The sequence below is a fragment of the Devosia sp. genome (assembly GCF_014860165.1).
GTDB lineage: Bacteria > Pseudomonadota > Alphaproteobacteria > Rhizobiales > Devosiaceae > Devosia.
On record NZ_JACZKG010000086.1, the window covers coordinates 1 to 115,108 of the forward strand.

Below are 115,108 nucleotides of genomic sequence, written 5' to 3' on the forward strand. Positions count from 1 at the left end.
CCCAACCCCTCCCCTCAAGGGGGAGGGGAGGACGACTGAAGCATCTGACCTAACCAACCAAGGAGACCCAAGATGGGTGACATCATCACGATCCGAGCGAATGGCAACACCAACCCCGGTGTGACCAGCCTGCAAACCAAGCCCTCCGATCGTCACCGAACCTGACCTGAGCCAGAAAACTCCGTCAGGCGCGGCTCACAATAATGAGCTCAAGATGTTCAACCGCGTCATCGACTTTTTCGACCATTTCTATTCGCCCACCGCACTTGCCAAGGACCGGCAGCCGCCAATGGGCCTCGCCGCCTTCGTCAAATACTTCATCGGCCAGTTCAAGGCGGCCTTCATGGTCCGTCTCGGCCTCGTGGCCATCGGCTCGGTTGCCGATGCGCTGATGCCGGTCTTCGTCGGCCTCGTCGTCGGCATGCTGGCCACCACCGCACCCGGCCAGATCTTCAGCGTCCACGGCCATACGCTGCTCTTGATGGTCGTCGTCGTCGTCCTGGTCCGTCCCACCACGTTCCTGCTCGACACGCTGATCCGCAACCACGCCATCGTGCCCAACCTGACCAACCTGATCCGTTGGCAGAGCCACTATCACGTCGTCCGCCAGAGCTGGACCTTCTTCCAGAACGACTTTGCCGGACGCATCTCCAACAAGATCATCCAGGCAGGCGAGGCGATCGAGACCGGGGTCAACCTGGCGATCGATGCGGCCTGGTATGCCCTGGTCTTCGTCGTCGTCGCCGTCATCGTGCTGGCCCAGCTCGACCTGGTCCTGCTGGTGCCCATCGGCGTCTGGCTGCTGCTCTATGCGATCCTGTTCTCCATCACCATGCCGCTGATCGCGCGCTATTCGGAGGAAATGTCGGAAGGCAAGTCGGTCATGACTGGCCGGATCGTCGACAGCTACACCAATATCCAGACCATCAAGACCTTCTCGTCGAGCCAGCACGAGGACCGCTATGTTGCCGACTCGATCGATGAGTACACGGTGTCGTTCCGCAAGCTGATGCGGGTCTTCACCTATATGTGGTCGTTCCTGTTCCTGCTCAATGCCGGTCTTGTGGTCTCCATCACCTGGCTGGCGCTCAGCGGTTGGAACAACGGTGTCCTGGCGGCAGCCGCCGTGGCGACGGCCATTCCGTTTGCCCTGCAGATCATGAACATGAGCGGTTGGATCCTCGAGATCGGCTCCAGCATCTTCCGCCAGGTCGGCACCGTCCGTGACTCGATGGAGACCATCGCCCAGCCGCTGATCATGCTCGACAAGCCGGAGGCCAAGGATCTGGTCGTCTCGAGGGGCAAGCTGACCTATGACAATGTCAGCTTCAACTACTGGCGCGGCAAGCAGGGAAGCGTCATCGACGCCTTCAACCTGACGGTCGCGCCGGGCGAGAAGATTGGCCTGGTCGGCCGTTCCGGCTCGGGCAAGTCGACGTTGGTCAACCTGGCCTTGCGCATGTTCGACGTGCAGGACGGCTCCATCCGCATCGACGGCCAGGACGTCCGCGATGTTACGCAGGAAAGCGTCAGGGCTGCCATTGGCCTGGTCAGCCAGGATACCTCGCTGCTGCATCGTTCGGTCCGCGAAAACCTCAAATATGGCCGCCAGTCGGCCACCGACGAGGAAATGATGCGGGCTGCCGAGCAGGCCCGGGTGCATGACGTGATCCTGGGTCTGGTCGATCCCAAGGGCAACAGGGGCTACGACGCCCATGTCGGCGAACGTGGCGTCAAGCTGTCTGGCGGGCAGCGGCAGCGTGTCGCCATCGCCCGCGTGCTGCTCAAGAATGCGCCGCTGCTGGTGCTCGACGAAGCCACTTCGGCGCTCGATTCCGAGGTCGAGGCGGCGATCCAGGAGCAGCTGACCACGCTCATGCAGGGCAAGACGGTTATCGCCATTGCCCATCGTCTCTCCACCATCGCGGCCATGGATCGTCTGGTCGTGCTGGAACAGGGCAAGATCGTGGAGGAGGGCACCCACGCCCAGCTCCTGGCTTCCGGTGGTCACTATGCCCATCTCTGGGAGCGCCAGTCGGGCGGTTTCCTCGATCTGGACGCGGCCGCGGAATAGCAATCCGGCAACCCGGGCCCAGGTCCGGGTTGCCTAGACTGCCTTGCTCATGATCACGCTGCGATAGTTGGTGTGACCCCAATCGACATATTCGATGTGACGATAGCCAAGTCGTGTGTACCAGGCGATGAGGTGGGTTGCCGGCTCAGCCGTATCGAGTGCGAGCTCGCGCGCGCCGATCGCCAGGGCCCGCTCCTCGGCCAGCTTCATCATCTGCCGGCCCAGGCCCTTGCCCTGCAGTGCCGGGTCAACTGCAAACTGGCCGACTGAAGCCACGTCTGGTCGATCGTACCAGGGGCTCCCGCTCGTTTGCACAGTGTCCTTGAAGACGATCGTGCCGCAGATCACGCCCTCGGCCAGCGCCACGAAACACTGGCCCTTCTCGACGCGCTTGCGGGTGACGTCGACGCTCTGATGCGTGGCCATGTAGCGCAGGCCCATCCCCGCCAGCCGGGCATAGGCACGATGCAGCAGAGCCGTCAGGTCGACGAGAGAGTCCTCGGCAAGCAGTGGCCGGATGATGATGCCATCGTCGGCCGACGGAAGGGACTGAATGGTCATGAGAGGGCCTGCGCGAGTGGCGACGGGGTCGTTCTACACTAGCTCGCGGTGCCGAACATCTGGCTGCGCTGCCGCTGCCAGCCCCGGCTCTCGCCGGCGATATGCTCGAGCACCTTGTCCTCGCTCATCGGCCGACCGAACAGATAGCCCTGCATCACTGTGCCGCCGAGCCCGAGCAGGGCATCGAGTTGCTGTTCGGTCTCAATGCCTTCGAACACGCAGGAAATCCCCAGGTTCCGGCACAAGTCGACCGTGGTCTTGATGATGGCCCGGCTGGTGGGGTCGCTGGTCACTTCGGCAACGAAACTGCGATCCACCTTGATGCGGTCGAGCGGCAGCTTCTGCACGTGGGTGAGGCTGGAATGGCCCGTGCCGAAATCATCCAGCGCGATGCGCGACCCCAGCGCCAGCAGCGTCAGCAGGCCTTCATTGGCCTGGGCAATGTCGCCCATGACAGCGGTTTCGGTGATCTCGAAATCCACGCGGCATGGCTTTCCGGCCTGCTCCACCAGCCTGGCGATGCCCTCCATCGCGGTGGTCGAGCCCAGGTCGTGAGCCGACAGGTTCACCGACAGCCGCACCGTTTTCGGCAGCCTGGCCGATACCGCCAGCGCCTTGCGCAACACGGCCTGGGTGATCTTGGAGATCACGCCGGTCCGCTCGGCCAGGGGAATGAACTCGACCGGCGAGACGTCTCCCAGGACAGGGCTGCGCCAGCGCGCCAATACCTCGTAGCCAGTCGTCCGGTTCAGCGCGATGTCGAATTGCGGCTGCAGCAGGATGTGGACCTCCTCGTCGAGGTTGGCCGTGTGCAGCGCATGCTCCATGCGACGCACCCGGCTCAGGTCCTCGGCATGTCGCGCGGTGAACACCAGGGCGCGGCCCCGGGCCTCGCGTTTGGCCACCCAGGTCACATAATCGGCCCTGTCGAACAATGTGTCGGCCGTATCGCCCGGCTTTGACGCAGCCAGCCCGGCCGATCCCGTGAGATGGACGGTACCGAGCTTCATCTCGAATGAGGGACGCATCGCCGCAGTCAGCACATCCCCACAGGCCTGCAGCGAGGCCTCGTCGGTGGCGCCAGAGATGATCAGGGCAAAGCTGTTCGCACCGAGCCGGGCCACGAATGTCGATGGCCGGCGCAATGTGCCAATGCGGCGGGCCACTTCCTCGAGCACGCGATCGCCGGTGATCTGGCCGAAGATGTCATTGACCGATTTGAAGTTGTCGAGGTCGAGCCGCGCCACGGCGATCTGTGTGTGCTCGGCCTCCGCCTTCTCGATCGCCACCTGTAGCTGCCGGTCGAAGAACCGTCGGTTCGGCAGGCCTGTCAGGCTGTCCACATTGGCCAGCCGGTAGTTCTCGTCCGACAGGCGCTGCGTTTCGGCCTGTTTGCGCGCCATTTCGGCCCGGGATGCCACCAGGTCGCCGAAGTCGCGATAGTTGTTGAACAGGATGATCATCAAGCCCCCGACCACCAGCACCAGGTTGAAGGCCAATGCTCCGAAAATCGGGTTGCCGCTGGCAGCGAAAAAGGTGGTGAAGGGGATGAGCACGCAAAGCGCCACCATGGTGGCCGCGCCGCGCAGATGCATCAGGCAAAACACGCAGCCAATGCTGGTAATACCCATGTAGAAAGCGACGTGCGACTGCGCATAGGGGCCGCCATAGGGGTAAAGGCTCAGCGCCCAGGCGGCGAATCCGATGCTCAAGAGCGCGGCTGCCCAAACCGTGCCGCCCAGCAGGCGCTTGGCCTTCGCCGCGGTGATGCCGCCGTCACGCGAGCGCCACCACACGGCAATGCGGGTCACGCAGATCGCCGCCAACAGTCCCGGCACGTAGAGACGCAGCAGATCCGGCGCTGTCGGATGGGTTGCCGCCAGGACCACCGAATTGACCAGCAGCATGCCGTACAGGAGCGGCACCTGGCGACTGAAGGCCTGCGCTTGCGCCTGTACCAGGTCCGGATCGTCCGGGACTGCGAAGAACTGCACCAACCGCTTTGTTGCCGACATGGCGGAAGAGCCCTCCAGCTCACCGCGTCAGGTTATGCGAGCAAACCCTAATACAAGTGTAAACCAGGGGCTCGAATCGGTCATTCGATTGAATTTGACCGTAGCAACGATGCAATTCCCCCGGAATTCCATTTCCAGCCCCATTGGAAGGCGCGACGAGACCGGCTAGAACCCTTCCGAAATCGATTGCATCCGGCGTCCCCGATTGCAATCCAGCTAAACCGGCACGGGCGCATACCTGCCGCGAGGAGACCTCCATGGCCATACCAGCCACCTATTCCGCCCTTGATCTCAGCGGCACCTTTGCCTTGTCCTCGTCCACTTCAGACATCGAGGCGCCAATCATCCTGCCGGGCGACGTGCACACGGCGCTCCTGGCAGCCGATCGCATTCCCGATCCCTATTTTGGCGAGAACGAAAAGACGGTGATGTGGGTCAACGAGACGGCCTGGTCGGTGGAGCGGAGCTTCGCGACTTCGGCCGCCGATATCGATGGCTACCTGACGCTCACTCTCGCCGAGGTGGATTGCATTGCCACCATTCTGCTCAACGGCGAAGTCGTCGCCAAAACGCAGAACAGCTTCATCCGCAACGACATCGATGTGACCGGCAAGGTGCGCGCGGGCGACAACACGCTGCGTATCGAATTCGACATCGCGCCCGATGTTGCCAAGGCGCGCGCCGACGCCCATCCGTTCCCGATCCCCTTCACCAAGAACTACCAGACCAACGGGCTCAAGGGCATCCACATGAATTTCATCCGCAAGGCCGCGTGCCATGCGGGCTGGGATTGGGGCATCTGCGTGATGCCCATTGGCGTCTATGGCACCATGAGCCTGCGCAAGTCGCGCCTCGCTCGCCAGGAGAGCGTTCAGGTCGACCAGGCCCACGGCAACAACTCGGTCGAACTCTCGATAAAGACTCGCCTTTTCGCTTTCGCTCACGGTGAGGTGGAAGTTGAACACACCATCGATGGCCAGGTGATCACGGACAAGGTGGTGGTGCAGAAGGGCGACAACGTCTTCACCCACAATGTCACCATCCATAACCCCAGGCTGTGGTGGCCGGCGGGGCAGGGCGAGCAGCCGCTCTATGAACTCACGACCAACCTCGAGGGCGAAAAGACCGTCAGGCAGATCGGCCTCCGCAAGCTCGAGTGGATCGTCGAACCCGACGAGATCGACCACAGCTTCAAGTGCCGCATCAACGGCCGCGACATCACCATGCTGGGTGCCAACTGGATTCCGGCTGACGCCATCCCCTCGCGCATCACGCCACCAGTCATCCGCGACCTGCTCGAGAGCGCCAAGGCCGCCAATATGAACATGCTCCGCATCTGGGGCGGCGGGCAGTATGAGCCGGACTATTTCTACGAACTCTGCGACGAACTCGGCATCCTGCTGTGGCACGATTTCATGTTCGCCTGCATGAGCTATCCGTCTGACCGGCCCTTCCTCGACAACGTCCGCACCGAGATCACCCAGCAGGTGCGTCGCCTCAGCCACCACGCCTCGATCGCGCTCTGGTGCGGCGACAACGAAGTCATCGGCTCGCTGCACTGGTATCCCGAGACCAAGGCCGCGCCCGAGCGCTACGTCGCCAATTACGACCGCCTCAACAACATGCTCGGCAATATCGTCGAGGACGAAGATCCGGCCCGCCGCTTCTGGCCGTCCTCACCGTCCATGGGCTATCTCGATTTCTCCGACGGCTGGCACGCCGATACCCGCGGCGACACGCACTATTGGGACGTCTGGCACTCCGCCAAGCCTTTCGAGGCCTATCGCACGGTCAATCCGCGCTTCGCCTCCGAGTTCGGCTTCCAGTCCTTCACCTCGATGAATGTCATTGAGACCTTCGCCGAACCCAAGGACCGCAACCCGTCCTCGCCGGTCATGGAAAACCACCAGCGCAATGCCGGTGGCAATGCCCGCATCCTCGAGACCATGACGCGCTACTTCCGCTTCCCGCGCGACTTCGACCAGATGGTGTTCCTCAGCCAGATCCAGCAGGGCCTCGCCATCAAGACCGCCATCGAATACTGGCGCTCCACCAAGCCGCGCTGCATGGGCACCCTGTTCTGGCAGATCAACGACATCTGGCCGGTGGCGAGCTGGTCCAGCCTTGACTACGGCGGGCAGTGGAAGCTGCTGCAATACATGGCCAAGCGCTTCTTCCTGCCGGTCAATGTCGTCGCCGTGCCGGTGCTCGAAGAAATCAGCAAGAATTCTCGCGGCACGCCGGTAGAAAATCAGCAGCCAACGAGCACCGCTTTCCGGGCAATCAACGATACCGGTCGCCCGGTCAGCATTGCGCTCGAAATCCGCGCGGTGAAGATAGCAGGCGGCGATCGCGTGGTCTTCTCGGGCAACACCGCCATCAGCCCGGACGGTGCGATCACGGTCGCCTCCATCCCCTTCGATAGCCTGGCCGCCGATGAATTCTTGTTCTTCTCCTGGCGCAACGCCCAGGGTAAGCTGTTGGGCGAAAATGACTTTTTCCCCAAACCCTACAAGGCCTACGAACTCGTTCAGCCCAAGGTTCGGGCGGCCTGGTCCGACGTCGACGGTCAGCTCGTACTGAGCCTGACCAGCGATCAGCCCGCCCTGTTCGTCACGGCGACCGTCGATGTGCCCGGCTATTTCTCTGACAATGCAGTGACCCTGCTGCCGGGCCGCAACACCGAACTGACCTTCACCCCCCGGCACGGCGCCAAGCCGACGGCGTCGGAACTGATCAAGTCGCTGCGGGTCAGGAACCTCAGCGAGACGTTCTAGGGGGCTTAAGGGCTACGTTTGTCACCTGTTGCCGGGATCAACCACCGGCCGCCACCCTCGGGCTCGACCCGAGGGGTCTTCACTTACAGAGCCAAGGAAGTGCAACGCCCTCGGGTCAAGCCCGAGGGTGACGCGCAGTGGTTAGGCGGGCTTCCATACAAGATTTATCCTTCTGTCGCATTGACATGCGTTCCTGCATCTACCAACGCTAGCCATCACGCCTCGCCTCCCGCGCCCCTCCGGACTCGCCATGTCGACCACACCAGCGCCCATCGAGGAGCGCCGCCTTCTTGGCATCGGGCTCGCGCTCGCGGCCTACTTTCTGTTCGTCTGTCTCGACGGCTCGGCAAAGTGGCTTGGCCTGGTCGGCCTGCCGGCGCTGCAGGTCATGTTCGTGCGCTATGCCGTGCATCTGGGCCTGGCGGCGGCCATTAACCTGCCGACCAAGGGCCTTGCCCTGCTCCGCACCAACAATTTCTGGCTGGAAATGGCCCGCGCCGCTGCCTTGGTCGGCTCGACGCTCTGCAACTTCACGGCGGTCCGCTACTTGCCCCTGACAGTCACCGGCGCCATCGCCTTCACCGTGCCGCTGATCGTCACGGCGCTGTCGGTCGTATTCCTGCGCGAGCGGGTCGGCTGGCGGCGCTGGACGGCCATCGCCGTGGGCTTTGTCGGCGTGCTGATCATCGTCCGCCCCGGCAGCGAGGTGTTCCATCCCGCAACCCTGCTGTCGCTCGGCGGCGCCGTATCCTATTCCAGCTATGCCATGCTGACGCGACGGCTCGCGGGCGTGGAATCCGCCGGCACCCAGCAATTCTACGGCGCAGCCCTGCCAACCCTGGCCCTGGCCCCCTTCGCCATCGCCGCCTGGGTCTGGCCAACCAATGCGGTCGACTGGACTGTCCTCGCGCTGATCGGGGTCATCGGCTTTACTGGCCATCAGTTTGTCACCGTGGCGTCCCGCTTTGCGCCCGCCTCGGCGCTGGCGCCTTTCGGCTACGTGCAGATACTGTTCTTTACCGCCGCGAGCTGGCTCATCTTCAACCAGCCGCCGGACACCAGCCTCTATATCGGCGCGCCGATCGTCATGGCCAGCGGCCTCTATATCTGGCTGCGGGAGCGGGCGCTGGCAAAGCCTACCAGCCCCATAGCCGAGGAACGCTGATGGCCGGCCCCGTCGAGCAGAATGCCAACAAGGCCATCCTCATCCTGCTGCTCGCGCAGTCCGTCTTGATCTTCCTCGACGTATCGGCCAAGTGGCTCTCGACCGCCGGCCTGCCGACGACCGAGATCATGTTCGCCCGCTACGGCATCCATGTCGGCCTGCTGCTCCTGCTGGTGCTGCCGGTCCGCGGCTGGAGTCTGTTCAGGACGGGCAACTGGAAGCTCGAGCTGGCCCGCGGCCTTTGCCTGCTTGGCTCGACCGCCGGCAATTTCCTCTCCATGCGCTACCTGCCGCTCACGGTCACCGGCGCGCTGCTCTTCACCATGCCGCTGATGGTCTGCGCGCTCTCGGGGCCCATGCTCGGCGAAGCCGTGGGCTGGCGCCGCTGGCTGGCCATCGCTGTCGGCTTTGTCGGCATTCTGGTCATCATCCGGCCAGGCACCGAGGCCTTCCATCCAGCCGCATTGCTCAGCCTCGCCGCGGCTTTTTTCGGGGCACTCTTCGGCATATTCACGCGCAAGCTGGCGGGCGTCGATGGGGCCATGACCCAGCAGATTTATGCGGGTGGTATCGCCCTTGTCGCCGTGACACCCTTCGCCATAACCGGCGGCTGGATCTGGCCCAGCGAGCCCATCTCGTGGGTCGCCTTCTTCATGCTGGGCACGGCCGGCGTGGGCGGTCACCTGCTGATCTCGATTGCCCACCGCTTTGCGACCCCGGCCACGCTGGCGCCGTTCAACTATCTGCAATTGCTTTACCTGGCGCTGGCCAGCTGGGTCGTCTTCAACCAGCCGCCCGACAACTGGTTCTTCCTTGGCGCTACCATCATCATCGGTAGCGGCCTCTATATCTGGCTGCGCGAACGCAGCCTGAACAAGGCGACGACCTCGGTGGACGAAGCGGCGGAGCGCTAGGGCTCGGTCACTTCCTTAAGCGGCGCCTTCTTCTCGGCCTCGCCCTGGGTGATCAGCCGGGCACTGCGCTGGCCGCTGAGATAAATCCATAGCCAGCTCAGCGCCACGGCGAGCCGGTTCTTGGTGTCGATCAGGAAGTAGATATGCGCCAACCCCCACACCCACCAGGCGATCCAGCCCTTGAGCTGGATCCAGCCGAAATCGATTACCGCCGCGCGCTTGCCTATGGTGGCGAGGTCGCCGGCATGCTTGTAGCGGAACGGCCGGCTCGCCGTGTCCCCAGCCAGCCGCGCCCGGATCACCGCTGCGGCATGCTTGCCGCCCTGCTTGGCCGCATCGCCCACGCCCGGCACCGGCTTGCCATCCGCCATGGTGATGGTCGCAGTGTCGCCAACGACGAAGATTTCCGGATGCCCCGGCACGGTCAGGTCCGGCTCCACCTTGACCCGCCCGGCCCGATCCGGCTCCACGCCCAGCCACCTGGCAGCCGGCGATGCCTCGACGCCTGCTGCCCAGATCACAGTCGCCGCCTCGAGCCGCTTGCCGCCATAGACCACGCCATTGGCATCCACGGCGCTGACCACCTCGCCCAGTTCCACCGTCACGCCGAGGTCGCGCAAGGACTTGAGCGTATAGTCCGATAGCTCCGGCTTGAAATTGGCGAGCACGCGCTTGCCGCCCTCGATCAGCACCACCCGCGCCTCACCCGGCTGGATGCTGCGGAACTGCCCGCGTAACGTCACCCGGGCCAGCTCGATGATGGCGCCGGCCAGCTCGACGCCTGTCGGTCCCGCGCCGATGATGACGAAGGTCAGCAGCGCCTGCCGCTTCTGCGAATCGGTCTCGCGCTCCGCCGCCTCGAAAGCCAGCAGCAGCTTGCGGCGGATCGTCGTCGCATCCTCCAGCGTCTTGAGCCCGGGCGCGAATTGTTCCCAGTCGTCATGCCCGAAATAGGCATGCCGCGCGCCGGTGGCGAGGATCAGGCTGTCATAGCCAACCCGGCTGCCGTCCTCCAGCACCACCGCCTTGCCCGAGGTGTCCACGCCGGTCACTGTCGCGAGCAGCGTCGTGACCTCGGGCCGCTTGCGCAGGATGTGGCGAACCGGCCAGGCAATTTCCGAAGTGCTGAGTGCGGCCGTCGCCACCTGATACAGCAGGGGCTGGAACAGGTGGTGGTTGCGCCGGTCGATCAGGGTGACCGCAACTTCGGCGCCCTCCAGTGCCTGGGCGGCGGCAAGGCCCCCGAATCCGCTGCCGATGATGACGACGTGATGCCTGATCATGCCAACCTCCGTGCTGCCGTTGATATGGGCATTGGAAGCTGACCTGCATCGGCGCCTGCTGCAAGGCTGTCAGGCGATCTCCGCGCGCCACCGGGCCGCATAGGCATCAAACCCGGCCACGTCGACCGGCTCCGCCTCCTCTCCGGTCGCCGCATGCCCTTCTCCCGCGCCGAACAGCATGCTTGCCCCCAGGCTCGTTCCGGTCGCGTCACCCGACGCGCGCACGGGCACGCCGCTGAGTCGCGCCAGCGCCTGGCCGAACAAGGCGTTGCGCGCCAATGGCCCCTCGATGATGACCTCGCGGCCAAGCCCGCAGAGATCGAGGCAGGCGCGCGTCACCAATGCCAGATAGAGCGAGGCCGCGGCAGTGCGCTCGCCCGGGGTGAGCGAGTCCGGAGCCACCGTCCAGCGCCCCCTGGCGTCTGGAAACGGTCCCACCCCGGGGGTAAAGGTTGGTTGTATCCGGATGTCATCCCGAACGACCCGCGCCACATCCGCTGCCGATGGCGCGACGACCTCGTCCACCAACTGGTCGAACTCGCGCCCACCCATGAACCGCGCGGTAGGTACTGCCCGGCCGAAAGCGTCGACATTGGCCAGGCTGTCCCGCCGTGGATCGAGCCCGTCCGTATTGCCACCCACTGTCATGGCGATGGCCCAGGTGCCGGTGGAGAGGATGGTGAACGGCGTCGCATGTGCGCCCAGATGCGGCAGCAGTGACGCATTGGAATCGTGAATCCCGCAGGTTACGGGCGTCTGGGCTCCCAATCCGGTGGCTGCCGCCACGTCCGGCTGGATGCGCCCCAGCACCGATATGGCGGGTTGCACCGGCGGAAATAGCCCAGCCCAGCCCTGATCTCGGACCATGCTTGAGAAGTCTCCGCGGGCTGGCGCCCACAGGTCGGTGTGACATCCCAGCGACGTCACCTCGCTCGCCATCACGCCCGTCAGCCGCCAGGCCCAGTATTGCGGATAGGTGAGGATCGCCGTCACCTGCGCGAAGGCAGCCGGGTGAGCCTGTGCCTGCCAGAAGATCTGCGCCCCCAGATTCAGCCCATTGGGCAGGCGCGGCGACAGCGTCTCGATAAAGTCCGGCCGCACAGCGCCATAGGCGGCGACCATTTCGTCGGGTCCACTGTGCTCATAGTCCAGCACCGGCAGGGCGAGCTGCTCGCCAGCCATCAGCGCTGCCGTGGCGCCATGCGTGGTGATGGAAATGCCGTCCACGCCATGTGCGGCCTGTAGGCTCTTCAGGCTCTCGATGATGAAGACCCAAAGCCGCTCCACATCGGCATGCGGATAGATTCCATCCCGCCGAACCGTGTTGGGCGTGCTGCGCCCTGCCACCTGCTGGCGTGTCGCGGAATCGATCAGCACCACCTTGGCATTGGTCTTGCCGATGTCGATGACGGCGACGAAGCGGGGCAGGGACATGGCGAGCACTCAATATCGATGCAGCGCCAATACTGGAAAATGTCCGGCCGCGCCACCAATAACATGTTAGCGGCGGCCCACCTGCTATTTCACCACGAGCACCGGAACGGTGGTCCGCGCCAGCACCTCTGCGGCCTGGCTGCCCAGCAGCAGGCGTCCCAGTCCGCGCCGTCCATGCGAGCCCATCACGATCAGATCGGCGCCCTGCTGCTCGGCCGTCTTGAGAATGGCATCGGCCGCGACACTGGATGGCACATGGATCTTCTCGATGGTGAGGCCTTCGCCGGCCACCAGGGCCTCGGCTGCCGCCAGCGTGGCCTGCGCCGATTTCGCCTTGATCTCCTCGAGGTCGGCAACGATCGCCCCGGTGTCGACCGCCATGAACTCCGCGCCCGCGGTGACCAGCACCGAGGGTTCGGTAGACGTCACGGCGAACAGCCTTGCGCCCGTCTTCTTGGCCAGTACGACAGCGTGGCGCAGCGCTTTGGTGGCGAGTTCGGATCCGTCGATACCAACGACAATGCGTGTGTACATGCTGTGTCCTTTCGTTTTCTGCCTTCAGGCTACGCGCCCCCGACCGGGCTGCCCTTGATTCAGATCATAATAGGACGCAATCCGCCACCGGCCGGATGGCTGCAACCGGGCGGCATGCGCGCAATTTCCGGCCGCCGATAATGTAACCCTTGCCAAACCCAGCTAAGTTGATAACGTTTCAACTTACTTGATCACAGAACGGGGGCGATCGATCGACGGAGCTGGATGACCATGGGGCGAATTGGGTTCTCCGCTCCGTCACCGTTGTTCCGCTGTCGGTTGGCCGCGGCCCGAAACTACGCACCGGCCCCAGGGAGTAACTATGCCTGCCCGCACCAACAAGCCGCTGCGCTACCGCCAGATACACCTCGATTTTCATACGTCCGAGCATGTTCCCGGGATCGGTTCGAACTTCGACCCAGATGATTTCGTCGGTACGCTCAAGGCCGCACACGTGGATTCGGTGACGATCTTCGCCAAATGCCATCATGGCTGGTCCTACTACCCCACCAAGGTCGGTGCGCCGCACCCGCAGCTGGCGCGGCCCGACCTGATGGGCGATATGGTCAAGGCACTGGGGGCTGCCGATATTGAATGCCCGATCTATATTTCGGTGCAGTGGGACGAACGCAACGCCCGCATCCACCCCGAATGGCGCGCCCGCAGTGCTACGGAAAACCGCTTTGATCCCGGTCAGCTCACCGCCGGCTGGCACACGCTGTGCCTCAACCACAAGGCCTACCGCGACGAACTGCTCGAACACGCTCGCGAAGTGGCGCGGAACTATGAAACCCAGGGCATCTTCTTCGATATCATCCTGACACCCGATTGCGTTTGCGCCCAGTGTCTGGCCTCGATGGCCGAGCACGGCCTGGATCCTGAAAATCCGACTGACCGGCTCAAGAACGACGAATGGGTAAACGAACGCTTCCGTCGCGAGACGACAGACGCCTTGCGGGCCGAGTTCCCGGGATTGCGGATCTTCTACAATTGCGGTCACATCCATAAGCAGGGGCCCGAGCGTTTTGCCAACTACAGCCACCTGGAGCTGGAAAGCCTGCCCACAGGGGGCTGGGGCTACGACCATTTCCCCTCGAGCGCGCGCTATGCTGCCACGCTGGGCATGGACTTTCTCGGTCAGACCGGCAAGTTCCACACCAGTTGGGGTGAATTCGGCGGATTCAAGCATCCCGATGCGCTGGAATATGAAGTGGCGCAGATGGTGGCACTGGGTGCCAAATGCCTGGTCGGTGACCAGCTGCATCCCGATGGCACCATCAATCCCGATACCTATGCGTCGATCGCCCCGGCCTATGCCCGCATCGAAAAGCTTGAGCCGTTCCTGGCGTCAGCCGGGCAGGTTTCCGAGATTGCCATCGTCGCGGCGGAGTATTTCCACTCGGTCGGCGCTCGCAATAATCACAGCGACGATGGGGCAGCGCAGATGCTGCTGGAGCTCAAGCGTCCCTTCGACGTGATCGATCCGAGTGCGACATTCGAGAACTACCGGGTGCTGATTTTGCCCGACGACATCCCGGTCGATGCCGAAATGGCCACACGGCTGCAGGCCTTTGTGGCGCAGGGCGGCAAACTGCTGCTGTCGGGCACGTCAGGACTGACCGGCAATGGCACCTTTGCGGTTCCGGCCGGAATCCGCCACGCCGGCAAGCCGGTGGCGTTCACGCCGTCCTACCTGAAGGCGGGCACTGAGCTCGATGCCGGCATGACCCGCTCGCCCTTCGTCATGTATGGCACCGCGCAGACCATTTTCGCCGAGGGTGCAACGGTGCTGGCGCAGGTTGTGCCCCCCTATTTCAACCGGACCTATGCGCACTTCTCATCGCACCAGCACGCACCGGACAACCCGGCGGCCGCCCCGCTCGGCGCCGGCGTCACGCTGCACGGGGGCATCGCCTATGTGGCCTATCCGATTTTCGCCATGTACCATGCCGTCGGCCAGCCGCTCTACAAATATGTCGTCCGCGGCCTGCTCGATCATCTGCTTCCTGATCCGGTCCTGACCACCGACCTGCCGTCGGCCGGAAGGGCCACGCTGACCCATCAGGCCAGCGAGAACCGCTACATCTTGCATCTGCTGTACGGGCCGCCACAGGTCCGGGGCAAATCGGTGCCGTTGCCTAATGGAGACGGCGTAAGGGTGATGGAGATGATCGAGGATATTCCCGCCATCGGCCCGGTCTCCGCGACCGTCCGGCTGCCAAATCCGCCGACGCGCGCCTATGATGCGCTTACCGGCGAGGATGTTGTCTGGAGCCAAGCCGGGCAGGGCACCTATCGGGTCGCCGTGCCGAGCCTGCGCATCCACACTGCCATCGTCTTCGAGGGCAACGCGTGAATGGGGTTCATCGAGCGGTCCCGGCCGCTGGCATCTCCGGCGGAGCGGGCACGATATCTACGCGAGCAGGGCGCGGCCAATCTCGGCCATGCCCGGCACAGCAGGAACCATAGGTCCATGGACAAGCAGGGTGGCAAGCCGGCAGGGCAGCGCAGGCGGCAGGCGACGATTGTCGATGTCGCCGAGACGGCCGGTGTCGCCATCGGCACAGTCTCGCGCCATCTCAACGGGCTTCCGGTGCGAGCCGCCAACCGGGACCAGATTGAGCGTGCCATCGCCGAGCTGGGCTATCGCCGGAACTCCGTTGCCGTTTCCATGAAGACCGACACAACCCGAATAGTCGGCCTGATGGTGCCTTCGCTGGGCGAGTTCCATGCGGCCCTGCTCGAAAAGCTCAGCCGCAAGATGCGGCTGACCGGTCGTGCCGTGCTGTCCTTTTGCCACGACATGCAGCCGCAATCGATTACCGAAGGTCTCGAGTTCTTCGCCTCGCACCGGGTGGATGCCCTTGTCATCGATGGCGAGGAACGCCTGCGCTCGCAAATCCTCAAGTATGTCGATGAGGGCCTGATCGTGGTGCTCTACGACAATGACATACCCGGCCTGCCTGTGGATCGGGTATTCGTCGAGAACCGCAAGGCCAGCGCACGGCTGGTCGATCACCTGCTGGACCTGGGTCATAAGCGCGTGGCAACCATCCACGGCAACCTGCGAGATTCCGCCGCGCGTGACCGCCTGGCCGGCTTCCACGATGCCTATGCGAGCCGCGGCATGGCTGCTGCCCCGGATCTGGTCGTTAGCGGCGACTGGCGGGAAACCGGCGGATATGCATGCCTTCGCGACCTCATGGCCTTGCCCGCACCGCCAACCGCGGTCTTCAGCGCTAACTACAACATGACCTTGGGCGCGCTGACCTGGGCCCGCGAAGAAGGTCTCGGCATTCCGGACGACCTGTCACTGGTCAGCTTCGACGACATCCCGGCCTTCCGCATGCACAGCCCGGGCATAACCGCAGTCGGCCAGCCCGTGGAAAAACTGGCCGAAGCCATCATCGAATTGCTGTCCGATCGCCTTGCCAATCCCGACACCATGGGGCGCCGTACGGTCGCGATTGACTGCGACATCATTTTGAGAGGCTCGGCAAGGCGCGCCCGATAGGCGCCAGAACCGCGCGGAGAGAAGCGCCGTACCAGCGGTCGGGTGCCGCTACCCGTTAGGATGATTTGGAGTATTTCGCTTGAACGACCTCGAACTCTGGTACGATTCCTCCGCCTCGAAGTGGACCGACGCTCTTCCCCTCGGCAATGGCCGGCTCGGCGCCATGGTGTTTGGCGGCGTGGCGCGAGACGAATTCCAGCTCAATGAGTCCACGCTGTGGTCCGGCGGTCCCTACCAGCCCACCAATGCCGAGGCACGGCCCAATCTGGATGCGGTGCGCCAGCTCATCTTTGCCGGACGCTATGCGGAGGCAGAGGCCCTGGCCAACGCCCACTCGATGGCGCGCCCCTACCTCGAAATGTCCTATCAGCCCGCCGGGAACCTCTATCTCGATGTCGTGCATCCCGAGCTGTTCACGCAATACCGTCGCTCGCTCGATCTCGATCGGGCGGTGACGACCACCAGCTACCGCGTTGCCGGCGTGAGCTACACGCGGGAAGCGTTCATCTCGGCGACCCATGGCATCCTTGTCGTGCGTATCCGCGCCGATCGGCCCGGCTCAGTCAGCGTCGGTGTCGAACTGGCCAGCCCGCAGCACGGCCAGGTCCGCGTCGATGGCAGCACGCTGCATTTTGCCGGGCATAATATGGGCGAGCATGGCATTGTCGGTGCCCTGACCTTTGCCATGGAGGCACGGGTACTGCCCCAGGGCGGCAGCATCGCGGCCGAACCCACACGGCTGGCGGTCGAGAATGCCGATGCCGTCACCATCCTTCTCGACATCGCCACCAGCTTCGTGCGTTTCGACGATGTCTCCGGCGATCCGCAAGCCTGTATCGCGGCCCGGATGGCTGCCGCCGTCGAACTGGGCTTCGACGCCCTGCTTGAGGCCCATCTGGCGGAGCATCGGCGACTGTTCCGTCGGCTCGATATCGATCTCGGCCGCACCGCGGCGGCGGACCGGTCGACCTACTTCCGCATCAAGGAATTCGCCGAAGGCGACGACCCGGCGCTGGCCGCGCTTTATGTGCAATATGGCCGCTATCTGATGATATCAAGCAGCCGGCCCGGCACCCAGCCCTCGACCCTCCAGGGCATCTGGAACCGGGAAACCAGCCCCCCATGGGGCAGCAAATATACGACCAACATCAACCTGCAGATGAATTACTGGCTGCCCGACCCGGCCAACCTGGCCGAATGCATGGAGCCGCTACTCGACCTGCTCGATGACCTTACGGTTACCGGGCGGACCATGGCCGCCACCCACTACGGCGCCCGCGGCTGGGTTCTCCATCACAATACCGATCTCTGGCGGGCGACCGGTCCGGTCGATGGCGCGCAATGGGGCCTGTGGCCGACGGGCGGCGCCTGGCTCTGCGCGCAGCTCTGGAACCACGCCGCCTATGAGGGGTATCCCGAGAGCCTGGTGCGCCGGCTTTACCCGGCTCTGAAGGGCGCAGCCGAATTCTTCCTCGATACGCTGGTCCCGCTGCCCGGCACCGACCTGCTGGTGACCAATCCGTCGCTATCGCCGGAGAACGTCCATCCGCACGGCGCCTCGATTTGCGCCGGGCCTGCCATGGACAGCCAGATCCTGCGCGACCTTTTTGCGTCAACCATCGCGGCGGGCGCGCAACTCGGGCTCGATGCCGAGTTGCGCGCCGAGATCGCGGCAGCGGCGGCGCGGCTGCCACATGACCGCATCGGCAAGGCCGGCCAGCTTCAGGAATGGCTCGAAGATTGGGACATGGAAGTCCCCGAAATCCATCACCGCCATGTCTCCCATCTCTATGGCCTCTATCCGAGCTGGCAGATCAACCCCGAGGCAACGCCGGAGCTTTTCGCGGCCGCACAACGCTCGCTCGAAATCCGGGGCGACGACGCCACCGGCTGGGGCATCGGTTGGCGCATCAACCTCTGGGCCCGGCTGCGCGATGGCGACCACGCCTATGCCGTCCTGGCGCGCCTTCTGCACCTCGAGCGCAGCTATGCCAACCTTTTTGACGCTCACCCGCCATTCCAGATCGACGGCAATTTCGGCGGCGCAGCCGGCATTCTTGAAATGCTGGTGCAGTCCCGGCCAGGCCGCATCCATCTGTTACCCGCCTTGCCCTCCCGGTGGCGCAAGGGCCGCCTGCGAGGCCTGCGTGCCGTCGGCGGCATCGAGCTGGATATGAGTTGGGAAAACAGCAGGGTAACGGCAGTCCGCCTCGTATCACCGCTGGCACAATCGGTAACGATCGACGTCAATGGAGCGCAGCATGTGGTCCAGTTGGCCGCCACGGCGCCGGTAGAACTGGCCCTCTGACGAGGCGGCGCGCGATCGAGGTGGCAAAACTAGGTAAGGCAGCCGGCCCTTGGGCCTAGTCGGCTGTCTCGCGCGCCGCTTCCACCAGCCGTCGGTGTGCCCGGTAGACGCCCAATTGCTGGTCGACCAGCACGCCGATGAGGATGACCGTACCCATCACCGCGAAGTTAAGGGATGACGGAATGCCGAGCAGGTTGACCAGGTTCTGCAGGATCTGCAGCAGGATCGCGCCCAGGACAACGCCGATGATAGACCCTTCGCCGCCGCGCAAGGAAAATCCTCCCAGCACCGCCGCGGCGATGGCGTAGAGCTCATAGAAATTAGCCTGCGAAGAGGGCGATACTGACCGCGTATACATGGCGAAGAACACCGCCGAGAGCGCCGTCAGCGCCGCGCAGATGACATAGGCCGCGCCGATCACCAGATTGGTGCGGATGCCCGAGAAGCGCGCCGCCTCTTCGTTCTTGCCCACCGCGAACAGGTAGCGGCCGAATACCGAGCGATGCAGCACCACCCAGGCGATGACGGCCACCACGACCAGCAGCAGCAGCGAGGTGGGGACGCCATAGACGCGGGCGGTGAAGAAATCGAGGCCCGGATAGGTGCTGCCAAAGGGGAAGCCCGCAGTGGCGTCGCCAGTATACCCGCGCGCCACGCCGCGATAGATCAGCAGACCGCAGAGCGTCACCACAAAGGGCGGCATCTTGAGCCGGGTGATCAGCAGGGCATGCGCCAGTCCCAGCAGGATGCCCAGGATCAGCACGATCACCAGCGCAATCGGCCACGGTACGCCCTTGTTGCCGACCAGGTCGACAAACAGCACACCAAGCAGAGCGATCATCGAGCCAGAGGACAGGTCGATGCCCCCGGTGATGATGACGAAGCCCTGGGCGATCGAGAACAGGCCGAACAACCCGATCAGATTGGCGGTGTTGGAGATATTGTTGGGCGACAGGAACAGCGGGTTGCGCAGGTAGACGCCCGCCGCAACCACCAGGATCAGCACGAGAAGGCCGGTGTCTTTCTTGCTCACTGCACGTTTCTCCCCGAACCAACCGGCTTGCCCACGGCAAGCAGCAGGACGTTTTCCTCACTGAATTGATCGCGTTCCAGCATGCCGGATATCCCGCCCTCATGCATGACGGCGATCCGATCGGAGACGCCGATCACCTCCTCCATGTCGCTTGAGATCATCAGCACGGCGACGCCGGAATCGGCCAAAGCGCGCATCAGCCGATAGATCTCCGACTTGGCGCCGATATCGATGCCGCGCGTGGGTTCGTCGAAGATGATGACGCGCGGCGCCATGGCCAGCCACTTGGCCAGCACCACCTTCTGCTGATTACCGCCCGACAGCGACCCGGTGCGCGTATCGACCGTGGGTACCTTGATAGCCAGCTGCGAACGGCTCTGCTCGGCCTGGCCGCGCTCGCGCTCCGCCGAGACCAGCGCCGCCACCGCATAGGCAGTGAGGTTGGGCAGCGAGATATTTTCGGCCACCGACAGATCGAGCAGGATGCCCGTGCCCTTGCGGTCCTCGGGCACGAGGAAGATGCCGTGCTCGACCGCATCCCTGGCGCCCGCAATGCGGATGGGCTTGCCATTGCTGACCAGCGTACCGCCATAAATGGGGTCGATGCCGAAAAAGGCCCGCGCCAGCTCGGTGCGCCCCGAGCCGACCAGGCCGGCCAGTCCCAGGATTTCGCCGCCATGCAAATCGAGGCTCACAGCATGATGCGGATAGGCGGCGGTGCGAATGTCCCGTGCCGCCAGGGCTACGGCGCCACGATCAGCCTTGGGCGGCGCATAGATGACCTTGAGTTCGCGCCCGATCATCAGCTTGACCAGCCGGTCGTGGCTGATTTCGTCCTTGGCCAGCTTGCCCACCAGCCGCCCGTCGCGCAGCACCACGACACGGTCGCAGGCGCGCTCGATTTCGCCGAGCCGGTGCGACACGAAAATCACCGCGATACCGCGCGCCCGCAGCCGGTCGATAACCGCCAGCAGCTTCTCGGTCTCGGCGATGGGCAGGCTTGATGTGGGTTCGTCGAGGATCACCAGCCGCGCATCCTGCGACAGGGCCTTGGCAATCTCGACCAGCTGCTGCTGCGCCAGCGACAGCTTGGACACCGGTGTATCCGGCGAAAAATTGGCACCCAGTTGTTCGAGCAGCGGTAGCACAGCCGCGCGCTGCCGGGCGGTATCGACCAGGTTGAGCACACCGAAGTGGCGCGGCTCGCGGCCGATGAACACATTGGCGGCGACATCGAGATTGTCGAACAGGTTGAGTTCCTGATGCACGAAGGCGATGCCGGCACGCAGCGATCCCCCCACGGTCAGCGCTGCATAGGGCACACCATCGACCTCGATCGTGCCGCTGTCGGGTGTGGTGACGCCGCCCAGGATCTTCATCAGCGTCGATTTGCCGGCGCCGTTTTCGCCGACCAGACCAATGACTTCGCCGGGTCGTATCTCAAGGTCGAGGCCATCGAGGGCGAGCACGCCGGGATAGGATTTGCGGACGCCGCTCAGTCGCAGGAATGGCTCCGCCGCTGCCGGCGCAGGTGCAGCCGGGGCAGGGGCGCCAGTGGCAGATTGGCTCAGGGTCATGGCAGGTCCGAGACTACAAGAAACCGGCGGCGTGGCAACAAGCCACGCCGCCGGAAGATCGGTGCAAGGGATCAGCCGCCGATCTTAGCCTTCAGGTCAGCCTCGAATTCATCGACATTCTCGGCATTGATGACCTTGGTTGGCACGATGATCAGGCCGTCTTCCGGAATGCCTGACTTGTCGCCTTCCAGATACGCCGCCATCAGCTTCATGCCCTGGTAGCCCCATTCGTAGGGCTGCTGCACAACGGTGGAGGCAAAGCTGCCTTCGCGGACGGCACCCAGGGTGACCGGGTCTTCGTCGAAGGCAACCACGGTAATCTGGCCGAGCTTGCCGGCGGCCTGCAGGGCTTCGTAGATCTTGGGCGGGTTGTAGGAGTAGAACCCGACCATGCAGGTGATTTCCGGATTGGCGACCAGCACGTCATCGACATTGGTGCGGGCGCGGGCAAAGTCCACGTCATCGCCGCGCACATCGACCAGCTCGATATTGTGCCCCTCGATCGCCTGCTTGAAGCCGGCGATGCGCTCCTTGGCATTGTCGGCGCCCAGGAACCCGACAAAGCCCATGCACTTGCCGCCATCGGGCAGCGCCTTGACCATCTCCTCACCCGCCTGCACGCCAGCCAGCGTGTTGGACGAACCCAGATAGGCAATGCGGTCGCTCTGCGGCGCGTCGCTATCGGTAGTGAACAGCGGCACCTGGGCGGCAATGCGGTTGAAGGCGTCGATCGAATTGGCCGGATCGGCCGAAGAGATCATGATGGCGTCGGTGCCGGCGGCGACCAGGTCATCCATCAGCGAGTTCTGCAGGGCAGCCGTCCCTTGAGCCGGATAGCGGAACTGCACTTCGTAGTTGGGCAGCTCTTCCTGCGCCTTGTTGACGCCGGCCTCGGCCAGCTTCCAGAAATCTGATGCAGCATTCACCACAAAGGCGAGCTGCTGCTTGTCCTGTGCCTGGGCCGAAATGCCCAGCATCAGGCTGGCTGCCACAAGGGCAGTGAACGTCATTGCATGCTTCATAATCCGTCCTCCCTGGCCGTGCGACATGCACGGCTATTCTCATGGTTAGTGGTGTCCCAACCCAGCCTTGTCGCTGCAGTCCGCCTCCTCCGGTGACTGCGGCCTGGGTTTTGACCGACGCTCGATAAGTTATGAATGTACCGGTCAGGTCCCGTGCCTGGCTCTGCCCTCCTATTCTCCGATGTCCTTGTTGCGCAGGCGGTCGAACGCGACTGCCAGCACGATGAAACCTCCGACGAAGCTGCCTTGCCAGAAGGTGCTGATGCCCAGCAGCGTCAGGCTGTTGCGGATGATTTCGATGAGCGCGGCGCCCACGATGGCGCCAAGGGCCGTGCCGCTGCCACCGGCGAGGTTGGCGCCGCCGATGACGGTTGCCGCGATCACGGTCAGTTCCATGCCGGTGCCCAGGCCCGTGGTCACCGATCCCAGCCAGCCCGCCTCGAGGAAGCCGGTAATACCGGCACAGAACGAGACGAACATATAGACCGAGACCTTGACGGCCTTGACTGGTACGCCGGTCAGGATAGCCGCGCGCTCATTGCCGCCGATGGCATAGAGATAGCGCCCCCAGCGCGTCCAGCGCAGCGCAAAGGCTGTCACCATGCCCAGCGCCACCATGACCAGCACGGGGTTGGGAATGGGCAGGCCGAACAGGCTCACTGAACCGCCGCCGATGGCGAACAGGATGGCCTGATCGGGGCCGAACTCGTAGATCAGCGCATTGTTAGACATCACCATGCCGATGCTGCGCGCGATCGACATCATGCCAAGTGTCACCACGAAGCTCGGCATGCCCGCTATGGCGATCAGCGTGCCATTGATGGCGCCCACCAGCAGGGAAGCTCCCATGGCGGCCGGAAAGGCCAGTGTGATCGGCAAGCCGGCATGCATGATGACAGTTGTCGTCATGGCCGAGATCAATACCGTCGAGCCGACGGAGAGATCGATCCCGCCGGTGATGATCACGGCGGTCATGCCGATGGCCACGATGGCGACGAAGGCGAAGTTGCGGGTGACATTAAACAAGTTGTTGGGCGTGGCGAACGTGCTGGTCAGCATGGACATGGCTATGACGGCAAGGATCGCGGCAAGCAGCACCCAGAAGATCTGGCGGCTGACCAGCCAGGACCCAAACGTGGTGTGGGTCTGCTGGTCGATGGCTTTCTGCAAGGAGGTGTCGGCGCTCATGATAGGTCCTTCTACGCGCGTTCGATGGCGCCGGTGATCAGGCCAGTCACCTCTTGCGGTGAACTGTCGGCCACGCGCTTGTCGGCCACCATCTGGCCGCGCCGCAGCACCAGCAGCCGGTCGCACACCGCGAAGATGTCCGGGATGCGGTGGCTGATGAGCACGACCGCCATGCCCTGCTCACGCAGGCGTCGTATCAGGTTCAGCACCTCCGCCACCTGGCGCACACTGATGGCTGCGGTTGGCTCATCCATCAGCACGATGCGCGGATTGGACAGGCGTGTGCGCGCGATGGCTACCGCCTGACGCTGGCCGCCGGACATGCGCCGCACCAGGTCGCGTGGGCGGGTTTCCGACTTGAGCTCGGCAAACAATTCGGCCGAACGCCGGTACATTGCCTGGTAGTCAAGCAGCTCCGGCAGGAGAAACTGCCACCACTTACGCCGCCTGTACCACGGCAGTTCCGCCTGGGCAGTGGTCTTGGCAAGCGTGGTCAGTTCCCGGCCAAGAAAGATATTGGCTGCCGCCGTCAGATTGTCGGCAAGCGCCAGGTCCTGATAGACGATCTCGATACCCTTGGAGCGTGCGTCCTTGGGTCCGTGCAGCTCCACTGCCTGCCCATTGAGGCGGATCTGGCCTTCGCTGGGATGGAAGTTGCCGGCAATGATCTTGACCAGCGTGGTCTTGCCCGCGCCGTTGTCGCCAACCAGCCCGACAACCTCGCCCGCTTGCAGCGTCAGCGAGATGTCAGTCAGTGCTGTTATCGCACCATAGTGCTTGGAAATACCTTCGAGTTCCAGAACCGCCATTGCGGCGTGCCTCCACCTGTCGCCGCAGGCTGCTTCCTGCTTGATATTAGTAATAGCAGTTTGGCAGCGAGGCTGGCGCTCGTCAATGCCCATCCGCGCCTTGGTGCCTCTATCGTGTGCGGAATTGAGCGCGGTCGATGATGATATTGTGCCTATCCGGTCTTTAATATTTTCACATTGACGGCGTTGAGTGGAGCTAATTAGTATTAGTCGCGGGAGGGCGTCATGCTTTTGTTAATTACCGGGGCAACCGGGAAGGTCGGCCAGGTTCTGCTCGGGCGCATTCTGGCCGACCCGCGCTGGGCAGGTGCGCGCATTCGCGCCCTCTGCCACAACCGCTCGCTGCCGCCGCATGCGCGGGTCGAAAGCATCAAGGGCACGATTGCTGACCGCGCCACGGTCGAGGCGGCCATGGCCGGGGTCACCCACGTCATCCACATGGCCACGGTCAAGGAGGACCCGCAGCAGGCCATGGATGTGTCGGTCAAGGGCATGTTCTGGCTGCTGGAGGCCTTTCGCAGCAGCCAGTCGGCCGAACAGTTCATGCTGATCGGCGGCGATTGCTCCGTCGGTCACATATCGGTCGCCTACGATGCGCCGATCACCGAGTCGTCCCCGCGCCGGCCCTATCCGGGCGTCTATGCACTGTCCAAGGTGCTCGAGGAGGTCATGCTCGAGCAATACTACATCCAGTACGGCATCAATGGCTGCTGCCTGCGCGCGCCCTGGATCATGGAGAAGGACGACTTCCGCTACGCCCTGAGCTTCGGCGCGGACCAGTTCGGCGGCCCGGCCTGGAGCAGCGTGATTTCTGCCGACGAGCAGGCCCGTTTTGCCCGCGAGGGCAGGGTGCCGCTGCTCATCGACGCTGCCGGCCAGCCCCTCAGGCGCAGTTTCATCCATGTCACCGATCTGGTCGAGGCCATGCTGTCGGCGCTGGATAACCCCGCTGCCCACCAGCAATTGTTCAACATCGCGATGAACCGGCCGCTCGACTACGGCACCGTCGCCGTCCACCTGGCGCGGACGCGCGGGCTCGAGAGCGCCCGCATCGAGACGCCATTCCATTCCAACTGGCTCGACAACAGCAAGGCGCGTCACGCGCTGAACTGGGAGCCGAACTACGACGCCATAAGTCTTGTTGATGCAGCCTTCGCCTACCAAAGGGCCGCGGATGATCCGCGCAAGGTCTGGTACGTCGGCTGAAGCAACCGGGGTCCGATAACGGACAAAGTCACATAGGGAGGACGCTATGAAGAAGACTATGCTTGCCTTGGCCGGACTTGCCATCGTTGGAGCGCTATCCGGCAGCGCTTATGCCCAGGACAAGAAGATCCTGGCGGTCGTGGTGAAGGGGTTGGACAATCCGTTCTTCACGGTCATGGGACAGGGCTGCGCCGATTGGAACGCGGCCAATCCCGACAGCGAATATGAGTGCCTCTATACCGGCCCGGCCTTGAGCTCGGACGAAGCCGGCGAAGTCCAGATCGTGCAGGACCTGATCAGCCGCGGCGTGGCCGGCATCGCCATCTCGCCGTCAAACGCCCCGGCCATGGCCAACATGCTGCGCTCGGCAGCCCCGACCATGCCGATCATCACGGTTGATGCCGATCTGCTGCCGGCCGACGCCGATCTGCGCAAGACCTATTTCGGCACCAACAACTATGACATGGGTGTCGGCATGGCCAATGAGCTGATGAAGCTCAAGCCCGAAGGCGGCACCGTCTGCCTGCAGCTCGGCAACGTCGCCGCCGCCAACATCAACGAACGTGCCGCGGGCTTCCGCGACACCATTGCCGGAACCAAGGGCATCGAGCGCCTGGCCGATACCAATGGCTGGACGGAAATCGATGGCTGCCCGGTCTTCACCAATGACGATATCCCCACTGCCAACCAGCAGATGGCCGACGTGTTTACCGCCAATCCGGATCTGACTGCCTTTATCCTGGTGGGCGGCTGGGCCCAGTTTGGTCCGCAAGCCTATGCGCAGAACACTGACCAGGTGAAGGCTCGCCTCGACAGTAAGGAACTGATCATCATCGCCGGCGATACGCTGCCGCCGCAGGTTCAGGCCTTCAACGAGGGACGCAGCCATTTCCAGATCGGCCAGCGGCCTTACCAGATGGGCAACGAAGCGCCTGATATCCTGATCGAGCTCATCGGGGGCGGCACGGTCGAAGATCCCAAATTCACCGGCCTCGACCTGTGCACGCTGGAAGACCCGGGCATCTGCGCCCCATAGTCTCCTCCCGCGACAGGTGGACGCGTCTCGACGCGTCCACCACCCGCCCAATTGCGTGCAAGTCCTTGCGCCCACATGCTGTTCCTGGCGCGAACCTGCTGGTGGCCCGCCGCAATCGGCGCGCGGCGAACAAGACTTGATTGAAAGACGCGCTAAACATGGCTGACAGGGCATCGGCGAAACAGACAGGCAATGGCGTCAAGGAACAGCGTCGACGCGTCACCATGACCGATGTCGCCAAGGCCGCCGGCTGCTCGCAGGCCACCGTATCTTTCGTGCTCAACCGCACACCGGGCATGAAGCTGTCGCAGCAGACCCGGGACCGCGTTATCGAGACCGCCCGTGCCCTGGGCTACGTTTCCCCGACATTTCCGGTACGCACCAATAGTGCCAGCGCCAGTGTCCAGCCGATCGATGGCATCATCGGCTTCGCAGTCGACCAACTGGCGACCAGTCCCGAGGCTGTGGTAGCGATCGAGGGCGTACGCCAGGCCTCCTGGAATGCCGGCAATATCGTGCTCGTGGCGCAGACGCTGTGCGATGACGAGATGGAGCCGCGGACACTCAGGGCGCTGACCGGGGCAGGGGTTTCCGCCCTGATCTATATGGCCATTTTCACACGCGAGATTGTCGCTCCCCCCTATCTGTCGGAGCTGGATATCCCGGTTATCCTGCTCAACTGCTACACCGCCGATCATGCCTTTCCGGCCGTGGTGCCCAGCGAGATCGCCGGCGGGCAAATGTCTACGCGCCACCTCATCGACCACGGGCACCGGCGCATTGCCACCATTACCGGCGAACCCTGGATGGAGGCGGCCGAGCACCGGCTCAAGGGCTACCGCCGCGCCTTGGCGACGGCCGACATTCCATTCGATCCCGACCTGGTGGTGGAGGGCGACTGGTCAGCCGGCGCCGGTTATCGTGCGACCGTACAACTGCTGGCCCTGCCCGATCGTCCAACCGCTATCTTCTGCCAGAACGACCGCACGGCCATCGGCTGCTACGAGGCGCTCAAGGAGGCCGGTCTCTCCATTCCCGAGGATATGTCGGTTGTTGGCTATGACGACGAGGAAATCGCCCGCCACATGCATCCGCCCCTGACCACCTCCATCCTGCCCCATCGGGCCATGGGCATGTGGGCAGTGGAGCAGCTCGCCGCCCATGTCCCGGACTCCAAGCGCTATCCGATCACCAAGATAGAGTGCCCGCTGGTCGAGCGCGCCTCGGTTGGCCCGCCGCGCCGCTAGCGACCCTGGCCAATGAAGTTGGCGGCCCGTTCCGCGATCATGATGACCGGGGAATTGGTGTTCCCCGAGACGATGGTTGGCATGATCGAGGCATCGACCACCCTGAGGCCACCCAGGCCATGCACACGCAACTGGCTATCTACAACCGCCATGGCGTCCGACCCCATCTTGCAGGTGCCAACCGGGTGGAAAATGGTGGTCGCAATGTCGCCGGCCTTGGCCGCCAGTTCGGCATCGCTGGCAAATTGCGGTCCGGGGAGCATTTCTTCCGGCTCATAGCGGGCGATAGCGCTGGTTCCCATGAGGCGGCGCGCATGGCGGATCGAATTGGCCGCCACGTGGCGATCGGCTTCGGTCGAGAGGTAGTTGGGCTTTATCCTGGGAGCCACGCCGGCATCCGGCGTCGACATGTGAATGCTGCCCCGGCTCTCCGGCCGCAGGTTGCAGACGGATACGGTCACGGCATCAAACTTGTGCAACGGCTCGCCGAGCCGGTCCGTCGACAGCGGCTGGACGTGATATTCGAGGTCGGGCGTCGCCATGCGCGGGTCGGATTTGGCAAAGATGCCGAGCTGGCTGGGCGCCATGGACAGTGGCCCGCTGCGCCGCAGCACATATTCCAGCCCCATGCCGGCGCGGGTCACCAAGTTATGGTAGCGCGTATTGAGAGTGCGGGCATTGCGCACCTTGAACACTGTGCGGATCTGCAGGTGATCCTGCAGATTTTCGCCCACGCCATCGAGCTGGTGGTTGACGGCAATGCCCAGAGCGCCCAGCACATCGGGCCGGCCAATACCCGACAGTTCGAGCAGCTTGGGGGAGTTGACGGCGCCGGCCGCCAGGATCACTTCGCGCCCGGCGCGGGCGGTGACACGCTTGCCACCGTGCTGGAATGTGACGCCGGTTACCTTCTTGCCGTCCATCAGCAGGCTTTCAGCTTCCGCACCGGTCAGCACGCGCAGGTTAGGGCGCTGCATGGCGGGGCGTAGGAAGGCCTTGGACGTGTTCCAGCGCACGCCGCCGCGCTGATTGACCTCAAAGTAGCCGGAGCCAAAATTGTCGCCGCCATTGAAATCGGCAACGCGCGGGATGCCCATTTCCTCGGCGGCCGCCTGGAAGGCGTCGAGGATGGGCCAGGAAAGGCGCTGCTTTTCCACCCGCCATTCGCCGCCGGCATGGTGTCCCTCAGAAGGGCCAGCGTGGTGATCCTCGGACTTGAGGAACCAGGGCAGCACATCGTCCCAGCCCCAGCCCAGGTTGCCCTGTTGGCGCCAGCCGTCATAGTCGGCCGCCTGGCCGCGCATATAGATCATGCCGTTGATCGAGGAGCACCCGCCAAGCACCTTGCCCCGCGGATAGGGCAGGGCCCTCCCGTTGAGGCCGGGCTCCGGCTCGGTCCGCATCATCCAGTCAGTGCGCGGATTGCCCATGCAATAGAGATAGCCGATGGGGATATCGACCCAGTGATAGCGGTCGCTGCCGCCAGCTTCCAGCAGCAGCACCGAATGTCGCGGGTCTTCGCTCAGCCGATTGGCCAGCACGCAGCCGGCCGAGCCGGCGCCGACGATGATGAAGTCATACTGGCCCAGATCGGCGGTCATGGCTGGCCCATTTTGGCCCAGACGGGCGTCATGGCCACCGTCAGTTGCGTGAACAGGTCCCGGCGTGCCGCATAGTGGGGTCGGTTGTTTGCCTGCGGAGCGTAGTGCCGGGCCGGCGCTGTCATTGCCTTGGTGCCCGCGGCGTAATCGGCGAAGAGGCCGACGCCGGTTCCCGCGGCGATAGCCGCACCCAGCGCTCCGGTTTCGCGGCTGCGCGAGACCGTGACCGGTACGTCCAGCACATCGGCGAAGATCTGCGGCCAGACGGAGCTGCGCGACCCGCCGCCCGACAGCGTTGCCGATGAAATGACCGCTCCGGCGCGCCGCAGCACGTCAACATGGCGGGCGTGCTCGAACACCACGCCCTCGAACAGCGCCCGTAGCATATGAGCCCGGCTGTGCCAGCCGCCAATGCCGTAGAAGCCCGCTCGCGCCCGGCCATTCTGCTGCGCACCATAGAGGAAGGGATGATAGATCGGGGTATCCTCTGATGCATTGACTGAGCCCACCAGGTCGCTGGCCAGCCCGAACCGATCGCCTTGCACCTCGCCCATGAACTGGTGCACCAGCCATTCCAGATTGGCCGCCGAGGTGGCGCTTGATTCAATCGCCAGCCAGCGTGTGCGGTCAAAACTCGATTGCATGAAAACGGGCGGCTGGTCGATGGGCTGGTCAAGCACCACCTGATTGATGCTCCAGCTACCGGCGATAATCGAGGCCTGCCCGGTCTCGGCAACGCCCGAACCCAGCGCACTGGCCACCACGTCGAACAGGCCCGCCACAACAGGCGTTCCGGCCACGAGGCCGCTCTGTGCCGCGACCTCTGGGGTTACGTGCCCGGCAATGTCGGCGCTTTCGAGCAATTCGGGCAACATGGGCATGGCGTCACCCAGCCCGTAAAGCTGCATGAGGTCGGCATCGTAGGCTCGACCATGGACGGAGAGCAGCCCGCAGCCGGACATGTCGGTCGTCTCGCTGACCCGGGCGCCGGTGAGCCGTCCGACGACGATATCCTTGCACAGCAGCACCGTGCCGATCTGGCCATAGAGTTCTGGCCGATGCCGCTTCACCCAGGCGAGCAGCGTCGGCGTCTGCGCCGACCACGGCCCCTGGCGGCAGATGGCATAGGCGCGAGCCCCGAGCTCCTGCGCGGCCCATTCCCCCACTAGATCGACGGCCCGCGTATCGAGCGACTGGATACCGATCAGCGGCTTGCCCGATCGGTCGAGGGCATAGAGCCCGTTGCCATGGCCAGCGCAGCCGATGGCGCGGATATGTGCCGGATCGATGCCGGCCTTGGCGATGCAGGCTGAGATCACCGTGACGGCATTGGCCCAGAGCTCATCCAGATCGCGCTCGACATGACCGGGGGCCGGCAGGTTGGCATGGCCATCCTGGGCCACCACGGCCAGCTCGCGTCCATCGGCCGCGTCGAACAAGGCAGCCTTGATGACGGTATTGCCCGCATCCAGCCCCAGCAGATAATCGGGCATCGTCCTATCCTCGCTCGTAGATGGCCCACGCATCGGCGCCGCTGGCGCCGTCGTGGATCAGTGCCATCAGGCCACGCACCACTGCACCGGGATTGGCGTGCTGGTAGATATTGCGCCCATAGACCATGCCCATGGCGCCCTGGCGCATCAGCGCCGCCGACTTGTCGAACACGGCGCGAAGATCTTCCTTACCGCCGCCGCGCACCAGCACCGGGCAGCGCGCTGCCTCGACGACGCGGTGGAAATCCTCGGGATTGGTAGTCGGATCGGCCTTGACGATGTCGGCGCCCATTTCGCGCGCCAGCCTGGTGAGGGTCACGATCTTCTCGGCATCGCCATCCACCATGTAGCCGCCTCGGTCGGAATTGGGCAGCATCACCAGCGGCTCGATCATCAGCGGCATGCCATAGCGGTCGCAGTCGGCGCGCACGCGGGCAATGTTGCTGATGCACTGCCGGAACAGGTCCGGCTCGTCGGGCAGCATGAACAGGTTCACCACCACGCAGGCGGCATCCATTTGCAGGGCGCCGATCAGCGGATCGGCTTCGTTCTGCAGCAGGGCCCACATGGCGCGATGGCGCTGGCGGTTATAGGGATTGCCCATGTCGATGCGCATGACCAGCGCCGGCTTGTCCTTGCCTTCGACCGATTGCAGCAGGTCGGCCTGGCCGTAATTCATCTGGATGGCGTCGGGCCGGGCTTCCACCAGCGTGCTGACCACACCTGCCATGTCCTCGAGCCCGTCAAGAAAGCTCGGCTCGTTGCACACGCCATGGTCGATGGCGACGTCGAGACACTTGCCGTGGCCGAACAGGCGGTTGAAGCGGAATTTATGGCTCATGCAGGTGTCCTCTGGTCACGGCGGGATAGGGTTTTGGCGCTGAGCCCATGGCGGGTTGCCAGCAGGTCAAGGAAACTCTGGCGTTCGCTGGCTGCCCGCGCCGCTGTCCAGTCCCGGGCAGCCGACAGCAGCTCCAGGCTGCGGTCGATTACCGAGAGCGACAGGTCGCCGGTAATGGCTATGGTGGTGCGCCGGATCAGAAGGTCCGCCAGCGTTTCCACCTGTTCATGGGTAACGAGGTGGCTGAGTTCCGCCGCCGAGTGACCGGCAATGTCGGCATCGGCGCCGAATTGAGGCGCCAGTTCGGCTGCGCGGGTCCCGTAGCGATCGAGTAGCGCGGCAATGCGCGGAACGGGCAAGCCGGTTCTGGCGGCAAGGTCGTCAATCCAGCTTTGCGTATCGTAGGGAAAGTCGCGCCCGCCACCAATGGCCAGCGAGGCGGTGTCGACGTGGCGAAAGACGCCCAGTTGATCCATGGCCGTATCGGCCGCCAGCGCCCCAAAGGAGCGGAAGGTCGTCCACTTGCCACCGATCATGCAGAGCACGGGCGGCTCGCCTTCGATCATCTCGCAGAAATGGTCGCGCGGAATCCGCCCGGTGACCGCCGCCGCGCTGGCCGGCAGCGGCCGCACACCGGCAAAGCGGAAGACGATGTCCTCCGGCGCGATGACGATGCTGGGGAAGACCTGTGAAAGCGAGGCGAGGATATAGTCCTGCTCGGCCGGGCTGGCGATGGCTGTGTCCGGATCGTCGATACGCATATCGGTGGAGCCGACCAGCACCTTGCCGAGATAGGGGAAGGCGATGCAGATGCGGCCGTCCTCGTTCTCGTAATAGATCATCTGCCCATCCAGCGCCTGGTAGAGCGCGGCATTATCGACGATCAGGTGCGAGCCCATGGTGCCGCCCATCAAGGTCGGAGCCTTGGCGCCGATGGCGGAATTGGTAAGGTCGATCCAGCCGCCGGTGGCATTGATGACGAGGCGGGGGCGAAGGGTGATCGCGGCGCCGTCGATGCAATCGCGCAGCGTCAGCGCCGAACCGTCCTGGCTGACTTGAACGTGGTTGAGCGCAACGCCGCCGGCGGCGACACCCTCGGCCAGCATTTCGAGCGCCAGCCGTTCCGGTCGGCTCACCCAGGCGTCGTAATAGGTCGCCGAGGCGCGAGCGCCGGGGTTGAGGGCGGGAAACAGCTTGCGCGTTCTGGCACGGCCGTGAAAGGCGTGGGCGGGCAGGGCCCGGCGGCCGGCGGTGAAGAGATCGTAGAGCGACAGGCCCAGCTTGATCAGCACGGCGCCACGTCGTCCCTGCCGCCGGGAGAGGCCCAGGAAGCGGAGGGCGCCGCTGGTCAGCCCGGAAAACACGCCGAAAATCGGCACTGTGGTGGGCAAGGGCCGCACATAATGGGGGGCGTTAGCCAGCAAAAGGTCCCGCTCGAGCAGGCTTTCGCGCACCAGCTTGAACTCGCCGTTTTCGAGATAGCGCAGCCCGCCATGCACCATGCGCGACAGCGCGCCGCTGGCGCCCGAGCAGTAGTCGGCCTTCTCGGCCAGCACGACGTCGACGCCGTTGAGCGCCAGTTCGCGGAACACCGAGATGCCGTTGATCCCGCCGCCCAGGACCAGCACGGCCGGCTCGGGCCGGGCCTTGAGCCGTTCTATGATGGTCTGGCGGTTCATGGAATGGCGGCAAGGTGGGTGGCGCGGGCAGCTTCGATCTGGGCGAGGTCGGCCGGGGCGAGGCGGAGGCGGGCGGCCCCAGCATTATCAAGCGCTTGCGCCGGATCGCGGGCGCCGCAGAGGGCGAAGGTGATGCCCGGCTGGGCCAGCGTCCAGGCGATGACGAGCTGGGCGACGCTGGCATTGTGCTGGTCGGCAAGCGGCAAGATTGCTTGGGCAAAGCTTGCAGCATGCTGGCGGTTTTCTGCTGAAAAGCGTGGATCGGTGCCGCGCTGATCGTCGCCCTCGAATTTGCGCGTGGTCGAAACCTTGCCGGTGAGCAGGCCGAGCGCCAGCGACGAGTAGCTCAGGGTCGAAACGCCAGCCGGTTTGGTCATCGGCAGCAGCGTTTGCTCGATGTCCCGGTCGAGCATGGAATAGCGCTCCTGGATGGCGTCGAGGTGGCCGATCTCGAGGTAGGCGGCGAGGTCGTCGGAGGTGACATTGCTGGCGCCGATGGCGCGGATCTTGCCCTGTTGCTTGAGGCGGAGCAGCGCCTCCATGGTTTCGGCGATGGGGGTGGTCGGGTCCTGCCAATGGGTGATGTAGAGGTCGATATGATCGGTGCCGAGGCGTTTGAGGCTCTGCTCGACCTCGTGGGCAATGCCGTCGGCGCCGAGATAGCGATGGACGGGGGTGCCATCCTCCTCGAAGAATTTGTTGCCCTTGCCGCTGTGCCAATTGAGGCCGCATTTGGTGGCGATGACGACCTTGTCACGCTTGCCTGAAATCGCCTGCCCCACCAGTTCCTCGCTGCGGCCAAGGCCATAGGCGGGGGCGGTGTCGATGAGGGAGATACCGGCATCGATCGAGGCCTCGATGGCCCGGATGGAGGCGGCTTCGTCGGTGCCGCCCCACATCCAGCCGCCAATGGCCCAGGTACCCAGCCCGACGGCGGATGCCGTGATGCCGGAGCGGCCGATTTCGCGCGTCAGCACTTCAGGCGACATGCTGTTTGCTTTCCATGGCACTGAGCACCGCTGCGGCGGTCACTTCGTCGACGACAAGGGATTTGAGGAAGCGGCCATTGAGGGCCGCCTGGATCGGCAGCACCTTCTCGGTGCCGGCCGCGACCCCGATGACCTGTGGGCAGCGCAGCAGTTCGGCCGGATCGAGCGCCACCAGCCGCGAATTGAGTTCGAAATCGGCCACGCTGCCATCGGCGTGAATGAGATGGGCCATCATTTCCCCGCTGACGCCCTCCTTAAAAAGCGCATCGCGGTCGGCGGCGGAAATGGGATGGAGGTCATAGTAGCTCGAGCCGGGCGTGCGGATGGAGCCGATGCCGACCAGTGCAACAGAGGCCTGGCGGCCCAGGTCGAACACTTCGCGGATCGAGGCCATGTCCATCAGCATGTCGCGCTGCTCGCGGCTCTCGGCGAAGAGCGGGGCATGGACCAGCATGGTCTTGCCACCAAGCCGGTCGGCCAGTTGCGTGGCGAGGTGGTTGACGTCGGTATAGAACTTGCCCTGCACGCCGCCGGTCAGCGGCACGACAGTGACGTCGAAGGCGCGCTCCGGCTGCAGGTTGTCGACGATGGCGCTGACCGCCTTGCCGCCGGTGATGGCGATGATGTCGCCGTCCCGCAGGGTTTCGAGCAACTGGTTGGCTGCGGCGCGCCCGACCTGCTGCAGGGTGGATTCGGCACTGCCGGGCACCGTAGGGGTGACCACGGCGCTGAGCAGGCGGGCGATCTCGGTCAGCCGCCGCTCCAGTTCGACCAGGCGCTGGAACGGGCTTTCGATATCGATGCGTACCATGCCCAGCTTGCGCCCCTGGGTGATCAGCCGGTTGACCTTGGAGGTCGAGAGGTTGAGCTGGCTGGCAATGGCCTGCTGGGTCAGCCCATCCATGAAATGCAGCACCAGCACGGTGTAGATCTGGCGGATGGCTTCGAAGTCTTCTTTTTTGTCGGTCATGATAATACCCACAGCTGTGCCGGTTGCCCTGATCTAGCCGCGTCTCTTGTTGAGGTAGTGGTCGATGGTGACGGCACTGAGCAGGATCGAGCCGCGGATAATGTCCTGCCAGTAGACCGACACATCGAGCAGGGCGAGCGAGCTGGACACAACCGACAGCAGGATGGTGCCCAAAATGGCGCCGAAGATGGTGCCGGTTCCGCCTGACAGGCTGGCCCCGCCGATCACCGCCGCGGCAATGACATTGAGCTCCATGCCGATGCCGAAGGTCGGCTGGGCCGAGCCGAAGCGGGCCATGTAGATGATCCCGGCAATGCCGCACAGCGCCGAACAGAGCGTGGTGGTGGCAAAGATGACCTGCTTGGTCTGGATGCCGGAATAGGCTGCGGCCTTGGGGTTGGAGCCGGTATAGAACACCTTGCGGAACATGGTGGTGCGCCGCAGCATGAAGTCGAAGGCCACCACCACGACCACGAACACCACCAGCACGACCGGGATAGGGCCGATCGAACCCTGCCCGATGAACTTGAAGCTCTCGGGCAGTTCGTAAAGGCCCAGCGGCCGGCCGCCGGTTCCCAAAAGGCACAGCCCGCGGGCGATCACCATCACGGCCAGTGAGACGATGAAATGGTGCAGGCCCACCCTGGTGACGAAAAAGCCCATGATGGCGCCCGTGGCCGTGCAGGCAGCAATGGCAATGGCCGAGGCCAGCCAGGGGTCCATGCCATTGAGAAACAGCAGGCCCGCGATCACCATCGCCAAAGCCGTGACCGAGCCGACGGACAGGTCGATACCACCCGAGATCAGCAGGATAGTCATGCCGACCACCACGATGCCTTCGACGGCAAAGGCCATGGCCATGGCCCGCATATTGGTCCAGGTCAGGAAATAGGGCGAGGCGAAGGACATGGCGATAAACAGCGCCAGGATGATCAGGATCAGCCCGGTCTCGCGCATGCGCAGGGCCTTGCCGGCGACGCCAAGGGGGCCAGTTGCCCCCCGATGCTCGCTCGGGGACGACAGCGCTGCCGCTGCCACGGGTCGTTCCATCATCATGCCACCTGCTGCTGATCGTTGCCGACGGAGGCCAGATAGATGATCCGGTCCTCGGTCATGTCTTCGCCGGATACTTCGCCGGCAATCCGTCCCTCGCGTATTACCAGGACCCTGTCGCAGACCCCGATGAGCTCCGGGAGCTCTGAGGAAATGACGACAACGCCGACGCCCCTGCTGGCCAGGTCGCGAATAATGCGGTGAATTTCGGCCTTGGCGCCCACATCGACGCCGCGCGTCGGCTCATCGAGGAAGATCACCTTGGGATCGACCGAGAGCATCTTGGCGATGGCCACCTTCTGCTGGTTGCCGCCCGAGAGCGCGGATACCGGCTGGCCCACATGGCCATATTTGAGGTTGAGCCGCGCCCCCAGCCGCTGTGCCTGCGCGGCCTCGCGCCCATCATCAATGATGCCGGCGGCGCTGGCGACCTGTCGCAGCCGCAGGGCCGACACATTGGAGGCAATGGACATGTCGAGGAACAGGCCATCGCCCTTGCGATCCTCTGAGAGATAGACCAGCCCCTCGGCAATGCTGTCGCCATGATGGCGCAGCGCCAGGAGGCGTCCGGCCAGCCTTACCTCACCGGTCACCTCGCCCTCGAGGCGGCAAATACCCTTGACGATCTCACTGCGGCCGGCGCCAATGAGGCCGGCCAGTCCCAGGATTTCGCCCTTGCTCAGCGCAAAGGAAATGTCGCGGAAGCGGCTGGCTTCGGTGAGGGCGCGCACATCGAGGATGATCTCGTCGGATCGGTCCTCCGGGCGCTGCTTGACCGGATAGAGTTCATCGATCACGCGGCCGACCATGGCGCTGACCACCGCGCCGGGCGAGGTCTCGGCCACGTTCATGGTGGTGATGTACTGCCCGTCGCGGAACACGGTGACCCGGTCGCAATTGGCGAAGATCTCGGCCATGCGATGGGTGATGTAGATGATTGAAATGCCCTGCGCGGCAAGCTTGTGCATGATCTCGAACAGGACCTTGGCCTCGCGCTCGGTGAGCGCGGCGGTGGGTTCGTCCAGGATCAGCACCCGGCAATCGAGCGTCAGCGCCTTGGCGATCTCGACCAGTTGCTGCTGGGAAATCGACAAGGTGCGAACCATGGCGGCCGGATCGATATCGCCCAGGCGGCGCAGGATGTCGGCGGCCCTGGCCTGCAGGGCGGCATAATTCATCAGCGGTGCGCGACTGGAATTGGTGGTGGCCATGAAGATGTTCTCAGCCACTGACACATCGGGGCAAAGGGCAATTTCCTGGTGTACGAAGCCGATGCCAAGCTTTTGCGCCATGGCGGGGGACTTGATGGTGACAACCTGCCCATCGAGCTCAATCGTGCCGCTATCGGGCGCCAGGATACCGTCGATGACATTCATCAGCGTCGACTTGCCCGCACCATTCTCACCGGCCAGCGCATGGATCTCGCCGCGGCGCAGTTCGAAATCGACACCGCGCAGGGCGCGGATGGGGCCAAAGGATTTGACCAGTCCGGTGATCTTGAGGATCGGTTCTTGCGCCGCGTCCGCCGACATGTCCGCTGACCTTGTTCTGGTGGAGTAGGGGACCGCGCCGCCCAGCGGCGACGCGGTCGTCGTGTCGAACTTAGCTGGGGTCGCGACCAACCATGTAGGCGTTGAGGTCGAAGGAGTCGGCATTCTCCTTGGTGATGACCGCAAAGCCATTGTCGACGAAGGGCACCTGCATCGGATTGTAGCCCGACACCTTGTAGTCGTTGAACGGGTCGAACAGCTCAGGATGGGCACCCATGAAGGTGACCATGAAGCCCATGAAGCCCTGGACGCCCTGATTGGGGTTGAGCGCCATGTGGATATTGCCCGCCTTGATGTGTTCGAGCGTCGTCGGCGTCACGTCGGCATGCATGATCAGCACATCGGCATTGGCTTCGAGCACCGCCGTGACGGCGCCTTCGGCCGAACCGGCCTCGGGAATCCACAGCGCCTTCAGGCCGGGATTGGCCTGCAGGATTGAAGCAGTCGCGCGATAGGCCGCGTTGCTGTCCTGATTGGTGGCCTGGCGGCCGACCAGCTTCATGTTGGGATAGTTGGCTTCCATATAGTCGATCAGTGCGGTGACGCGCAGGTCGTGGTTGGACTGGCCTGGATTTTCGAGAACGGCATATTCGGCCGCGTCGCCGACCTGGGCGACGATTTCCTCGGCGGCGAACTTGGCTTCGGCCAGGTTGTCCGAAGTAATGTAGGCCGTGCGCTTGGAATTGGGCGAATCCGCCGCAAAGGTGGTGACCGAGACGCCGCTATCGATGGCGCGGTTGATCGGCTCGATGAAGGGGTCCGACTGCATGGGATGCAGCAGGACACCGGCCGGGCTCTTCACCAAATCCTGCTCGAACGAGGCGATCTGCTTGGTGATGTCATAGTCGGGCGTGCCTGAGAAAACGGTCTCGCAGCCCATGGCCTCGGCCGCCTGCTTGAAGCCCTGATAGACGGGCACCCAATAGGGGTGCGCCGACACCATGACATTCATGATGTAGGTCTCTCCCGGCGCACATTTGAAACCCTCCTGCGCGGCTGCGCCGCTGCCGGCCAAAGCCAGGGCCATCAACGCCGTGGCTGCAGCGCCGGTCAATCCGATCGTCTTCATAGGTGTCCTCCTCTTTCCCTCTGCGCCAGGCCGACCCTGCGGTTCATGTCCCAGACGCAAGAAATTTCACATTGCGAATTTTCTCGCAACGCCTGGATACAAGCAGGCGCCGAGGGCCGAGTCAACGGTCCTGCAAGATTTTTGTAGTGCTGAAATTTATCCCACGCAATGCTCGTGGGCCGATCGTTGTCCGCGCCGTCAGAAATCTCATCTTTTTAGCGCGAATACTCATTTACGGCGCGCCGTGCGAGAACCACACAGATGGGAGAGGATGGGCGCGGTTTGCCGGAGGGGCAGGCGTCCGGGGAGATGACAATGAAGATCGGTGTGAACACCTTCGTGTGGACTTCGCCTTTTACCACCAAGGACTTCGGCCTCGCCGCCAAGATCCGGTCCATGGGCTTCGACATCATCGAGATCGCAGTGGAAGACGCGTCGCTGATCGATGTGCCGCTGCTGAAAAGGACCGCCGAAGATGAAGGCCTCTCCATTACCATCTGCGGCGCCTTCGGCACGACGCGCGATATTTCGAGCGATGACCCGGCCATCAGGCGCAATGGGGTGGACTATATCGCCGAATGCATCCGACTGACCGAGGCGGTGGGGAGTTCTCTATTCGCGGGGCCCGTTTACTCGGCCGTCGGCAAGACGCGGATGGTTTCCCCGGAGCAAAAGGCTCGCGAACGGGCCTGGTGCGTGGAAAACCTGCGCCAACTGGGCAAGGTCGCCAGCGATGCCGGGGTGACGGTCTGCATCGAGCCCCTCAACCGCTTCGAGACCGACATGATCAACCTGGTGGACCAGGCGATCGCCCTGATCGAGGAGGTCGGGCATCCGGCCTACAGGATGCTAGTCGACACCTTCCACGCCAATATCGAGGAAAAGAGCATCCCTGACGCAATCCGGCGGGCCGGCAGCCTGCTGGGTCATCTTCATGCCTGCGAGAATGATCGCGGCACCCCCGGAACCGGGCACGTCGACTGGATCGGCGTCCGCGATGCCCTGCGGGAGATTGGCTATGCCGGGCCCGTCGTCATCGAGTCCTTCACGCCGGGCATTGTGGAAATTGCCAAGGCCGCGGCGATCTGGCGGCCGCTGGCACCCTCCCAGGACGAACTGGCGCGCGAGGGCGGACGTTTCCTGCGCCAGCTACTGGGCTAGGACCGACCGCAAACATGGATGGGCAATGGCCGCGACTTGCGTATAGTGAGTGCGGTTGCGGGCATGCCCGTCCATGCGCAAACTCCGGTCGACATGGGAGGACGGATGATCGACGAGCTCAACGTAGCGGTCATCGTCGAGACGTCGAACAGCTACGCACGCGACATCCTCAGGGGCATCCACGATTATGCCAGGACGCGCCCCTGGACGCTGTACCTGACCGAACATGGCCGGCACGAAATTGACGAATCCTTTGCCGGCGACTGGAAATTCGACGGCATCATCGCGCGGATCGAAACCGATCGCATGGCGCGTATCGTCGCCGTCATGGACGTGCCGACCGTCGATGTGAGCGCAGCGCGCCTGGTGCAGGGCATTCCGTGGGTCGAGACCGACGATGAAGCCATCACCCAGCTGGCGCTGGAGCATCTGCGCGATTGCGGGCTGCAGAATTTCGCCTACTTCGGCGATCCCTTCTACAACTGGTCGATCTGGCGGCAGCATGCCTTCGAGCGCATCCTGGGTCCTTCGGATCGAGTGAGATCGGCCATCTTCAACCTGCCCGCTCGCCAGGAGCCCCGGGTGCGGTGGTGGACGCAGCGCGAGGCGATCCGGAGCTGGCTGGATGGCCTGCCCAAGCCGGTGGGCATCTTCGCCTGCTACGATGGCTGCGGCCAGCAACTGCTCGAAATCTGCCGCTACTATGAGATCGCCGTGCCCAGCGACGTGGCTATCGTCGGCGTCGATAATGACGAATTGCTGTGCGAGATCACCACGCCCAGCATGTCCAGCGTGATCCCAAACGCGTTTCGCACGGGCGTCCACGCCGCCGAGATCCTCGACCGCATGCTGCGGGGGGAGAAGCTGTCGGGCCGCAAGCATTCGATCAAGCCGCTCGGCGTGCGCAAGCGGGTCTCGACCGACGTGCTGGCCGTGGACGACCGGCATGTGGCCGAAGCAGTGGCCTTCATCCGCAGCAACGCGCGCAGCAATATCGGCGTCAAGGATGTGCTGGGCTCCATACCCCTGTCGCGCCGGGTGCTCGAGGCCCGGTTCCGCAAGGCCCTCAACCGCACGCCGCACCAGGAAATCCTGCGCGTCAGGACCAATGCCGTGCGCGAATTACTGCTCGAGACCGACATGTCGCTGTCCGAGATCAGCGAGGCGATCGGCATCGAGCATCCGGAATATCTCAGCGTGTTCTTCAAGAAGGAAACGGGGCTCACCCCGCGCGAATACCGGGACCAGGTGCGGGCACGATCCTTCCCCAGGGCCTGAGGCGACCGCGAAATATCTCAGAAATCTCGCGCGAATGCTCATGGCCACGCCTGATGGGACGGCAATACTTGTCGCATCTGACGGAGGGGACCATGGACAAGGTGCGCGTAGGGCTGATCGGGCTGGGTTTCGGGGCGGAGTTCATTCCGATCTACCAGGCCCATCCCAAGGCGGAGGTCGCCGCCATCTGCCAGCGATCGCGGGCCAGGCTGGACGAGATCGGCGACAGGTTCGGCATCGCGGCGCGCTACACCGATTTTCGCGAGGTGCTTGCTGACCCCAATGTGGACTTCGTCCACATCAACAGCCCCATCCCCGACCACGCCCCACAGTCCATCGCTGCGCTCAAGGCCGGCAAGCACGTCATGTGCACGGTTCCGATGGCGACGACGCTGGAGGAGGCCCGGGAAATCGTCGGCCTGGTGCGCGAAACCGGCCTCAAATACATGATGGCGGAAACGGTGGTCTATAGCCGCGAATATCTGTTCATCAAGGAGATGTACGACAAGGGCGAGCTGGGTCGCATCCAGTATATGCAGGCGTCGCACCCCCAGGACATGGAGGGCTGGCCTGACTACTGGAAGGACATGGTGCCCATGCACTACGCCACCCATGTCGTCAGCCCGCTCATGGCCATGGTCGATGGCATGGCCGACTATGTCAGTTGCTTCGGCTCGGGCACGGTCAATGACGAGATCGCCCGCCGGTCGGGGTCAAGTTTCGCGGTGGAATCCTGCCACATCAAGATCAAGGATTCCGACCTGGCTGCCCATGTCTGGCGCTTCCTCTGGGATACGGCGCGGCAATATCGTGAGAGCATCGACGTCTATGGCTCGAAGAAATCGTTCGAGTGGGAGTTGATGACAGGGGAGCATCCGGTGCTGCATACGGCCAAGCGGCCGGAGCCGGAAATCGCGGAGCGGGTGGAGGTGCCCGATTATGCCCATCTCCTGCCCAGGGAAATCCAGAAGTTCACCCGGGCCATTGTCGACGAGGATCACCTGTCCTTCGTCCAGGGCGGCGGACATGGCGGCTCGCATCCGCACATGGTCAATGAGTTCGTCAACGCATTGCTGGAAGACCGCGATCCATTCCCCAATGTCGAGCAATCGGCCAACTGGACCTCGGTCGGCATCTGCGCGCACCAGTCGGCGCTGAAGGGTGGCGAAATCGTCAAGGTGCCCGATTTCGGCAAGCGCTGAGGACCATCGCGTCGACGGCCCAGGGCCGTTGATTACCGGGCGCCGACGATGAGTTCGGCCAGATAGCGCCCGGTCAGCGAATAGGGCACGCCCAGGTCGCGCACGCTGTCCATGTGGTTGCGGTTGACCACGATGCGCTGCGACACGTCCAGCCCCTGGCCGGAGAGCTTGCGCGCAAAGGTGTTGGCCTGTTCGTGGAACGGCGGGGTTTCCTTGGCGCCGACAACCACCATGACGCCGGTAGCAGCATCAAACTGCTTCCTCATCGGGGTGAAGGCCGCGACCTCGTCATTGGTGAGGCCGATTTCGTCCTTCAGGAACGACTTCTGCAAGGGCTTGAGGTCATAAAGGCCGCCCAGCAGCAGGGCCGAGCGGACACGGCTTGGACCACGATCATGCTGGAACAGCGTGGTCGCCAGATGCGCCCCGGCCGAGTGGCCGCTGATGGTGAGCTTGTCCGGGTCGCCGCCATACTGGGCAATGTTATCGAGCACCCATTGCTTGGCGCGGCGCACCTGATCGACCAGTGTCGCCAGGCGCACCGCGGGCATCAGGGCATAATCGACCACGACAGCGATGGCGCCGGCGGCAACAACGGTATCGGCGACCAGAGAGTAGTCGTTCTTGGAAAATGCGCGCCAATAGCCGCCATGGATGAACATGTGGACGGGGCAGGGCGCACCGTTCTCCTTGGGGAAGAACAGGTCGACCTTTTCGGAGGGCGCATCGCCATAGGCAATGTCGGACTTCATCGGCACGGTAGCGCGCGTGGCGGCGCTTCGGGCGAGAATGTCAGCGACGATGTCGTCAAAATTGGCGACATGCCCACGTATTCGAAATGCGTCGGCTTCCATGGCGACTGCCTTCCTAGAAACTGTGGCGATTGACGTCGCCTCCATGAACTCGGCTATGCTGCGGCGCTGGCCACCCTCACGCCCGAGTCCGCCCTGCTTTCCTCCGCCATTGGGCGCCGCGTGGTCCGATACCAGTCCGCGATTAAGGCCGATCATGCCTGCCTCCGTCGCTCCCGCGACTGGTACCCCCCAGGCCGGTCGCCCGACGCATACCTTCCATGCTTTCCTCCCCACTGTTACGGCAAGTATGTCTCGGCCCCCGGTTATGGCCATGAGCATTCGCGCGAGAGTTCTGAGATATTTCTCGGCCGAAGTGGCAGTGAGCCCACCGTCTTGAGGAAGGGGCGGCCTTCATCGGCACCGTGGCGCGTGTATTGGCGCTGCGGGCGACCATGTCATCGAAGTTGGCGCCATGCCCACGTATTCGAAAAGCGTCGGTTTCCATGGCTGCTGCCTTCCTAGAAACTGGTGGCGATGTATTTCGCCTCCATGAACTCGGCGATGCCATGATGCTGGCCACCTTCACGTCCAAGTCCACTTTGCTTCACCCCGCCAAATGGTGCCGCCGGGTCCGAGACCAGGCCGCGATTCAATCCGATCATGCCGGCTTCCACCGCGCCCGCCACGCGCAGGCCCTTGGACAGGTCCCGCGTGAAGATGTAGGCGGCCAGCCCATATTCGGTGTCGTTGGCACGCGCGATCACCTCGGCTTCATCGTCGAAGCGATAGATCGGTGCCACCGGCCCAAAGATCTCCTCGACGGCCATCTCGGCGTCGTCGGAGGCGTTGGTGAGCACGGTCGGCGGATAGAAGAAGCCCGGTCGGTTGGGACGGGCGCCGCCCGTCACGACCCTGGCGCCCTTGGCAATGGCGTCCTCGACCAGGCGCTCGATCTTGTCGACCGCCTTGCGGGTGATCATCGGGCCGCATTCCGTTTCGGTCTCGGCGCCGGGGCCGACCTGCAGCGCCTCCATGCGCTGCACCAGGCCGGTCACGAAGGCATCATGGATGCCAGACTGGACATAGAGCCGGTTCGCGGCCGTGCAGGCCTCGCCGGCATTGCGCATCTTGGCGATCATCGCGCCATCGAGGGCAGCGTCGAGATCGGCGTCGTCGAAGACAATGAAGGGCGCATTGCCACCCAATTCCATGGCGCAGGAGATGACATGCCTGGCGGCCTCCGCCAGCAGGGCGCGGCCGACACCGGTCGAGCCGGTGAAGGATAGCTTGCGCACCCGCGGATCGGCCAGGATGGCCGACGTCAGCGGGCCGGGCGCGGTGGTGGTCAGCACATTGACCACGCCCGGTGGCACGCCAGCCTCTTCATAGATGGCTGCCAGCGAATAGGCGGTCAGCGGCGTTTCGGAGGCGGGCTTGAGGATGACGGTGCAGCCGGCGGCAAGGGCCGGGGCAATCTTGCGTGTGGCCATGGCCGCAGGGAAATTCCAGGGCGTGATCATCAGGCAGATGCCGATGGGCTGGTAATCGACCACAATGCGATTGGCGCCCGCAGGCGCGATGCCGAATTCGCCGGTGATGCGCACCGCTTCCTCGGCATTCCAGCGGAAGAATTCGGCGGCATAAGCCACCTCGCCGCGGGCGTCCCGCAGGGCCTTGCCATTTTCCAGCGAGATCAGCGTTGCGAGTATCTCCGATCGTTCGGTCATCAATTCGAAGCAACGGCGCAGGATTTCCGAACGCTTGCGCGGCGCCATGTTGCGCCAGCCCGAAGCAGCCTTGGCGGCGGCCTCGACCGCGGCGCTGGCATCGGCCAGGGTTGCGTCGGGCACCGTTGCCAGCACGGCTTCGGTCGAGGGATCGACGACATTGATGGTCGCGCCACCGCTGGCGGGCAGCCATTGCCCACCGATATACAGTCCGCGCGATGCTGCCTCGAGGTCGGGAGTCTGCGTCATTCCATTGGTCCGGTCATGCTGCTGCGCCGGCCATGTCGCCATTATAGGCGGCGCGGAGCAGGGTCTTCATGCCCTCGATGTCGAAGGGCCGGGGGTTGTTCTTGATCAGGCGATCGATGCTGATGGCTTGCTCGGCCGTCCAGTCGAGCTTGTCTTCGGCGAGCCCGAGCTTGGCCAGCGTCGGCGCGATGCCGATGGCTGCGAACAGGCGGCGGACGGTGTCTATGGCGCCCTGAGCCCGCTTCTCGACATTGCCATCTGCAAGGCCGAGGGCGGTACCGATTTCAGCCATCTCGGCCAGGCTTGATGAACGGTTATAGGCCATGACATAGGGCAGGACGCAGGCGACGCCCAGGCCATGCGCCGTATGGGTGAGGGCGCCGACGGGGTACTGAATGGCATGTGCGGCGGCCGTCCCAGCCGTACCGAAGGCGCAGCCCGCAGCCATGGCGGCAAGCATGACGTCGGCGCGGGCATCGGCATTGCCGCCATCCTTGACTGCAGTTTCAAGGCTGCGGCCCAGCAGGCGCACGGCGAGCAGGGCATAGTGATCGGTGAGGGCGCTCTTGCCGATGAAGACATGCTGCTGGGGAAGCGTCGCCGAACCGGCCCGGCGCACGGCCGTGAAGGCCTCAATGGCGTGGGTGAGCGCGTCGGCGCCGGCAATAGCCGTCAGGCCCGGCGGACAGGTCAGGGTGAGATCGGGGTCGCAGATGGCGGCGGTGGCGATCAGATGCGGGCTCGAAATGCCGACCTTGAGGGTGCGCACCGGATCGGAGATCACGGCCACGGGCGTCACTTCCGAGCCGGTTCCGGCGGTTGTCGGGACGGCGATGATCGGCAGCACCGCTCCCGGCACCTTGAACTCGCCATAGTAGTCGGTGAGCACACCGCCATGTGTCAGCAGCAGCGCGGCACACTTTGCCATGTCGAGGCACGATCCGCCGCCGATTCCGATCACCATGTCAGGGGCAAATGGCCGCGCGGCCTCGACGCAGGTGATGACGGTATCGCTGGGAACATCGGGCAGAACCTGATCGTGAACCAGCGCCTCGATGCCCGACGCCCGCAGATCGGCCATCATCTCCGCGAAGCTGGGCGTGGCAGCAAAACGCTCGTCCGTACAGACCAGCGCCCGACGGCCCGATTTGGCCGCGACAGCGCCAAGTGCCCGGCGCTGACCGCTGCCAAACAGAATTTCGCGCGGCAGCCTGAGCGCGCCGAACAGCCCCATCGAACGTGTCCTCCACCCGTTTTTGCTCATACGCCAAATAGGATCGTATAAGATATAGTATTGTGGGCTCGCCACCATCCTGCTAGATCATCGGTCATGTCAAGAGGCGAGCGGCCGTTATGAAATCGACAGTGATCCACCGGGCGGGCGATGCAGCGGCAGGGCTCGCGCGCCCCACGAGTCTGGCCGGCAACGTCTATGACGCGATCTTCGCGCAGCTCATGTCGTTGCAGATTCCGCCGGGCGCGAGGATCACGGTGGACACGCTGGTTCGCGAACTCAACGTGTCGCACACCCCCATCCGCGAGGCTTTGGGGCGGCTGGAGGGGGAGGGCCTCGTGCTCCGGGCTCACCTTGTGGGCTATCGTGCCGCGCCGCAGGTCAGCCGGGCACGCTTCGACGAACTCTATGAGCTTCGCCTGATGCTGGAACCCGAAGCCGCAGCCAAGGCGACAGCGCGCATGGACGAGGCGGGCCTGACGGCGCTGCAGCAACTGGCCGGCGTGATGGCAGCCGACGACGGCGCCGACGAGCAGTTGCGCTATTCCGACTTCGCCCGGAGGGACGCCGAGTTCCACGACAAGATTCTCGAAATTGCCGGCAATGGGCTCGTGCGCGACGTGCTGCGCATGCAGCACACCCACTTCCACATTTTCCGCCTGATGTATCACCGGCTGGTGACGGCAGAGGCGCTGGATGAACACGAGGCCTTGCTCGACGCGTTCCGCAAGGGCGATCCCAAGCGCGCGCGCGAGGCCATGCTCGTACACATCCATAATTCACGAACCCGGCTTTTGCCGGCTTTTGCCTGAGGTGACGTAAATCGACCTGCTGGCGCCTGCGCCAGGGGTTGCCCGATTGATCTGAAAACAGGGAGGAACAGATAATGGCCGGCAAGAAGATACTGATGCTGACCGGTGAATTCACCGAGGAATACGAAATCTTCGTCTATCAGCAGGGCATGATGGCAGTGGGACACACGGTCCACGTCGTCTGCCCCGACAAGAAGGCCGGCGACCGCATCAAGACCTCGCTGCACGACTTCGAGGGCGACCAGACCTATACCGAAAAGATGGGTCACTATGCCGACATCAACAAGACCTTCTCGGAGGCCCTGGCCCAGCTCGACCAGTATGACGCGGTCTATTGCGCCGGCGGCCGCGGCCCGGAATATATCCGCACCGACAAGCGCATCCAGCAGATGGTCAAGCACTTCCACGATGCCGGCAAGCCCATCTTCACTATCTGCCACGGCGTGCAGATCCTGATCGCCGTCGATGGCGTGGTGCGCGGCAAGCGCGTCGGCGCCCTGGCCGCATGCGAGCCGGAAGTGACCCTGGCCGGTGGCACCTATGTGGACCTGTCACCCACCGACTCGCTGATCGATGGCAATATGGTGTCCGCCAAGGGCTGGACAGCGTTGGCGGCCTTCATGCGCGACTGCCTCAAGGTGCTCGGCACGGAAATCAAGCACGCCTGATCACGCGAGCAAAAATGCAAGGCGCCTCGATGGTGACATCGGGGCGCTCTTTTTTGTTTGGGAAATGAACTGGAACCGGCGTCGGGAAGACGACACCCTGGGCGCGTGCCGGCTATCGGCCCTAGCCTGCGTGGCGCAGGTTGATGCCGCTCTTGCCGTCGAACAGCACGACTTTCTCGGGGTTCCAGGAGAACCGCACATCTTCGTCGATCTTGAGGCTGGTCTGGCTCGGCACGGTCGCCTGGAGCAGGTTGTCGCCCGCCCGCAGGGTGATGATCTTGGCGACGCCATGGTTCTCGATGTCATGCACGCGCGCCGCGCCCGGCGCGCCGCCTTCGAGGACAAGGTCTTCGGGGCGGATGCCGAAGGTCAGCGCGCGTCCGGCAAACGGTTCACGCCCCTGCAGGGGCAGGCGCTGGCCGGCGGCGGTGACGGCCGTGCCCTGTTCGAGCTGACCGTCCATCAGGTTCATGGGCGGGGAACCCACCGCACGCGCGACGAAGGTGTTGATCGGGTTATTGTAGATTTCATGCGGCGTACCGGTCTGTACCAGTTGCCCGTTATTGAGCACCCCGATCTTGTCGCCCATCGCCATGGCCTCGACTTGATCGTGCGTCACGAACAGGAAGGTCGCGCCCAGATTGACCTGCAGGTTCTTGAGCTCTGTCCGCAGGGCCTCGCGCAACTTGGCGTCGAGCGCCGAGAGCGGCTCGTCCATCAGGAACACCCGGGGCCGCCGCACGATGGCCCGGCCGATCGACACGCGCTGCATCTCGCCACCCGAGAGCCGGTCGACCTTGCGATCCAGCAGGTGCTCGATGCGCAGCGTCTTGGCCACGCGATCGACCTGCGCCTTGATCTCGTCCGGGCTGGATTTGCGGATGGGTGACTTGAGCGGGAATTCAAGATTCTCTCGCACCGTGTAGCGCGGGTAGAGCGAATATTGCTGCAGCACCAGCGCCACGTCGCGCTCGGCCGCGCCCCAATCACCCACATCCTGGCCATCGATGAAGATCTGCCCGGTGCTGGGCTTTTCGAGGCCCGCCACCAGCCGCAGCGTCGTGGTCTTGCCCGCGCCGGTCTGACCGAGCAGCACGAAGAACTCCCCGTCGGCGATTTCGAGGTCGAGATCCCTGAGCGCCACGTGGTTGCCGAAGGATTTGGAGATCCCCTTGAGTTGGATATGCGCCATCAGAGCCTGATCTCCAAAGAACTGCCGGATGTGGTGTCGAAGAAATGCGCCTGCGCCGGGTCGATCCGGGCCCACACCTTGAGGCCGGGGCCGGCCACGAAACCGCTCTTGGTGCGGGCGCGCAGCACGATGTCACCGACCTTGAGGTCGACGATGTCGTGGGAGCCAAGGGGCTCGATGATGCCTGAGGTCACCTCGACATAGCCGTCCTTGGGCTCGTGCGAGAGCAGGACGCCTTCTGGCCGGACACCGAGCATGACCTTACCCTTCTGGGCGCCGGCCTCCTTGAGCTTGCCGGACAGGGCGGCCGGAAAGGCGAAGCTGACGCCACCCAGGCTGACGCTGACGCCGGAACTGCCTTCACTGATGTCTGCGGCGGCCATGTTCATGATCGGGCTGCCGACGAACTGGGCGACGAAGATGTTGGCGGGATAGCGGTAGACGTCGTCGGGCGTGCCGACCTGCTGCAACAGGCCCTCATGCATGACCACGATGCGGTCGGCCAGCGACATGGCCTCGACCTGGTCATGCGTCACGTAAATCGAGGTGGAGCCGTTCTCGATATGCAGGCGCTTGAGCTCGACCCGCATGCTTTCGCGCAGCTTGGCATCGAGCGAACCAATGGGCTCATCGAGCAGGATGGCCTTTGGCCGGCGTACCAGCGAGCGGCCGATGGCCACGCGCTGCATGTCGCCACCTGACAGCGCCGAAGGGCGGCGGTTGAGGAGGCCCGTGATGCCCAGCGAGGTCGCTACGGACTGGACCGTCTTGTCGATCTCTTCCCGGTTCTGGCGCACCGCTCGGAGCGGAAACGCCATATTCTCGTAAACCGTCAGATGCGGATAGAGCGCGTAGTTCTGGAAGACAAAGGCCACGTCGCGCTCGGAGGCGTGCAGGTTCTGCACCGGCTTGCCATCGATCAGGATGTCGCCCGAGTCGATATCCTCAAGGCCGGCGATGGCGCGCAGGGTCGTGGTCTTGCCGCAGCCCGAGGGCCCGAGCAGAACGACGAACTCCTGGTCCTTCACCGTCAGGTTGATCTCGCGGATCACGTGGACCGGGCCGAAATGCTTGTCGATATTGCGCAGCTGAATCTCAGTCATGCCCACCACCCGCTGCCACTGTCTTGGAGATGGACACCGGACCGGTGTCATCTTCGTCCACGAGCTGTTCCGGCGGTGGAATATGCACGGAGATGTTGAAGCCGATCAGGCCGATCAGCATCACCAGCACGCTCCAGGCATGCAGGAAGCTGATCCAGGGCTGGCATAGGAACAGGATGCCAGCGACCATCAGCGTGATGGAACCGGGGCCGAAATATTTCTGGTTGAATTCTCGACTGATCATTTGCGAATGGCACCAAAGCTCATGCCGCGCAGCAGATGGTTGCGGAGCAGGAAGGTGAAGATGGCGACCGGCAGCAGGAACAGCACGGTCCCGGCGGCGATGACGGTCCAGTCCTGCAGGCCCGTGCCGACCTGGCTGGGAATGAACGGCGGCGCCGTCTGTGCCCGGCGGTTGGTGAGGATCAGCGCGAACGCATACTCGTTCCAGGCGGTGATGAAGCAGAAGACCGCGGTGGCAGCGATGCCGGTGGCGGCTTCGGGCAGGACGATCTTGAAGAAGGCCTGCATGCGGGTATAGCCGTCCACCAGCGCCGCCTCCTCGTATTCCTTCGGGATTTCGTCGATGAAACCCTTCATCAGCCAGACGGCGAACGAGACGTTGAAGGCCGTGTAGAGGATGATCAGGCCGACATGGGTGTCGTTCAGGCCGACGGCCCGATACATCAGGAACATCGGAATGGCGACCACGATAGGCGGCAGCATGCGGGTGGAGAGGATGAAGAAGAGGAGGTCCGCCTCCCCCTTTACCCTGAAGCGCGAGAAGCCGTAGGCGGTGATTGTTCCCAGTGACACTGCGAGAATGGTCGAGGTGATGGCGATGATCAGCGAGTTGACGAAACGATCCGGATAGGCCGAGAACACCACATCGCCATTGCCGTCGCGGGCCAGGCGTTCGCCGCCGTCAAGCACCAGTTTTTCCCACCAGGGCGCAGCCTCGTAGACCTCCGGGCTCACAGGCCCGGTCAGTTGGGCCCGCTTGGTGAACAGTTTCACGAACGGCGTGATCTGTGGCTCGAACAAGACGCTCGGTGGCACCGATGTGGCCTGCACGAGCGGCTTGAAGGCCGTCGTCGTGATCCAATAGATCGGCGACAGGAAGATGAGCGTGATGACGAGCACAATCGCAATGGCAATGCGGTTGCCGAGCCGTCCGGAGCGCGTTGAAACGACAGCCATTCTAGCGCTCCTTGGCCTTGTTGAGATATTTTACGTAGATGTTGGTGATGCAGAGCACCATGATCAGCACGATATAGGCGAGAGCCGAGGCGGGTCCCGTCTGCCATTGCGCGAACGCCATCTTGTAAAGGCGCGACGAAATCAGTTCGGCTTGCGGCTGGCCGGTCATGACGAAGGCGATATCAAAGGTCTTGAAAGCCTCCATGGTGCGGAAGATCACCGCGATGAGCAGGATCGGCGCGACCAGCGGCAGGGTGATGCGGAAGAAGGTGTAGAGCTTGCTGGCGCGATCGATTGAGGCGGCTTCGTAGAGGTGCTTGGGCACGGCGCTCAGGCCAGCCAGCGAGAGCAGCATCACAAAGGGCGACCACATCCAGATATCGGTGATGGCCACCGCATAGAGCGCGAGGTTCGCGTCGGTCAGCCATGCCGTTTTGCCGAGGCCTAGCGCATAGTTGAGGATGCCCCAGGACGGATCGTAGATGAGCTTCCAGAACAGACCCACAACGACCGGCGATAGCATCATGGGCAGCAGCAGCAGCGTCGTCAGGAAGCCCTTGCCAGGAATCGGCCGGTTGAGCAGCAGCGCCAGCCCGAAGCCAACCACGAACTGCCCGGTCACCGAGACGATGACGTACCACAGCGTGGTGGAGAAGCTCCGCCAGATCACCGGATCGGCGAGGATGTCGGTGTAGTTCTTCAGGCCGACGAAATTGACCGGTGCCTTGCTCGATGCACGGAAGTCCGTGAACGAAAAGCCCAGCGAATAAAGCAGCGGAAAAACGTTGAAAATGATGAGGAACGCCACCGTCGGAATGACGAAAAGGTTCCTGATGGTGATGTCGCTCCAGCCGCGCGTCGCGGCGCGCGAACTCGGACTGAGCGTCGTCATCATGTTCGTCAATGCATAATCCCCCGGTTAGAACATTGCCCGGGAAGGAGATGCCTCCCCTCCCCGGGTCGCTGTCAGTGGATTACTCGGCAGGGTAGCCGGCGGCCTTGAGGCTTTCGACCCAGGTAGCGGCGAGCTTGTCGAGCGCCTCCTGAGCGGTGCCATTGCCGTTCACGACATAGTCGTAGAAGCCCTGCTGGCCCTCATCGAGCAGCTCGGCGTATTCGGGCAGCGCCCAGAAGTCGCGGACCTTGAACATGGTCTCATAGAACGCCTTGTTGTAAGGCGTCGCGTTCTGGAATTCCTCGGACTCGAGGATAGCTGCGGCGGCAGTGTAACCACCCAGCTCAGCCCACTTCTTCTGAGTCTCGTCCTTGACCAGCCATTCGAGGAACTTCATGGCTTCCTCCTGGTTCTGGCTGTAGGACACCAGCGATATGCCCTGGCCGCCGAGAGCGGCAAAGTCATCACCGCGCGGGCCGGGCGGGTTGGCGAAGAAGCCCATGTTGGCGGCCTGCGGATTGGTCGCCTCGTTGAGCAGCGAGGGGAAGAACGCAAAGAAGTTCATGCCCATCGCCACCTGACCCTGCGCGATCGCCGTATTTACTTCGGCGAAGAACGCATTGCCCCAGCCCGGAGGGCCAAAGCCGTAGAGCTTCTTGTAGTCCTCAAGGCCTTCGGCCGACTCGGGTGAGTTCAGCAGGCCCGTGACCTTGTAGTTGGCGTAGTCGCCCAGCGAGCCGCCATACGAGAAGATGAAGGTCTCGGCGCCCATCGTGATGGCGTCGCCCGGGACCTGTGTGTAGACAGCAGCGCCGTAGCGGTTTTCTTCCGGACGGTGGAAGAACTCGGCGATGTCGACGAGCTGCTTGAGGTCCGTCGGCACGGCGAGGTCGTAGCCGTACTTGGCCTTGAAGTTGGCCATTTCGGTCGGATCTTCGAACCAGTCCTTGCGATAGGCCCAGCCGACGGCGTCGCCCTCGAGCGGCACCGACCAGTAGGTGCCCGAACCACCCGGATATTCCGAGTAGAACTGCATGGTGGCTGGCGCCATGGTGGTGGTCAGGTTGTGGGTCTTCACGAACTCGGTCAGGTCTACATAATGACCGCCGGTCGAGCCGGCACCCAGCCACTGGCTGTCGCCGACGACGAGGTCATATGCAGATCCCTGAGCGTTGAACTCGGTGAATGCCTTGGTCTGGAAATCAGGCCACGGAACCGTTTCGACCGTCACGGTAACGCCGGTTTCGGCCTGATAATCGTTCACCAGTTCCTGCAGGTAGTTTGCGGGGTCCCATTCGGCCCAGAGGATCGTCAGTTCCTGGGCCTGGGCGAGACTGCCCATGGCGGCGAAACTCACTCCGGTCAGTAGTCCAACCATAGTCTTGCGCATTGTATCATCTCCCTCACATGCACAGTTCACGCCTCGTGTGAGCCCGGCGGGCGACGCCGCATCTCACCGGACTCCGATCGGACAGACCCTCCTGGGCCTGCCTTCCTGATCGTCATCCCCTCCCTGTGGTTCGCTGAGCCGTTCCGATCTGTTTCGGACCGGCTCGCTCCCCATCGTCTGCGCCGACAGCAACGGCAGGCCACCAATTGGTGCCTGCCGATGTCAGCACAAATCAGCTGCCCTCCTTGTGGGCTGGTGCCGCAGACGCATCTTTCGTGCGTTCAGCAGCAATCTTGCTCTCGACCTTCTGCCCGCTGGTTGCTTCCGCTTCGGCGGCGCCGATCAGTGCCCTTGCGGCCCATTGGGCAACGTTTTGTGCCTCGTGCGAACTGAGGCCCCAGATATCCTTGAGGACATTCAGCACTTCGACGCCGAATACCAGCGACAGGGCCTGCGCCACCCGCAAATGCTGGTCTGGCGTTAGCCTCGCCGCGAGCGGGGCCGTGGCATTCATCAGCAGATCGACACGGTGACCTCGGGTGAATTGCGGCTCGCTGCCAAGCGTGCCCGCGCGTCGCTGCGCCCACTGCTCCAGCGACAGGCGAAGGGAGGCCTTGAAGGTTGCCTCGAACTCTTCGATGCGCGGCATTGCAGTGGCCAGCAGGTCGGCCACGCGCGCTCCGGCGCTGCCATTGTTTGGTGCCCATTCCAGAATGGGTCCCAGAGCCTCGTCGACCACGGCATGGACCAGGGCGGCCTGGCTGGGGAAATAGCGATAGGCCGTGGCCCGCGACACGCCCGCCGTTTCGGCGACGCCCGTCACCGAAGGCGTCATGCCTGACTGCATCAACGCAATGGCAGCGTCGAGCATGAGCCGGCGGGTCCGGGCCTTGGCTCCGCGCTCGGCACCCTGGATTGTTGTGGCTGTATTTCGCTGACGTGAGACGACCATATCAATATGATACACGCGTCTCATTCTCGCGCAATAGGCATTAACAGGTCGACGACAACGCGCCAACCGAGCTGACTAGGTCTGAATTGCGGTGGGCATCCACAAGCTGTCACGAGGCGCGGTACCTCGGCGCTCAGAGCCAAGGGCCGTGGCACGACCTCGCGGTGATGGGGTTGCGGAACGAGCCTAGGGCTCGAAGAACCCTGCATCCTCTTCCAGCAGGTACTTTCTTGCACCTTCTGGGTCGATATCCAGCCCCAGGCCGGGGGCAGGGAGCAGGTCGACATGGCTGTCCGTGACGATCTGCTTGGGCAGGCCGATGACGATATCCTCCCACCAGGGGTCGGAGGCGCTGGGATATTCGAAGGCGATGTAGTTGGCGGGGAGGGTGGCGCAGACATTGATCAAGGCGCCCAGGCCGAGCAGCCCATTGGCAGTGCCATGCGGCGCCATCATGATCGAATGCATATAGGCGTGCTCGGCCACCCATTTGAGTTCGGCCATGCCGCCAATATCGGCCGGATCGGGCCCGACCACGCGCACCGCCTGCGTCTCGATCAATTCCTTGAAATTGTGCCGCAGGTAAATCTGCTCGCCGGTGTGAATGGGCGTGGAGGTCGAGGTGGTGAGCTCGCGATAGGCCTGCGGGTTGACCCAGGGGACATAGTCACCGGTCAGCATGTCCTCGAGCCACATCAGGTCGTATTTCTCGACGGCGCGGGCGAAGCGGATGGCGTCGTTGAGGAACCAGCCGGGGCCGCAATCGAGCGCCAGGCTCACCTTGTCGCCCAGCACTTCCTTCATCGCCGCGACGCAGTCGAGCATGTGTTTGAAGCCGCGCTCGGAAATCTGCCCCTGGTCCATGGCGCCGTGATAGCCGGCATTGTTCTGCCGCACGCCATAGTGGAAGTCGTCGATGGTGTCCTTCATGTTGGAGTGGAAGCTGATGCCCTGCTTGACCATGAAGAAGTTCTGCGGCTGCTCCATCATCCACTTGACGTCGGCAGCATAATCCTCCGGCCGGTCGCCGCTGCGCTTGCGGCGGATCGAGCCATTATAGACCCGCACCTTGTCGCGCACCTTGCCGCCCAGCAGCTTGTAGGCAGGCACATTGGCCGCCTTGCCGGCAATGTCCCACAGCGCATGCTCGATGGCCGACACGGCGGCGCCATAGGGCTTGAAGCTGCCGCGCTGGCGAATCTTGAGCATGCAGCGCTCGACATCGGTCGGGTCCTCACCAACAAGCGCATCGCGAAAGTGCAGCACCCAGGGCTTGAGGTAGCTCTTGGTGAACTCCACCTCGCCCAGCCCGTAGAGCCCTTCGTCGGTAACGATGCGCACAATGGGGTGGCGCCCGATGACGGCGCAGCGCAGATCGGTGATCTTCATGGTGGACCTCTATTTGACCGATGAGAAGGCCGTCGGCGCGAGCAGCTGGCTGCTGATATTGGCAATGATCGGGCCGTCGCGCTCGGAGTCGTCGCGGGCCTTATGCCATGCCGGATCGCTGATGAAGGCGGCCCACTTGGCCTCGCGGTCGGCGAGCGATTCCCAGGCAATGAAATAGGTGAGGCGGTTGCTGTTCTCGCCAATGACGGTGGTGAAAAACCCCGCCTGGCGGATGCCGTGCCGATCCCAGATCGCCAGCGTGTGCTCATTGAAGCGCTTCAGCAGGGCAGGGAGGCGGCCAGGCAGGCAATCGTAAATGCGCAATTCGTAGATCATGGTTCTTTCCGTTCGTGCGGCCGACTGTACTTGGCCCCACCTCCCCTTGATCCCTCCGCATCAAGGGGAGGGAGGCGGCTGAGGTTTAAACATGTCTGTGATCCCCCGTTGTGGGAGGGAATGAGGGTGGGGGTGTTTAGGCGTGATTCCTCATTCTAGCTCCAGGTCCGGTCCCAGGAATATTCGTCATCCCAGTGATCGGTGGGCTGCCAGATGCCGGTGACGCCCTCCTGCAGATGCTGGGATATGACCTCGTCGACCACGTCGTCGATGCCCAGGCCCGGCTTGTCCGGCACGGTGATGAACCCGTCCTGGACCAGCGGCTTGGGCAGGCCCGTGACGATATCGTCCCACCAGTCCACCTCGACGCTGTGATATTCGAGCGCCATGAAGTTCTCCGTGGCGACGGCGACATGCGCGGCGGCCATCGCCGCGATCGGGCTTTCCGCCATGTGGATGGCCATGGCCACGCCGTAGTCCTGCGCCATGTCGCCGATCTTCTTGGTTTCGAGAATTCCGCCCGAGGTCAGCAGGTCCGGGTGGATGACCGAGAGGCCGCCGCTGCGGAGCAAGGGCTCGAAGCCTTCCTTGAGGTAGATGTCCTCCCCGGTGCAGATCGGCACGGTGGTCGCGTCCTGCAACTGCCGGTAATGCTCGGTATATTGCCAGGGGATCACATCCTCGAGCCAGGCGGGAACATACTTCTCGATCCGCCGCGCCAGCCGGATGCCGTTCTGGAGCGAGATATGGCCGACATGGTCGATGGCCAGCGGAATATCGTAGCCGATCACCTCGCGGACTTCGGCAATATACTGCTCGAGCAGGTCAAGACCCTTGTCGGTGAAATGGAGGCCACTGAACGGGTGGCGGACATTGTGCGTGTCATAGACGGCGTTGCGGGCGCGGCGGTCTTCCATGCTCTTGACCGGGCCGCGCCCGGGATGGACGCGGTAGGCTTCGAGCGACCCCGCCGGCGCCACGACAGCCCCGGGCACGTCGGCGATCTGCATCAGGCCGAGATCCATCTTGAGAAAGGTGAAGCCCATATCCATGCGCGCCTTGAGCCGCTTGCCGGTCTCGGTGCCGCTGGGTTTTTCGGCGTCGGTATCGCAATAGACGCGGACCTTGTCGCGGAACTTGCCGCCCAGCATCTGGTAAACAGGCACGCCATAGGCCTTGCCCGCCAGGTCCCACAGCGCGATCTCGATGGCCGATACACCGCCGCCCTGCCGGCCATGGCCGCCAAACTGCTTGATGCGGCGGAACAGCCGGTCGATATCGCAGGGATTTTCCCCCAGCAGCCGGCTCTTGAGCATAAGCGCATAGGTGGCGCTGGCGCCGTCACGCACTTCCCCCAGGCCGACAATGCCCTGGTTGGTGTAGATCTTGACGAGCGCCGAGGTGAACGGCGCGCCGACAATCTCGGCAACGCGCAGGTCGGTAATGCGCAACTCACTCGGGCGCGAGGCCGTGCGGACATTGTTTTCGATCGCTTCGGCTGCCTTGTTCACGTCCATTCAGTCGAACTCCACGACATTTGCTGCGAGGTAGTCTCGGTTCATCTCGATACCGAGACCCGGTGCCCTGTTGAGCTTGAGGCTGCCATTCGAGTTATCGAGCGGCTTGTCGATCAAGTGATCGTATTTGCTCAGGTTCCACTCCGATGTCTCGAGCCGGTAGAAGTTCGGCACGGTCATCATCACCTGCGCGCCTGCCACCACGTTGATCGGCCCCGCCGCGTCATGGGGCGAGACGGGGATGTAATAGGCCTCGCACAACGCCGAGATTTTCTTGAGCTCGGTGATGCCGCCGGTCCAGGTGACGTCGGGCATGATATAGTCGGCGAGCTTGTTTTCGAGGATCGGCACGAAATCCCACTTGGTGTGGCCGCGCTCGCCCCAGGAGATGGGCGCATTGACCTTGTCGCGGACCTGCTTGAGCGCATTGAAGCTCTCGGGCGGCACAGGCTCCTCGAACCAGTCGATATCGCCCGCCTCTTCGAGTGTGCGGCAGGTCCGGATGGCCGTCGGCACATCGAAGCGCCCATGGGCGTCGATGAGGATTTCGATATCCGGACCGGCGGTTTTGCGAATGAGCGCGGTGAGTTCAGCCGCCTCGCGCTCGTCCTTGCGGGTCATCGAGCCATCGAGATAGCCCTCGGACTGCTCGCGGGCGACGCCGTCGCGACCCTTCGGCCCTTGCTGCGGGAAGGGATCGAATTTCAGCGCGGTGTGGCCGGAGGCGATGATGTCGCGGATCTCCTGGATAACGCCTTCCTTGCTGGTGAACTTGCGCTGGTCGGGATGGGTGTAGAGCAGGATATCGTCGCGCACCGGGCCGCCAAGCAGTTCGTAGATCGGCTGGCCGAGCACCTTGCCCCGGATATCCCAGAGCGCGATATCGATGGCGCTCACACATTCCACGGCGGCGCCGCGGCTGCCCATATAGGTGAAATTGCGGAAGATCTTGTGCCAGATGCGCTCGATATGGGCGGGGTCGTCGCCCTCGACGATCTTGCTGATCTGCCTGAGCATGACGCAGAGCGCACGATTGGCGACGAAGGTCGTGGTGGTGATTTCACCCCAGCCGGAAACGCCCTCATCGGTCGTCACCTCCACGAACAGGAACTCGCCCCAGTAGGACGCCGCGGACTTGATCAGCCACGGCCTGACACCCGTGATTTTCATGCTCTATTGCCTTTCGGTGAGGTTTTGACGGGCGTCTCGGCCGTTGGAAACGATGTTCTATCCGGCTCTCTCGGCGCTGTAGGCGCGCATCTGTTCAAGGATATGTCGGCCCGAGCCTTCGACATGGCGGGCGACGCATTCGGCCGCCTTGTCGGCTTCTCCGGCTTTCACCAGTTCGATGAGTTCGCGATGCTCGCGGATGACTTGTGTGCGGCGGGCCAGCGTATAGGGAAAGCGCTGGGTGACGGCACGCAGCACCTGGCGGTGCTTCCACCAGATTTCGGCTGCGTGCCGGTTATAGTGGCGCTGATAGACGACGGTGTGGAACTGCACGTCGAGCCCGCTGTGGAGCACGGCATCGACGAAGTTATTCTCTTCGATGAGGCGCTGGATGCGCTCGAGTTCGGCAATGTCGGCCTCGGTGGCCATCCCCACGAACCAGCGTGTCAGCGCTGGCTCGATGAGCGTGCTGATCTCGTAGATGTTGCGGACGAAGTCGTGGTCGATCGGTCGGACCCGGGCGCCACGATTGGGCGAGAACACCACGAAGCCCTCGCCGCGCAGCATCTGCAGCGCTTCGCGAACGGGATTGGTCGATGTGCCCAGCCGTTCGGCGAGGTCCGCGACCACCAGCCGCTCATTGGGTTTGAGTCGCCCCGAAAGAATGTCCTCGCGAATGGTCTCATAGAGCGAAACCGCGCGCTGGCTGGAGACATCGATCTCTTCCAGTCCCAAAGGGGGTGAAATCTTGAACTCACTGGTGCTGGCCAAGGTCCGCTCCTGCGTCTGTCGGTTCGTATCATACACACCCAACAACAAACAATGTACGATCCTTCTGAGTTGACACGCAATATGGCTTCTGCAACGGTGTAAATCACTGCGAACGCACATAAAGAGGCCGGAGGCCCGCTGAGCGAAGTCGCATGGCCTGTCGCCACAGGAGCGGGCAGGGACACAGGAGGACTCTATGAGGAACTACGGTTTTGGCCGTGCGCTTGCGCGCGGCATGGCAGTCTCTACACTGATGGTATCGATGATGAGCACCTCGGTGCTCGGCCAGAGCGTCGATCTCAGCAAATGGTCGCCGGAATATGTGCGCTCGATTGCCGGCACCGAGGAATTTGACACGGCCGAATTGTGCGGCGCGGTGACGCCGCTCGACTATGAGGGTCGGCTGACATTCTGGTACCAGGGCGTGTTCGAGGGCGACCCCGATCTGCTGCGTCAGTACTACAAGGACTTCTTCGAAGCCTTCCGCGCCACCTATCCGAATATCGAGCTGGAGGAGCAGGCGCTCACCTATAACGACCTGCTCGACAAGTTCCGTACGGCCCTGTTGGGCAATGCCGGTCCGATGGTGGTGCGCCTGCAGATCCTGGGCGGTGTCGAATTCGCCTCCAAGGGCTACCTGCAGGAACTGAGCCCCGAGGATGTCGGCTGGAAGACCGAGGATTTCTGGCCCGGCGCCATGAAATCGGTGATGTGGGAAGGCAAGACCTACGGCATCCCCACCAATAACGAGACCATGGCCCTGATCTGGAACGCCGATATCTTCGAGCGGGCCGGCCTCGATCCGGAAGCGCCGCCCGCCACCTGGGACGACGTGGTCGCCTATTCCAAGCAGATCCACGACAAGCTCGGCGTCGCCGGCTATGGCCTGGTGGCGCGCAAGAATGCCGGCAATACGCCGTACCGCTTCATGCCCCAGCTCTGGGGCTATGGCGGCGGGGTGTTCGACGAAGCCGATCCCAACCCGACCTACGAGGAAATCCGTCTCGACAGCGACGCCAGCAAGCAGGCTCTCCAGGCCTCCGTTGATATGTATGTCCGCGACCAGTCGGTCCCGGTTTCGGCCCTGACCAACCAGCAGGCCGATAACCAGCCGCTGTTCCTGGCCGGCCAGCTCGGCATGATGATCTCCCATCCGTCCGACTATAACGTGATGCTCGATCTGCAGGCCAAGGCCACCGGCGACGATCAGACAAAGGCCCAGACCGTTATCGACAACATGCGCTATGGCCTGATCCCGACGGGTCCCGACGGCAAGCGCGCCGTGGTCTTCGGCGGCTCCAACATCCACATCCTCAACCCAGAGTATGTCGAGGGTGGCGAAGTGGACGAGGCGGCAGCCAAGGCGATGGTCTGCTTCTGGACCAGCCCGGAATGGTCGCTGAAGATGGCCTATGCCGGCTCCAACCCCGGCAATCTCAACGGCTTCAAGACCAAGTGGATGAAGGAACGCCTCGACTCCATCAAGTTCCTCGATGTCACGACCTCGATGCTGCCCTATGGCGTGCCGTTCCCGACGCTGCCGGAGACGCCCGAGATCATGAACATCATCATCCCCGACATGCTGCAGAACGCTCTGACCGGTGCGATGACCGTCGATGAAGCGGCCGAAGATGCCGCTGAGAAGGTCAGGGCCCTGACTGAGGGCGGCGGGCTCTAGCAGCCGCCTTGCGAAATCGACCGGCGGCGCCGCGCGCCGCCGGTCTCCTTCCTGCCTGGATGCGGAGCACCTCGATGACCACACTTGCCGGCCATGCCAACGCTCCACGCGGGAGTATCCCTGCGCGTCCCAGTATCCTGCAGCAAATGTGGACTAGCCGCGCCGATTACCTCTACGTGTTGCCGGCCATCGTGGTGATGCTCATCGTCATCGCCTATCCCATCTACTACACGATCGAACTGTCATTCTTCAAAACACCGCCCGGGCTTCAGCTCCGCGACAAGATCTTTGTCGGTGCCGACAACTACACGGCCATTCTCTCCAGCGAGGTGTTCTGGCGCGTAACGATCAACACCGTGATCTGGACACTCGCCTCCACGCTCATTGCCTTCGTGCTGGGTTATGGCGCCGCGCTCGCGCTGCATCGGGACTTTGCCGGCCGCGCGGTGCTGCGGGCCATTCTGATCATTCCATGGGTCATTAGCGCGGTTGCCGCGTCCTATATCTGGAAGTGGATGTACCACTCCGATTTCGGCATTATCGGCCAGGTGCTGGTTCAGTTCGGCTTCACCGACCGCCAGCCCAATTTCATCGACAATGTCCACACCGTCCTGCCCTCGCTGATCGTGGTCAATATCTGGCGCGAGTTTCCCTTCGCCATGATCATGATCATGGCTGGCCTGCAGACGGTGCCGGAGCAGCTGCTGCGCGCCGCCAGGGTGGATGGTGCCTCGACCTGGCAGCGTTTCTGGCACGTGACATTCCCCCATCTGCGGGGCGTGTCCACGGTCACCATCCTGTTGCTGGCGGTCGCCAACTTCAACTCCTTCATCATTCCCTGGATCATGACCGGCGGCGGCCCGTCCAACGCCTCACATATCTGGATCACTCACATCTACGAGCTCGCCTTCGGGCGTCAGCGCTGGGGCGTGGCGGCCGCCTATTCGGTGCTGCTCTTCGTCATCCTGATGGCGCTCGGCTACTTCTATGTTCGGGCCCTGAGTGGCAATGAAAAGGAGCAGGGCGCGTGACCTCGACCTCTGACACCGCAACGCCACGTAGCCGCAAGGGCGTGGACGGCTGGCGCTGGACCGGCCGCATCTTCCTGACCATCATGATCCTCTACACCGCGCTTCCGATGGTCTGGATGCTACTGACCTCGATCAAATCGGGCTTTGCGGCGATGCAGTTCCCGCCGCAATGGTGGCCCACCGAGCCCACGCTCGCCAGCTATCGCAAGCTGCTCGATCCCCAGAACAGCGTCGGGCAGGACTTCCTGCGCTTCTTCTGGAACAGCCTGTTCGTCTCCTTCGTCACCACGGTGCTTGCCGTGGTGGTGGCGGTTCCCGCAGCCTACGCCTTTTCCCGATTCCGCTTTCCGGGCCGCAAATTCCTGTTCTTCGCGGTGCTGCTGCGAAACATGTTCCCGGCCGTGATCTTCCTGGTGCCGCTCTTCATCTTGATGCGTGTGCTGGGCCTGGTGAACACGCATGGATCGCTTATCCTGACTTACCTGACCTTCGGCCTGCCGCTCGCCATCTGGCTGCTCAAGGGCTTCTACGACAACATCCCCATCCAGCTCGAGCAGGCTGCACGCATCGATGGCGCCACGCGCTTCCAGGCGTTCCTGCTGATCGTCACGCCGCTTTCGGTGCCCGGTATCATCGCCACGGCGATCTACTCCTTCATCGGCGCCTGGAACGAATACATCTACGCCGCCACCTTCCTCACCAAGAACGAGCAGCTCACCCTGCCCGTGGGCATCCAGCGGTTCTTCTCGGAGAACACGACGGACTTCCCTGGCCTGATGGCTGCCAGCTTCATCATGAGCGTGCCGGTCGTGGTGCTGTTCCTCGTCCTGCAAAAATACTTCGTGCGTGCCCTCACCGAAGGCGCCGTCAAACACTAGGAGTTTCCGCCGATGGCCGAGGTCGTCCTGCAACACGTCATGAAGTATTACGGCAGCATGGCTGCTGTGAACGATGTGAATTTCACCGTCAATCATGGCGAATTCGTCGCGCTGGTCGGGCCGTCCGGCTGCGGCAAGACGACGACGCTGAACCTGATCGCCGGACTGCTGCCGATGAGTGGTGGCGACATCAAGATCGGGGACCGCATCGTCAACGACCTCGACCCCAAGGATCGGGACATCGCCATGGTGTTCCAGAATTACGCGCTCTATCCCAACAAGACCGTGTTCCAGAACCTCGCCTTCCCCCTGCAGATGCGCAAGTTGCCCAAGGACGAGATCAATCGAAAGGTGCAGGAGGCGGCAAAGGTCCTCGACATCACGCACCTGCTCGAGCGCAAGCCGCGCGAGCTATCGGGCGGGCAGCAGCAGCGTGTGGCGTTGGGCCGGGCACTGGTGCGCGACCCGGCAGTCTTCCTGATGGACGAGCCCTTGTCGAACCTCGATGCCAAGCTGCGCGTGCAGATGCGAAGCGAGATCAAGCGCTTCCATCAGGATCTCAATGCCACCATCGTCTACGTGACGCATGACCAGCTTGAAGCCGTCACCATGGCCGACAAGATGGCGGTTATGAACGGCGGCCTGCTCCAGCAATACGATACGCCGGCACAGGTCTTCGCCAACCCGGTCAACATGTTCGTCGCCAGCTTCATCGGCAGCCCGGCCATGAGCCTGGTGCCGCTGGACGTGGCCACCGTCGACGGCAAAACGGTGCTGACCAGCGCCGAGGGCTGGAACCTGCCGCTGTCGGACGCCAATGCCCGCAAGGTTGCCGGCGCCAGCTCCCGCAAGGTGGTGCTCGGCGCGCGCCACTCCACCATCAAGCTTCACAAGTCGCAGGTGGCTGGCTCGGTCCCCTCCAAGGTCTATACGGTGGAGCCCACCGGCGACATCACCTTCGTGCAGGCGTTCCTGTCCGGAGCCATCGTCAATATCAGCCTGCCCCCCACCGCATCGGTTGCTCCCGACGAGATGGTCTGGCTCGAATTCGACCAGGAGCGCATCCACCTGTTCGATGGCGAAACTGAAATGGCACTGCGCGCCGCCTGACCTGCCTCACCAGGGACCAATCATGTCCGCGAAACTCAAGATCACCGCCATCAAGCCCTATCCGGTCTGGGTTGGCATCCGGAACCAGTTCCTGCTCAAGATCGAGACTGATCAGGGCATTTTCGGCTGGGGGGAGAGCGGACTGTCTGGCCGCGAAAAGGCGGTGGCCGGCGCCATCGAGCATTATCGCGAATTCCTGATCGGCCAGGATGCGATGCAGATCGGCCGGATCTGGCAGGAGATGTATCGCAGCCAGTATTTCGAGGGCGGGCGCGTGTTGCAGGCCGCCATTTCGGCCATCGACATCGCCCTGCACGACATCAAGGGCAAGGCGCTTGGCGTGCCGGTCTATGAACTCCTCGGTGGCAAGCAGCGCAACGTCATCCCCACCTTTGCCTCTACCGGCGACAGCGCGGGCGAAGGCGCCATCGAGCGGGCCCTGGAACTGAAAGCTGCGGGCTTCGATGCCATCCGCTTCTTCCCCATCGGCCAGGACAGCCGCGATATCTTCGAGCCGCGCCAGTCGATCGCCGCCACCGCGCGCATCCTCAACAAGGCGCGCGAGGAACTGGGCAGCGAGGTGGTGCTCGGCATCGATTACCATCATCGGCTTTCCGTCGCCGAGGCGGCCAGCTTCTGCAGCAAGCTCGACAAGGGCGTGCTCGATTTCCTCGAGGAACCTATCCGCGACGAGACTCCCGAGGCCTATGAGTCGCTGCGATCAATGACGGACATTCCCTTCGCCATCGGCGAGGAATTCTCGAGCAAGTGGCAGTTCGTGCCCTATATCGAGCGCGGCATCCATCAGTTCAACCGGCTCGATGTCTGCAATGTGGGGGGCTTGACCGAGGCCATGAAGGTGGCCGGCTGGAGCGAGGCCCACTATGTCGACCTGATGCCGCACAATCCCCTTGGGCCGGTCTGCACCGCGGCCACAGTGCATTTCGCCGCCGCCGTGCCCAACTTCGCCTGGCTCGAAACACGGGCGCCCGAGCGGGCCCTCGGCTTTGATAACAGCGAGTTTTTCCCGGTGCAGCCGCAGCTGGAAGGCGCAGTCTATCCGGTCAGCGACGCCCCCGGCCTGGGGGTCGAGGTCAACGAGGACCTGTTGGCGCGGCAGAGTTTCCAATTCTGGGAAGCGCCGCACCTGCGGCGCAATGATGGTTCGGTCACTAACTGGTAAATGGAGGAAAGACGATGGTTGTAGGCGCCGAAATTACGCGGCCGGCAAAGCACCTGATCGAAGGGCTTAGAGGTCTGGGCGCCGCGACAATCGCCGGCACGCTTGGCCATATGGGTTTCAAGAACCCGCACATGACCGGCATCCTGCCCCAGACCAAGGGCAAGGTGATCTGCGGACCGGCCCTGACGCTGCAATGCCTGCCGCAACGGCCGGACCTGTTCAGCGAAGGCGAATATGCCGATCCCGAGACGCAGTTGCACCGTCACGTGCTTTATCACGTGCAGGAAGGCGACGTGGTGGTGGTCGATGCCCGCGGCGACATGCGTTCGGGCATTTTCGGCGACATGATGAGCACCTATTTCAAGGGTCGCGGCGGCGCGGGCATCATTATCGATGGCGTGATGCGCGATCGGCCCAATGTGGAAAAGCTCGATCTGGCACTGTGGCTCAAGGGCTGGTCGCCGAACTACCACGTGCAGACCGACATCTATCCCAACGCCGTCAACGTCACGATCGCCTGCGGCGGCGTCACCGTGGTGCCCGGCGACATCATCGTGGCCGATGACGACGGCGCCGTGGTCGTGCCCGTGTCGATGGCCGAGCGGGTCCTCGAAGACGGTCAGAAGCATGCCGAATGGGAAGAATTCTCGCGCATGAAGCTGATGGCGGGAGAGTCGCTCCAGCGCTATTACCCGCTGCATCCTGATGCCAACGAGGAATACCAGGCCTGGCGCAAGCTTAACCCGGTCAAGCACGACTGAGGCTTGCGCACGTCATCTACGATGGGCGGCGCACGCGCTTCTTGTCGGCGTTGAACAAGTGGATGTCGGCAAGGGCGAAGCCGAGCGAAACAGGTGAGCCGACGACAAAATTGCCCTGGCCCGGAAGCACGACGGTGAGTTCGCTTGCCTTGAGGCGCACACGAACCACCGTCTCGTTGCCGAGCTGTTCGATGAGCTGGACAGTGCCGGACAGTGGGCCATCCGGGCTGACGACAAGCGCATGTGGGCGGATGCCCAGGGTTATGCTGTCCCCCTTCGACACGCTGCCGAAGGGCAGCGGGAGCGTGAGGGATGCCCCATCGACGCTGATGCGCACCTGATCGTCGATGAGGTCATCGACATGGCCTGGCAGCATGTTCATCCGCGGCGAACCAATGAAGCCCGCGACGAAGAGGTTGGTGGGGTTATTATAAAGTTCGAGCGGCGAGCCGACCTGCTGGACGATGCCGCCGTCCAGCACGACGATCTTGTCTCCGAGCGTCATGGCCTCCACCTGATCGTGGGTGACGTAGATCATCGTCGCACCCAGATCGTGATGCAGCCGGGCCAGCTCGATGCGCATGTCGCCACGCAGGGCAGCGTCGAGGTTGCTCAGCGGCTCATCGAACAGGAAGACGTCCGGCTGGCGGACGATGGCGCGGCCGATGGCGACGCGCTGGCGTTGGCCACCGGACAACTGCGCTGGGCGGCGGTCGAGCAGGTGTTCCATCTGCAGCACCCTGGCCGCCTCGCGGATCTTGCGGTCACGCACATCCTTGGGCGTGTTTGCCAGCTTCAGGCCGAAGCCGACATTGTCATAGACGGTCATATGCGGATAAAGCGCGTAGGATTGGAAGACCATGGCGACGCCGCGGTCGCGCGGCTCGACATCGTTGACGATACGGTCGCCAATCCTGATCTCGCCGCCAGAGATGTCCTCGAGCCCGGCAATCATGCGCAGCAGGGTGGATTTCCCGCAGCCCGAGGGGCCAACGAAAACTACGAATTCGCCATGCCCGATGTCGAGATCGACGCCCTTGATGACGGGCACCTCGCCATAGTTCTTGTACACCGAGCGGAGTGTGAGTTCGGCCATGGATAGTCTCCGGGTTAGCCCTTGACCGCACCCTGCATCAGGGCAGCGACGAACTGGCGCTGGAAGATGAGGAAGAGCACGACGGTTGGCGTGAGGATGAGGAGCGAGCCGGCGCAGAGCAGCGGAATATCGGTGCCCCACTGGCCCTGGAAGGCGCCGAGCGCCCCAGCCATCGTTCTTTGCATGGGATCCTGCACCAGCACCACCGGCAGCAGGAACTGGTTCCAGGTCCACAGGAACAGCAGGATGGTCAGCGACATGATGGCCGGCCGCGCCAGGGGCACCTGCACCAGCACGAATTCCTTCCACCGCGTCGCTCCGTCGAGCTGTGCAGCCTCGGTCAGGTCATGCGGCACATTGAGGAAATGCGCCCGCATCCAGTAGACGCCAAAGGGCATATAGAGCCCGATCAGCGGCAGGATGATCGCGAAGCGGGTGTTGAGCAGCCCCAGCGCCCGCACTTCATAGTAGAGCGGCGTGATGACGGCCTCGAACGGCAGCGTCAGCCCGAACACGAAGACCAGGTAGAGCCACTTGTATTTGTTGGTCGTGAGCTTCGCCAAACCATAGCCCGCCATGGTGGCGATCAGCACAGCGACAGGCACGACGCCAAGCACGATCAATGCGCTGGAGAGCAGCAACTGATCCATCTTGGCGACTTCGAACGCCTTGACGAAATTTCCCCATTGCGGATCGGCCGGCCATTGCAGGCCATTGGGGTAGGTGCCCTGCGGCGCCAGCGCGGCCGACAGCATGCTTAGAAAGGGCAGGAGCGTGACGATCATCAGCAGGATGATCAGGCCGCGCGCGACCAGGGTGTTGGGTGCTGCGGTCCTCATTTCTTGTCCCGCGTGAACCACTGGACCGGGGCGATGGAGATCAGCACCAGCACCATCAGCACGATCGCCAATGCTGAGGCCAGCCCCACCTGTCGATGCGCAAAAGCGAGGCGGTAGATCTCGAGACCCGGCACTGTCGTGGTGATGCCCGGCCCGCCCTGGGTCGAGATGTAGACGATGTCAAAACTCGCCAGTGCGGCGATGACGGTGACGGTGATGCAGACGCCGATTTCCTGGCGCAGACCGGGCAGGGTGATGTAGCGGAATTCGTGCCAGGGCCGTGCGCCGTCCAGACGGGCTGCCTCGTAGAGGCTGGTATCGATCTTGGTGATGCCCGTCACCAGCAGCATGGTGCACAGGCCCAGCAGCACCCAGGCGCCGATAATGCCGACGGCCGGCAGCGCCCAGACGAAATCGCCCAGCCAGCCACGTGCCCAGCTTGAAAGGCCGATGGCCTTGAGCGTCTGGTTGACGAGGCCTGTCGAGGCAAACATCCAGCTCCAGGCGATGCCAGCAGCCACCAGCGGAATGACCTGAGGCAGGAACAGCACCGTGCGGGTGACCGTGCCGAAACGGCCAGCCATCTGCCCGCGAATGGCCGAGGCGACGGCCAGGCCCAGGCCGACCGGGATAATGGTGAAATACAGCACGAGCTGGAACGCGTTGCCGATGATCTGCAGCAGATCGCTGTCGGTCAGCACGGTAATGTAGTTGGTCAGGCCGTGAAAACGGGCCTCGCCAATGCCGTCCCAGCGCAGCAGGGAGTAGTAGAAGCTCATCCCCAGCGGCACCAGCACGAAGGCGGCATAGGCAATTGCCGCTGGCGCGATGAACAGGGAGGCGGTCATCGTGGCCTTGCGGCTCCCCCGCCTTTGGGAGGGCCGCAAGGCCGGTTTCGGTGCGCCCGGGCCGGACGATATGGTGTCTGTCATGGTTCAATCCGGCCAGATGGCACTGCGGGAGACTAGCGAGACAGCTGCGTCTCGTATTCTTCCTGCACGGCTTCGAGAAGTCCTGCGGGTGTCTGCTGGCCACCGACCATCTTCTGCAGTTCCGGCGTCCAGCCCGCGGCAAAGATAGCGCCGGTGGCATTGGCGATGAAATCCATCGCGCCATTGTCCTCGGCGAGCGTCTGGCCGGCAGCCAGCGATGCCTCGGTCACCGAGCCGGGGGTGACGGCCGGCATGGGCAGATCGGTCGGGCCGCCGGGATTGGAGCCGCCCACGGCGACGTTGATCTTGCGGGCTTCTTCGTTGGTCGCAACCCAATCGAGGAAGAAGGCGGCGCAATCGGGGTGAGCTGCCTTGGCGGCGATGCCGAAGGTCAGTGGCGCCGACATGGTGGCGTGACGGCCGCCATCTTCTTCGCTCGGCATGATGAAGAAGCCGAACTTGCCGGCGGTATTGGTGTCGAGATTGCCCGATTCCCAGTCGCCGTTGAACATGAACAGGCCCTCGCCACCAATGAAGCGGCTCATCATCTGGAAATACTCGATGGCATTGGCGTCGGACGGGAAATAGCCCGCCTTGATCCAGCTATCGAGATGCTCAGCGGCTTCCAGATTTTCGGGCGAGTTGATGGTCGCGCCGTCCTTCTGGAAGATCCAGTCGTTGATCGGCTCGGGCGCGCCATAGGCGCCCATCAGGTTCTGGAGCGGGAAGGCCAGGCCTGCCGTGCCCTTGTTCCACTGCATGATCGGCTGGATGCCGGCTCCCTTGGCCTTGGCCAGGAGGGCATCGAGTTCGGCCAGGGTCTTTGGTGGCTCGGCCATGCCGAGCTGGGTTGCCAGCTCCTTGTTGTAGAACACGCCGGTCATCGAATAGTTGAGGCCCATGGCAAACAGCGAGCCGGTGCCGCGCGGACGGCCACCCTCTTCGACGCGCAACTGCACCAATTGGCCGGCGGGGAACTTGTCCCAGCCGAATTCGGTGAAGTAGCTGTCGAGGTTGAGCAGCAGGTTATTGGCGACCAGGTCCGTCAGCGAGGGCAGGCGGATAAGGTCGGGCGCATTGTCCTCGGACAGGATGCGCGGAGAGTTCTCCATCATGTTGGCGAACTGGTCTTCCTTGATGTCGAAGGTGACATTGGGGAACTGCTTGGTGAACTCTTCGGCCAGCTTGGATGGCAGCGGGAAGCCGGTTTCAAAATAGGAATTGAGCACCACCGGGTCCGTTCCGCAGCTTGGCGCAGCCAAAGCTGTGCCCGCGATGGCTGCGGTAGTCGACAGGGTCAGTGCGATACGAAGTGCATGGCGAGAATAGGCTCTCACGACAACCTCCTCCAGGTCAGGTCTGCAGCGGATTTTTCCGCCTGCTAAATGGATTTAGCGCATGGACGTGGGAAGCTGTCAATATGCCCCCGCATCCATGAGCACGCTGCTATACCAGCGGCCGCAATGCGTCGATTATCTGCGTTGCGCGCTGGTCCTCCGGTCCCATCATCCAGTTGGTGACGAAGCCGAAACCGATCCGGCGCACGGGGTCGGCAAAGCCGACCTGCCCCCCCGCGCCGTCATGTCCGAAATTGCCGTCGCCGAGGTAGCGCCGCGCAGCGGAATCGAGCTGAAAGCCATAGCCCCAGCGGGAATAGGGAGGCTCGCCCCCGAACACCGGGGCGCCCTCGCTTTGGGTCTGGGTCGCCTGCGCAACAGTGGCATCGTCGATGAGCCGGACGCCGCGGGTGGGGACGACCGTTGCTGACCAGATCGTCGCCAGCGCCTCTGCGGTGGTGATGCCACCAGCCCCTGGTATCTCGGCGGCGCGGATGCGCTGCTTGTTGAACCCGCCATCCTCTGAGACAAGGTCGGCTGGCAGCGCCTTGCCCAGCGTCATGGCCTTGTAGGGCCAGTTCGGCGCAGACTTTGCGGCCTCTTCGGCCCAAAGCGCCGACAGGGGCGGGCTGATCTGCAGATGCGCAACCTCGTCCGCCTTGTCATCCGGCAGCCCGATCCAGGCATCGACGCCGAGCGGGCTGGCGATCAGGTCACGAAAGTACCTGCCCACCGACTGGCCGGTGACGCGCCGGATGATCTCGCCGGCCACCCAGCCATGCGTCAGCGCATGATAGGCGTAGCCGCTGCCCAGCGGCCACAGCGGCTCCTGCGCGGCAAGGGCTGCCACGACCCGGTGCCAGTCGACAATGTCGTCCTCGGTCAGGTCGATGCGCGGGGCCGACAGACCCGCCTGATGCGCCAAAGCCTGGCCAACCGTGACCTTGTCCTTCCCCGCAGCAGCAAATTCGGGCCAGTAGCGGGCGACGGGAGCCTGATAGTCGAGCCGCCCTTCCTGCACCAGACGCGCGGCCAGGATGGAAACCAGACCCTTGGTGCAGGAGAACACCACTGACGGCGTTCGCTCGGTCCAGGCCCTGCCGGTGCGGGCATCGGCAGTGCCGGCCCACAGATTGATGACGCTCTCGCCGTCAACAACGACATGGAGCGCGCCGCCCATGGCGGGTCGGCCCTCAAAGGCAGCCGCGAAGGCGTCGGCGACCGGCTCCAAACCGGCCGCGACCGTTCCAGACAGGGCAATGGTCATTCCATGGTCTCCACGGCCAGATAACCGTCCTGATCGGTCAGGACGCGGATGGGGTCGCTGACGCCACCCACGAATTCACCGTCGGCGCTGACATTGCGGAAGGCCAGGAGCCAGGGGGCACCCTGCCGGTCCATGGCGATCCGGCCCGCATAGAGCCGTTCGTCGACCAGCAAGCGCGCCTGCCGGAAATCGACCGGGCCGGGCATGTCGCCGACCGGAAGGCTCCATACGCCGCCGATCTGTCCTGCCCGCGCGCCGACCAGCTTGGCGCTGTCGCAGCAGAAGAGCAGATGGTTCCGGCCGTCGACCTTCACCACCTGGAACACCTCGAGATGGGCAAAGCCGCTGCCGGTGGCGCTCAGCGGCGGCTGCACCGTCCAGGACTTGAGATCGGGCGAGGTCGCATGTGCCATGACACCCCGGTCGGGCTCGGTGCCGTCCTTGCCACGCGCGGTGACCAGCATGTGCCAGCGCTGGTCGGCCTGCTTCCAGAACACCCAGGGATCCCGCCAGGCCTCTTCCGGCCAGCTCGACGTGCCAAGTGTTTCGTACCATTGCGGGTCGGCACTGCAGATCGGGCCGGGCTGCTTGCTCCAGGTAAACAGGTCGGGCGAGGTTGCGAGGCCGATGGTCTCGATATTGGCATTGCTGTCGGCCGAGAGAAAGCGCGAACCCGTATAGAACATCCGCCAGAGCCGATCCGGACCACGGACGACGCTGCCAGTCCAGGTGGCGCTGCCATCGAAGCTGCCAGGCAGGCCCGGTTCGAAGGCACGGCCATGGTTGGTCCAGTTGCGCAGGTCCGTCGACGTGGCGTGGCCGATTTTCGCATTGCGGTGCCGAAGGTCGGGATGGCCGAGCGATTTGGGCGCATGCAGATAGAACAGGTGATGCTGCTCGCCATCATCAGCCAGCCAGAAATCCCAAACCCAATGATCGGCAAGGTTGAAACCCATGCGTCACTCCTGCTAAAACCATTTAGCAAATGCCGTTATGCTGCGAGGTTGTCAAGCGGATGCCACGTGGCTATCCAGAATTACCGCTGGCGGCAGCATGAGGCGGACGAGGGGCACCAACGCTTGCAGAAGAAGCGCGTAACATTGGCCGATGTGGCCCGCCTCGCTGGCCTGTCTACCACGGCAGCATCGATGATTCTGACGGGCCGGCCGGATACGCGCCTTTCGGCGGACGCGCATGCCAAGGTCCATGCCGCCGCCGCCAGCCTTGGCTATCGGCCCAATGCGGCCGCACGCGCCTTGCGCACCGACAAGTCGCGCACCATTGCCTTCATTTCCGACTATGTGGCCACCACCCGCTTTGCCAGCGGATTGATCCGCGGCGCGCTGGCAGCGGCCGAGGAGGCCAAGCATGTCATGCTGGTGCTGGAGACCGGCGGGGAGCCGGCGCGGGAAATCGAAGCTGTCGAGGCGGCGCTCGATCGCCAGGTCGACGGGCTGATCTTTGCGGCCATGCGGGCGCGCGAGGTCTTCGTGCCCGATATTGCCATCTCGATCCCCGTCGTCATGCTCAACGGCACCAGTGGTCGGTTCCCGGTCTCGGTTCTCCCGGACGAGTACCAGGGCGGGCGTGACGCCGTCAGGTTGCTCGCCGAAGCTGGACACGTGGCTGACATTATCCTTCTTGGGCATAATGCTGAGGAGGAGGCCGGCCTGTTCCGCTCGGAAACCATTTCCCGCCGCTTCGCCGGCATTCGCGACGAGATGGCCGCGCGCGGCCTGACGTTCATGGCTGAGCTCAGCTGCTGGAACTGGGAGCCCGACCATGGCTACGGGCTGACCCGCGCCCAGCTGCAGAAACAGCGGCCGCGCGCCATGCTGTGCCTCAACGATCGCCTGGCCTTTGGCGCCTATCAGGCACTTGCCGAAGCCGGGCTCAGCATTCCTGACGATGTTGCGCTGGTGTCGTTCGACAATGACGAACTGGCATCCTATCTGCGGCCAGGCCTGACCACGATCGCGCTGCCGCATGAGGAGATGGGGCGCACAGCCGTCGAGCTGCTGCTCCATCCACAAGGCAGCGCCGGCGCCACGCTGCCCATGCCAGTTGTCTGGCGCGGCTCCATCAGGACGGAGCGTCCCGGCTCCTAGGCTACTGGTCAGCCCACTTGAGGATATCGGTGCTCGCCATGGCGCCGGATATCCGCGCGACCTCCTTGCCACCCCTGAACATGATCATGGTGGGGATGCCGCGGATACCCAGTCGGCTCGACAACTCCTGGTTTTCATCCGAGTTCAGTTTGACGAAGCGAAGCTTAGGCTCTGCCTGTTTCGCCGCAGCTTCGAACTGCGGTCCCATCACCTTGCAGGGGCCGCACCACGGCGCCCACACATCCACCAGGACGGGAATGTCCGACTTGGCGATGTGCTTTTCGAGGATTGCCGCCGAGACATCGGCTGGCTGTCCCTCGAAAAGCTGGCGGTTGCACTTGCCGCACTTTCCCGCCGCGAGGTCACGGCCCTCCGGCATACGGTTGGTTGCTCCGCAATGGGAGCAGACAACGTGAATCATGTCCCAGTCTCGTCCTGTTTGACGGCCCGCAGCTTGTCGATGCCAAGCACCTGCAAGGCCAGTTTTTCATAGAATGGCTCGGCTGTGCCAGCGCGGATCTTGTGCAGGAAATACTTCTCGAATCCGATCTTGGCAGCATGTACCCATTTGCCAGAACTCGACCAGTTGACGTTGCGCGGTGGGATCTGCGGCTGGGCCACGAAGGCCACGCCGCCATCGCCGAAATCGGCCAAGCACACCGCGTTCCATGTCGGAATGGCCTTCGGCTCCCGTCCCGCGACAAGGCTGGCAATGTTCTGCGTGGTGGCGGTGACCATGGACTCGATCATGAACCCCGTCTTGGGCACGCCCACCGGCACGGGCGTCTTGCCGACCGGCGGGATGGCGACACAGACGCCGATCGAGAACACATCCTTGAAGGTCGGATTGCGCTGATACTGGTCCGCGAGGATGAAGCCGCGCGGATTGGTCAGCCCCTCGATGCCACGCACTGCCGGCACCCCACGGAATGCGGGGAGCATCATGGTGTAGACGAAGGGAATCTCATGGGCCTGCCGTACCGAGCCATCATCGGCGATCTCGCTGACGAAGGCCTTGCCGTCCTCGAAGCGATCCACCTTGGCATTGGTGATGAAGCGGATGTGGCGCTGCCGCATTTCGCTTTCGAGCAACCCCTTGGTGTCACCGACCCCATCGAGCCCGAGATGGCCGATATAGGGCTCGGCGGTCACGAACGTCATCGGCACCCGATCGCGGACCTTGGCATCGCGCAAGGCCTTGTCGAGGATGAAGGCAAATTCATAGGCCGGGCCATAGCAGGATGCACCCTGCACGGCGCCGATAATGACCGGGCCTGGATTGGCCACCAGCCGGTCGAATGCTTCCTTGGCGCCCAGCGCGTGGTCAATGTGGCACACCGATTGCGTCGCCGCTTCCGGACCAAAGCCCGGTATCTCGTCGAAGGCCAGTTCGGGGCCGGTGGCGATCACCAGGTAGTCATAGGGCAGGTCCGTGCCGTCGCTCAGGGTGACCCGCTTCTCGGCCGGATGGAGCCGTTCGGCACCCTGCGGGAAGAAGTCAATGCTACGCCGGCGAAACACGTCCGTCAGGTCAACCTCAACCTCGTCGCGCTTGCGCCAACCGACGGCCACCCATGGGTTTGACGGAACAAAGCTGAACCGCGTTCCCTTGTTGACCACCGAAACCCGGTGCTCCGCACCGAGCGCATCGCGCAACTCGTAGGCCATGATCGTGCCGCCCAATCCGGCACCCAGAACGACGACGTGAGCCATGGTTTTTCCTCCTGTTGTTCTCTTTGTCGACCAGTCCGAGACCGAGAGTCTTGATCTAAGTCATGGCCTCGCGCAGCACGGGCGCGGGATGGGTTGGTTCGGCCAGACGCAGCGCAGCGGTGGCAGCCATCGCCTGGTGCTGGCTGAGGTGGACACCGCCGCTCAGGTGGTGCAGGAACTCGGTACCGGTCAGCCGGTCCATCACCGGGCCCTTGACCTCGGACAGGTGCAGCCGCACCCCCATGTCGCCAAGATGCTGCTGGATGGCTTCAAGGCTCTCGAGCGCCGACATGTCGATAGAATTGACCGCCGAACACATCAGCACCACGTCCTTGACCTCGGGGTCGGCCGCCACCTGCGCCTGGATCAGGTCTTCCAGATAACGCGCATTGGCAAAGTAGAGGCTTTCGTCGATGCGGATCGACAAGACCCCAGGCACCGTGTCCACCTTGTGCCGCTTGACGTTGCGGTAGTGTTCGGTGCCCGGCACCCGTCCCACCACGGCCGCATGCGGCTGCGACGAGCGATAGAGGAAGACCAGGATGGACGTAGCCACGCCCAACGAAATGCCGACCTCGACGCCCAGCAACAGGGTGCCGGCCAGAGTGGCCGCCACCGCCGCAAAATCGGCCTTCGAATAGGCCCAGGCGCGCTTGAGAATGGAGAAGTCTACCAGGGTGAGCACCGCCAGCACGATTGTTGCGGCCAGGGTCGCCTTGGGCAGGAGGGCGAGGAATGGGGTGAGCAGCAGTGTTGCGCCCGCAATGCCGATGGCGGTGAAGGCGCCCGCCGCAGGCGTCGCCGCGCCGGCATCGAAATTGACCACGGAGCGGGCAAAGCCGCCGGTGACGGGATAGCCCCCGCCAATGGCTGCGGCGAGGTTTGAAGCCCCCAGCCCGATCAGTTCCTGGTTCGGATCGATGCGTTCCCGCCGCTTGGCAGCAAGGGTCTGGGCCACCGAGATGGATTCGACGAATCCGACCACGGAGATGATCAAGGCCGGCAGCAGCAGCGCCTGCATGGTGTCGAGATTGAAGCTGGGCAGGGACAGCATGGGCAGGCCCTGTGGCACTTGGCCGACCAGCGCCACGCCCTTGCCCCCAAGGTCGAACAGCGCTGACCAGGCCATGGTGAGAAACACCACGACGACCGGGCCGGCCCGCACGATGATGGTGGCCACGCCCTTGGGCAGGCCGAAGCGGTTGAGCCAGTTCTTGAGATCAAGCCGGATCCACAGCAGCAAGCCCAGCGCAACAGCGCCCACAGCCGCCGTGTACCAGTTGATGGTGCCGATATTGGCGGCAATCGACATCACCAGATCGGGCAGGGCATGCCCCTCGGTCTTGATACCGAGGAGCCCGCCAACCTGGCTGGTCGCAATGATGATGCCCGAAGCCGTGATGAAGCCCGAGATCACCGGATGCGACAGGAAATTGGCGATGAAGCCCAGCCGGAACAGGCCCATCACTGTCAGCATGGCGCCCGAGAGCAGGGCCAGCAGGATGGCGGCGCTGGCATAGTCCGCGGTTCCTTCCGCCGCCAGCTTGCCGACAGCCGCGGCGGTCATCAGCGAGACCACCGCGACCGGACCGACGGCCAGCGCCGATGAGGTGCCGAAAACCGCGTAGGCGACCAGCGGCAGCACCGAGGCATAAAGACCCACTTCCGGCGGCAGGCCGGCCAGCAGCGCATAGGCGAGCGACTGCGGGATCAGCATGATGGTGACGATGACCGCCGCAACAAGGTCACTGGTCAGCGTCTGCCGGTTATAGCGCCGGCCCCAGCCGAGAATGGGGAAGTAGGTCTTGAGCTGCATTGGTCTTACTTGGACAGGGTTGCGTAGAGGCTGCCGGCGCGGGCGCCGGAGCGGCAATAGCCGAGGATCGGCTTGGGCATTTTCTCCCAGGCGTCGTGGAAGCGGATGATCTGGCCCTCGCCCAGCATGCCCGAAACCGGGATGTGGACGATCTGGATACCCTCTGCCTCTGCGGCCTTTGCCACCGCGTCGAAGCTCGGCTGGCCATATTCCTCATTGTCGGGGCGGGCGCAGACGATGCCCTTGAAGCCGGCGGCCGAAACCGCCTTCACCTGCTCGGGCGTAATCTGGCCGGTCACCGAGAAATTGTCGTCGATCTTGCGGGCGTTCACTTTGTCACCTTTGGGTTTGAAGAAGTTGAGCATGGTCTAGAGCCCGTTCACCGGGACCTTGAGATAGGTCTTGCCGTCCTTGTCCTTGGGCGGCAGCCGGCCGGCGCGCATGTTGACCTGCAGCGACGGGATGATCAGCTTGGGCATGGCGAGCGTGGCGTCGCGCGCCTCGCGCATCTTGACGAACGTGTCCTCGTCAGTGCCGTGACCGACATGGATATTGTGGTCGATCTCGTCACCGACAGTGGTCTCCCACTGGATGTCGCGGCCGTTCGGACCGTAGTCGTGGCACATGAACAGGCGCGTCTCGCGCGGCAAAGCCAACACCCGCTGGATCGAGCGGTAGAGCGTGCGCGCATCCCCGCCCGGAAAGTCGGCGCGAGCCGAGCCGCCATCGGGCATGAACAGGGTGTCGCCGACAAAGGCTGCGTCACCGGCCACATGCGTCATGCAGGCCGGGGTGTGGCCCGGCGTGTGCATCACATGCACCGTCAGCCCACCGATCTGGTAGCTGTCGCCGTCCTTGAACAGGCGGTCGAACTGGCTGCCGTCACGCTGGAATTCGGTGCCCTCGTTGAACACCTTGCCGAAGGTGTCCTGCACGATGGTGATGTTCTCGCCGATACCGAGCTTGCCGCCGAGCTTGCCCTGGATGTAGGGCGCGCCCGAGAGATGATCGGCATGCACGTGCGTCTCGATCAGCCATTCGAGCTTGAGCTGGTGCTCCTCGATATAGGCGATGATCCTGTCGGCGCCGTCATAGGTGATGCGGCCGGCGGCATAGTCGATGTCCATGACGCTGTCGATGACGGCGCAGGCATTGGAATCGGGGTCCTTGACCACATAGCTGATCGTATTGGTGGGGGCGTCGAAGAACGCCGTAACCTCGGGGTGAACCGAGAGGTCAGGCGTGAAGGGAAGTGTGCTCATTGCGTTTTCCTTTCAACGTTCAGGCGGTTTGGGTGGCGCGGGATTCGAGCGCCAGGCGGACGGTGCGGGCGGCGACAATTCCGGCAAGCATGGTGCCGACGAAAATCCAGGCGGATGGTTCCGCCAGGCCCAGCGCGGGAATGGCCCCGCCCGGGCAGAAGCCGGAGATGCCCCAGCCGACGCCGAAGAGTGCAGACCCGGCAAGCAGCGGCGTATCGAGCTTGCGCGCGGTCGGCAGGTGGAAGCGGGCCTCCACGATCGGCTTGTCGCGCCGCAGTACGAAGCGATAGCCGACGGCAGTCACCAGCAGGGCGCTGGCCATGACCAGCGCCAGGGACGGATCCCAGCTGCCGGCGAAGTCAAAGAAGTTCAGGACCTTGGCGGGGTTGGACATGCCCGAAAGGGCCATGCCGGTGCCAAAGACCAGGCCGGCCAGGCCAGCAGTAATGGTCCGCTGCATCACAGGCCTCCCAGCATATGGCGGCTGACGAAGACGGTCGCCGTAGTCGTTGCCATGAAGACGGCTGTAGCGGCGATCGAGCGCGGCGACAGCCGCGCCATGCCACAGACGCCGTGGCCCGAGGTGCAGCCCGATCCGAAATAGACGCCGACGCCCACGATCAGCCCGCTGACCGCCAGCCAGGGGTTGGCGACGGAGCTATCGAACCCGATGGTCTGGCTCGAAAGCGACAACACCAGCATGGGTGCCGCGATGGCGCCGGCGATGAAAGCGGCGCGCCAGGGCCAGTCGGTGGATACCGGTGGCAAGAGGCCCGTCAGAATGCCGGTCATCCCGGCGATGCGGCCATTGAAGGCCATGAGCAATACGGCAGAGAGCCCGATCAGCGTGCCGCCAACAAGCGACATGAGAGGGGTGAATTCAGTCATGAACTAGGTAACCTTGCAGGTGGAGAGGCCGAGAATGGCGTAGAGTGGACAGAAGCGGACGATCGCGGTGACGATCAGCACGGCGCCGACGACGATTGACGCCCAGAACCAGAGTGGGGTGGCGAACAAAGCCAGCCCCGACAGGAAGGGCAGCAGCACGAGCACCGCCCCAATGACGATGCGGGCAATGCGATCGGGTGTTCCGACGTTGATTCTCATGGCGGCATCCCTTGAAACTGGAGGAAAATCGGAAGACATTGGCGCTATGCCTAGTCGTATATAAGAACATTCTAATATGATCAAGATGGAAATCGAAAAAATGGAGGCCAATGCCGATCAGGCAACGCGCCTCCTCACGGCCATGGCCAACTCCAAGCGGCTGCTGATCCTTTGCAATCTGCTGGATGGGGAAATGAACGTGACCGAGTTGGGTGAGAAGGTGGGGCTGGGGCAATCACCCCTGTCTCAGCATCTGTCCAAGCTGCGCGCCTGGGACTTCGTCAAGACCAGGCGCGACGGCCAGCAGGTCTATTACAGCGTCGCCTCCGAAGCGGTGAGGGAGGTGTTGACCACGCTCTATGGTATCTATTGTGCCGACTAGGTTGGCGCGCGGCAGGACACCTCAACCGGCATCGCTAGCCAATTGATACCGGTCAAGCTGAACGGGCATGGGCTCGCCTATGACTGAGCGGCATCGGCCCTCGGGTGACGTATCCGGACACCGCATGGTGCCTTCGGATGCCTAGAGGCCTCCCCGGCAACTCCAGGAGCCTTGCATGTCGCGATTGCTTTCAGCCGTATTAGTCCTGCTTCTGATGCCGGGCTCGGTAAGCCTGGCCTTCGATCAGGGAGCGGCCGGCTGGTTCCATGATGGAAATGAGTTGCTGGAGCAGTGCGACGGCGCCCCTTCGCTCGCCGAGGCCTATGTCATGGGCATTGCAGACGGCACGCAGTATGGCGGCGAAAACGCCGAAAACTACAGGGGTTACAGATACTGTTCGCCCCAGGGCGCTACGTCGCGGCAATATCGGGACCTCGCCTGTACTTACGTCGAGGACCATCCCGAACGCAGGCAGGAGCCAGGCGCCACCCTGATTATGGAAGCACTGTTTTCAGCCTGGCCATGCCTGGGGCATCGCTGACCCGACCGTTTCGTTACTAGCCTGAGTATGACGCGGCATCCCCTTTGATCGGGATCAATGCGTCGGGCCTCCACTGCTGCGAGCAATGGTTCTCATGGAGGCTTCAATGAACATTCTGACTGTGAACGACAGCATTACCGGCAACGCTGCCACGATGACGAGTGCAGCCGCCAGCCCGAGGAACCGGTCATGAAGGCCAAGGATGTCATGTCGCGGCACGTTTTCACTTTGAGTCCGGCCAATAGCGTCGCGCATGCCGCCCAGATCATGCTGGACAACGCGGTCAGCGGCCTGCCGGTCCTCGACAGCGAAGGTGCGCTTGTCGGCATCGTAACCGAAGGCGACCTGGTGGGGCGGATGGAACTCGGCCACACCACGCCATTGGACATGTCCAAGCCGGAGGCGCTGGACGACTTCGTGAAGTCGAACAGCTGGCGGGTGGAGGATGTCATGACCGCGCCGGTGCTCACGATTTCCGAGGAGGCAAGCGTGGAGGAAATCGCGCAGCTCTTTGCCAAGCACAAGGTCAAGCGGGCGCCGGTTGTCCGCGATGGCCGCCTTGTGGGCCTGGTGAGCCGGGCAGACCTGCTCCAGGTGATCGCGCGCAGCAAGCCTCCCGTGATTGCCGGGGGAGACGAGGCCCTGTCCATCAGCGTCGCGTCTCGGCTGCGCTCAATGCTGCAGACGGCCAACCCCCCGGCAGTCTCGGTCGTCGACGGCATCGTCCACCTCAGGGGCACGCTTCGCAGCGAGAACGAGCGCCGCGCCATCCGGGCCATCGTGGACGGCATGCCAGGCGGCTGCGGCGTGGTGGACCACATGCGGGTCCAGCTCCGGGACGAAAGCGACCGGCCAACCCGGGGCGCCAACTGAGATTCGGCCGCCGGCGAACGCAAAATGCGTCTAGGCGCTCGCCTGGGCGCTTGCCACTTCGGCAGCCGCCAGCCTTATCTCGCCCATCATTGCTGCCGTAACCATGTTCGGCTGCTCATTGCTGCGCAAGGTAATGCCCACCGGACCGTGGCTCGCACTGGTATCGAGCGCCAAAGCCACCAGTTGCCCGGTCTGGAGATCGTGCGCGACGACACTCTTGGAGATCGTCCAGATTGCATCATTCTCCATCGCATAGGCGCGGGCAAAGCTGTTGGACACGGTTTCGATCTCTGAGCTGAAGCGCGCAGCCCCGCCTGCGATGAACAGCGAATCCACGATGGGTCGAATGATGGCATTGGTGGGCGGCAACAGCATCGGGTAGGGCTCGAGCGCACGAAATGTCAGGGACCGCTTTCCAGCCAGCGGATGGCCCGGCCGCACCGCGAAGGTGAGTTGCTCGGAATAGAGATGCTCGAAGACGAGGCCATTCATCACCACCGGACTCGCCAGGCGCCCCACGATGAAATCGAGGCTGCCATTGCGCAGCATGGCCAGCATATGCGTGCTCGGGCCGCTTTCGACATGAACCCGGCAGGCCAGCGGACTGCGGATGAAGCGCGCCACTGCGCGCGGAACGACCTCGACCTCGACCGTCGGCAGGGCCCCCAGCCGAACGACGGTCTGGCTGGACCGCTGCAGGTCCATGCTCTCGATGCCCTCGCGGATGGCGGCGGCTGCCGACATCGCGTGGCGGGCGAAAACCTCCCCCTGGCTGGTCAGGACCAGCTTGCGGCCCGAGCGGTCGAACAGCGGCGCCCCCAGCAGGGTCTCCAGCTCGCCGATGGATTTGGACACCGCCGGCTGGCTTAGCCCGAGGGTCTGGCTGGCGGCCACGACGCCGCCCTGGCGGATCACCTCGAGAAAGCAGCTCACATGGCGGAGCTTGATGCGCGGGTCCAGCAGGCTCGACGCCATTCATATGCCTATGAGTTATATGACATCAGCAAATTATCATTTTACTGGACCGTTTCAATGCCTCTTATAGAGCCAGTCGTTATAGCGGAGATGGGCAATGAACAAATTCGTACCGCTGAGCCAGGCGGTGAGGGAAAACCTGAACGATGGTGACGTAGTCGCCTTTGAGGGTTTCACCCACCTTATTCCGCACGCGGCTGCACACGAGGCCATCCGCCAGGGGCGCAAGGACCTGACTTTGATCCGTATGACGCCCGACATCATCTATGACCAGATGATCGGCATGGGGATGGCCAAAAAGGTCGTCTTCTCCTATGCCGGCAATCCCGGCGTAGGCCTGTTGCGGCGGATGCGCGACGCCATCGAAAACCAGTATCCGCGCGGCATCGAGACCGTGGAACATTCCCATTCGGCCATGGCGCAGGCCTATGAGGCCGGAGCCGCCGGGCTGCCGCTGGCGGTGTTCCGCGGCTACAAGGGCGCCGACCTGCCCAAGGTCAATCCCGCGATCCAGTCCATCACCTGCCCCTACACGGGGGAAGAACTGGCAACCGTGCCCTCGCACCGGCCGGACGTAACCTTCATCCATGCCCAGAAGGCCAGCGCCAGGGGCGACATCCTGATCGAAGGCATCATTGGGGTGCAGAAGGAAGCAGCGCTCGCGGCCAGGCGCGTGGTGGTGACGGTGGAAGAGGTCGTCCCCGACTTCAAGGGTCTGCACCCCAATCTCTGCATCCTGCCGCACTGGACGGTCAATGCGGTGGCGGTGGTGCCCGGTGGGGCGCATCCAAGCTACACGCACGGCTATTATGCGCGGGACAACGCCACCTATCTCGAATGGGACGCGATATCGGCCGACCGCGAGCGATTTGCGGCATGGATGGAAGAGCATGTGATGCAGGCGACGCCCGATGCGTTTGCCGAGCGGGTACAGGGGCTGTGACGATGACCGATTTTACGCCAACCGAAATGATGACCATCGCCGCGGCCCGGCAGCTGACCAATAAAGACGTGTGTTTCGTCGGCATCGGCGCACCATCGGCGGCCTGCAATGTGGCGCGGCTGACGCATGCGCCCGACATCACGCTGATCTATGAGAGCGGCACGATCGGCACGGCGCCGGAGGTGCTGCCGCTGTCTATCGGCGATGGCGAACTGTGCGAGACGGCGCTCACCACGGTCGCCGTGCCGGAGATGTTCCGCTACTGGCTGCAGGGCGGACGTATTTCCATCGGCTTCCTGGGTGCGGCGCAGCTCGACAGGTTCGGCAATATCAACACCACCGTCATCGGCGACTATCACCACCCCAAGGTTCGGCTGCCGGGCGGTGGCGGGGCGCCGGAAATCGCCACGTCCTGCGGCGAGATCTACATCACGCTCAAGCAGGCGACGCGGTCGATGGTGGAGAAGATCGATTTCTATACCTCGTTCGGCCATGGCGATGGCGGCGATCACCGGCAGCGGCTGGGGATCACCACCAAGGGACCCACGCTGCTGATCACCGATCTCGCCATCTGGCGACCGGACCCGGACAGCAAGGAATTCGTGGTCCACTCGCTGCATCGTGGCGTGACCCGCGACATGGTCCAGGAGACCTGCGGCTGGAGGGTCCGGTTTGCCGATAGCCTCGACGAGACTCCGGCCCCGACGACGCTGGAACTCGAAACCCTGCGGGACCTGCAGGCCCGCACCGCCGCTGCCCATAGCGGTGGCCGGAGGGCTGCATGATGGCCGAAGCTTTCATCTGCGCCTATCGGCGCACCCCCATCGGCCGGTTTGGCGGCACCCTGTCCGCCGTCCGCCCCGATGACCTCGGCGCCATCCCGCTCAAGGCGCTCATGGCTGAACATGCCGGGGTCGATTGGGAAGCTGTCGACGAGGTGATCTTTGGCAATGCCAACCAGGCGGGGGAGGACAACCGCAACGTCGCGCGCATGAGCCTGCTGTTGGCCGGGCTGCCGGTCAGTGTGCCTGGCACGACAATCAACCGCCTCTGCGGGTCCGGCATGGATGCCATCATCACGGCCGCGCGCGCCATCAGGTCCGGCGAAGTCGAACTGGTGATTGCCGGTGGCACCGAGTCGATGAGCCGCGCACCCTTCGTGCTGCCCAAGGCCGAGAGTGCCTTTTCCCGCAATGCCGAGATCTACGACACCACAATCGGCTGGCGTTTCGTCCATCCGCTGATGCAGGCAATGCATGGCGTGGATTCCATGCCGGAAACGGGTGAAAACGTGGCGCGCGACTACGGTGTGTCGCGCCAGGCCCAGGACGAGTTCGCGGCCCGCAGCCAGGACAGGGCGGTCGCCGCGCAACAGAATGGCCGCCTGGCCCGGGAAATCGTGCCGGTCACCATTCCCCAGCGCAAGGGCGATCCAATCGTGGTCGACACCGACGAGCATCCGCGCGCCGGCACGACCGTCGAGACGCTGGGCAAGCTCAAGGCGCTGTTCCCTGGGGGCACCGTCACGGCGGGCAATGCCTCCGGCGTCAACGATGGCGCCGCCGCGCTGATCATCGCCTCCGAAGCAGCCGCAAAGAGGCATGGCCTGACCCCGATCGCCCGCATTCTGGGAGGCGCCACCGCCGGGGTGCCGCCACGCATCATGGGCATCGGGCCCGCTCCGGCGACCCGGAAGCTGTGCGCCCGCCTGGGCCTCACGCCCGCCGATTTCGGAATTGTCGAACTCAATGAAGCTTTTGCAAGCCAGGGCATCGCCGTCTTGCGGGAACTCGGGATTGCCGAGGACGCTGCACATGTGAACCGGAATGGCGGTGCCATCGCGCTGGGTCATCCCCTTGGCATGAGTGGCGCCCGGATCACGGGGACGGCCGCAATGGAACTGTCGCTGTCCGGCGAGCGACGGGCCCTCGCCACCATGTGTATCGGTGTCGGCCAGGGCATCGCTGTCGCGCTCGAGCGGGTCTAGTCGATATCGTAGGGGACCACGGCGCGCCGGTCGGCATTGACGGAGATGCTGCTGGCCAGCGGCGGCACCGAGCGCTGGGTGCAGGAGCGGCGCTCGCAGATGCGGCACGATATGCCGATCGGGTCGAAGGCCGCGCGGCCCAGGTCGAGATCCTGCGCATAGACCAGGCGGCTGGCATGGCTGATTTCGCAGCCAAGTGCATAGGCATAGCGCCGCGTGGTGCCGTGATAGCCGCCGCTGCGCTTTTCCGATGACCAGGCCAGGTTGAGGTAGCGATGGCCGTCGGGCGTCTCGGCCAACTGGCGGATGATCTCGCCACGCCCTTCGAAGGCACGATGCACATTCCATAGCGGGCAGGCGCCCCCGAAGCGCGCAAACTGCAGCGCCGTGGCCGAATGGCGCTTGGTGATCGTGCCGCCCGCATCCACACGGGCAAAGAAAAAGGGCACGCCGCGTGCGTTGGGACGCTGCATGGTGGAGAGGCGATGGGCGACCTGCTCGAGACTGGCCCCGAACAGATGCGCCAGTTCCTCGATATCGTAGCCACAGGCGCCGGCCGCATTCAGAAACGGTCCATAGGGCATCTGCAGCGCACCGGCGAAGTAGTTGTTGAGGCCAATCTGGCAGATCGCTCGGGCCTCGGTGGTCTTGAAATTGGCGGCGTTGAGCAACTTGGCCGAAAGGTCGGCCTGCTCCATCCCGGCCAGCTGCGCCGCAATCTGGAAGAACTGGCTCGATGGCTCCAGTCGCGCATTCACCGTCAGTCGGCGTGTTGCGCGGTCAAACTCGCGGATCATGTCGGGGCGGTCCGGAATGATCAGCGCCGCCTCCATGCCATGCCCTGTCTGGCAATAGGCGATCAGCCGCTGCAGCCGATTGGGGTCGAAGGGGCCGATGGTGAGGGCCAGCGCCTCCGCCGCGTGATCGAGCGGATCGATATAGTTGTCGGCAAAGTGGAAGAAGTCGCGCACCTCCTCATAGGCCGTCTGCATGCCGCTCTGGGCGTCGCGCGTCAGCACCGCATCCACGCTGGCCAGGCGCTCGTTGCTTCGGCGATAGCTCTCGTAGAGGCGCAGCACCGCGTGAGCCATATCAGGCGCATTGGTGGCCACCGTCTTGATTTCCTGCAGATTGGGCACGCCCTCGCCAAAGGCGGGGTCGGCCAGCGCCTCGCGCAGCGCCGCGACCAGCCGGTCGGACGCGTCGGTCATCATGCTGGAGAGGTCGAGGTTGAAGCTGCTCGCCAGGGCGAACATGACCGTGGCGGTCAGCGGGCGCTGGTTGGATTCTAGCTGGTTGACATAGGAGGTCGAAATCTCCAGCCGCGCCGCCAGTTCCGCCTGCGTCAGCCTATGTTGCGCGCGCAGTGCCCGCAGCCGGGCCCCCGCAAAGACCTTCCGATCCAGCATCACAAATCCACAATTTCACATTCACCGCCAACTCTAGATTAGCAGACACGCTCTTTGTTGTCTTGGAGTGCGTGAGCGCGCACGCTAGTTTCGTCCCAAAGAAGAGGGCGCCCATGCAGAAGATTATCGCCGAACTCGAGGACAAGCGCGCCCAGGCGCGGCTGGGCGGCGGGCAGCGGCGCATCGAGGCGCAACACGGCAAGGGCAAGTTGACGGCGCGCGAGCGGCTCGACGTGCTGCTCGATCCGGGCAGCTTCGAAGAATACGACATGTTCGTCACCCATCGGGCGACGGATTTCGGCATGGCCGACACCATCATTCCCGGCGATGGTGTGGTAACAGGGTGGGGCACCATCGACGGGCGGCTGGTCTATGTGTTCAGCCAGGACTTCACGGTGTTTGGCGGCTCGCTCTCGGAGACCCACGCCAAGAAGATCTGCAAGATCATGGATCTGGCCCTGCAGAATGGCGCGCCGGTCATCGGGCTCAATGACAGCGGTGGCGCCCGCATTCAAGAAGGTGTCGCCTCCCTCGGCGGCTATGCCGACGTGTTCTGGCGCAACGTGCAGGCCTCCGGCGCCGTGCCGCAGATATCGGTGATCATGGGTCCCTGCGCTGGCGGCGCCGTCTATTCTCCCGCGATGACGGACTTCATCTACATGGTCAAGGACACCAGCTACATGTTCGTGACCGGGCCGGACGTAGTCAAGACCGTGACCAACGAGATTGTCACGGCCGAGGAACTAGGCGGGGCAGGGACCCACACCAAGATTTCTTCGGTCGCCGATGCTGCCTTCGACAACGATATAGAGACGCTGCTGGAGGTACGCCGCCTGTTCGGCTTCCTGCCCCTGGCTGCCGGTCAGAAGCCGCCACGTATTGCCACCCAGGACCCGATCGACCGCCGGGACGATAGCCTCGACACCATCATTCCTGACAGTGCCAACAAGCCCTATGACATGCGCGAGGTGATCGAGAAGCTCGCAGACGAGGGCGATTTCCTTGAGCTGCAGAAGGATCATGCCGGCAACATCCTGACCGGCTTCATCCGCCTTGATGGCCACAGCGTCGGCGTCGTCGCCAATCAGCCGCTGGTGCTGGCCGGTTGCCTCGACATCAACGCCGCCAAGAAGGCGGCGCGCTTCATCCGCTTCTGCGACAGCTTCGAAATTCCCATCCTGACGCTGGTCGATGTGCCCGGCTTCCTGCCCGGCGTGGCGCAGGAATATGGCGGCATCATCAAGCATGGCGCCAAGCTGCTCTTCGCCTATGCCGAAGCCACTGTGCCGCTGGTCACCGTCATCACCCGCAAGGCCTATGGCGGCGCCTATGACGTGATGGCGTCCAAACACATCAAGGCGGACGTCAACTACGCCTGGCCCTCGGCCGAAATCGCCGTGATGGGCGCCAAGGGCGCCACGGAAATCCTCTACCGCTCGGAACTGTCAGACAAGGACAAGATCGCCCAGCGCACCGCTGACTACGAAGCCCGCTTCGCCAACCCCTTCGTGGCAGCGGAGCGCGGCTTCATCGACGATGTGATCATGCCGCATGGGACGAGAAGGCGGGTGATCCGGGCCTTCTCGACACTCCGGCACAAGACGCACAGCATGCCCAAGAAGAAGCACGACAATATTCCGTTGTGAGGAGCAGGATCATGATCACCAAACTCCTCATCGCCAACCGCGGCGAGATCGCCTGCCGCGTCATCAAAACGGCCCGCCGTATGGGCATCGCCACGGTCGCCGTCTATTCCGATGCCGACCGTGAGGCTCTGCATGTCCGCATGGCCGACGAGGCGGTCCATATCGGGCCGTCCCCGGCCAAGGACTCCTACCTCCAGATCGACAGGATCATCGCCGCCTGCCAGCAGACCGGCGCGCAGGCGGTCCACCCCGGCTATGGCTTTCTCTCGGAAAACCCCAAATTTGCCGAAGCGCTCGAAGCGGCCGGCATCATCTTCGTCGGCCCGCCGGTTGGGGCCATCGAGGCCATGGGCGACAAGATCACCTCCAAGAAACTGGCCGCGGCGGCGGGCGTCTCCACCGTTCCCGGCCATATGGGGCTGATCGACGACGCCGAGCATGCCGTCACCATCTCCCGCTCCATCGGCTATCCTGTGATGATCAAGGCCTCGGCCGGTGGCGGCGGCAAGGGCATGCGCATTGCCTGGAATGACGCTGAAGCGCGCGAAGGTTTCGAGCGCTCCAAGTCCGAGGCCGCCTCGTCCTTCGGCGATGATCGCATCTTCATCGAGAAATTTGTCACCGAGCCGCGCCATATCGAGATCCAGCTGATCGGCGATAGCCACGGCAACGTGCTCTATCTCAACGAGCGCGAATGCTCGATCCAGCGCCGCAACCAGAAGGTCATCGAGGAGGCGCCGTCGCCTTTCCTCGACGAGGCCACCCGCAGGGCCATGGGCGAACAGTCCGTCGCCCTGGCCAAGGCAGTCGGCTACACCAGCGCCGGCACGGTCGAATTCATCGTCGACAAGGATCGCAATTTCTACTTCCTTGAGATGAACACGCGCCTCCAGGTGGAGCATCCGGTGACCGAGCTGATTACCGGGCTCGATCTGGTCGAACTCATGCTGCGCGCCGCCAATGGCGAGAAGCTGCCGCTGACGCAGGAACAGGTGCAGCGCAATGGCTGGGCCATCGAGTCCAGGCTCTATGCCGAGGACCCCTATCGCAATTTCCTGCCCTCGACCGGCCGCCTGACCCGCTACCGGCCACCGGCCGAAAGCGCCATCGAAACGCTTGCCGTGCGCAATGATACCGGCGTGTTCGAAGGCGGCGAGATCTCCACCTTCTACGATCCGATGATCGCCAAGCTCTGCACCTGGGCGCCGACGCGGCTCGAAGCCATAGACGCCATGGCCGTGGCGCTGGACAGTTTCGAGGTCGAGGGCGTCGGCAATAACCTGCCCTTCCTCTCCACTGTCATGGATCAGGAGCGCTTCCGCGAAGGTCGGCTCACCACTGGCTACATTGCGGAGGAATTTCCGGACGGCTTCCACGGCGCCGAACTCAGCGAACAGCACCGCTCCGACGTCATCGCCACAGCCGCCATCATGATGGCGCGCCGCGAGCAGCGCCGCACCGGCGCCGCGGCTGAAACGCACTGGCATGTGCAGGTGGGCGATGCGGCCACCTCCGTGGCGCTGCATCAGCAGGGAATGGAAACCATCGTCGATCTGGGCTGGCACAGCCAGGCCGCGCATCTGCATTGGCTGCCCGGGGACAAGACGGCGCAGCTCGACTGGTCCGACGGCCGCAAGGTCGTGCTGAAGGTCACCCCGACGACGTCAGGCTTCCGCATCCGCTACCGTGGCGCCGATCTCAAGGTGCTGGTCCTCCGCCCCCATGTCGCGGCCCTGCTCAAGCATATGCCGGTCAAGTTGCCGCCCGACATGAGCCGCTTCCTGCTCTGCCCCATGCCCGGGCAGGTGGTGCGTATCGATGTCGCGGAAGGTGATATCGTCGAGGACGGCCAGACGCTGGCCGTTGTCGAGGCGATGAAGATGGAAAACGTGCTCAAGGCCGAAAAGCGCGCGCGGGTGAGCAAGGTGTTCGCCGCGCCCGGCGCGGTGCTGGCGGTGGATGCGGTGATCCTCGAATTTGAGGCGGTGTGATGTCCGATAAATCCGCGTTCGCCCACTGGGCCACCATCGCCCAGAAGGAACTTCGCGACACTCCGCTGTCGTCCCTCGACCGCGACTATGGCGGCATCCCGGTTAGGCCCGTCTACTTCGGCGAGAACTCCGAAATCCCCGGCCAGGAGCCATTCACCCGCGGCGTCCGCGCCACCATGTACACCAACCGCCCCTGGACCATCCGCCAATATGCGGGTTTCTCGACGGCGCGGGAGTCCAACGCCTTCTATCGCCAGGCTTTGGAAAAGGGCCAGAAGGGCCTCTCCGTCGCCTTCGACCTCGCCACCCATCGCGGCTATGACAGCGATCATCCCCGCGTCGTAGGCGATGTCGGCAAGGCCGGTGTCGCCATCGATTCCGTCGAGGACATGAAGATCCTGTTCGACGGCATTCCGCTCGATCAGATGAGCGTCAGCATGACTATGAATGGCGCGGTGATCCCCGTGCTGGCCATGTTCATCGTGGCCGCCGAGGAGCAGGGCGTGCCCCAGGCCAAGCTCGAAGGGACCATCCAGAACGACATCCTCAAGGAGTTCATGGTCCGCAACACCTATATCTACCCGCCGGAACCCTCGATGCGCATCGTCGGCGACATCATCGCCCATACCGCGCGGCACATGCCCAAGTTCAACTCGATCTCGATCTCGGGCTACCACATGCACGAGGCCGGGGCGACGGCAGTGCAGGAGCTGGCCTATACCCTGGCCGATGGCATGGAATATGTCCGCGCCGCGCAGGCGAGGGGCCTCGATATCGATGCCTTTGCCGGCCGCCTCAGCTTCTTTTTCGGCATCGGCATGAACTTCTTCCTCGAAGTCTCCAAGCTGCGCGCGGCGCGGCAGCTGTGGAGCGAGATCATGACCGGGCTGGGGGCCAGGGACCCGCGCTCCAAGATGCTGCGCACCCATTGCCAGACCTCGGGCGTGTCGCTGACCGAGCAGGATCCGCACAACAATATCGTCCGCACCACCATCGAGGCCTTGGCGGCAACGCTGGGCGGCACGCAGTCGCTGCACACCAACAGCTTCGACGAAGCCATCGCCCTGCCGACCGAATTCTCCAGCCGCATCGCCCGCAATACCCAGCTCATCCTGCAGCATGAAAGCCGCATCACCGACGTGGTCGATCCGCTGGGAGGTTCCTACTATGTCGAGGCGCTGACCAGTCAACTGGTTCAGGAGGCCAAGCGCCTGATCGGCGAGGCCGAAATGGCCGGCGGCATGACCAAGGCGGTGCAAACGGGTGGCCCCAAGCTGGAAATCGAAAGGGCCGCGGCCCAGCGCCAGGCCCGGGTCGATCGCGGCGAGGATGTCATTGTCGGCGTCAACCGCTACCGGCTCGATGTCGAGGACGCCATCGAGGTGCGCGATATCGACAATGCCAAGGTGCGCCTCGAACAGATGGCGCTGCTGCAACGTATCCGTTCGAGCCGCGACGAGGCCCGGTGCCAGTCCATGCTGTCGGCCTTGCGCGAATATGCGGCCAAGGATGAAGGGAACCTGCTCGAAGCCGCCATTGAAGCCGCCCGTGCCCGCGCCACGCTGGGGGAAATCTCACTGGCGATGGAGGATGTGTTCGGCCGCCATTCCGCGGTGACGCGCGTCATCTCGGGCGTCTATGCCGGGGGCTATGGCGACGATCCGGAATTCGCGGCGATCAGCGACCGCATCGCCGACTTCAAGCGCAGTCGTGGCCGGGCGCCCTCGATCTTCATCGCCAAGATGGGCCAGGACGGGCATGATCGCGGTGCCAAGATCATCGCCTCGGCCTTTGCCGATCTGGGCTTTGCCGTCCATATGGGCGACCTGTTCGAGACGGCGCCCGAAGTCGCCGCCCATGTCGATGAACTCAAGGTCGATGCGGTCGGCGTCTCCTCGCTGGCCGCCGGCCACCGGACGCTGGTGCCCGAACTGATCCAGGCGCTGCGGGATCGCGATCTGGGCGAGGTCACCGTCATCGTCGGCGGCGTCATCCCCGAGCAGGACTATGAATTCCTGTTCGATTGCGGCGTCGCCGGCATTTTCGGCCCCGGCACCAACGTGCTGAGCGCAGCATTCTCTGTGTTGAGCCAGATCGAGGGAAGGCTGAGCAATCGATGATGGTCTGGTGCGAGGGAGCGGGCAGCATGCCTGGGCGAGCGACATGATCGGCCGCCTCAACCACATCGCCATCGCGGTCCCGGACCTCGCTGCCGCAGCCGCGAAATATCGCGACCTGCTCGGTGCCCATGTCGGTCCCCCGCAGGCTCTGCCCGAGCACGGCGTCACCGTCGTCTTCATCGATACCGGCAATACCAAGGTCGAACTGCTCGAGCCGCTGGGCGAGGCCTCGCCCATATCGGCTTTCCTGGCCAAGAACCCTGCCGGAGGCATGCACCACATCTGCTTCGAGGTAGCCGACATCAGTGCCGCCGCCGCGACACTCACATCAGACGGCGCGCGCGTGCTGGGCGACGGCACGCCCAGGACGGGCGCCCATGGCCTGCCGGTCCTGTTTCTCCACCCCAAGGATTTCGATGGCACGCTCATCGAGCTCGAAGAGAGCCGATAGAGGCGTAATACCGCCAGCTATGGTCCTGGCGCCGCTATGCCGCCAGGCCATTGGCAAGAAACAGGCTGGCACGGTCAGCCTGTGTCGCCAGGTGCAGCTCCTGGCCGGGCGCCACGTCGATATCTCCCGGCAAAGCAGCGATGATCTGTTGGCCGGAGCCAAGGACAACGGCGGCAAGCGTCTCATTGCCCAGCCGTTCCACCAGCACAACCCGGCCGGTTATGTCCTGTGCGCCGCCCACCGTCAGATGATGCGGTCGCATGCCGATGGTGACCTCATCGCCGACCTTTGCGGTCGCGTTGGCCCTGGGCAGGACGAGTTTTCCGATGTCAGCCGAACCTACGGTGACAGAAGTGGCATCGACCGCTTCGACACGAACCTTGAGGAAGTTCATCTTGGGCGAACCGATGAATCCCGCCACGAAGATGTTGGCCGGCCGATGATAGAGTTCGAGCGGCGAACCCACCTGCTGCACGATGCCGGCATTGAGCACGACGATCTTGTCGGCCAGCGTCATCGCCTCGACCTGGTCGTGTGTGACGTAGATCATCGTGGCGCCGAGATCGGCATGGAGCTTGGACAGCTCCATGCGCATGTCGACGCGCAGCGCCGCGTCGAGATTGGATAGCGGCTCATCGAACAGGAAGACACCCGGCTTGCGCACGATGGCCCGGCCGATAGCGACACGCTGCCGCTGCCCGCCCGAAAGCTGGCTGGGCCGACGCTCCAGCAGATGCTCCATCTGCAGGATGCGGGCGGCTTCGGCGACTTTTGCGTCCTTTTCCGCCTTGGGGGCGTTGGCGATGGTTAGGCCGAAGGCCAGGTTCTCGCGCACCGTCATATGCGGGAAAATGGCATAGCTCTGGAACACCATGGCAATGCTGCGATCCTTGGGCGGCAGGTCGTTGACCACCCGCTCCCCGATGGTCAGCGTACCGTCCGAAATATCCTCGAGCCCCGCGATCATGCGCAGCAAGGTGGATTTGCCGCAGCCCGAGGGGCCGACAAACACGGTGAACTCACCATCGGCGATGTCGATATCGACACCCTTGATGATTTCGACGCCGCCATAGTTCTTCTTGATGCCTGAAAGCGATACCCGTGCCATGGCTTTACTCCGCTGCCTTTGCGATAGGGACCACCGAGAGCAGGCCGTCGCTGCCGACGACGACGGCTTCGGGATCCATGACGTAACCGCCGAAATCGGCCTTGCCATTGTCGGCAAAACCCAGGATGCGCAGGCCGTCCGCGGTCGGCACGATCCGCGCGGCATAGCGCCGGCAGGGTTCGGCGCCGTCGAAGAACGGCCCCGGCGCCACGGTCCAGGGCCCGCGTGGGCTGTCGGCAATCAGATAGTGGTTGCCGGTGACAGGGCTCTGCGGATTGCTGGCCTTGTAGCTCTCGGACCAGTGGCTGCCCGAGGTGCAGAACAGGCAGTACCACTTGTCCCCGACGCTAAAGACCTGCGGCACCTCGAGCTGGCCGAAGCCGCCCGAAAACACCGGCGGTTGCAATGTCCAGGTCATCAAGTCCGGCGAGGTGGCAAAGCCGATGGCGCCGCCGCCATTGGGCTCGCTCACCCCGGGCACGCGGGCGGTGAAATACATCAGCCAACCCGATCCTGCCGGATCGCGCATCACCCAGGGGTCGCGCATGGCGCGGTCATGCCAGTGACCGGCCGCATGGGCCGCCTCGTAGTGTCCGGCACTTGGTCCGACCAGGTCGAGGCAGAAGCCATCGCCGACGCGCTCCCAGTTGTGCAGATCGGTCGATGTCGCATGGCCGATGCGCTGGTAGAGGCCGTCCTCGGCGCGCGTCGAGCCAGTATAGAACAGGTGCCAGAGGCCGTCGTCGCCCTGCACCACCGAGCCTGTCCAGGTTGTGTAGTCATCCCAGGCCGGGCCGGAGCTGGGCTTGAGAATGGTGCCCAGATGCGTCCAGTTGACCAGGTCGTCGGAGACCGCGTGGCCCTGGGACACATTGAAGTGACGCAGGTCAGGATCGCCCAGGCTCTTGTCCGCCTGGAGGAAAAAGCCGTGCCAGCGGGTGCCGTCATGGGCATACCAGCTGTCCCAGATCCACTTGTCTTTGAGTGCGATGACCATAATGAACTCCGTCAGCCCTTGACGCCGGTCGAGGCGATCGAGGCAATGAATGCGCGTTGCAGGAACAGGTAGAAGGCCAGCACCGGAACGGTGATCAGCGAGAGATAGGCCATGATCTCGCCCCAGGCGCGGTTGAGCTGGAAGAAGTACTGCAGCCCCACCATCACCGGACGATACCGCTCCTGCTGCACCACCATGAGCGGCCACAGATACTGGTTGTACATGGCGAGGAACTTGAGGATCGCCGCCGTGGCCAGGACGGGGCCGGCCAATGGCATGACCACCCGGCGATAGATCTGCCACCAGCTGGCGCCTTCCACGCGCGCCGCCTCGATCAGTTCTCCCGGCAGATCCTTGAAATACTGCACGAACAGGAAAATCGTCAGGCCATCGGCGACGAAGGGGACGATCTGCACCTGGTAGGAATTGAGCCAGCCGCGGGTGACGCCTTCCAGCCCGATCCAGGGCAGGTTGGCCGAGATCAGCAGCAGCGGAATGGCGATGGTTTCGAACGGCACGATGAGGGTGGCAAGGATCAGCGTCAGCACCAGCTCGCGGCCGCGCCAGTCGACAAAGACAAAGGCGAAGGCGGCCAGTGAGCAGACCACCAGCGAGAGCAGCACGGTCAGCCCGGTGACCAGCACCGAATTGAACACGAAAAGCCCCACCGGCGCGCGGCGGAAGGCCGCAAAATAATTGTCGAGTGAGATATCGCCCACCGGCAGGAAGGCGCGCAGGCTTTCGGTATCGGTCAGCAGTTGCTGGTCTGGCTTGAGGCTCGACATCAGCATGAAGATCAGTGGGAAAATGAAGATCACCGCGATCAGGACCAGCACCGCATAGCGCGCGGCGAGGCGCAGGCCGTGGTTGTCCGAGGTTATGGCGGCCATCACGTCTTCTCCCGGGTAAGCCAGCGTTGGATGAACGAGATCGAGAGCACGATGACGAACAGCACCACCGAGATGGTCGAACCGCCAGAAATGTCCTGCTTGCCATAGCCGCGTTCGACGGCCTGGAAGACGATGGTCTGAGTGGAGTCGAGCGGTCCGCCGCCGGTCATCACGTCGATCTGGCTGAACAGCGAGAAGGCCTGCATGGTGATCACGATCAGCACCAGCACAGCAGTGTTGCGCAGCCCCGGCCAGGTGACATAGCGGAACGTCTGCCAGGGCGATGCGCCTTCGATGGCCGCGGCTTCGTAGAGGGTGGGGCTGATGGTCTGCAGGCCCGAAAGCCAGATCACCATATGGAAGCCCACCGCCTGCCAGATCGACATGGCAATGATCGAGCCCAGCGCCGTGCCGGGATTACCCAGCCAGTCGATGCGTGGGAATGCGCCAAAGGTGGCGGCCCCGAGCAGGTTGTTCAGCAGGCCGCTATTGCCGTCATAGATGAAGCGCCAGAGCAGCGACACCACGACGATCGAGACCACCACCGGCATGAAGTAGATGGCGCGGAACAGGTTGATGCCGCGCAGCTTCTGGTTGATCAGCAAGGCTAGGCCCAGCGCCAGACCACCCTGCACCGGCGCGACGATAAGCACGAAGATGACGGTATTGATCAGCGCCTTGAGGAAGACAATGTCGCGACCCAGCACGAAGACGCGGTTCTCGCCAATGTCGAAACTGAACCATTCGCGCATGCCGTCATATTGCGGATACTGGTCATTGTTGCGCGTGAAGCTGCGCAGCGACGGATAGGCGAGAGCACCCGCATCGTCTCGAACCGCCGCCCCGGCCGCGTCGCGCTCCGGCTCCAGCGTCAGCACGCCCACGCCGAGCAACTGCTCGTAGTTGGCGAGCCCGACAAACTGTGTGGGATTGGGCGAAATCAGGCGCTGGTTGGTGAAGCTCAGCCCGATGGCGAAGATAAAGGGCAACACCACGAAGATCGCCATCAGCACGGCCGCGGGGCCAGCCATCGACCAGCCGACGCGATTTGAGCGGGTGAATTTGGAAGCCATGATTGCCGCCTGTTTCGGTTATGGGACCCCGGCCGAAGCCGGGATCCCTCCAGGACCAGAGGGGTCTGCCCTAGAAGCCGTAATTGCCATTCTTTTCGATATCGGCATCGATCTCGTCGACGGCAGCATCCAGGGTCTCGCCGACGTCAGCGCCATTAGCGATGTCGGCGATAGCCTTCTCGAACACCTTGGCCGCGACGACGTAGCCGGGGGTTACCGGACGGACCAGCGCCTGCTTGGCCGACAGTTCGTAGAAGACCTCCATCGGGCCGTCAGCCGTGTAGTTGATAGAGGCGGCTGCCGAGGCCGGGGTGGGCGGGATCAGGCCGATGCCATCGGAGAAGGCCGTCAGATATTTGTCCTGCAGGGCGAACTCGATAAAGGCTGAAGCACCCTCAGGGTGTTCGGACTTTGCCGAGACGCCGAACTGCCAGGACGCGGCGCCGATCTTGGGGCCGTTGCCGAAATCGGGCGCCGGCAGGAAGATGGCGTCTTCGAACGCGCTCAGCGTGCCAAGCGCCGCCCAGTTGCCATTCCAGGAGAAGGCATACTTGCCATTGGCGAAGCCGGAATCGCGGTCGGCCGGGTCCTGCGCCAGTGGCGCGTAGCCCTCGGTGAACAGGCTCTGCCACCAGTTGCCGAATTCGATGGCAGCTTCGCCATTGAGGACGCCTTCGGCTGTTGTGTAGCTGGTGCGGTCGATGATATCGCCACCAAAGCTCTGCAGGAAAGGCGAGAAGGCATAGGGGTACCATTCGCCCGTCCAGGCCATGCCCGGGTCGAAGGCAAATTCATATTTGCCCGAGGCCTTGGCGGCGTCCAGCGCGGCCATGAACTCGTCCTTGGTCCAGGGCTCGTCCACCGTCGGCGTCCGCAGCCCGAGTTCCTCGAGGATTGACTTGCGCGTGACGAGCGCCACCGCTGCGTCCCACAGGCCGATCGAGTACAGCTTGCCATCCCACATGCCCTTGGTACCGGGCAGGAATTCGGCGATTTTGGTTTCATCGATGGTGAGCGGCTGCATATAGCCCGACCAGGCCCAGTTCGGCATGACAGGCCCATCGACATCGAGGATGTCGGGCAGGTTGCCGGCCAGTGCACCAGCGACGACGCTGTCATTGTAGGCGGCCTGCGGGAAGCTCTCGAGCTTCACGGTCCAGTCGGCCTGGCTGCCGTTGAAGTCGCTGACGATCTGGTTGATGATCTTGGCTTCAACTTCATTGCCGGCGCCGTGATACCACAGCGATAGTTCCGTCTGTGCCATTGCCGTACTGCTCAGCAGCGCGCTGCCCAGCAGCACCCCGGCTATAGTTGTGAATTTGCTCATTCGTTATTCCTCCCTGACGATTTTGAGCTGCGAGACGTTTGTTGGGCGGCGGTCGGTGACCGACCCGCGCCACTGGACCGGGCCCGCGACGATCGACGGGGCCGGGTCTTCCCGGCCTTCGCCGGAAATCAGGCCGATCAGGCGCTGCGCCGCGCGCACACCCATGGCCGTGTAGGGGAGCTCCACCGTGGTCAACGGCGGATAGAGCGTCTCGGCGATGACGCGGTAGTTGTCATAGCCGGCCACCGATATTTCGCTCGGCACCAGCATGCCGCGCGAGCGCAGGATGCCATAGACCTTGAGTGCCAGCCGGTCATTGCCACAGCAGAAAACGGTCGGGGGCACGGGCAGGCGCAGCATGCGGTCAATCGCATCCCACAGCACCTGCGTCTCGCCTTCCGGGCTCGCCAGTTCGCCGCACTGCACCAGTGCTGGATCGTAGGGCAGGCGCGCCTCGTTGAGGGCGTCGCGATAGCCGGCCTTGCGCAGGCCGGTGGCGACGATGTCTTCGCGCAGGGTCAGGTAGGCGATGCGCTCGTGTCCACCGGCGATCAGGCGTTTGACCAGATCGTGCTGGCCGCGCCGGTCATCGGGCAAGACGGCGGGCGTGCCCACGTCATCAAAACAATTGGCCAGCACCATCGGCACGTCATCGGGCAGCCGCGGCAATTGCACCTTCTGGTGGTATTCGGCGACATAGATCAGGCCTTCGACGCGATGGCGCACGAAAGTATCGATCAATCCCGGCACGCGATCGAGGCGGCCACCCGTGTCGGCAATCATCAGCGTCTTGCCGCTGAGACCGATAATCTGCTGGATGCCCTGTACCAGCATCAATTCCGGCAGGCCGGCAACCTGCACATTCTCGGTTGTTGCCGAGATGGCGCCGGTGATCAGGCCGATCAGGCCGGAGCGGTTCGACCGCATCATCCTGGCGGCATTGGACGGCACATAGCCCAGCTCGGCCATGGCAGCGTTCACCGCATCGCGCGTCTTGTCGCCGACGGGCGCGTCGCCATTCAGCACGCGGCTGACCGTCTTGGGGGACACGTTCGCGGCTTTTGCCACGTCGTATATGGTTGCCATTGAACCCTCCGGATCGTCACGCTCAGTTTATGACACCGATGTCATGACACCGATGTCATACGATGGCGACGTTCGTGGAGTCAAGTCACGCATGGGTGGTGGATAACCTTGTCAGGGCGCAGCGCCCCGGCACCGCGACGACCATGGGTGGCCAGTCCCGATGAGCGTCCCAGCGCTAAGTCGCCCGCTTAACGGTGACCGGATTCTTGAGCATGACCCCACCGGACAACAGATCAATGCCGGTGCGCTGCCGCCAGGTGCCCCACAGCCCATCGGGCAGGTAAAGGGCAAAGCCGACCGCGATGACGCCGAGCCCGGTCAGGTACCAGACACCCAGGTCGCCGAACACTTCCTGCAGGAGGAAAAAGATGATCGCCCCGATAATGGGGCCCTCGAAGGTCTTGAGGCCGCCCACCAGCACCATGAACAGCATGAACACGGTCCACTGCACGCCAAAGTTGGTGCGCGGCAGGAAGGTGATGGCGCTGGCCAGCCAGATGGTGCCGGCCAGCGCGCAACCGAACGCCGCCAACACGAAGATGATCTGCTTGACCCGCATCACATCGATGCCGATGGAGGCGGCGGCCTCCTCGTCGTCGCGGATGGCCTGCGCAGCAGCGCCGATGCGGCTGCGCAGCAACCACATTGTAGCCGAGAGCATCAGGGCCAGGGCGCCCAGGCCCAGCCAATAGGTGAGATTGCGCCGCAAGTCCGGGTCGAAGGCGTTGAGGGCCAGGAGCGAGGTGCCGGTTTCTCCCTGCACCAGCGGGTCGAACATCACCACGATGCGCAGGACCTCTGCGATGACCCACATGGCAATGGCAAATTCGCCGCCTTTGAGGCGCAGTGCGAAAGTCGAGATCGGGATGGCGACGAGACCGGCCCCGACGGCGCCGACGATCAACGCCAGATAGGGTGTCATCCCGGCATCGACCAGCCGCAGCGCCAGATAACCACCCACGCCGAAGAAGGCCTGCTGACCCACCGACACCAGCCCGGCATAGCCGGCCAGCAGATTCCACATCACCGCGAGCAGGATGTAGATGAACAGCGTCGTCAGCTTGTCGATGACGAGACCAGTGGCCAGCGTGGGCAACAGCGCCAGGACGAGTAGCACCCCTGCGGCCGCCCCGACCGTCACACGCCCCGAACGGGTCCAGCGCTCAACGGCATAAGTGGTCATGACCGGCCCTCGCTGGTTACCTTTTTCAATTGCGTGGCCGATTTCAGCGGTAGCGCGGGCATCCCCAATACGCCGCGCCACCCGCCCAGATTGCGGCTATGCGCCAGATAGAGCCGCCCGCCCAGCACGCCCAGGAACACCAGGTGTCCCGCCAGTTGGAAGCCCTGCGCGGAAATGGTCGCGCCAAAACTCTGCGCCACACCCAGCACGATGCCGCCAACCAGCGTGCCCCAGAGCGAACCGATGCCGCCGATGACCACCGCCTCGAAGGCGAAGATCAATTGCGTTGGGCCGGCATAGGGATTGATCAGCGCCCGCATGGCAAGGAAAGCGCCCGCCAATCCGGCCAATGCCACGGCGATAGCGGCAGCGGCCCGATGCACCGCGCGCGCATCGATGCCGCTAAGTTCGGCGGCCTCCGGATCGCTTGATGTGGCCCGGATAGCGCGGCCGAGTTTGGAAAAGCTCAGCACGAGCTGCAGCGACCCCAGCACCGCCACCGCCACCGCGAAGGTGATGACCGGCAATTGGCCTACGCTGATGCCGACGGGTAATTGCCAACTCGCCCACGACAGGTTGCCGATATGATTGCCGAGCGATTTGGTATCGGAACCGAAGAGGCCGAACATGCCGTTCTGCAACACGGCGCCGAGCCCGAACGTCGTCAGCAACGGCAACAGGAACCCGCCCTTGATGGTGCGCGCGAACAGCGTTGCCTGCAGTAGCCAGCCGAGCAGCGCCATGACAGGTACGACTGAGGCGACTGCGACCCAGGGCGAAAGCCCGAGCACTTCGACGGCGAACAGCACCAGGTAGGCGCCGTAAATGGCGAGGTCGCCATGCGCCAGGTTGATGAAGCGGACGACGCCGAACATCAGCGACAATCCCGCTGCGAGGATAGCGTAATAACCGCCGAGCAGGATGCCTTGGATCAATGCATCAAGCATGCGCCATCTCCCCATGCGCCAGTCCAAAATAGGCGTCCGTAATCGCCTGCTTGCAGAGCACCTGCGGCTCACCCTCAAGCGCAATGCGCCCTTCGAGCATGCAGATTACCCGGTCGGAAAACGTCATGGCGCGATCGAGATCCTGTTCCACCACGATCATCGCCGTATCGCCGCGCCCCTTGAGCCCGGCCAGTTGCTTGTAGAGCCCCTCGATCGCCACCGGTGACAGGCCAAGCGACACCTCATCGAGCAGCAGCACCAGGGGATTGCTCATCAGCGCCCGCCCGATCGCCACGGCTTGGCGCTGGCCGCCGGAGAGCCCGCCGGTCACCACATCGAGCAGCGGCGCCAGCACCGGCAGCGCCTCCAGAACAGTCGATAGCGTCCAGGCGCCGGAGCGGCCATTTTCCCCGGCGACCTGCAGGTTCTCCCGCACCGTCATGTCAACGAACAGCCGCCGCCCCTCGGGCACCATGGCGATGCCGCTGGCGACACGCCGAGAGGGCCTGAGGTCCGTCACATCGACCCCATCAAGCACGATGCTGCCGGAACTGGCCGGGTGCACCCCGGCGAGAGTGCGGAATAGCGTGGTCTTGCCCGCGCCATTGGCTCCGATGATGCCGAGCACCTCGCCGGCCGCGACGCTGAACGAGACGTCGCGGACCGCCGTCAGCAGGCCATGCCCCGCCACCAGATTGTTGACGGTCAGCATGGTCATCACAAGCTCCCTCCAAGATAGGCCCGCCGGACTTCCGGATCGGCCATGACTGCGTCGGGTCCTCCCTCGGCGATGACGGCCCCAGCGCTCATGCAGACCAGCCGGTCGATCACCTTGAGCAGCGCATGCAGGATGTGCTCGATCCACACGATGGTGAGCCCATCGGCCTTGAGCTGGCCGATCAGCGTGATGAGCAGGCCCAGCTCCGCCTCGGTCAGTCCGCCGCCGATCTCGTCGAGCAGGATCACCCGTGGTCGCGTCGCCAGTGCCCGCGCCAGTTCGAGCCGCTTGCGGTCGAGCAGACCCAGGGCGGCGGCCGGCCGGTTGGCATGGTTCAGCAGGGCCGTGCGCTCCAGCGCTTCGGCTGCGCAGTCCTCGGCGGCGCTGCCACTGAGGCCGGCGCCGAATTGCGCTGCGGTCAGCGCGTTCTCGAACACCGACATGCCCAGAAATGGCCGCGGCACCTGGTGGGTGCGCGCAATGCCTGACCGGCACCGGGCTGCAGCTCCTGTGCCGGTCAGATCGGCGCCGGCGAACCGCACTGTTCCGGCGGTGGGGAGGAGAGCCCCCGCCAATACTCCGAACAGTGTGGTCTTGCCGGCGCCATTGGGACCGACAATGCCCACCGCCTCGCCCGATGCGACTGCTAAATCGACGGCTTTGAGTACCTTGAAAGCCCCAAAGCTCTTGTCGATGCCGCGGCCCTCGAGCATCGGCTGGACCATTGCCGGTTCTTCGCTCATGGCTCAGCCCTGGACCGTATAGGCGGTCATCGCGCCAGTGGTCGGCACGAAGGGATTATCGGCATTGGAGACGATGGGCAGATCGAATTCCCAAGGACCTTCCTTGGCCTTGACCCATTGCACGCCCACCACGCCAGTCGTGGCGCAATTGGGCACCGGGCCGCTGGTGAAGTCGACCAGGCCAACAGCCGTCTCGGTCTTGAGCACGGACAGTGCCTGCGCCAGCGCGGCCTTGTCCTTGGGGTTGCCCGAACTGGCGAGTGCGGCGACGGCGGCATCGAGCAGCGAGGCATTGGCGCCCACCTGCTGGTTCCATTGTTTGCCAACCATCGCTTCGTAGCCTTCGGCGATCACCCGGCTGCTGAGGCCGGTCGAGGGGGAGCTGAAGGGGAAGTCCTTGTGCCAATAAGCGCCAGCATGCAGGCCATAGCCCAGCGAACCCATGGCTTCGAGTTCGGCGGGGAACAGGCCGGCCTTGGCGAGCTGGCAGATCTTGATCTGCTGGGCCAGGCCCTTCTGCGCCGCTTGCCGCCAGAATACCGGGAAATCCGGCGGGAACGGGAAGGTGTTGAAGATTTCGCAGCCTTCGTCACGGAACAGGTTGATCTGGGTGGAGAAGTCGGCAGTGCCGTTTTCATACGGACCGGGATCAACAATGGTGAAGCCGGCCTTTTCCAGTTCGGGCAGCAGCAGGCCGCGGATGGCGCCACCATCGGCATCGTTGGGCAGCAGCACGCCCACTTTCTTGTTGGTTTCTACCTTGCTCCACTGGTCGGCATAGAGCTTGGCGAAATTGCCCACGCCAAAGCAGAAGTGGTAGGTCCACTTGAATGGGGAGGGCTCGCCCGGCTTGGCGCCGCGGCCGAAATAGAAGGCCTCCCATGGTGCCGTTGTGGTGAGGCAGGGCACCCCCGCCGCCTCGCAGGCGTCGGCCACCGGATTGACGGTTTCGGGCGTCGAAGACGCCAGCATCAGGTCGATGGCCTCGCCATTGATCAGGTCCTTGGCGACCTGGCTTGCCCGCACCGGATCGGACTGAGTGTCGGCCAGCACCAGTTGGATGCCATAGCGCTTGTCGCCGACCTGCACGCCGTCGGCCATGTTGCGGTTGAACTGCTCAATGAGGAAGGGGTCGCCTTCGCCGAACACGCCGAGCGGACCGGAACGGGGCCCGATAAAGCCGACGCGGATCACCTCGTCGCCCTGGGCAAAGGCCGAGCGCACGCTAGCCGGAAGGGTCAGCGCTGCTGCTGCGCCGCCCGCGACAACTCCCGCCGTCTTGATAAAGCTGCGCCGGGTGACGCCCCTGCTGCTAAGGGTCTTGTATATGCTCATGGTTTCCTCCCTGGATTTTGAGCGTGTTGCGGGCCGGCCTCCCAACCGAACCGCGTCAGTCGAGTGTCAGGCGGCGTGCCGCCGGACGAAGTCGCCGGCCTCTTGGATCGAGGCCATGCCTTCCTCCAGCATGGGCGCGAAGAGCTGCCAGGAGTGGCACATGCCTTCCCAAACCTTGAGTTCGGCATTGCCACCTGATGCATTGATGCGGGCGGCTATGGTGACGCTGTCGTCGCGCAGGAGCTCCCACGAACCCACATGCACCAGCACCGGCGGCAGGCCCGAAACATCGCCATAAAACGGCGTGACCTTGGGCGAGCGCAGGTCGCCGGCGCCGACATAGACCATGTTGAACAGGCCCATCAGCTCGCGGTTGACCAATGGCGCGTCAGCCATCGTGCGGTGTGACTCGCCCTCGCTTGCCAGATCCAGTGCCGGTGACATCAGCACCAGGCACGCCGGCAGCCTCACACCGCTGTCGCGGGCGCGCACCGCTACGGCCAGCGCCAGGTTGCCGCCCGCAGAGTCTCCGCTCAGCACGACCGATGCCGGGGCATAGCCATGTTCAAGCGCCCACAGATAGGCTGCATAGGAATCGTCATGGGCGGCCGGTGCCGGATGTTCGGGCGCCAGTCGATAATCGACACTCAGCACCGTGGCGCCGCTTGCCTTGGCGAGATGAGTCGCCACAGTACGATGCGAGCGGGGCGAGCCGAAGAGGAAGCCGCCGCCGTGGTAGTAGATCACTAGCCGGCTCTCGTCGCCGCCGGGCAGCCGGATCAGTTCGGCGGGGCAGGGGCCCACCGAGATGGTCTCGATCATCGCGCCATCGGCAATCGGCGTCTGGGCATTGATCGCCTCGAACCACTCGCGCAATTGCGGCGGCGTGGCATTGGCAGGTGGCGGGTTTTCAGCACTGATCTTGAGGATGAAGTCGAGCTGTTCCTTGGACATGGTGCGTCCTCCTCAGATGTAGGTTGAAGCCAGCCCGCCATCGATCGGCAGGTTGATGCCGTTGATCCAGCGGGCGGCATCGGAGAGCAGGAAGGTCACCGGCGGCGCGATCTCGTCGCCAAAGCCGGGGCGTTTCATGCGCGGCGCGTCATTGGCCACGCGTTCCTCGCCCAGCATGGTGACGAAGTCGCCCAGGATGGGGGTGAAGACCGGTCCCGGCGCGACGCAGTTCATGCGGATGTCGAATTCGAGGAACCAGCGCTGGGCCTGCGCGTAGGTCCAGACGATCAGCGCTTCCTTGAAATACTGGTAGCAGGTGTCCTGTGGCACGGGATTGGCCGCCAGCCACGCTTCGCCTTCGGCGAAGCCATCGACATCAGCCAGGGCCTTGTGCAGGGCCAGCCGCTGCTGCCACTCGCCGCCCAACACCGAGGCGAAGTTGACGATCGAACTCCCCGGCTTCAGCCGGTCAATCACGCCCTCCGTCAGGTGGCGCAGGCCGAGATAGTTCACCCGCCCGACCAGTTCGCTCGGGGCTGTGCCGGGAACGCCGGCCGCATTGACCAGCCCGTCGAATGTCTCCGGCAAAGCGGCGATAGCCGCATCGATGCTGGCGGGATCACCCAGATCGGCCTTGACGAAGCCGTCCAGCGTGATGAGGGGGTCATTGCGGTCGAGGCCGATGACGCGGGCGCCCGAGACGCGGGCGAGCCGGACAACTTCCCCGCCAATGCCCGAGGAGGCACCGGTAACGACGATGGTCTTGCCTGAAAGGTTCATGGCAGCATTCCTTCGAATAGGTGGATCAGAACGGGTAGGCGGTGGCCTGGTCCTTGACCGAAATCCACATCCACTGAGTGAATTCCTCGATGTCCGCCGGCCCGCCAATGCGGCTGCCATTGCCCGATTTGCCGCGGCCGCCGAAGGGGGCGAAGGGGCCGCCATTGACCGTCTGGTCGTTGATGTGCAACTGGCCCACATTGAGCTGTTCGCCCAGCGCCAGGGCGCGGCCGGTAGCGGCCGAGATCACCCCGGCGGCCAGGCCATATTCCGACATATTGGCGATTTCGATGGCTTCCGCGTCCGAGCCGAAGCGCACGATGCAGGCTACGGGTCCGAAGATTTCCTCTTCGAAGGCGCGCATGCCCGGCTTGACGCCATCGAGCACGGTAGCGGCATAGAAGCGCCCGTCATGGGTGCCACCGGCGAGGAGTTTTGCCCCCTTGGCGACAGCGTCATCGACAATGGCTTGGATGGTGGCGACCTGACCGTCGGAGATGATCGGACCAAGCGCGACACGACCCGAGGACGGATCGCCGGCCGGCAGGTGGCTGGCCTTGGTGACCAGCTTTTCGGTCAGGGCTTCGGCGATCGATTCATGAGCGAGGATCAGCCCGGTGGCCATGCAGATCTGGCCCTGGTGCAGGAAGGCACCCCAGGCGGCATTTGAGGCGGCGATGTCGAGGTCGGCATCGTCGAGCACGATCAGCGCATTCTTGCCGCCCAGTTCGAGCTGCACCTTCTTGAGATGCTTGCCGCAGAGCTCACCCACCTTGGAACCGCCCCGTGCCGAGCCGGTGAAGGACACCATGGCGATATTGGGATCGGTGCAGAGCGCCTCGCCGGCATCGGCGCCGCCCGGCACGATCTGCAGCACGCCCTTGGGCAGGCCGGCTTCCTCGAAAATGCGGGCAATGATGATCCCGCCACTGATCGCGGTGCGGGGATCGGGCTTGTGGACGACGGCATTGCCGAGCGCCAGCGCCGCGGCAATGGCGCGGACCGACAGCACCAGCGGGAAGTTGAACGGCGAGATCACGCCGACCACGCCATGCGGCACGCGCTTGGCATAGTTGGTGCGATCGTCGAAGCCTGACAGCACCAGCCCGGTCGGTTGCGTCGCGAGGCCCGCTGCATGGCGGATGAACAGCGCGCCATGTTCGATCTCGATGCTGGCCTTGGGCTGGATGGAGCCGCTTTCGCGCATGATCCAGCCGATCAGTTCCTCGCCATTGGCGACCAGCAGGTCCGCCGCCTTGTTGAGGATGGCGGCACGGGCGGTGGGCAGGGTCTTGGCCCAGGCGCGCTGTGCCTGCCGGGCTTCGGCAGCGGCGCGGGCGATATCGGCGGGTCTGCCCAGGCCGACACTGGCCAGCAGCGCATCGGTGGCTGGATCGCGCACATCCACCATGCCGCCGGCAGTGACCTGCCAGTCGCTGAACAACGCCTTGCCGGTCCAGCGTTCAACCGCGATGAAATTTGGGCTCTGGATATTCATGTCGTGTTCCTCCTCATGCCGGCAATGCGGCCATGTTCCTCGGACCGGCTTGTGCCGGCTTGCCGTATCGAGGGGACTGGACGTGGGAGTGGCGAGGCCTGCCATCAGGCAAGCCGTTAGCGCTCGCGAACTGGCGGTTTCCCGCCGTCGCATTGGCCGTCACGTAGACCAGATTGGTCGATGTCCTCCCACGCCCGCTTCCTCAAACGGGCTTGCCAGTTCAACTGCAAGGGCCGTGCCAGACGCGACCGAGAGCCGCAGAAGCGCAGATGTCCACCGCCAAAACCGAGCGCCGGCAGACACTTGCGCAGTATTCGCCCCGGTCGATCGCCTTGGCTGCTGCACGGTCTATCTGGGCTGACAAAAGCAAGGTTCGCATTATTTCAGGAGAATTCTCTGGCGAATTTCATGAAATCATGAATTCTATGTGCAGGGAGGATCATCATGAACAAGGCTGACCGGCTGATCTCACTGGCGGAAGCGTCGCGCCGCGCCAGCGGCATTCTTGCCCGTGGCGCCAGCAGCGAACTGGGGACCGGCGCCGCCCCCACCTTTGAGGACCTGACCGAGGTGCTGCATTTCGCCCTCGGCGACGGCCGCATCTGGCTCAACGACCAGCGCGTGGTGCTGATGCAATCCTCCGTGCTGGGTCGCATCCGCGAGGAGATCATCGACGCCTTCGGCACCGACACGGCCCGCGCCATGTTCATGCGCATCGGCTATATGCAGGGTGTGCGCGACGCCGAGCTGATCCAGAAGCGCTGGCCGCAGGAAGACCTGACCCACGCCCTGGCCGCGGGACCGCGCGTCCACACGCTCGAAGGGTTCGTCAAGGTCACGACCAAGCATTTCGAGTTCGACAGCGACAGGGGAACCTACTTCGGTGAATTCCTGTGGGACGATTCCTCCGAAGCCGCCGAGCATCTGGCCAGCTATGGCGTCTCCACCCAGCCCGTCTGCTGGATGCAGACAGGCTATCCATCCGGCTACACCAGCAAGCTCTTCGGCAAGCCTGTGATTTTCCGCGAGACCGAATGCGCCGGCATGGGTGCCAAGCATTGCACGGTCATCGGGCAGAATGCCGAGGCCTGGGAGAAGGACGCACCCGAGCGCGAATATTTCGGCCTGCACTGGAAGAACCGTCGCACCTATCCGTCAGCGCAAATGCCCGAGACGCGTCATGTCGAAGGCGAACCCGCACCCGACGCCACCGGCAATGTCGCCGTCGGCGTGTCCGCCGCCTTCATGCGCACGCGCCACCTGTTGCAGAAAGTGGCGGTCACCGACGCCACTGTGCTGTTTGTCGGCGAGTCCGGCGTCGGCAAGGAGTTGTTCTCGCGCCAGCTGCACGAACTGAGCCCGCGCGCCGACGGCCCCTTCGTCGCCATCAACTGCGCCGCCATTCCCGACAATCTGGTGGAATCCGAGCTCTTCGGTGTCGAGAAAGGCGCCTATACCGGCGCCACCAGTTCGCGGCCCGGCTATTTCGAGCGTGCTGCCGGCGGCACGCTGTTTCTCGACGAGGTGTCGTCGCTGGCCTATTCGGCGCAGGGCAAGCTGTTGCGAGCCCTGCAGGAACGCGAGATCGAGCGCGTCGGCGGCAGCAAGACCATTCCGGTGAATGTGCGTATCGTAGCCGCCTCCAATGTCGATCTGGCCGCCGAAGTTACCCAGGGCCGGCTGCGGCAGGACCTCTATTTTCGCCTCTGCGTCTTCCCGGTGATCATCCCGCCGCTGCGCGAGCGGCGTGATGATATCCCCCTGCTGATGGCGCACTTCCTACGGTTCTATTCAGAACGTCATCGTCGCCAGATCCGCGGCTTCACGCGCCGCGCCACCGAAGCGCTGCTCAAATACGACTATCCGGGCAATATCCGCGAGCTGCAGAACCTGATCGAGCGTGGCACCGTCTATGCCGACAATGACGGGCACATTGACGTGGTGCACCTGTTCAGCGGGTCCGAACTCCTGCCGCCGTTTTCCGTCCGCCTGTCCAAGGACGGAAAGTTGAACCAGCGACCATTCACCGAGAGCGTCGCGGTCGACCCGCTGGAGGGCGCCACATCATTCGATGAAATCGAGCGCGCCGCCTATCTGGCGGCGCTGGAGCGGACCGGTGGCAATGTCTCCGCCGCCGCGCGCGACCTCAAGCTGACACGGGCGAGCCTGGACTACCGCTTGGCCAAGCTCGGGATTCGGCACAGGGCGACTTGAGCGAGCCTGGCGCGAGTTGGAACCTGAGGCCACGGCTGCCCCGTCATGCGGGGTTTGCTCACGCGACCGCAGCGACCGCGGCCGGGTCGCCTTTACGACCAAGCCAGATGATCGCCAGCGCAGCGAGGGCCAGCCAGGGCAGCATCGCCAGGTTCAGGCTTTGCCAGCCGATAGTGTTCTGCAACACCCCGGCACTGAGCGATGCGAGCAGGCCGACGAGAAAGATCGTGAGGTCGTTGGTGGCCTGCGCCTTGCCCTTTTCGGCGGTGTGGTAGGTGCGGGTGAGCAGGTTGGTACCGCCGACATAGAGGAAGTTCCAGCCCACCCCCAGCAGGATCAAAGCAGCAGTAAAGGAATAAAAGCCGGTGCCCGAGAGGCTGAACAGCACATGTCCGGTGAGCAGGACAATGCCGGCAAACATGATGCGTAGCACGCCGAAGCGGGCAATCAGCGAGCCGGTGAAGAATGACGGCAGGAACATGCCGAGTACATGCAACTGGATGACAGTGGCTGTGGCGCCAAGGCCGTGATTGTGGTGCACCATGGCCAGCGGCGTGGCGGTCATGGCGAGGATCATGACGCCATAGCCGGTCACCGCGCCAAAGAGAGCCACAAGATAGGTCGGTTGCCGCACGATGTCCTTGAGCGGCCGGGCCGCGGCCTTGTCCTCGGCCGTATCAACCGATCTGGGGACGTTGACGCCCCACAGGACACCCACCGCCAGCAAGGATGTGACAGCCAGGAACAGGAACGAGGCAGTATAGGCTGGCTGCAGCAGATCGCCGCCAAGGCGGGCCAGCAGCGGCCCGACCAGCGCGGCGACCACGCCGCCGGCCAGCACCAGCGATATTGCTCGCGGCTTGAAGGCACTGCTGGCCACTTCGGCGGCGGCGAAGCGATAAAACTGCGCGAAGCCCTGATAGGTCCCGGCGAGGAACGTGCCGAGACACAGCAGCGTCAATGAGGAAGTGAGCATGCCGGCGGCCGCGAGCAGGCCGCCCAAAGTGCCAAGACCCGCGCCAGCAACGAACCCAATCCGACGGCCGACCCGCGTCATCCATATCGAAGCCGGCACGGTTGACACCGCGGTGCCAAGGAACATCGCCGCGATCGGTGCGGTCGCCCATTCCGGCGATGGCGCCAGGATGCTCCCAGCCAGGCCGCCAATGGTCATCACCAGCACCGACACGATCTGAAACAGTGCTTGGGCGGTCGCCAGCAGGAAGACTTGTCGGTGCATGGGCTGCATGATTGCTATTTCTCCGCTCAGTATGGTCACGACGCGACGGCGTTGCCCGCGGCCGCCCATTCGGGCATGCCCTCTTCCAGGCGTCTGGCCCTGAAGCCGCGCACCCGAAGTCGAGATACCGCTTCGAATGACATGACGCAGTAGGCGCCGCGACAATAGGCAACGATGTCCTTGTCCGGATCGAGCGTGGACAGGCGGGCGTCGAGCTCGTCAAGCGGCACGTTCAACGCACCCGGTAAGTGGCCGAGCGCAAATTCGTCGGAAGGTCGGACGTCGAGCACGGTGACCATGCCGTCACGCAGACGGTCGCTCAGTTCCTCGCGGGTGATCGGCTCGAGGCTGTCCCGCTGCCCGAAATAGCCGCGGACGATCCGGTCGACCTCGGCCAGGTTGTTCTCGGCTACCCGCTGGATGGCCTGCATGGCGGCCAGGACACTGGCGTCGGCCAGCCTGTAGACGACGTACTTGCCTTGGCGCTCTGCGGCGACCAGCCCGGCGCGGCGCATCGACTGCAAATGCTGCGAGATATTGGCGATAGGCGCCCCGACTTTTTCCGCCAGCATGTCGACGCTGCGCGGCCCCTGGCCGAGTTGTTCGATCAGCTCAAGCCGCTGCGGGTGGCCCAGCGTCTTGGCGACCAGGGCAAACTGCTCGAACAGGGCCAGCTTGGGCGAAGGACTTGACATCAGGGTATCACTCAATCATTCAATGAAATTATTGAATATATCAGCATAGGTCGAACCGCAAGGGTCGGCTCGCCGGAGTCCCATCATGATGTTGAGTCAACTCCTGGAGACCGCCGCATGAGCGATAGTGCGACATTTTCGGGCGACACTGTAGACACACTTACCCGCGGCATCCGCGAGAACCTGACGCAATTTGTCCATCAGCTCCTCCAGGTCATGCTGGTGGGCTTTGCCCTGGGCATGATGCGAACGGTCGTGCCGGCCTTGGCCGAAGCCGAGTTCGGCGTTGCCCGTGGCTCCTTCATCCTCCTGACGGCCTTTGTTGTCGCCTTCGGCATAGTCAAGGGCGTGCTGAACTTCGTGGCTGGCCGGCTCTCCGAGCGGATCGGGCGCAAGCGCGTCCTGCTGCTCGGCTGGATCGCGGCATTGCCTGTCCCGTTCATGATCTATTTCGCCCCCGACTGGAACTGGATCGTCGCGGCAACGGTGCTCCTGGGCATCAATCAGGGCCTGGCATGGTCAATGACCCAGACCTCCAAGCTCGACATCACCCGCGCTGACCAGCGGGGGCTGACCATCGGCCTCAATGAGTTTGCCGGCTATGTCGGCGTCGGCGTGGCGGGCATCGTCACCGGTTACGCCGCAACGGCTTTCGGCGTCAGGCTGGGGCTGCTGATCTTCGGACTTACCGTTGTGATCACGGCGCTGGTGCTGACCCTGTTCTGGGTTCGCGATACCCTGCCTTGGGCCAAGGCAGAGGCAGCCACACATGCCACCGCCAAAGCCAGCGCCTATCGTCCGCGCTATCCGCGCAACATCTCCGACAGCCCCACGACCTGGGAAGTGTTCACGCTGATGTCCTGGCGCGACCGGCGCATGGCCGCCATCAGCCAGGCCGGACTGGTCGAAAAGTTCGTCGATGCGCTGGTTTGGGTCATTTTCCCGGTATTTCTGTTCCAGAAGGGGGTGGACCTCGCCGCCATCGGCTGGATTGTCGGCGCCTACGGCTTCGCCTGGGGCGGGTCGCAGCTGTTCACCGGCCGGCTGTCCGATCATGTTGGGCGTCACTGGCCCAATGTGCTCGGCATGTGGATGTCAGGTTTCGGCGTCGCCATGGTGGTGATGGGCAGCGGCGTTTGGTGGTGGGCAGCATCAGCCGCCATAGCCGGTCTAGGCATGGCCCTGCTTTATCCCAATCTCTCGGCGGCCGTGGCCGACATAGCACCGCCCAATTGGCGCGGTTCGGCCATCGGCATCTACCGGTTCTGGCGTGACCTCGGATATGGTTTCGGTGCCCTAGGTCTTGGGCTGGTCGCCCATTTCAGCGGCGCACTCGAGGGGACGTTCTGGTTCGTCGCATTCTCGATGTTGGTCTCAGGCGTCCTGTTGTGGGCATTCGGCGAAGAGACTCATCCGCGGCTCAATCCGGCGGGCGTAGCGTCACCTCCCCCTGGCGAGTAGGCAGCCGGGACGCCTGTCACGGCAGATTCAGGGGGCCAGATGGAGTGTATTGTGCCATGCAGAAAAGCGGTGTTGCGCGACACTGACGGTTCCGCTTTGAAAAACGCAATGAAATGGGGCAAATAGCGCAAAGGCCGGCAGGGGCAGTCCGTCCAATCGCAGTGTGGATTAGAAATTTCTAGATAGATGATTGAAAAACATCGGAAATTCAGCGTTGCGCCGATGATCGATTGGACAGATCGGCATTGCCGCTATCTGCATCGGCAGCTCACGCTCCAGGCCCTGCTGTTCACCGAGATGATCACCACAGGCGCGGTCGTGCATGGTGACGCGCATCGTCATCTTCGCCTCAATGCCGAAGAAGGCCCCGTGGCCCTGCAGCTTGGCGGCTCTGATCCCGCCGAATTGGCTCAGGCCGTGCGCATCGCCCAGGACTATGCCTATGCCGAAATCAACCTCAATGTCGGCTGCCCGTCCGATCGGGTGCAGTCTGGCCGCTTCGGCGCCTGCCTCATGGCCGAACCCGACCTCGTCGCCGATTGTGTCCGCGCCATGCGCGACGCCACCGACCGTCCGGTCACCGTCAAATGTCGCATTGGCATTGACGATCAGGATACCGAAGAGTCGCTCGATCGCTTCGCCGATGCCGTGGTGGCCGCCGGCGTCGACGCCCTCTATGTGCATGCCCGCAAGGCCTGGCTCAAGGGCCTCAGCCCCAAGGAAAACCGCACCATCCCGCCGCTCGACTATGACAGGGTGCATCGCCTGCACGCCCGGCTGTCGCCGCTGCCGGTGATCATCAATGGCGGCCTTGAAACCCTCGAGGCGGCCGAAGCCGAAATGGCGCATATGGATGGCGTCATGCTCGGCCGCGCCGCCTATCATACGCCCATGCTGCTGGCCGAAGTCGACCGCCGCTTCTTCGGCGCGACGACCGAGCCAGTCACGCTCCAGGCCGTCATGCAGGCCATGGCCGACTATGCGGACCGCGAGGCGGCGACCGAGGGCACCCGCATCAACAATATCGCGCGCCACATGCTGGGCCTGGCCAATGGCCTGCCCGGCGCTCGCCAGTTCCGCCAGATATTGAGCGTGGATGCCTGCAAGCCTGGCGCGGACTCCTCGGTCATGCACCGCGCCCTCGAAGCCGTGAGTCGGCCGCGCCTCGCGGAAGCGAGCTAGTCCGCCAGTTCCAGCGAATTCTGCGTCACGCTGTAGCGGCTGAGCGTTTCGAGGAACGTCATCCCCAGAAGGCTCATGTCCAGCGCACCGTCCTCGGTGACGAAGGCCACCACGCGCTCGCGCACGATGCCGCCCACCTCCATCCGGTCGAGCCGCACCCGCGCCGCCCGGCCGGTGCCGTTGGCGGTCGAGACAGGAATGGTGAAACTGAGCCCCTCGGTGTCGATGCCTGCCGCTTCGGCATCGGCAATGGTGAGCA

Annotated in this window: 103 protein-coding genes (1 of these 103 cut by a window edge); 36 read left to right on the forward strand and 67 right to left on the reverse strand. The window is 63.7% G+C overall.

Annotation, left to right across the window (positions count from 1 at the left end):
* Nucleotides 1-214 precede the first annotated feature (214 nt).
* Entirely contained in the window at nt 215-2,074 is a 1,860-nt protein-coding gene (locus tag IH615_RS21520; RefSeq protein ID WP_291365258.1) for an ABC transporter ATP-binding protein, read from the forward strand.
* Between the two features lie 33 nt (nt 2,075-2,107).
* Here IH615_RS21520 and IH615_RS21525 read toward each other — a convergent pair whose 3' ends face one another.
* A complete protein-coding gene (locus IH615_RS21525; protein ID WP_291365260.1) occupies nt 2,108-2,635 on the reverse strand; it encodes a GNAT family N-acetyltransferase in 528 nt (175 codons plus the stop codon).
* A 38-nt stretch (nt 2,636-2,673) separates the two neighbouring features.
* Nucleotides 2,674-4,650: an EAL domain-containing protein gene (locus tag IH615_RS21530; protein WP_291365262.1), complete on the reverse strand. Its 1,977-nt coding sequence runs from the start codon at nt 4,648-4,650 to the stop codon at nt 2,674-2,676.
* A 257-nt stretch (nt 4,651-4,907) separates the two neighbouring features.
* On the opposite strand from IH615_RS21530, the gene IH615_RS21535 reads away from it, so the two are divergent.
* From IH615_RS21535 to IH615_RS21545, 3 genes are all read left to right on the forward strand, one after another.
* Nucleotides 4,908-7,427, forward strand: coding sequence for a glycoside hydrolase family 2 protein (locus IH615_RS21535; RefSeq protein ID WP_291365264.1), 2,520 nt, complete (start codon nt 4,908-4,910; stop codon nt 7,425-7,427).
* Between the two features lie 250 nt (nt 7,428-7,677).
* Nucleotides 7,678-8,592 carry a DMT family transporter gene (locus IH615_RS21540; protein WP_291365266.1) on the forward strand — a complete coding sequence of 305 codons (915 nt, stop codon included), beginning with the start codon at nt 7,678-7,680 and terminating at the stop codon, nt 8,590-8,592.
* Nucleotides 8,592-9,506, forward strand: a complete 915-nt coding sequence (locus IH615_RS21545; protein WP_291365268.1) for a DMT family transporter — start codon at nt 8,592-8,594, stop codon at nt 9,504-9,506. Before IH615_RS21540 ends, IH615_RS21545 begins: the two co-directional genes overlap by 1 nt.
* Here IH615_RS21545 and IH615_RS21550 read toward each other — a convergent pair.
* From IH615_RS21550 to IH615_RS21560, 3 genes are all read right to left on the reverse strand, one after another.
* Nucleotides 9,503-10,789 (reverse strand): NAD(P)/FAD-dependent oxidoreductase, encoded by a 1,287-nt coding sequence (locus IH615_RS21550; RefSeq protein WP_291365270.1) that lies wholly within the window; start codon nt 10,787-10,789, stop codon nt 9,503-9,505. The two genes, IH615_RS21545 and IH615_RS21550, sit on opposite strands and share 4 nt — an antisense overlap.
* A gap of 69 nt (nt 10,790-10,858) precedes the next feature.
* Nucleotides 10,859-12,223 (reverse strand): FGGY-family carbohydrate kinase, encoded by a 1,365-nt coding sequence (locus IH615_RS21555; protein WP_291365272.1) that lies wholly within the window; start codon nt 12,221-12,223, stop codon nt 10,859-10,861.
* Between the two features lie 84 nt (nt 12,224-12,307).
* Complete coding sequence (locus tag IH615_RS21560; RefSeq protein WP_291365274.1) at nt 12,308-12,757, reverse strand: universal stress protein; 450 nt, start codon at nt 12,755-12,757, stop codon at nt 12,308-12,310.
* A 322-nt stretch (nt 12,758-13,079) separates the two neighbouring features.
* Here IH615_RS21560 and IH615_RS21565 point away from each other — a divergent pair, with 322 nt between their 5' ends.
* The 3 genes from IH615_RS21565 to IH615_RS21575 all read left to right on the forward strand — a co-directional run bounded on the left by IH615_RS21565 (nt 13,080) and on the right by IH615_RS21575 (nt 18,579).
* Complete coding sequence (locus IH615_RS21565; RefSeq protein ID WP_291365276.1) at nt 13,080-15,113, forward strand: beta-galactosidase trimerization domain-containing protein; 2,034 nt, start codon at nt 13,080-13,082, stop codon at nt 15,111-15,113.
* 117 nt (nt 15,114-15,230) lie between these two features.
* On the forward strand, nt 15,231-16,271 hold the full coding sequence (locus IH615_RS21570) for a LacI family DNA-binding transcriptional regulator (RefSeq protein ID WP_291365278.1): 1,041 nt from the start codon (nt 15,231-15,233) through the stop codon (nt 16,269-16,271).
* Nucleotides 16,272-16,350: 79 nt separating this feature from the next.
* Entirely contained in the window at nt 16,351-18,579 is a 2,229-nt protein-coding gene (locus tag IH615_RS21575; protein WP_291365280.1) for a glycoside hydrolase family 95 protein, read from the forward strand.
* A 55-nt stretch (nt 18,580-18,634) separates the two neighbouring features.
* On the opposite strand, the gene IH615_RS21580 is transcribed toward IH615_RS21575, so the two are convergent.
* The 5 genes from IH615_RS21580 to IH615_RS21600 form a co-directional block, all read right to left on the reverse strand.
* Entirely contained in the window at nt 18,635-19,612 is a 978-nt protein-coding gene (locus IH615_RS21580; RefSeq protein WP_291365282.1) for an ABC transporter permease, read from the reverse strand.
* Nucleotides 19,609-21,189 carry a sugar ABC transporter ATP-binding protein gene (locus IH615_RS21585; protein WP_291365284.1) on the reverse strand — a complete coding sequence of 527 codons (1,581 nt, stop codon included), beginning with the start codon at nt 21,187-21,189 and terminating at the stop codon, nt 19,609-19,611. The genes IH615_RS21580 and IH615_RS21585 overlap by 4 nt, the downstream gene beginning before the upstream one ends.
* Nucleotides 21,190-21,260: 71 nt before the next feature.
* Nucleotides 21,261-22,211 carry a sugar-binding protein gene (locus IH615_RS21590; RefSeq protein ID WP_291365286.1) on the reverse strand — a complete coding sequence of 317 codons (951 nt, stop codon included), beginning with the start codon at nt 22,209-22,211 and terminating at the stop codon, nt 21,261-21,263.
* A gap of 171 nt (nt 22,212-22,382) precedes the next feature.
* Nucleotides 22,383-23,399 carry an ABC transporter permease gene (locus IH615_RS21595; RefSeq protein ID WP_291365288.1) on the reverse strand — a complete coding sequence of 339 codons (1,017 nt, stop codon included), beginning with the start codon at nt 23,397-23,399 and terminating at the stop codon, nt 22,383-22,385.
* An 11-nt stretch (nt 23,400-23,410) separates the two neighbouring features.
* Complete coding sequence (locus IH615_RS21600; protein ID WP_291365291.1) at nt 23,411-24,208, reverse strand: ATP-binding cassette domain-containing protein; 798 nt, start codon at nt 24,206-24,208, stop codon at nt 23,411-23,413.
* Nucleotides 24,209-24,433: 225 nt separating this feature from the next.
* Here IH615_RS21600 and IH615_RS21605 point away from each other — a divergent pair, with 225 nt between their 5' ends.
* The 3 genes from IH615_RS21605 to IH615_RS21615 all read left to right on the forward strand — a co-directional run bounded on the left by IH615_RS21605 (nt 24,434) and on the right by IH615_RS21615 (nt 27,697).
* The gene (locus IH615_RS21605; RefSeq protein WP_291365293.1) at nt 24,434-25,414 is read left to right on the forward strand and encodes an NAD(P)-dependent oxidoreductase; all 981 of its coding nucleotides are present in this window, start codon (nt 24,434-24,436) and stop codon (nt 25,412-25,414) included.
* 46 nt (nt 25,415-25,460) lie between these two features.
* Complete coding sequence (locus IH615_RS21610; protein WP_291365295.1) at nt 25,461-26,450, forward strand: substrate-binding domain-containing protein; 990 nt, start codon at nt 25,461-25,463, stop codon at nt 26,448-26,450.
* Between the two features lie 158 nt (nt 26,451-26,608).
* Nucleotides 26,609-27,697 (forward strand): LacI family DNA-binding transcriptional regulator, encoded by a 1,089-nt coding sequence (locus IH615_RS21615; protein WP_291365297.1) that lies wholly within the window; start codon nt 26,609-26,611, stop codon nt 27,695-27,697.
* On the opposite strand, the gene IH615_RS21620 is transcribed toward IH615_RS21615, so the two are convergent.
* The 9 genes from IH615_RS21620 to IH615_RS21660 form a co-directional block, all read right to left on the reverse strand.
* On the reverse strand, nt 27,694-29,298 hold the full coding sequence (locus IH615_RS21620) for a GMC family oxidoreductase (RefSeq protein WP_291365299.1): 1,605 nt from the start codon (nt 29,296-29,298) through the stop codon (nt 27,694-27,696). The genes IH615_RS21615 and IH615_RS21620 overlap by 4 nt on opposite strands.
* Nucleotides 29,295-30,791 (reverse strand): FGGY-family carbohydrate kinase, encoded by a 1,497-nt coding sequence (locus tag IH615_RS21625; RefSeq protein WP_291365301.1) that lies wholly within the window; start codon nt 30,789-30,791, stop codon nt 29,295-29,297. The genes IH615_RS21620 and IH615_RS21625 overlap by 4 nt, the downstream gene beginning before the upstream one ends.
* A 4-nt stretch (nt 30,792-30,795) precedes the next feature.
* Nucleotides 30,796-31,632, reverse strand: coding sequence for an aldolase (locus IH615_RS21630; protein WP_291365303.1), 837 nt, complete (start codon nt 31,630-31,632; stop codon nt 30,796-30,798).
* Complete coding sequence (locus tag IH615_RS21635; protein ID WP_291365305.1) at nt 31,629-33,311, reverse strand: glycerol-3-phosphate dehydrogenase/oxidase; 1,683 nt, start codon at nt 33,309-33,311, stop codon at nt 31,629-31,631. Before IH615_RS21635 ends, IH615_RS21630 begins: the two co-directional genes overlap by 4 nt.
* Nucleotides 33,308-34,300: an aldo/keto reductase gene (locus IH615_RS21640; RefSeq protein ID WP_291365306.1), complete on the reverse strand. Its 993-nt coding sequence runs from the start codon at nt 34,298-34,300 to the stop codon at nt 33,308-33,310. The genes IH615_RS21635 and IH615_RS21640 overlap by 4 nt, the downstream gene beginning before the upstream one ends.
* Entirely contained in the window at nt 34,290-35,270 is a 981-nt protein-coding gene (locus tag IH615_RS21645; RefSeq protein ID WP_291365308.1) for a sugar-binding transcriptional regulator, read from the reverse strand. The genes IH615_RS21640 and IH615_RS21645 overlap by 11 nt, the downstream gene beginning before the upstream one ends.
* A 33-nt stretch (nt 35,271-35,303) precedes the next feature.
* Nucleotides 35,304-36,227 carry an ABC transporter permease gene (locus tag IH615_RS21650; RefSeq protein WP_291365497.1) on the reverse strand — a complete coding sequence of 308 codons (924 nt, stop codon included), beginning with the start codon at nt 36,225-36,227 and terminating at the stop codon, nt 35,304-35,306.
* A gap of 95 nt (nt 36,228-36,322) precedes the next feature.
* Nucleotides 36,323-37,855 (reverse strand): sugar ABC transporter ATP-binding protein, encoded by a 1,533-nt coding sequence (locus IH615_RS21655; RefSeq protein WP_291365310.1) that lies wholly within the window; start codon nt 37,853-37,855, stop codon nt 36,323-36,325.
* A 70-nt stretch (nt 37,856-37,925) separates the two neighbouring features.
* Complete coding sequence (locus IH615_RS21660) at nt 37,926-38,942, reverse strand: substrate-binding domain-containing protein (RefSeq protein WP_291365312.1); 1,017 nt, start codon at nt 38,940-38,942, stop codon at nt 37,926-37,928.
* Nucleotides 38,943-39,257: 315 nt separating this feature from the next.
* Between IH615_RS21660 and IH615_RS21665 the strand changes: the two genes are divergently transcribed.
* The 3 genes from IH615_RS21665 (at nt 39,258) to IH615_RS21675 (ending at nt 42,583) form a co-directional block, all read left to right on the forward strand.
* Complete coding sequence (locus IH615_RS21665) at nt 39,258-40,103, forward strand: sugar phosphate isomerase/epimerase (protein ID WP_291365314.1); 846 nt, start codon at nt 39,258-39,260, stop codon at nt 40,101-40,103.
* Between the two features lie 105 nt (nt 40,104-40,208).
* A complete protein-coding gene (locus tag IH615_RS21670) occupies nt 40,209-41,381 on the forward strand; it encodes a DNA-binding transcriptional regulator (protein ID WP_291365316.1) in 1,173 nt (390 codons plus the stop codon).
* A gap of 92 nt (nt 41,382-41,473) precedes the next feature.
* A complete protein-coding gene (locus IH615_RS21675) occupies nt 41,474-42,583 on the forward strand; it encodes a Gfo/Idh/MocA family oxidoreductase (RefSeq protein WP_291365318.1) in 1,110 nt (369 codons plus the stop codon).
* A 32-nt stretch (nt 42,584-42,615) separates the two neighbouring features.
* On the opposite strand, the gene IH615_RS21680 is transcribed toward IH615_RS21675, so the two are convergent.
* The 3 genes from IH615_RS21680 to IH615_RS21690 form a co-directional block, all read right to left on the reverse strand.
* Nucleotides 42,616-43,593: an alpha/beta hydrolase gene (locus IH615_RS21680; protein ID WP_291365320.1), complete on the reverse strand. Its 978-nt coding sequence runs from the start codon at nt 43,591-43,593 to the stop codon at nt 42,616-42,618.
* A gap of 302 nt (nt 43,594-43,895) precedes the next feature.
* On the reverse strand, nt 43,896-45,353 hold the full coding sequence (locus tag IH615_RS21685; RefSeq protein WP_291365322.1) for an NAD-dependent succinate-semialdehyde dehydrogenase: 1,458 nt from the start codon (nt 45,351-45,353) through the stop codon (nt 43,896-43,898).
* A gap of 13 nt (nt 45,354-45,366) precedes the next feature.
* Nucleotides 45,367-46,587 carry an iron-containing alcohol dehydrogenase gene (locus tag IH615_RS21690; protein ID WP_291365324.1) on the reverse strand — a complete coding sequence of 407 codons (1,221 nt, stop codon included), beginning with the start codon at nt 46,585-46,587 and terminating at the stop codon, nt 45,367-45,369.
* A gap of 119 nt (nt 46,588-46,706) precedes the next feature.
* Between IH615_RS21690 and IH615_RS21695 the strand changes: the two genes are divergently transcribed.
* Both IH615_RS21695 and IH615_RS21700 read left to right on the forward strand, forming a co-directional pair.
* Complete coding sequence (locus IH615_RS21695; protein ID WP_291365325.1) at nt 46,707-47,399, forward strand: GntR family transcriptional regulator; 693 nt, start codon at nt 46,707-46,709, stop codon at nt 47,397-47,399.
* 74 nt (nt 47,400-47,473) lie between these two features.
* Nucleotides 47,474-48,067, forward strand: coding sequence for a DJ-1/PfpI family protein (locus IH615_RS21700; protein WP_291365327.1), 594 nt, complete (start codon nt 47,474-47,476; stop codon nt 48,065-48,067).
* Between the two features lie 121 nt (nt 48,068-48,188).
* Here IH615_RS21700 and IH615_RS21705 read toward each other — a convergent pair whose 3' ends face one another.
* The 12 genes from IH615_RS21705 to IH615_RS21760 form a co-directional block, all read right to left on the reverse strand.
* Nucleotides 48,189-49,259 carry an ABC transporter ATP-binding protein gene (locus IH615_RS21705; protein WP_291365329.1) on the reverse strand — a complete coding sequence of 357 codons (1,071 nt, stop codon included), beginning with the start codon at nt 49,257-49,259 and terminating at the stop codon, nt 48,189-48,191.
* On the reverse strand, nt 49,259-50,362 hold the full coding sequence (locus IH615_RS21710) for an ABC transporter ATP-binding protein (protein ID WP_291365331.1): 1,104 nt from the start codon (nt 50,360-50,362) through the stop codon (nt 49,259-49,261). Before IH615_RS21710 ends, IH615_RS21705 begins: the two co-directional genes overlap by 1 nt.
* A complete protein-coding gene (locus IH615_RS21715; protein WP_291365333.1) occupies nt 50,355-50,606 on the reverse strand; it encodes a hypothetical protein in 252 nt (83 codons plus the stop codon). The genes IH615_RS21710 and IH615_RS21715 overlap by 8 nt, the downstream gene beginning before the upstream one ends.
* Nucleotides 50,603-51,562 carry a carbohydrate ABC transporter permease gene (locus IH615_RS21720; RefSeq protein ID WP_291365335.1) on the reverse strand — a complete coding sequence of 320 codons (960 nt, stop codon included), beginning with the start codon at nt 51,560-51,562 and terminating at the stop codon, nt 50,603-50,605. Before IH615_RS21720 ends, IH615_RS21715 begins: the two co-directional genes overlap by 4 nt.
* 1 nt (nt 51,563) lies before the next feature.
* The gene (locus IH615_RS21725) at nt 51,564-52,454 is read right to left on the reverse strand and encodes a sugar ABC transporter permease (protein ID WP_291365499.1); all 891 of its coding nucleotides are present in this window, start codon (nt 52,452-52,454) and stop codon (nt 51,564-51,566) included.
* Between the two features lie 82 nt (nt 52,455-52,536).
* Nucleotides 52,537-53,847 carry an extracellular solute-binding protein gene (locus IH615_RS21730; protein ID WP_291365337.1) on the reverse strand — a complete coding sequence of 437 codons (1,311 nt, stop codon included), beginning with the start codon at nt 53,845-53,847 and terminating at the stop codon, nt 52,537-52,539.
* 232 nt (nt 53,848-54,079) lie between these two features.
* Nucleotides 54,080-54,799 carry a TetR/AcrR family transcriptional regulator gene (locus IH615_RS21735; RefSeq protein ID WP_291365501.1) on the reverse strand — a complete coding sequence of 240 codons (720 nt, stop codon included), beginning with the start codon at nt 54,797-54,799 and terminating at the stop codon, nt 54,080-54,082.
* Between the two features lie 186 nt (nt 54,800-54,985).
* Nucleotides 54,986-56,188 (reverse strand): mandelate racemase/muconate lactonizing enzyme family protein, encoded by a 1,203-nt coding sequence (locus tag IH615_RS21740; RefSeq protein ID WP_291365339.1) that lies wholly within the window; start codon nt 56,186-56,188, stop codon nt 54,986-54,988.
* Between the two features lie 9 nt (nt 56,189-56,197).
* Nucleotides 56,198-56,524, reverse strand: a complete 327-nt coding sequence (locus IH615_RS21745) for an NIPSNAP family protein (protein WP_291365341.1) — start codon at nt 56,522-56,524, stop codon at nt 56,198-56,200.
* A gap of 155 nt (nt 56,525-56,679) precedes the next feature.
* Entirely contained in the window at nt 56,680-58,041 is a 1,362-nt protein-coding gene (locus IH615_RS21750) for a mandelate racemase/muconate lactonizing enzyme family protein (RefSeq protein ID WP_291365343.1), read from the reverse strand.
* On the reverse strand, nt 58,042-59,211 hold the full coding sequence (locus IH615_RS21755) for a mandelate racemase/muconate lactonizing enzyme family protein (protein ID WP_291365345.1): 1,170 nt from the start codon (nt 59,209-59,211) through the stop codon (nt 58,042-58,044).
* Between the two features lie 57 nt (nt 59,212-59,268).
* Nucleotides 59,269-59,982 carry a GntR family transcriptional regulator gene (locus tag IH615_RS21760; RefSeq protein WP_291365347.1) on the reverse strand — a complete coding sequence of 238 codons (714 nt, stop codon included), beginning with the start codon at nt 59,980-59,982 and terminating at the stop codon, nt 59,269-59,271.
* Nucleotides 59,983-60,178: 196 nt separating this feature from the next.
* On the opposite strand from IH615_RS21760, the gene IH615_RS21765 reads away from it, so the two are divergent.
* From IH615_RS21765 to IH615_RS21790, 6 genes are all read left to right on the forward strand, one after another.
* On the forward strand, nt 60,179-61,660 hold the full coding sequence (locus IH615_RS21765; protein WP_291365349.1) for a sugar ABC transporter substrate-binding protein: 1,482 nt from the start codon (nt 60,179-60,181) through the stop codon (nt 61,658-61,660).
* Between the two features lie 74 nt (nt 61,661-61,734).
* Nucleotides 61,735-62,691 (forward strand): sugar ABC transporter permease, encoded by a 957-nt coding sequence (locus tag IH615_RS21770; protein WP_291365351.1) that lies wholly within the window; start codon nt 61,735-61,737, stop codon nt 62,689-62,691.
* An 83-nt stretch (nt 62,692-62,774) separates the two neighbouring features.
* Entirely contained in the window at nt 62,775-63,569 is a 795-nt protein-coding gene (locus IH615_RS21775; protein WP_291365503.1) for a carbohydrate ABC transporter permease, read from the forward strand.
* A gap of 12 nt (nt 63,570-63,581) precedes the next feature.
* The gene (locus tag IH615_RS21780; RefSeq protein WP_291365353.1) at nt 63,582-64,679 is read left to right on the forward strand and encodes an ABC transporter ATP-binding protein; all 1,098 of its coding nucleotides are present in this window, start codon (nt 63,582-63,584) and stop codon (nt 64,677-64,679) included.
* A gap of 22 nt (nt 64,680-64,701) precedes the next feature.
* Nucleotides 64,702-65,862, forward strand: a complete 1,161-nt coding sequence (locus tag IH615_RS21785) for a mandelate racemase/muconate lactonizing enzyme family protein (RefSeq protein ID WP_291365355.1) — start codon at nt 64,702-64,704, stop codon at nt 65,860-65,862.
* A gap of 14 nt (nt 65,863-65,876) precedes the next feature.
* Complete coding sequence (locus tag IH615_RS21790) at nt 65,877-66,623, forward strand: ribonuclease activity regulator RraA (RefSeq protein ID WP_291365357.1); 747 nt, start codon at nt 65,877-65,879, stop codon at nt 66,621-66,623.
* A gap of 16 nt (nt 66,624-66,639) precedes the next feature.
* On the opposite strand, the gene ugpC (IH615_RS21795) is transcribed toward IH615_RS21790, so the two are convergent.
* The 6 genes from ugpC (IH615_RS21795) to IH615_RS21820 form a co-directional block, all read right to left on the reverse strand.
* Nucleotides 66,640-67,719 carry a sn-glycerol-3-phosphate ABC transporter ATP-binding protein UgpC gene (gene ugpC / locus IH615_RS21795; protein WP_291365359.1) on the reverse strand — a complete coding sequence of 360 codons (1,080 nt, stop codon included), beginning with the start codon at nt 67,717-67,719 and terminating at the stop codon, nt 66,640-66,642.
* A 14-nt stretch (nt 67,720-67,733) separates the two neighbouring features.
* Entirely contained in the window at nt 67,734-68,558 is an 825-nt protein-coding gene (locus IH615_RS21800) for a carbohydrate ABC transporter permease (RefSeq protein WP_291365361.1), read from the reverse strand.
* Nucleotides 68,555-69,406 carry a sugar ABC transporter permease gene (locus IH615_RS21805; RefSeq protein WP_291365363.1) on the reverse strand — a complete coding sequence of 284 codons (852 nt, stop codon included), beginning with the start codon at nt 69,404-69,406 and terminating at the stop codon, nt 68,555-68,557. The genes IH615_RS21800 and IH615_RS21805 overlap by 4 nt, the downstream gene beginning before the upstream one ends.
* Before the next feature lie 116 nt (nt 69,407-69,522).
* Nucleotides 69,523-70,827, reverse strand: coding sequence for an extracellular solute-binding protein (locus tag IH615_RS21810; protein ID WP_291365365.1), 1,305 nt, complete (start codon nt 70,825-70,827; stop codon nt 69,523-69,525).
* A gap of 109 nt (nt 70,828-70,936) precedes the next feature.
* Nucleotides 70,937-72,094 carry a serine hydrolase domain-containing protein gene (locus IH615_RS21815; protein WP_291365367.1) on the reverse strand — a complete coding sequence of 386 codons (1,158 nt, stop codon included), beginning with the start codon at nt 72,092-72,094 and terminating at the stop codon, nt 70,937-70,939.
* Nucleotides 72,091-73,050, reverse strand: coding sequence for a hypothetical protein (locus tag IH615_RS21820; RefSeq protein WP_291365369.1), 960 nt, complete (start codon nt 73,048-73,050; stop codon nt 72,091-72,093). Before IH615_RS21820 ends, IH615_RS21815 begins: the two co-directional genes overlap by 4 nt.
* A 66-nt stretch (nt 73,051-73,116) precedes the next feature.
* Between IH615_RS21820 and IH615_RS21825 the strand changes: the two genes are divergently transcribed.
* Nucleotides 73,117-74,202 (forward strand): LacI family DNA-binding transcriptional regulator, encoded by a 1,086-nt coding sequence (locus tag IH615_RS21825; protein ID WP_291365371.1) that lies wholly within the window; start codon nt 73,117-73,119, stop codon nt 74,200-74,202.
* Between the two features lies 1 nt (nt 74,203).
* Here the strand turns inward: IH615_RS21825 and trxC are convergent, their stop codons facing one another.
* From trxC to IH615_RS21865, 8 genes are read right to left on the reverse strand one after another with little or no spacing between them, the layout of a single operon-like run.
* Nucleotides 74,204-74,623, reverse strand: coding sequence for a thioredoxin TrxC (gene trxC / locus IH615_RS21830; protein ID WP_291365373.1), 420 nt, complete (start codon nt 74,621-74,623; stop codon nt 74,204-74,206).
* Nucleotides 74,620-75,915 (reverse strand): FAD-dependent oxidoreductase, encoded by a 1,296-nt coding sequence (locus IH615_RS21835; protein WP_291365375.1) that lies wholly within the window; start codon nt 75,913-75,915, stop codon nt 74,620-74,622. Before IH615_RS21835 ends, trxC begins: the two co-directional genes overlap by 4 nt.
* Nucleotides 75,916-75,970: 55 nt before the next feature.
* On the reverse strand, nt 75,971-77,731 hold the full coding sequence (gene sulP, locus IH615_RS21840) for a sulfate permease (protein WP_291365377.1): 1,761 nt from the start codon (nt 77,729-77,731) through the stop codon (nt 75,971-75,973).
* 5 nt (nt 77,732-77,736) lie between these two features.
* Nucleotides 77,737-78,063, reverse strand: coding sequence for a sulfur transferase domain-containing protein (locus tag IH615_RS21845; protein WP_291365379.1), 327 nt, complete (start codon nt 78,061-78,063; stop codon nt 77,737-77,739).
* A 36-nt stretch (nt 78,064-78,099) separates the two neighbouring features.
* Entirely contained in the window at nt 78,100-78,993 is an 894-nt protein-coding gene (locus IH615_RS21850) for an MBL fold metallo-hydrolase (RefSeq protein WP_291365381.1), read from the reverse strand.
* 19 nt (nt 78,994-79,012) lie between these two features.
* Nucleotides 79,013-79,453, reverse strand: coding sequence for a DUF6691 family protein (locus IH615_RS21855; RefSeq protein WP_291365383.1), 441 nt, complete (start codon nt 79,451-79,453; stop codon nt 79,013-79,015).
* On the reverse strand, nt 79,453-79,881 hold the full coding sequence (locus tag IH615_RS21860; RefSeq protein ID WP_291365385.1) for a YeeE/YedE family protein: 429 nt from the start codon (nt 79,879-79,881) through the stop codon (nt 79,453-79,455). Before IH615_RS21860 ends, IH615_RS21855 begins: the two co-directional genes overlap by 1 nt.
* A gap of 3 nt (nt 79,882-79,884) precedes the next feature.
* Nucleotides 79,885-80,100, reverse strand: coding sequence for a DUF2892 domain-containing protein (locus IH615_RS21865; RefSeq protein WP_291365387.1), 216 nt, complete (start codon nt 80,098-80,100; stop codon nt 79,885-79,887).
* Between the two features lie 76 nt (nt 80,101-80,176).
* Between IH615_RS21865 and IH615_RS21870 the strand changes: the two genes are divergently transcribed.
* The 3 genes from IH615_RS21870 (at nt 80,177) to IH615_RS21880 (ending at nt 81,896) form a co-directional block, all read left to right on the forward strand.
* Complete coding sequence (locus IH615_RS21870; protein WP_291365388.1) at nt 80,177-80,482, forward strand: metalloregulator ArsR/SmtB family transcription factor; 306 nt, start codon at nt 80,177-80,179, stop codon at nt 80,480-80,482.
* 175 nt (nt 80,483-80,657) lie between these two features.
* Nucleotides 80,658-81,023 (forward strand): Rap1a/Tai family immunity protein, encoded by a 366-nt coding sequence (locus IH615_RS21875; protein WP_291365391.1) that lies wholly within the window; start codon nt 80,658-80,660, stop codon nt 81,021-81,023.
* Between the two features lie 189 nt (nt 81,024-81,212).
* A complete protein-coding gene (locus IH615_RS21880; RefSeq protein WP_291365393.1) occupies nt 81,213-81,896 on the forward strand; it encodes a CBS domain-containing protein in 684 nt (227 codons plus the stop codon).
* A gap of 30 nt (nt 81,897-81,926) precedes the next feature.
* Here IH615_RS21880 and pcaQ read toward each other — a convergent pair whose 3' ends face one another.
* Nucleotides 81,927-82,871 (reverse strand): pca operon transcription factor PcaQ, encoded by a 945-nt coding sequence (gene pcaQ, locus IH615_RS21885; protein ID WP_291365395.1) that lies wholly within the window; start codon nt 82,869-82,871, stop codon nt 81,927-81,929.
* Nucleotides 82,872-82,968: 97 nt separating this feature from the next.
* On the opposite strand from pcaQ, the gene IH615_RS21890 reads away from it, so the two are divergent.
* From IH615_RS21890 to pcaF, 3 genes are read left to right on the forward strand one after another with little or no spacing between them, the layout of a single operon-like run.
* Entirely contained in the window at nt 82,969-83,814 is an 846-nt protein-coding gene (locus IH615_RS21890; protein ID WP_291365397.1) for a CoA-transferase, read from the forward strand.
* Nucleotides 83,815-83,816: 2 nt separating this feature from the next.
* The gene (locus IH615_RS21895; RefSeq protein WP_291365399.1) at nt 83,817-84,599 is read left to right on the forward strand and encodes a CoA-transferase subunit beta; all 783 of its coding nucleotides are present in this window, start codon (nt 83,817-83,819) and stop codon (nt 84,597-84,599) included.
* Nucleotides 84,599-85,801 (forward strand): 3-oxoadipyl-CoA thiolase, encoded by a 1,203-nt coding sequence (pcaF, locus tag IH615_RS21900; RefSeq protein ID WP_291365506.1) that lies wholly within the window; start codon nt 84,599-84,601, stop codon nt 85,799-85,801. Before IH615_RS21895 ends, pcaF begins: the two co-directional genes overlap by 1 nt.
* On the opposite strand, the gene IH615_RS21905 is transcribed toward pcaF, so the two are convergent.
* Nucleotides 85,798-87,210 (reverse strand): helix-turn-helix transcriptional regulator, encoded by a 1,413-nt coding sequence (locus IH615_RS21905; protein WP_291365402.1) that lies wholly within the window; start codon nt 87,208-87,210, stop codon nt 85,798-85,800. The genes pcaF and IH615_RS21905 overlap by 4 nt on opposite strands.
* A 113-nt stretch (nt 87,211-87,323) precedes the next feature.
* On the opposite strand from IH615_RS21905, the gene IH615_RS21910 reads away from it, so the two are divergent.
* From IH615_RS21910 to mce, 4 genes are read left to right on the forward strand one after another with little or no spacing between them, the layout of a single operon-like run.
* Entirely contained in the window at nt 87,324-88,856 is a 1,533-nt protein-coding gene (locus tag IH615_RS21910; RefSeq protein WP_291365404.1) for an acyl-CoA carboxylase subunit beta, read from the forward strand.
* Nucleotides 88,857-88,867: 11 nt separating this feature from the next.
* Nucleotides 88,868-90,847, forward strand: coding sequence for an acetyl/propionyl/methylcrotonyl-CoA carboxylase subunit alpha (locus IH615_RS21915; protein ID WP_291365406.1), 1,980 nt, complete (start codon nt 88,868-88,870; stop codon nt 90,845-90,847).
* Entirely contained in the window at nt 90,847-92,967 is a 2,121-nt protein-coding gene (gene scpA, locus IH615_RS21920) for a methylmalonyl-CoA mutase (protein WP_291365408.1), read from the forward strand. The genes IH615_RS21915 and scpA overlap by 1 nt, the downstream gene beginning before the upstream one ends.
* A gap of 43 nt (nt 92,968-93,010) precedes the next feature.
* Nucleotides 93,011-93,418 (forward strand): methylmalonyl-CoA epimerase, encoded by a 408-nt coding sequence (gene mce / locus IH615_RS21925; protein ID WP_291365410.1) that lies wholly within the window; start codon nt 93,011-93,013, stop codon nt 93,416-93,418.
* A gap of 34 nt (nt 93,419-93,452) precedes the next feature.
* On the opposite strand, the gene ugpC (IH615_RS21930) is transcribed toward mce, so the two are convergent.
* The 14 genes from ugpC (IH615_RS21930) to IH615_RS21995 form a co-directional block, all read right to left on the reverse strand.
* On the reverse strand, nt 93,453-94,526 hold the full coding sequence (gene ugpC / locus IH615_RS21930; protein WP_291365412.1) for a sn-glycerol-3-phosphate ABC transporter ATP-binding protein UgpC: 1,074 nt from the start codon (nt 94,524-94,526) through the stop codon (nt 93,453-93,455).
* 4 nt (nt 94,527-94,530) lie between these two features.
* A complete protein-coding gene (locus tag IH615_RS21935; RefSeq protein ID WP_291365413.1) occupies nt 94,531-95,523 on the reverse strand; it encodes a hypothetical protein in 993 nt (330 codons plus the stop codon).
* 11 nt (nt 95,524-95,534) lie between these two features.
* Complete coding sequence (locus IH615_RS21940) at nt 95,535-96,413, reverse strand: carbohydrate ABC transporter permease (protein ID WP_291365415.1); 879 nt, start codon at nt 96,411-96,413, stop codon at nt 95,535-95,537.
* Nucleotides 96,413-97,486 carry a sugar ABC transporter permease gene (locus IH615_RS21945; RefSeq protein ID WP_291365417.1) on the reverse strand — a complete coding sequence of 358 codons (1,074 nt, stop codon included), beginning with the start codon at nt 97,484-97,486 and terminating at the stop codon, nt 96,413-96,415. The genes IH615_RS21940 and IH615_RS21945 overlap by 1 nt, the downstream gene beginning before the upstream one ends.
* A gap of 70 nt (nt 97,487-97,556) precedes the next feature.
* Nucleotides 97,557-98,813 (reverse strand): extracellular solute-binding protein, encoded by a 1,257-nt coding sequence (locus tag IH615_RS21950; RefSeq protein WP_291365419.1) that lies wholly within the window; start codon nt 98,811-98,813, stop codon nt 97,557-97,559.
* Nucleotides 98,814-98,816: 3 nt separating this feature from the next.
* On the reverse strand, nt 98,817-99,899 hold the full coding sequence (locus IH615_RS21955) for a LacI family DNA-binding transcriptional regulator (RefSeq protein WP_291365421.1): 1,083 nt from the start codon (nt 99,897-99,899) through the stop codon (nt 98,817-98,819).
* Between the two features lie 175 nt (nt 99,900-100,074).
* Nucleotides 100,075-101,082, reverse strand: coding sequence for a branched-chain amino acid ABC transporter permease (locus IH615_RS21960; RefSeq protein WP_291365423.1), 1,008 nt, complete (start codon nt 101,080-101,082; stop codon nt 100,075-100,077).
* Nucleotides 101,079-102,029 carry a branched-chain amino acid ABC transporter permease gene (locus IH615_RS21965; protein WP_291365424.1) on the reverse strand — a complete coding sequence of 317 codons (951 nt, stop codon included), beginning with the start codon at nt 102,027-102,029 and terminating at the stop codon, nt 101,079-101,081. The genes IH615_RS21960 and IH615_RS21965 overlap by 4 nt, the downstream gene beginning before the upstream one ends.
* Entirely contained in the window at nt 102,022-102,747 is a 726-nt protein-coding gene (locus IH615_RS21970; protein WP_291365427.1) for an ABC transporter ATP-binding protein, read from the reverse strand. Before IH615_RS21970 ends, IH615_RS21965 begins: the two co-directional genes overlap by 8 nt.
* Nucleotides 102,747-103,490: an ABC transporter ATP-binding protein gene (locus IH615_RS21975; RefSeq protein ID WP_291365430.1), complete on the reverse strand. Its 744-nt coding sequence runs from the start codon at nt 103,488-103,490 to the stop codon at nt 102,747-102,749. The genes IH615_RS21970 and IH615_RS21975 overlap by 1 nt, the downstream gene beginning before the upstream one ends.
* Before the next feature lie 3 nt (nt 103,491-103,493).
* The gene (locus IH615_RS21980) at nt 103,494-104,825 is read right to left on the reverse strand and encodes an ABC transporter substrate-binding protein (RefSeq protein ID WP_291365431.1); all 1,332 of its coding nucleotides are present in this window, start codon (nt 104,823-104,825) and stop codon (nt 103,494-103,496) included.
* 66 nt (nt 104,826-104,891) lie between these two features.
* Nucleotides 104,892-105,779: an alpha/beta hydrolase gene (locus IH615_RS21985; protein ID WP_291365433.1), complete on the reverse strand. Its 888-nt coding sequence runs from the start codon at nt 105,777-105,779 to the stop codon at nt 104,892-104,894.
* A 12-nt stretch (nt 105,780-105,791) separates the two neighbouring features.
* Entirely contained in the window at nt 105,792-106,559 is a 768-nt protein-coding gene (locus IH615_RS21990; RefSeq protein WP_291365435.1) for a coniferyl-alcohol dehydrogenase, read from the reverse strand.
* Between the two features lie 25 nt (nt 106,560-106,584).
* Nucleotides 106,585-108,057 carry a benzaldehyde dehydrogenase gene (locus tag IH615_RS21995; protein WP_291365437.1) on the reverse strand — a complete coding sequence of 491 codons (1,473 nt, stop codon included), beginning with the start codon at nt 108,055-108,057 and terminating at the stop codon, nt 106,585-106,587.
* A gap of 269 nt (nt 108,058-108,326) precedes the next feature.
* Between IH615_RS21995 and IH615_RS22000 the strand changes: the two genes are divergently transcribed.
* Entirely contained in the window at nt 108,327-108,515 is a 189-nt protein-coding gene (locus IH615_RS22000) for a hypothetical protein (RefSeq protein ID WP_291365440.1), read from the forward strand.
* Complete coding sequence (locus IH615_RS22005; protein WP_291365442.1) at nt 108,502-110,271, forward strand: sigma-54-dependent Fis family transcriptional regulator; 1,770 nt, start codon at nt 108,502-108,504, stop codon at nt 110,269-110,271. The genes IH615_RS22000 and IH615_RS22005 overlap by 14 nt, the downstream gene beginning before the upstream one ends.
* A 58-nt stretch (nt 110,272-110,329) precedes the next feature.
* Here IH615_RS22005 and IH615_RS22010 read toward each other — a convergent pair whose 3' ends face one another.
* Together IH615_RS22010 and IH615_RS22015 are read right to left on the reverse strand one after the other, a co-directional pair.
* Nucleotides 110,330-111,520 (reverse strand): MFS transporter, encoded by a 1,191-nt coding sequence (locus IH615_RS22010; protein ID WP_291365444.1) that lies wholly within the window; start codon nt 111,518-111,520, stop codon nt 110,330-110,332.
* Nucleotides 111,521-111,546: 26 nt separating this feature from the next.
* Entirely contained in the window at nt 111,547-112,206 is a 660-nt protein-coding gene (locus IH615_RS22015; RefSeq protein ID WP_291365508.1) for a metalloregulator ArsR/SmtB family transcription factor, read from the reverse strand.
* Between the two features lie 117 nt (nt 112,207-112,323).
* On the opposite strand from IH615_RS22015, the gene IH615_RS22020 reads away from it, so the two are divergent.
* Both IH615_RS22020 and dusA read left to right on the forward strand, forming a co-directional pair.
* Nucleotides 112,324-113,667, forward strand: a complete 1,344-nt coding sequence (locus tag IH615_RS22020; protein WP_291365446.1) for an MFS transporter — start codon at nt 112,324-112,326, stop codon at nt 113,665-113,667.
* Between the two features lie 186 nt (nt 113,668-113,853).
* Nucleotides 113,854-114,849: a tRNA dihydrouridine(20/20a) synthase DusA gene (gene dusA, locus IH615_RS22025; protein WP_291365448.1), complete on the forward strand. Its 996-nt coding sequence runs from the start codon at nt 113,854-113,856 to the stop codon at nt 114,847-114,849.
* Here the strand turns inward: dusA and IH615_RS22030 are convergent.
* Nucleotides 114,846-115,108 carry the 3' end of a TIGR02281 family clan AA aspartic protease gene (locus IH615_RS22030; protein ID WP_291365450.1) on the reverse strand. The gene runs 442 nt beyond the window's last position, so 263 of the gene's 705 nt are visible here — the last part of the coding sequence; its start codon lies off the right edge, out of view; the stop codon is at nt 114,846-114,848. The two genes, dusA and IH615_RS22030, sit on opposite strands and share 4 nt — an antisense overlap.

Bases quoted from the DNA above. Each gene is read 5' to 3' on its own strand.
- IH615_RS21520 (WP_291365258.1), top strand. From the start codon at position 215: ATGTTCAACCGCGTCATCGACTTTTTCGACCATTTCTATTCGCCCACC.
- IH615_RS21525 (WP_291365260.1), bottom strand. From the start codon at position 2,635: ATGACCATTCAGTCCCTTCCGTCGGCCGACGATGGCATCATCATCCGG.
- IH615_RS21530 (WP_291365262.1), bottom strand. From the start codon at position 4,650: ATGTCGGCAACAAAGCGGTTGGTGCAGTTCTTCGCAGTCCCGGACGAT.
- IH615_RS21535 (WP_291365264.1), top strand. From the start codon at position 4,908: ATGGCCATACCAGCCACCTATTCCGCCCTTGATCTCAGCGGCACCTTT.
- IH615_RS21540 (WP_291365266.1), top strand. From the start codon at position 7,678: ATGTCGACCACACCAGCGCCCATCGAGGAGCGCCGCCTTCTTGGCATC.
- IH615_RS21545 (WP_291365268.1), top strand. From the start codon at position 8,592: ATGGCCGGCCCCGTCGAGCAGAATGCCAACAAGGCCATCCTCATCCTG.
- IH615_RS21550 (WP_291365270.1), bottom strand. From the start codon at position 10,789: ATGATCAGGCATCACGTCGTCATCATCGGCAGCGGATTCGGGGGCCTT.
- IH615_RS21555 (WP_291365272.1), bottom strand. From the start codon at position 12,223: ATGTCCCTGCCCCGCTTCGTCGCCGTCATCGACATCGGCAAGACCAAT.
- IH615_RS21560 (WP_291365274.1), bottom strand. From the start codon at position 12,757: ATGTACACACGCATTGTCGTTGGTATCGACGGATCCGAACTCGCCACC.
- IH615_RS21565 (WP_291365276.1), top strand. From the start codon at position 13,080: ATGCCTGCCCGCACCAACAAGCCGCTGCGCTACCGCCAGATACACCTC.
- IH615_RS21570 (WP_291365278.1), top strand. From the start codon at position 15,231: ATGGACAAGCAGGGTGGCAAGCCGGCAGGGCAGCGCAGGCGGCAGGCG.
- IH615_RS21585 (WP_291365284.1), bottom strand. From the start codon at position 21,189: ATGACCCTGAGCCAATCTGCCACTGGCGCCCCTGCCCCGGCTGCACCT.
- IH615_RS21590 (WP_291365286.1), bottom strand. From the start codon at position 22,211: ATGAAGCATGCAATGACGTTCACTGCCCTTGTGGCAGCCAGCCTGATG.
- IH615_RS21595 (WP_291365288.1), bottom strand. From the start codon at position 23,399: ATGAGCGCCGACACCTCCTTGCAGAAAGCCATCGACCAGCAGACCCAC.
- IH615_RS21600 (WP_291365291.1), bottom strand. From the start codon at position 24,208: ATGGCGGTTCTGGAACTCGAAGGTATTTCCAAGCACTATGGTGCGATA.
- IH615_RS21605 (WP_291365293.1), top strand. From the start codon at position 24,434: ATGCTTTTGTTAATTACCGGGGCAACCGGGAAGGTCGGCCAGGTTCTG.
- IH615_RS21610 (WP_291365295.1), top strand. From the start codon at position 25,461: ATGAAGAAGACTATGCTTGCCTTGGCCGGACTTGCCATCGTTGGAGCG.
- IH615_RS21615 (WP_291365297.1), top strand. From the start codon at position 26,609: ATGGCTGACAGGGCATCGGCGAAACAGACAGGCAATGGCGTCAAGGAA.
- IH615_RS21620 (WP_291365299.1), bottom strand. From the start codon at position 29,298: ATGACCGCCGATCTGGGCCAGTATGACTTCATCATCGTCGGCGCCGGC.
- IH615_RS21625 (WP_291365301.1), bottom strand. From the start codon at position 30,791: ATGCCCGATTATCTGCTGGGGCTGGATGCGGGCAATACCGTCATCAAG.
- IH615_RS21630 (WP_291365303.1), bottom strand. From the start codon at position 31,632: ATGAGCCATAAATTCCGCTTCAACCGCCTGTTCGGCCACGGCAAGTGT.
- IH615_RS21635 (WP_291365305.1), bottom strand. From the start codon at position 33,311: ATGAACCGCCAGACCATCATAGAACGGCTCAAGGCCCGGCCCGAGCCG.
- IH615_RS21640 (WP_291365306.1), bottom strand. From the start codon at position 34,300: ATGTCGCCTGAAGTGCTGACGCGCGAAATCGGCCGCTCCGGCATCACG.
- IH615_RS21645 (WP_291365308.1), bottom strand. From the start codon at position 35,270: ATGACCGACAAAAAAGAAGACTTCGAAGCCATCCGCCAGATCTACACC.
- IH615_RS21650 (WP_291365497.1), bottom strand. From the start codon at position 36,227: ATGCGCGAGACCGGGCTGATCCTGATCATCCTGGCGCTGTTTATCGCC.
- IH615_RS21655 (WP_291365310.1), bottom strand. From the start codon at position 37,855: ATGTCGGCGGACGCGGCGCAAGAACCGATCCTCAAGATCACCGGACTG.
- IH615_RS21660 (WP_291365312.1), bottom strand. From the start codon at position 38,942: ATGAAGACGATCGGATTGACCGGCGCTGCAGCCACGGCGTTGATGGCC.
- IH615_RS21665 (WP_291365314.1), top strand. From the start codon at position 39,258: ATGAAGATCGGTGTGAACACCTTCGTGTGGACTTCGCCTTTTACCACC.
- IH615_RS21670 (WP_291365316.1), top strand. From the start codon at position 40,209: ATGATCGACGAGCTCAACGTAGCGGTCATCGTCGAGACGTCGAACAGC.
- IH615_RS21675 (WP_291365318.1), top strand. From the start codon at position 41,474: ATGGACAAGGTGCGCGTAGGGCTGATCGGGCTGGGTTTCGGGGCGGAG.
- IH615_RS21680 (WP_291365320.1), bottom strand. From the start codon at position 43,593: ATGATCGGCCTTAATCGCGGACTGGTATCGGACCACGCGGCGCCCAAT.
- IH615_RS21685 (WP_291365322.1), bottom strand. From the start codon at position 45,353: ATGACGCAGACTCCCGACCTCGAGGCAGCATCGCGCGGACTGTATATC.
- IH615_RS21690 (WP_291365324.1), bottom strand. From the start codon at position 46,587: ATGGGGCTGTTCGGCGCGCTCAGGCTGCCGCGCGAAATTCTGTTTGGC.
- IH615_RS21695 (WP_291365325.1), top strand. From the start codon at position 46,707: ATGAAATCGACAGTGATCCACCGGGCGGGCGATGCAGCGGCAGGGCTC.
- IH615_RS21700 (WP_291365327.1), top strand. From the start codon at position 47,474: ATGGCCGGCAAGAAGATACTGATGCTGACCGGTGAATTCACCGAGGAA.
- IH615_RS21705 (WP_291365329.1), bottom strand. From the start codon at position 49,259: ATGGCGCATATCCAACTCAAGGGGATCTCCAAATCCTTCGGCAACCAC.
- IH615_RS21710 (WP_291365331.1), bottom strand. From the start codon at position 50,362: ATGACTGAGATTCAGCTGCGCAATATCGACAAGCATTTCGGCCCGGTC.
- IH615_RS21715 (WP_291365333.1), bottom strand. From the start codon at position 50,606: ATGATCAGTCGAGAATTCAACCAGAAATATTTCGGCCCCGGTTCCATC.
- IH615_RS21720 (WP_291365335.1), bottom strand. From the start codon at position 51,562: ATGGCTGTCGTTTCAACGCGCTCCGGACGGCTCGGCAACCGCATTGCC.
- IH615_RS21725 (WP_291365499.1), bottom strand. From the start codon at position 52,454: ATGACGACGCTCAGTCCGAGTTCGCGCGCCGCGACGCGCGGCTGGAGC.
- IH615_RS21730 (WP_291365337.1), bottom strand. From the start codon at position 53,847: ATGCGCAAGACTATGGTTGGACTACTGACCGGAGTGAGTTTCGCCGCC.
- IH615_RS21735 (WP_291365501.1), bottom strand. From the start codon at position 54,799: ATGGTCGTCTCACGTCAGCGAAATACAGCCACAACAATCCAGGGTGCC.
- IH615_RS21740 (WP_291365339.1), bottom strand. From the start codon at position 56,188: ATGAAGATCACCGATCTGCGCTGCGCCGTCATCGGGCGCCACCCCATT.
- IH615_RS21745 (WP_291365341.1), bottom strand. From the start codon at position 56,524: ATGATCTACGAATTGCGCATTTACGATTGCCTGCCTGGCCGCCTCCCT.
- IH615_RS21750 (WP_291365343.1), bottom strand. From the start codon at position 58,041: ATGGACGTGAACAAGGCAGCCGAAGCGATCGAAAACAATGTCCGCACG.
- IH615_RS21755 (WP_291365345.1), bottom strand. From the start codon at position 59,211: ATGAAAATCACGGGTGTCAGGCCGTGGCTGATCAAGTCCGCGGCGTCC.
- IH615_RS21765 (WP_291365349.1), top strand. From the start codon at position 60,179: ATGAGGAACTACGGTTTTGGCCGTGCGCTTGCGCGCGGCATGGCAGTC.
- IH615_RS21770 (WP_291365351.1), top strand. From the start codon at position 61,735: ATGACCACACTTGCCGGCCATGCCAACGCTCCACGCGGGAGTATCCCT.
- IH615_RS21775 (WP_291365503.1), top strand. From the start codon at position 62,775: ATGATCCTCTACACCGCGCTTCCGATGGTCTGGATGCTACTGACCTCG.
- IH615_RS21780 (WP_291365353.1), top strand. From the start codon at position 63,582: ATGGCCGAGGTCGTCCTGCAACACGTCATGAAGTATTACGGCAGCATG.
- IH615_RS21785 (WP_291365355.1), top strand. From the start codon at position 64,702: ATGTCCGCGAAACTCAAGATCACCGCCATCAAGCCCTATCCGGTCTGG.
- IH615_RS21790 (WP_291365357.1), top strand. From the start codon at position 65,877: ATGGTTGTAGGCGCCGAAATTACGCGGCCGGCAAAGCACCTGATCGAA.
- ugpC (WP_291365359.1), bottom strand. From the start codon at position 67,719: ATGGCCGAACTCACACTCCGCTCGGTGTACAAGAACTATGGCGAGGTG.
- IH615_RS21800 (WP_291365361.1), bottom strand. From the start codon at position 68,558: ATGAGGACCGCAGCACCCAACACCCTGGTCGCGCGCGGCCTGATCATC.
- IH615_RS21805 (WP_291365363.1), bottom strand. From the start codon at position 69,406: ATGACCGCCTCCCTGTTCATCGCGCCAGCGGCAATTGCCTATGCCGCC.
- IH615_RS21815 (WP_291365367.1), bottom strand. From the start codon at position 72,094: ATGACCATTGCCCTGTCTGGAACGGTCGCGGCCGGTTTGGAGCCGGTC.
- IH615_RS21820 (WP_291365369.1), bottom strand. From the start codon at position 73,050: ATGGGTTTCAACCTTGCCGATCATTGGGTTTGGGATTTCTGGCTGGCT.
- trxC (WP_291365373.1), bottom strand. From the start codon at position 74,623: ATGATTCACGTTGTCTGCTCCCATTGCGGAGCAACCAACCGTATGCCG.
- IH615_RS21835 (WP_291365375.1), bottom strand. From the start codon at position 75,915: ATGGCTCACGTCGTCGTTCTGGGTGCCGGATTGGGCGGCACGATCATG.
- sulP (WP_291365377.1), bottom strand. From the start codon at position 77,731: ATGCAGCTCAAGACCTACTTCCCCATTCTCGGCTGGGGCCGGCGCTAT.
- IH615_RS21850 (WP_291365381.1), bottom strand. From the start codon at position 78,993: ATGAGCACACTTCCCTTCACGCCTGACCTCTCGGTTCACCCCGAGGTT.
- IH615_RS21855 (WP_291365383.1), bottom strand. From the start codon at position 79,453: ATGCAGCGGACCATTACTGCTGGCCTGGCCGGCCTGGTCTTTGGCACC.
- IH615_RS21860 (WP_291365385.1), bottom strand. From the start codon at position 79,881: ATGACTGAATTCACCCCTCTCATGTCGCTTGTTGGCGGCACGCTGATC.
- IH615_RS21865 (WP_291365387.1), bottom strand. From the start codon at position 80,100: ATGAGAATCAACGTCGGAACACCCGATCGCATTGCCCGCATCGTCATT.
- IH615_RS21870 (WP_291365388.1), top strand. From the start codon at position 80,177: ATGATCAAGATGGAAATCGAAAAAATGGAGGCCAATGCCGATCAGGCA.
- IH615_RS21875 (WP_291365391.1), top strand. From the start codon at position 80,658: ATGTCGCGATTGCTTTCAGCCGTATTAGTCCTGCTTCTGATGCCGGGC.
- IH615_RS21880 (WP_291365393.1), top strand. From the start codon at position 81,213: ATGAAGGCCAAGGATGTCATGTCGCGGCACGTTTTCACTTTGAGTCCG.
- pcaQ (WP_291365395.1), bottom strand. From the start codon at position 82,871: ATGGCGTCGAGCCTGCTGGACCCGCGCATCAAGCTCCGCCATGTGAGC.
- IH615_RS21890 (WP_291365397.1), top strand. From the start codon at position 82,969: ATGAACAAATTCGTACCGCTGAGCCAGGCGGTGAGGGAAAACCTGAAC.
- IH615_RS21895 (WP_291365399.1), top strand. From the start codon at position 83,817: ATGACCGATTTTACGCCAACCGAAATGATGACCATCGCCGCGGCCCGG.
- pcaF (WP_291365506.1), top strand. From the start codon at position 84,599: ATGGCCGAAGCTTTCATCTGCGCCTATCGGCGCACCCCCATCGGCCGG.
- IH615_RS21905 (WP_291365402.1), bottom strand. From the start codon at position 87,210: ATGCTGGATCGGAAGGTCTTTGCGGGGGCCCGGCTGCGGGCACTGCGC.
- IH615_RS21910 (WP_291365404.1), top strand. From the start codon at position 87,324: ATGCAGAAGATTATCGCCGAACTCGAGGACAAGCGCGCCCAGGCGCGG.
- IH615_RS21915 (WP_291365406.1), top strand. From the start codon at position 88,868: ATGATCACCAAACTCCTCATCGCCAACCGCGGCGAGATCGCCTGCCGC.
- scpA (WP_291365408.1), top strand. From the start codon at position 90,847: ATGTCCGATAAATCCGCGTTCGCCCACTGGGCCACCATCGCCCAGAAG.
- mce (WP_291365410.1), top strand. From the start codon at position 93,011: ATGATCGGCCGCCTCAACCACATCGCCATCGCGGTCCCGGACCTCGCT.
- ugpC (WP_291365412.1), bottom strand. From the start codon at position 94,526: ATGGCACGGGTATCGCTTTCAGGCATCAAGAAGAACTATGGCGGCGTC.
- IH615_RS21935 (WP_291365413.1), bottom strand. From the start codon at position 95,523: ATGGTCATCGCACTCAAAGACAAGTGGATCTGGGACAGCTGGTATGCC.
- IH615_RS21940 (WP_291365415.1), bottom strand. From the start codon at position 96,413: ATGGCCGCCATAACCTCGGACAACCACGGCCTGCGCCTCGCCGCGCGC.
- IH615_RS21945 (WP_291365417.1), bottom strand. From the start codon at position 97,486: ATGGCTTCCAAATTCACCCGCTCAAATCGCGTCGGCTGGTCGATGGCT.
- IH615_RS21950 (WP_291365419.1), bottom strand. From the start codon at position 98,813: ATGAGCAAATTCACAACTATAGCCGGGGTGCTGCTGGGCAGCGCGCTG.
- IH615_RS21955 (WP_291365421.1), bottom strand. From the start codon at position 99,899: ATGGCAACCATATACGACGTGGCAAAAGCCGCGAACGTGTCCCCCAAG.
- IH615_RS21960 (WP_291365423.1), bottom strand. From the start codon at position 101,082: ATGACCACTTATGCCGTTGAGCGCTGGACCCGTTCGGGGCGTGTGACG.
- IH615_RS21965 (WP_291365424.1), bottom strand. From the start codon at position 102,029: ATGCTTGATGCATTGATCCAAGGCATCCTGCTCGGCGGTTATTACGCT.
- IH615_RS21970 (WP_291365427.1), bottom strand. From the start codon at position 102,747: ATGACCATGCTGACCGTCAACAATCTGGTGGCGGGGCATGGCCTGCTG.
- IH615_RS21975 (WP_291365430.1), bottom strand. From the start codon at position 103,490: ATGAGCGAAGAACCGGCAATGGTCCAGCCGATGCTCGAGGGCCGCGGC.
- IH615_RS21980 (WP_291365431.1), bottom strand. From the start codon at position 104,825: ATGAGCATATACAAGACCCTTAGCAGCAGGGGCGTCACCCGGCGCAGC.
- IH615_RS21985 (WP_291365433.1), bottom strand. From the start codon at position 105,779: ATGTCCAAGGAACAGCTCGACTTCATCCTCAAGATCAGTGCTGAAAAC.
- IH615_RS21990 (WP_291365435.1), bottom strand. From the start codon at position 106,559: ATGAACCTTTCAGGCAAGACCATCGTCGTTACCGGTGCCTCCTCGGGC.
- IH615_RS21995 (WP_291365437.1), bottom strand. From the start codon at position 108,057: ATGAATATCCAGAGCCCAAATTTCATCGCGGTTGAACGCTGGACCGGC.
- IH615_RS22000 (WP_291365440.1), top strand. From the start codon at position 108,327: ATGTCCACCGCCAAAACCGAGCGCCGGCAGACACTTGCGCAGTATTCG.
- IH615_RS22005 (WP_291365442.1), top strand. From the start codon at position 108,502: ATGAACAAGGCTGACCGGCTGATCTCACTGGCGGAAGCGTCGCGCCGC.
- IH615_RS22010 (WP_291365444.1), bottom strand. From the start codon at position 111,520: ATGCAGCCCATGCACCGACAAGTCTTCCTGCTGGCGACCGCCCAAGCA.
- IH615_RS22015 (WP_291365508.1), bottom strand. From the start codon at position 112,206: ATGTCAAGTCCTTCGCCCAAGCTGGCCCTGTTCGAGCAGTTTGCCCTG.
- IH615_RS22020 (WP_291365446.1), top strand. From the start codon at position 112,324: ATGAGCGATAGTGCGACATTTTCGGGCGACACTGTAGACACACTTACC.
- dusA (WP_291365448.1), top strand. From the start codon at position 113,854: ATGATTGAAAAACATCGGAAATTCAGCGTTGCGCCGATGATCGATTGG.